General features: G+C 54.6%; 94 protein-coding genes, 1 tRNA gene and 4 pseudogenes (1 of these 99 running past the window's edge). 37 read left to right on the top strand and 62 right to left on the bottom strand.

The genetic code is table 11. The features are described 5' to 3' along the window. Window positions 1–194: 194 nt before the first annotated feature. Both msrQ and msrP read right to left on the bottom strand, forming a co-directional pair. Window positions 195–809: a protein-methionine-sulfoxide reductase heme-binding subunit MsrQ gene (msrQ, locus tag ACR3FC_RS11075; RefSeq protein WP_480474871.1), complete on the bottom strand. Its 615-nt coding sequence runs from the start codon at window positions 807–809 to the stop codon at window positions 195–197. A 4-nt stretch (window positions 810–813) separates the two neighbouring features. Then, window positions 814–1,716, bottom strand: coding sequence for a protein-methionine-sulfoxide reductase catalytic subunit MsrP (gene msrP, locus ACR3FC_RS11070; RefSeq protein WP_480476886.1), 903 nt, complete (start codon window positions 1,714–1,716; stop codon window positions 814–816). Window positions 1,717–2,094: 378 nt separating this feature from the next. Between msrP and ACR3FC_RS11065 the strand changes: the two genes are divergently transcribed. Beyond that, window positions 2,095–2,910 carry a cyclase family protein gene (locus ACR3FC_RS11065; protein ID WP_480474870.1) on the top strand — a complete coding sequence of 272 codons (816 nt, stop codon included), beginning with the start codon at window positions 2,095–2,097 and terminating at the stop codon, window positions 2,908–2,910. 97 nt (window positions 2,911–3,007) lie between these two features. After that, a complete protein-coding gene (locus ACR3FC_RS11060) occupies window positions 3,008–3,631 on the top strand; it encodes a class I SAM-dependent methyltransferase (RefSeq protein ID WP_480474869.1) in 624 nt (207 codons plus the stop codon). A gap of 53 nt (window positions 3,632–3,684) precedes the next feature. On the opposite strand, the gene clpB is transcribed toward ACR3FC_RS11060, so the two are convergent. Together clpB and ACR3FC_RS11050 are read right to left on the bottom strand one after the other, a co-directional pair. Beyond that, entirely contained in the window at window positions 3,685–6,303 is a 2,619-nt protein-coding gene (gene clpB, locus ACR3FC_RS11055; protein ID WP_480474868.1) for an ATP-dependent chaperone ClpB, read from the bottom strand. Between the two features lie 125 nt (window positions 6,304–6,428). Further along, a complete protein-coding gene (locus tag ACR3FC_RS11050) occupies window positions 6,429–6,746 on the bottom strand; it encodes a hypothetical protein (protein ID WP_209599181.1) in 318 nt (105 codons plus the stop codon). Window positions 6,747–6,886: 140 nt separating this feature from the next. On the opposite strand from ACR3FC_RS11050, the gene pyrF reads away from it, so the two are divergent. Next, the gene (gene pyrF / locus ACR3FC_RS11045) at window positions 6,887–7,591 is read left to right on the top strand and encodes an orotidine-5'-phosphate decarboxylase (protein ID WP_480474867.1); all 705 of its coding nucleotides are present in this window, start codon (window positions 6,887–6,889) and stop codon (window positions 7,589–7,591) included. Between the two features lie 350 nt (window positions 7,592–7,941). After that, a complete protein-coding gene (locus ACR3FC_RS11040) occupies window positions 7,942–9,195 on the top strand; it encodes a DNA polymerase IV (RefSeq protein WP_480474866.1) in 1,254 nt (417 codons plus the stop codon). 2 nt (window positions 9,196–9,197) lie between these two features. On the opposite strand, the gene ACR3FC_RS11035 is transcribed toward ACR3FC_RS11040, so the two are convergent. Further along, window positions 9,198–10,058 carry an N-formylglutamate amidohydrolase gene (locus ACR3FC_RS11035; RefSeq protein WP_267365028.1) on the bottom strand — a complete coding sequence of 287 codons (861 nt, stop codon included), beginning with the start codon at window positions 10,056–10,058 and terminating at the stop codon, window positions 9,198–9,200. A gap of 149 nt (window positions 10,059–10,207) precedes the next feature. On the opposite strand from ACR3FC_RS11035, the gene ACR3FC_RS11030 reads away from it, so the two are divergent. After that, window positions 10,208–10,282: transfer RNA gene (locus ACR3FC_RS11030), tRNA-Val, on the top strand. Between the two features lie 90 nt (window positions 10,283–10,372). Continuing rightward, window positions 10,373–10,498, top strand: a complete 126-nt coding sequence (gene ykgO / locus ACR3FC_RS11025; protein ID WP_008755722.1) for a type B 50S ribosomal protein L36 — start codon at window positions 10,373–10,375, stop codon at window positions 10,496–10,498. Between the two features lie 64 nt (window positions 10,499–10,562). Here ykgO and ACR3FC_RS11020 read toward each other — a convergent pair whose 3' ends face one another. After that, the gene (locus ACR3FC_RS11020) at window positions 10,563–10,886 is read right to left on the bottom strand and encodes a SemiSWEET transporter (protein ID WP_480474865.1); all 324 of its coding nucleotides are present in this window, start codon (window positions 10,884–10,886) and stop codon (window positions 10,563–10,565) included. A gap of 284 nt (window positions 10,887–11,170) precedes the next feature. Here ACR3FC_RS11020 and ACR3FC_RS11015 point away from each other — a divergent pair, with 284 nt between their 5' ends. The 3 genes from ACR3FC_RS11015 (at window position 11,171) to ACR3FC_RS11005 (ending at window position 13,377) form a co-directional block, all read left to right on the top strand. Then, entirely contained in the window at window positions 11,171–12,187 is a 1,017-nt protein-coding gene (locus ACR3FC_RS11015; protein WP_480474864.1) for a Fe(3+) ABC transporter substrate-binding protein, read from the top strand. A gap of 117 nt (window positions 12,188–12,304) precedes the next feature. Further along, a complete protein-coding gene (locus tag ACR3FC_RS11010) occupies window positions 12,305–12,859 on the top strand; it encodes a helix-turn-helix domain-containing protein (protein WP_480474863.1) in 555 nt (184 codons plus the stop codon). After that, window positions 12,856–13,377, top strand: a complete 522-nt coding sequence (locus ACR3FC_RS11005) for an N-acetyltransferase family protein (protein WP_480474862.1) — start codon at window positions 12,856–12,858, stop codon at window positions 13,375–13,377. Before ACR3FC_RS11010 ends, ACR3FC_RS11005 begins: the two co-directional genes overlap by 4 nt. 16 nt (window positions 13,378–13,393) lie before the next feature. Here the strand turns inward: ACR3FC_RS11005 and ACR3FC_RS11000 are convergent, their stop codons facing one another. Then, window positions 13,394–14,194, bottom strand: coding sequence for a phenylalanine 4-monooxygenase (locus tag ACR3FC_RS11000; protein ID WP_480474861.1), 801 nt, complete (start codon window positions 14,192–14,194; stop codon window positions 13,394–13,396). Between the two features lie 119 nt (window positions 14,195–14,313). On the opposite strand from ACR3FC_RS11000, the gene ACR3FC_RS10995 reads away from it, so the two are divergent. Further along, window positions 14,314–14,772: an Lrp/AsnC family transcriptional regulator gene (locus tag ACR3FC_RS10995; protein WP_480474860.1), complete on the top strand. Its 459-nt coding sequence runs from the start codon at window positions 14,314–14,316 to the stop codon at window positions 14,770–14,772. Between the two features lie 151 nt (window positions 14,773–14,923). Here the strand turns inward: ACR3FC_RS10995 and ACR3FC_RS10990 are convergent, their stop codons facing one another. From ACR3FC_RS10990 to ACR3FC_RS10965, 6 genes are all read right to left on the bottom strand, one after another. Further along, window positions 14,924–17,716 carry a bifunctional aconitate hydratase 2/2-methylisocitrate dehydratase gene (locus ACR3FC_RS10990; protein WP_480474859.1) on the bottom strand — a complete coding sequence of 931 codons (2,793 nt, stop codon included), beginning with the start codon at window positions 17,714–17,716 and terminating at the stop codon, window positions 14,924–14,926. A gap of 921 nt (window positions 17,717–18,637) precedes the next feature. Further along, window positions 18,638–19,147, bottom strand: coding sequence for an adenylate/guanylate cyclase domain-containing protein (locus tag ACR3FC_RS10985; RefSeq protein ID WP_480474858.1), 510 nt, complete (start codon window positions 19,145–19,147; stop codon window positions 18,638–18,640). Between the two features lie 289 nt (window positions 19,148–19,436). After that, the gene (locus ACR3FC_RS10980; protein WP_480474857.1) at window positions 19,437–20,354 is read right to left on the bottom strand and encodes an NAD(P)/FAD-dependent oxidoreductase; all 918 of its coding nucleotides are present in this window, start codon (window positions 20,352–20,354) and stop codon (window positions 19,437–19,439) included. A gap of 170 nt (window positions 20,355–20,524) precedes the next feature. Continuing rightward, on the bottom strand, window positions 20,525–21,061 hold the full coding sequence (locus ACR3FC_RS10975) for a hypothetical protein (RefSeq protein ID WP_480474856.1): 537 nt from the start codon (window positions 21,059–21,061) through the stop codon (window positions 20,525–20,527). Continuing rightward, the gene (locus ACR3FC_RS10970; RefSeq protein WP_480474855.1) at window positions 21,045–21,815 is read right to left on the bottom strand and encodes a hypothetical protein; all 771 of its coding nucleotides are present in this window, start codon (window positions 21,813–21,815) and stop codon (window positions 21,045–21,047) included. The genes ACR3FC_RS10975 and ACR3FC_RS10970 overlap by 17 nt, the downstream gene beginning before the upstream one ends. A 73-nt stretch (window positions 21,816–21,888) precedes the next feature. Next, entirely contained in the window at window positions 21,889–22,404 is a 516-nt protein-coding gene (locus tag ACR3FC_RS10965; RefSeq protein WP_480474854.1) for a DUF805 domain-containing protein, read from the bottom strand. Between the two features lie 563 nt (window positions 22,405–22,967). Here ACR3FC_RS10965 and ACR3FC_RS10960 point away from each other — a divergent pair. From ACR3FC_RS10960 to ACR3FC_RS10940, 5 genes are all read left to right on the top strand, one after another. Beyond that, complete coding sequence (locus tag ACR3FC_RS10960; RefSeq protein ID WP_480474853.1) at window positions 22,968–23,267, top strand: hypothetical protein; 300 nt, start codon at window positions 22,968–22,970, stop codon at window positions 23,265–23,267. A gap of 363 nt (window positions 23,268–23,630) precedes the next feature. Then, the gene (locus ACR3FC_RS10955; protein WP_480474852.1) at window positions 23,631–23,930 is read left to right on the top strand and encodes a hypothetical protein; all 300 of its coding nucleotides are present in this window, start codon (window positions 23,631–23,633) and stop codon (window positions 23,928–23,930) included. Between the two features lie 55 nt (window positions 23,931–23,985). Continuing rightward, window positions 23,986–24,600, top strand: coding sequence for a hypothetical protein (locus ACR3FC_RS10950; protein WP_480474851.1), 615 nt, complete (start codon window positions 23,986–23,988; stop codon window positions 24,598–24,600). Between the two features lie 413 nt (window positions 24,601–25,013). Then, window positions 25,014–25,175, top strand: coding sequence for a hypothetical protein (locus tag ACR3FC_RS10945; protein ID WP_480474850.1), 162 nt, complete (start codon window positions 25,014–25,016; stop codon window positions 25,173–25,175). Window positions 25,176–25,295: 120 nt separating this feature from the next. Then, window positions 25,296–25,637, top strand: coding sequence for a hypothetical protein (locus ACR3FC_RS10940; RefSeq protein WP_480474849.1), 342 nt, complete (start codon window positions 25,296–25,298; stop codon window positions 25,635–25,637). A 66-nt stretch (window positions 25,638–25,703) separates the two neighbouring features. Here ACR3FC_RS10940 and istB (ACR3FC_RS10935) read toward each other — a convergent pair. The 4 genes and pseudogenes from istB (ACR3FC_RS10935) to ACR3FC_RS10920 all read right to left on the bottom strand — a co-directional run bounded on the left by istB (ACR3FC_RS10935) (window position 25,704) and on the right by ACR3FC_RS10920 (window position 31,550). After that, window positions 25,704–26,491, bottom strand: a pseudogene (gene istB / locus ACR3FC_RS10935) (IS21-like element helper ATPase IstB). Beyond that, window positions 26,481–28,010 (bottom strand): IS21 family transposase, encoded by a 1,530-nt coding sequence (gene istA / locus ACR3FC_RS10930; RefSeq protein WP_480474840.1) that lies wholly within the window; start codon window positions 28,008–28,010, stop codon window positions 26,481–26,483. Before istA (ACR3FC_RS10930) ends, istB (ACR3FC_RS10935) begins: the two are co-directional and overlap by 11 nt. A gap of 238 nt (window positions 28,011–28,248) precedes the next feature. Then, window positions 28,249–30,327 (bottom strand): autotransporter family protein, encoded by a 2,079-nt coding sequence (locus ACR3FC_RS10925; protein ID WP_480474848.1) that lies wholly within the window; start codon window positions 30,325–30,327, stop codon window positions 28,249–28,251. Window positions 30,328–30,789: 462 nt separating this feature from the next. Continuing rightward, a pseudogene (locus tag ACR3FC_RS10920) lies at window positions 30,790–31,550 on the bottom strand (IS5 family transposase). A 246-nt stretch (window positions 31,551–31,796) separates the two neighbouring features. Here ACR3FC_RS10920 and ACR3FC_RS10915 point away from each other — a divergent pair. Further along, on the top strand, window positions 31,797–32,777 hold the full coding sequence (locus tag ACR3FC_RS10915; protein ID WP_480474847.1) for an AAA family ATPase: 981 nt from the start codon (window positions 31,797–31,799) through the stop codon (window positions 32,775–32,777). Between the two features lie 80 nt (window positions 32,778–32,857). After that, entirely contained in the window at window positions 32,858–33,166 is a 309-nt protein-coding gene (locus ACR3FC_RS10910) for a hypothetical protein (protein WP_480474846.1), read from the top strand. Between the two features lie 183 nt (window positions 33,167–33,349). On the opposite strand, the gene ACR3FC_RS10905 is transcribed toward ACR3FC_RS10910, so the two are convergent. The 3 genes from ACR3FC_RS10905 to ACR3FC_RS10895 all read right to left on the bottom strand — a co-directional run bounded on the left by ACR3FC_RS10905 (window position 33,350) and on the right by ACR3FC_RS10895 (window position 36,721). Beyond that, a complete protein-coding gene (locus ACR3FC_RS10905) occupies window positions 33,350–33,970 on the bottom strand; it encodes a sulfotransferase family protein (protein WP_480474845.1) in 621 nt (206 codons plus the stop codon). Between the two features lie 426 nt (window positions 33,971–34,396). Then, a complete protein-coding gene (locus ACR3FC_RS10900) occupies window positions 34,397–35,617 on the bottom strand; it encodes a flavin-containing monooxygenase (RefSeq protein WP_480474844.1) in 1,221 nt (406 codons plus the stop codon). Between the two features lie 24 nt (window positions 35,618–35,641). Beyond that, complete coding sequence (locus ACR3FC_RS10895) at window positions 35,642–36,721, bottom strand: class I SAM-dependent methyltransferase (RefSeq protein WP_480474843.1); 1,080 nt, start codon at window positions 36,719–36,721, stop codon at window positions 35,642–35,644. A 117-nt stretch (window positions 36,722–36,838) separates the two neighbouring features. Here ACR3FC_RS10895 and ACR3FC_RS10890 point away from each other — a divergent pair, with 117 nt between their 5' ends. Continuing rightward, complete coding sequence (locus ACR3FC_RS10890) at window positions 36,839–37,855, top strand: GlxA family transcriptional regulator (RefSeq protein WP_480474842.1); 1,017 nt, start codon at window positions 36,839–36,841, stop codon at window positions 37,853–37,855. Window positions 37,856–38,201: 346 nt separating this feature from the next. On the opposite strand, the gene ACR3FC_RS10885 is transcribed toward ACR3FC_RS10890, so the two are convergent. After that, window positions 38,202–39,014: a DEAD/DEAH box helicase family protein gene (locus ACR3FC_RS10885; RefSeq protein WP_480474841.1), complete on the bottom strand. Its 813-nt coding sequence runs from the start codon at window positions 39,012–39,014 to the stop codon at window positions 38,202–38,204. A 429-nt stretch (window positions 39,015–39,443) separates the two neighbouring features. On the opposite strand from ACR3FC_RS10885, the gene istA (ACR3FC_RS10880) reads away from it, so the two are divergent. Next, window positions 39,444–40,973: an IS21 family transposase gene (gene istA, locus ACR3FC_RS10880; protein ID WP_480474840.1), complete on the top strand. Its 1,530-nt coding sequence runs from the start codon at window positions 39,444–39,446 to the stop codon at window positions 40,971–40,973. Further along, on the top strand, window positions 40,963–41,751 hold the full coding sequence (gene istB / locus ACR3FC_RS10875; RefSeq protein WP_480474839.1) for an IS21-like element helper ATPase IstB: 789 nt from the start codon (window positions 40,963–40,965) through the stop codon (window positions 41,749–41,751). Before istA (ACR3FC_RS10880) ends, istB (ACR3FC_RS10875) begins: the two co-directional genes overlap by 11 nt. 66 nt (window positions 41,752–41,817) lie before the next feature. Here the strand turns inward: istB (ACR3FC_RS10875) and ACR3FC_RS10870 are convergent, their stop codons facing one another. The 5 genes from ACR3FC_RS10870 to ACR3FC_RS10850 form a co-directional block, all read right to left on the bottom strand. Beyond that, window positions 41,818–42,114, bottom strand: a complete 297-nt coding sequence (locus ACR3FC_RS10870) for a hypothetical protein (RefSeq protein WP_480474838.1) — start codon at window positions 42,112–42,114, stop codon at window positions 41,818–41,820. 44 nt (window positions 42,115–42,158) lie between these two features. After that, window positions 42,159–42,677: a hypothetical protein gene (locus ACR3FC_RS10865; protein WP_480474837.1), complete on the bottom strand. Its 519-nt coding sequence runs from the start codon at window positions 42,675–42,677 to the stop codon at window positions 42,159–42,161. Window positions 42,678–42,692: 15 nt separating this feature from the next. Then, window positions 42,693–42,890, bottom strand: coding sequence for a hypothetical protein (locus ACR3FC_RS10860; RefSeq protein WP_480474836.1), 198 nt, complete (start codon window positions 42,888–42,890; stop codon window positions 42,693–42,695). Between the two features lie 154 nt (window positions 42,891–43,044). Beyond that, on the bottom strand, window positions 43,045–43,356 hold the full coding sequence (locus ACR3FC_RS10855) for a DUF2628 domain-containing protein (protein WP_480474835.1): 312 nt from the start codon (window positions 43,354–43,356) through the stop codon (window positions 43,045–43,047). Between the two features lie 258 nt (window positions 43,357–43,614). Continuing rightward, window positions 43,615–43,929: a hypothetical protein gene (locus ACR3FC_RS10850; RefSeq protein WP_480474834.1), complete on the bottom strand. Its 315-nt coding sequence runs from the start codon at window positions 43,927–43,929 to the stop codon at window positions 43,615–43,617. Between the two features lie 227 nt (window positions 43,930–44,156). Here ACR3FC_RS10850 and ACR3FC_RS10845 point away from each other — a divergent pair. Next, a pseudogene (locus tag ACR3FC_RS10845) lies at window positions 44,157–44,917 on the top strand (IS5 family transposase). A gap of 1 nt (window position 44,918) precedes the next feature. Here ACR3FC_RS10845 and ACR3FC_RS10840 read toward each other — a convergent pair. The 11 genes from ACR3FC_RS10840 to ACR3FC_RS10790 form a co-directional block, all read right to left on the bottom strand. Then, window positions 44,919–45,227 carry a hypothetical protein gene (locus tag ACR3FC_RS10840; RefSeq protein WP_480474833.1) on the bottom strand — a complete coding sequence of 103 codons (309 nt, stop codon included), beginning with the start codon at window positions 45,225–45,227 and terminating at the stop codon, window positions 44,919–44,921. Between the two features lie 376 nt (window positions 45,228–45,603). Further along, window positions 45,604–46,041, bottom strand: coding sequence for a hypothetical protein (locus ACR3FC_RS10835; protein ID WP_480474832.1), 438 nt, complete (start codon window positions 46,039–46,041; stop codon window positions 45,604–45,606). 59 nt (window positions 46,042–46,100) lie between these two features. Then, window positions 46,101–47,399 (bottom strand): PDDEXK-like family protein, encoded by a 1,299-nt coding sequence (locus tag ACR3FC_RS10830; protein WP_480474831.1) that lies wholly within the window; start codon window positions 47,397–47,399, stop codon window positions 46,101–46,103. A gap of 66 nt (window positions 47,400–47,465) precedes the next feature. Next, window positions 47,466–47,798 carry a hypothetical protein gene (locus ACR3FC_RS10825; RefSeq protein WP_480474830.1) on the bottom strand — a complete coding sequence of 111 codons (333 nt, stop codon included), beginning with the start codon at window positions 47,796–47,798 and terminating at the stop codon, window positions 47,466–47,468. 84 nt (window positions 47,799–47,882) lie between these two features. Continuing rightward, window positions 47,883–48,245 carry a hypothetical protein gene (locus ACR3FC_RS10820; RefSeq protein ID WP_480474829.1) on the bottom strand — a complete coding sequence of 121 codons (363 nt, stop codon included), beginning with the start codon at window positions 48,243–48,245 and terminating at the stop codon, window positions 47,883–47,885. A gap of 200 nt (window positions 48,246–48,445) precedes the next feature. After that, window positions 48,446–48,925 carry a hypothetical protein gene (locus ACR3FC_RS10815; RefSeq protein WP_480474828.1) on the bottom strand — a complete coding sequence of 160 codons (480 nt, stop codon included), beginning with the start codon at window positions 48,923–48,925 and terminating at the stop codon, window positions 48,446–48,448. A 2-nt stretch (window positions 48,926–48,927) separates the two neighbouring features. After that, window positions 48,928–49,338, bottom strand: a complete 411-nt coding sequence (locus ACR3FC_RS10810; RefSeq protein ID WP_480474827.1) for a hypothetical protein — start codon at window positions 49,336–49,338, stop codon at window positions 48,928–48,930. Between the two features lie 26 nt (window positions 49,339–49,364). Continuing rightward, window positions 49,365–49,937, bottom strand: coding sequence for a hypothetical protein (locus ACR3FC_RS10805; protein ID WP_480474826.1), 573 nt, complete (start codon window positions 49,935–49,937; stop codon window positions 49,365–49,367). Between the two features lie 482 nt (window positions 49,938–50,419). Then, window positions 50,420–50,800: a hypothetical protein gene (locus ACR3FC_RS10800; RefSeq protein ID WP_480474825.1), complete on the bottom strand. Its 381-nt coding sequence runs from the start codon at window positions 50,798–50,800 to the stop codon at window positions 50,420–50,422. Continuing rightward, on the bottom strand, window positions 50,797–51,564 hold the full coding sequence (locus ACR3FC_RS10795) for a COG3904 family protein (protein WP_480474824.1): 768 nt from the start codon (window positions 51,562–51,564) through the stop codon (window positions 50,797–50,799). Before ACR3FC_RS10795 ends, ACR3FC_RS10800 begins: the two co-directional genes overlap by 4 nt. 66 nt (window positions 51,565–51,630) lie before the next feature. Continuing rightward, the gene (locus ACR3FC_RS10790) at window positions 51,631–52,089 is read right to left on the bottom strand and encodes a lysozyme inhibitor LprI family protein (protein ID WP_480474823.1); all 459 of its coding nucleotides are present in this window, start codon (window positions 52,087–52,089) and stop codon (window positions 51,631–51,633) included. Window positions 52,090–52,250: 161 nt separating this feature from the next. Here ACR3FC_RS10790 and ACR3FC_RS10785 point away from each other — a divergent pair. Then, window positions 52,251–52,394: pseudogene (locus tag ACR3FC_RS10785) on the top strand (transposase); the annotation flags it as partial. A 320-nt stretch (window positions 52,395–52,714) separates the two neighbouring features. Further along, window positions 52,715–52,918: a hypothetical protein gene (locus tag ACR3FC_RS10780; RefSeq protein ID WP_480474822.1), complete on the top strand. Its 204-nt coding sequence runs from the start codon at window positions 52,715–52,717 to the stop codon at window positions 52,916–52,918. 380 nt (window positions 52,919–53,298) lie between these two features. Here the strand turns inward: ACR3FC_RS10780 and ACR3FC_RS10775 are convergent, their stop codons facing one another. Together ACR3FC_RS10775 and ACR3FC_RS10770 are read right to left on the bottom strand one after the other, a co-directional pair. Further along, window positions 53,299–54,465 (bottom strand): hypothetical protein, encoded by a 1,167-nt coding sequence (locus ACR3FC_RS10775; protein ID WP_480474821.1) that lies wholly within the window; start codon window positions 54,463–54,465, stop codon window positions 53,299–53,301. A 971-nt stretch (window positions 54,466–55,436) separates the two neighbouring features. Continuing rightward, window positions 55,437–56,477, bottom strand: a complete 1,041-nt coding sequence (locus ACR3FC_RS10770) for a hypothetical protein (protein ID WP_480474820.1) — start codon at window positions 56,475–56,477, stop codon at window positions 55,437–55,439. A gap of 240 nt (window positions 56,478–56,717) precedes the next feature. Between ACR3FC_RS10770 and ACR3FC_RS10765 the strand changes: the two genes are divergently transcribed. Continuing rightward, the gene (locus ACR3FC_RS10765; RefSeq protein ID WP_480474819.1) at window positions 56,718–57,323 is read left to right on the top strand and encodes a hypothetical protein; all 606 of its coding nucleotides are present in this window, start codon (window positions 56,718–56,720) and stop codon (window positions 57,321–57,323) included. A gap of 331 nt (window positions 57,324–57,654) precedes the next feature. Continuing rightward, window positions 57,655–58,344, top strand: a complete 690-nt coding sequence (locus ACR3FC_RS10760) for an HNH endonuclease (RefSeq protein ID WP_480474818.1) — start codon at window positions 57,655–57,657, stop codon at window positions 58,342–58,344. 634 nt (window positions 58,345–58,978) lie between these two features. Here ACR3FC_RS10760 and ACR3FC_RS10755 read toward each other — a convergent pair. The 6 genes from ACR3FC_RS10755 to ACR3FC_RS10730 all read right to left on the bottom strand — a co-directional run bounded on the left by ACR3FC_RS10755 (window position 58,979) and on the right by ACR3FC_RS10730 (window position 68,042). Next, window positions 58,979–60,841 (bottom strand): alpha/beta hydrolase, encoded by a 1,863-nt coding sequence (locus tag ACR3FC_RS10755; protein WP_480474817.1) that lies wholly within the window; start codon window positions 60,839–60,841, stop codon window positions 58,979–58,981. A gap of 93 nt (window positions 60,842–60,934) precedes the next feature. Next, the gene (gene istB, locus ACR3FC_RS10750) at window positions 60,935–61,690 is read right to left on the bottom strand and encodes an IS21-like element helper ATPase IstB (RefSeq protein WP_170434935.1); all 756 of its coding nucleotides are present in this window, start codon (window positions 61,688–61,690) and stop codon (window positions 60,935–60,937) included. After that, window positions 61,687–63,174, bottom strand: a complete 1,488-nt coding sequence (gene istA / locus ACR3FC_RS10745) for an IS21 family transposase (protein ID WP_480474816.1) — start codon at window positions 63,172–63,174, stop codon at window positions 61,687–61,689. The genes istB (ACR3FC_RS10750) and istA (ACR3FC_RS10745) overlap by 4 nt, the downstream gene beginning before the upstream one ends. A gap of 169 nt (window positions 63,175–63,343) precedes the next feature. Beyond that, window positions 63,344–64,384 carry a P-loop NTPase fold protein gene (locus ACR3FC_RS10740; RefSeq protein ID WP_480474815.1) on the bottom strand — a complete coding sequence of 347 codons (1,041 nt, stop codon included), beginning with the start codon at window positions 64,382–64,384 and terminating at the stop codon, window positions 63,344–63,346. 553 nt (window positions 64,385–64,937) lie between these two features. Next, on the bottom strand, window positions 64,938–67,355 hold the full coding sequence (gene gyrB / locus ACR3FC_RS10735; protein WP_480474814.1) for a DNA topoisomerase (ATP-hydrolyzing) subunit B: 2,418 nt from the start codon (window positions 67,353–67,355) through the stop codon (window positions 64,938–64,940). A gap of 114 nt (window positions 67,356–67,469) precedes the next feature. Then, complete coding sequence (locus tag ACR3FC_RS10730) at window positions 67,470–68,042, bottom strand: TetR/AcrR family transcriptional regulator (RefSeq protein WP_480474813.1); 573 nt, start codon at window positions 68,040–68,042, stop codon at window positions 67,470–67,472. A 100-nt stretch (window positions 68,043–68,142) separates the two neighbouring features. Between ACR3FC_RS10730 and ACR3FC_RS10725 the strand changes: the two genes are divergently transcribed. After that, window positions 68,143–68,709 (top strand): carboxymuconolactone decarboxylase family protein, encoded by a 567-nt coding sequence (locus tag ACR3FC_RS10725; protein WP_480474812.1) that lies wholly within the window; start codon window positions 68,143–68,145, stop codon window positions 68,707–68,709. On the opposite strand, the gene recF is transcribed toward ACR3FC_RS10725, so the two are convergent. The 6 genes from recF to mutM form a co-directional block, all read right to left on the bottom strand. After that, window positions 68,706–69,803 carry a DNA replication/repair protein RecF gene (recF, locus tag ACR3FC_RS10720; RefSeq protein WP_480476884.1) on the bottom strand — a complete coding sequence of 366 codons (1,098 nt, stop codon included), beginning with the start codon at window positions 69,801–69,803 and terminating at the stop codon, window positions 68,706–68,708. The two genes, ACR3FC_RS10725 and recF, sit on opposite strands and share 4 nt — an antisense overlap. A 57-nt stretch (window positions 69,804–69,860) precedes the next feature. Then, window positions 69,861–70,982, bottom strand: coding sequence for a DNA polymerase III subunit beta (gene dnaN, locus ACR3FC_RS10715; protein ID WP_480474811.1), 1,122 nt, complete (start codon window positions 70,980–70,982; stop codon window positions 69,861–69,863). Window positions 70,983–71,206: 224 nt separating this feature from the next. Continuing rightward, entirely contained in the window at window positions 71,207–72,592 is a 1,386-nt protein-coding gene (dnaA, locus tag ACR3FC_RS10710) for a chromosomal replication initiator protein DnaA (protein ID WP_480474810.1), read from the bottom strand. A gap of 555 nt (window positions 72,593–73,147) precedes the next feature. Next, on the bottom strand, window positions 73,148–73,411 hold the full coding sequence (gene rpsT / locus ACR3FC_RS10705) for a 30S ribosomal protein S20 (protein ID WP_039541017.1): 264 nt from the start codon (window positions 73,409–73,411) through the stop codon (window positions 73,148–73,150). A gap of 225 nt (window positions 73,412–73,636) precedes the next feature. Then, a complete protein-coding gene (locus ACR3FC_RS10700) occupies window positions 73,637–74,413 on the bottom strand; it encodes an enoyl-CoA hydratase (protein ID WP_480474809.1) in 777 nt (258 codons plus the stop codon). A gap of 66 nt (window positions 74,414–74,479) precedes the next feature. After that, window positions 74,480–75,331 carry a bifunctional DNA-formamidopyrimidine glycosylase/DNA-(apurinic or apyrimidinic site) lyase gene (gene mutM / locus ACR3FC_RS10695; RefSeq protein ID WP_480474808.1) on the bottom strand — a complete coding sequence of 284 codons (852 nt, stop codon included), beginning with the start codon at window positions 75,329–75,331 and terminating at the stop codon, window positions 74,480–74,482. Window positions 75,332–75,417: 86 nt separating this feature from the next. Between mutM and ubiE the strand changes: the two genes are divergently transcribed. Further along, window positions 75,418–76,170: a bifunctional demethylmenaquinone methyltransferase/2-methoxy-6-polyprenyl-1,4-benzoquinol methylase UbiE gene (ubiE, locus tag ACR3FC_RS10690; protein WP_480474807.1), complete on the top strand. Its 753-nt coding sequence runs from the start codon at window positions 75,418–75,420 to the stop codon at window positions 76,168–76,170. Window positions 76,171–76,173: 3 nt separating this feature from the next. Continuing rightward, a complete protein-coding gene (ubiB, locus tag ACR3FC_RS10685; protein WP_480474806.1) occupies window positions 76,174–77,703 on the top strand; it encodes a 2-polyprenylphenol 6-hydroxylase in 1,530 nt (509 codons plus the stop codon). 95 nt (window positions 77,704–77,798) lie between these two features. Here the strand turns inward: ubiB and ACR3FC_RS10680 are convergent, their stop codons facing one another. Further along, on the bottom strand, window positions 77,799–78,974 hold the full coding sequence (locus ACR3FC_RS10680) for an acetyl-CoA C-acyltransferase family protein (protein ID WP_480474805.1): 1,176 nt from the start codon (window positions 78,972–78,974) through the stop codon (window positions 77,799–77,801). A gap of 116 nt (window positions 78,975–79,090) precedes the next feature. On the opposite strand from ACR3FC_RS10680, the gene ACR3FC_RS10675 reads away from it, so the two are divergent. The 5 genes from ACR3FC_RS10675 to ACR3FC_RS10655 all read left to right on the top strand — a co-directional run bounded on the left by ACR3FC_RS10675 (window position 79,091) and on the right by ACR3FC_RS10655 (window position 83,772). Further along, complete coding sequence (locus ACR3FC_RS10675; protein WP_480474804.1) at window positions 79,091–79,654, top strand: helix-turn-helix domain-containing protein; 564 nt, start codon at window positions 79,091–79,093, stop codon at window positions 79,652–79,654. Between the two features lie 110 nt (window positions 79,655–79,764). Continuing rightward, window positions 79,765–80,949 carry a glycine C-acetyltransferase gene (locus ACR3FC_RS10670; RefSeq protein ID WP_480474803.1) on the top strand — a complete coding sequence of 395 codons (1,185 nt, stop codon included), beginning with the start codon at window positions 79,765–79,767 and terminating at the stop codon, window positions 80,947–80,949. A 14-nt stretch (window positions 80,950–80,963) separates the two neighbouring features. Next, on the top strand, window positions 80,964–81,992 hold the full coding sequence (gene tdh / locus ACR3FC_RS10665) for an L-threonine 3-dehydrogenase (RefSeq protein WP_480476882.1): 1,029 nt from the start codon (window positions 80,964–80,966) through the stop codon (window positions 81,990–81,992). A 64-nt stretch (window positions 81,993–82,056) separates the two neighbouring features. Continuing rightward, a complete protein-coding gene (locus ACR3FC_RS10660; RefSeq protein ID WP_480474802.1) occupies window positions 82,057–82,941 on the top strand; it encodes a tryptophan 2,3-dioxygenase in 885 nt (294 codons plus the stop codon). Between the two features lie 60 nt (window positions 82,942–83,001). Continuing rightward, window positions 83,002–83,772, top strand: coding sequence for an alpha/beta hydrolase (locus tag ACR3FC_RS10655; RefSeq protein WP_480474801.1), 771 nt, complete (start codon window positions 83,002–83,004; stop codon window positions 83,770–83,772). A gap of 66 nt (window positions 83,773–83,838) precedes the next feature. Here ACR3FC_RS10655 and infB read toward each other — a convergent pair whose 3' ends face one another. From infB to pip, 6 genes are all read right to left on the bottom strand, one after another. Further along, complete coding sequence (gene infB, locus ACR3FC_RS10650) at window positions 83,839–86,325, bottom strand: translation initiation factor IF-2 (RefSeq protein ID WP_480474800.1); 2,487 nt, start codon at window positions 86,323–86,325, stop codon at window positions 83,839–83,841. A gap of 8 nt (window positions 86,326–86,333) precedes the next feature. Next, the gene (locus tag ACR3FC_RS10645) at window positions 86,334–86,957 is read right to left on the bottom strand and encodes an RNA-binding protein (protein ID WP_480474799.1); all 624 of its coding nucleotides are present in this window, start codon (window positions 86,955–86,957) and stop codon (window positions 86,334–86,336) included. 22 nt (window positions 86,958–86,979) lie between these two features. Then, on the bottom strand, window positions 86,980–88,599 hold the full coding sequence (nusA, locus tag ACR3FC_RS10640; RefSeq protein WP_480474797.1) for a transcription termination factor NusA: 1,620 nt from the start codon (window positions 88,597–88,599) through the stop codon (window positions 86,980–86,982). Then, window positions 88,599–89,189, bottom strand: coding sequence for a ribosome maturation factor RimP (gene rimP, locus ACR3FC_RS10635; RefSeq protein WP_480474795.1), 591 nt, complete (start codon window positions 89,187–89,189; stop codon window positions 88,599–88,601). Before rimP ends, nusA begins: the two co-directional genes overlap by 1 nt. Window positions 89,190–89,349: 160 nt before the next feature. Continuing rightward, window positions 89,350–90,171 carry an ABC transporter substrate-binding protein gene (locus ACR3FC_RS10630; protein ID WP_480474793.1) on the bottom strand — a complete coding sequence of 274 codons (822 nt, stop codon included), beginning with the start codon at window positions 90,169–90,171 and terminating at the stop codon, window positions 89,350–89,352. Continuing rightward, complete coding sequence (gene pip / locus ACR3FC_RS10625; RefSeq protein ID WP_480474792.1) at window positions 90,168–91,145, bottom strand: prolyl aminopeptidase; 978 nt, start codon at window positions 91,143–91,145, stop codon at window positions 90,168–90,170. Before pip ends, ACR3FC_RS10630 begins: the two co-directional genes overlap by 4 nt. Before the next feature lie 48 nt (window positions 91,146–91,193). Between pip and ubiG the strand changes: the two genes are divergently transcribed. Together ubiG and ACR3FC_RS10615 are read left to right on the top strand one after the other, a co-directional pair. Continuing rightward, complete coding sequence (ubiG, locus tag ACR3FC_RS10620; RefSeq protein ID WP_480474791.1) at window positions 91,194–91,940, top strand: bifunctional 2-polyprenyl-6-hydroxyphenol methylase/3-demethylubiquinol 3-O-methyltransferase UbiG; 747 nt, start codon at window positions 91,194–91,196, stop codon at window positions 91,938–91,940. Between the two features lie 36 nt (window positions 91,941–91,976). After that, a complete protein-coding gene (locus ACR3FC_RS10615; protein WP_480474790.1) occupies window positions 91,977–92,471 on the top strand; it encodes a hypothetical protein in 495 nt (164 codons plus the stop codon). A gap of 23 nt (window positions 92,472–92,494) precedes the next feature. Here ACR3FC_RS10615 and ACR3FC_RS10610 read toward each other — a convergent pair whose 3' ends face one another. The 4 genes from ACR3FC_RS10610 to ACR3FC_RS10595 are packed head-to-tail and all read right to left on the bottom strand — an operon-like array spanning window position 92,495 to window position 94,838. Then, window positions 92,495–92,935 (bottom strand): MarR family winged helix-turn-helix transcriptional regulator, encoded by a 441-nt coding sequence (locus ACR3FC_RS10610; RefSeq protein ID WP_480474789.1) that lies wholly within the window; start codon window positions 92,933–92,935, stop codon window positions 92,495–92,497. A gap of 12 nt (window positions 92,936–92,947) precedes the next feature. Further along, window positions 92,948–93,778 carry a carbon-nitrogen hydrolase family protein gene (locus tag ACR3FC_RS10605; protein WP_480474788.1) on the bottom strand — a complete coding sequence of 277 codons (831 nt, stop codon included), beginning with the start codon at window positions 93,776–93,778 and terminating at the stop codon, window positions 92,948–92,950. After that, the gene (grxC, locus tag ACR3FC_RS10600) at window positions 93,778–94,035 is read right to left on the bottom strand and encodes a glutaredoxin 3 (protein WP_480474786.1); all 258 of its coding nucleotides are present in this window, start codon (window positions 94,033–94,035) and stop codon (window positions 93,778–93,780) included. The genes ACR3FC_RS10605 and grxC overlap by 1 nt, the downstream gene beginning before the upstream one ends. Before the next feature lie 38 nt (window positions 94,036–94,073). Further along, window positions 94,074–94,838 carry a double zinc ribbon domain-containing protein gene (locus ACR3FC_RS10595; RefSeq protein ID WP_480474784.1) on the bottom strand — a complete coding sequence of 255 codons (765 nt, stop codon included), beginning with the start codon at window positions 94,836–94,838 and terminating at the stop codon, window positions 94,074–94,076. Here ACR3FC_RS10595 and ACR3FC_RS10590 point away from each other — a divergent pair. Beyond that, the gene (locus ACR3FC_RS10590; RefSeq protein WP_480474783.1) at window positions 94,819–95,649 is read left to right on the top strand and encodes a methyltransferase domain-containing protein; all 831 of its coding nucleotides are present in this window, start codon (window positions 94,819–94,821) and stop codon (window positions 95,647–95,649) included. The two genes, ACR3FC_RS10595 and ACR3FC_RS10590, sit on opposite strands and share 20 nt — an antisense overlap. 57 nt (window positions 95,650–95,706) lie before the next feature. Further along, on the top strand, window positions 95,707–95,834 hold the beginning of the coding sequence (gene hemH, locus ACR3FC_RS10585; protein ID WP_480474782.1) for a ferrochelatase. The gene runs 922 nt beyond the window's last position; the window shows 128 of its 1,050 coding nt (coding positions 1–128); it begins with the start codon at window positions 95,707–95,709; the stop codon falls past the right edge of the window.

Genomic DNA, 95,834 nt, shown 5'->3' with positions numbered 1-95,834 from the left:
GGATTAGACTCCCTACCCGCAAGCGGAAAATGAACAAAAACTATAGAAAATGCAGATTGCAAAATTAGTTATTTATTTTCAAATTGTTAGCGGCTCGCTATCAAGCGGAAGTGAGCCAAAATCGTCGGAAACACAGACGGGGTTCCGCACTTTATCGCCTTGTTCACAATGTTACTCACAGACTCGCTTCCGAGTCAGGCAGAATCTGCTGTGTTGGACTGGAGTGACAGGCTTGGAATCGGCAACCGGAGGGTAAGAAGGATGACGATAGCTGCCAAGTAGATCAGCGGCTCGATCTGAAACCCTTTTGCCAGCATCACATAATGCAGGCCACCCAGCAAAGCGGCCGGGTACACCAGCCAATGCAGCCTGCGCCAACGCGGCCCCAGATGGCGCACCGACCAGTTGTTGGATGTTACCGTCAGAGGCAACAGCAAAAGAAACGCCCCCATTCCAACTGAAATATAAGGACGCTTGAGAATATCCGCCCAAATCTGGCTGGGAAGCTGTACGTCCAGAACCAGCCAGACAAGGAGATGCAGGCTGACATATACAAAAGTCAGCACGCCAATGGCCCGACGGAACTTCATCAGGTTCAAGCCCACAAATCGGCGCAAAGATGTGATGGCCAGGCCGGCAATCAGCAATTGTAACGCCAGTTCGCCATAGCGGTGCTCCAGCGCCTCAATCGGTTCGATCCCCAAACCGCCAGTCAGGCCAAGATAGAACAGCCAGGGCGCAGGCAGCACCCCCATCAAATAAACAGCCCATACCGGAATACGCCGGAGTGTCTGATTGATGGCTTGCATGATTCTAGTAATTCCTGGCCAGATCCATACCTTCATAAAGGCTGGCGACTTCTTCTTCATAACCGTTGAACATCAGCGTCGGTTTACGCGAGGCAAACAAGCCGCCGCCGATTTCACGTTCAGAGGCTTGTGACCAGCGCGGATGATCCACGTTCGGGTTTACATTGCTATAAAACCCGTATTCTCGCGAATTGGCCATATTCCAACTGGTGGGCGGCTCTTCTTCAGCAAGCGTGATGCGGACAATCGACTTGATCGATTTAAACCCGTATTTCCACGGCACGACCAGACGCAAAGGCGCGCCGTTCTGATTTGGGATCGGCTTGTTATAGATACCAGTGGCCATGATCGTAAGCGGATGCATCGCCTCATCCAGGCGCAAACCCTCGCGATAGGGCCATTCCAGAATTGGATAGCGTGTTCCCGGCATCTCATCCGGGCGGTGGGCCGTTTCGAACGCCACGTATTTCGCGCCCTCTTTAATCCCTGCCATGTTCAGAAGATCGGCCAATTCGAACCCGTTCCATGGAATGACCATCGACCAGGCTTCAACGCAACGGAAGCGATAGATGCGTTCTTCGATCGTCATCTCGGACAGGATGTCCTTGAAATCATACTCACCGGGACGATCGACCAGACCGTCAATCTTGACGCTCCAGGGTTCGGTCACCAGCGTATGTGCATATTTCGCCGGATCATCTTTTCCGGTCCCGAACTCATAGTAGTTGTTGTAACTCGTGATCTCTTCCCACGTGTTCGGCTCCAGCGCATCCTGCGCCGCAGCTGGTCGACCCATTGCCGCCAAACCAACACCCGCCATCCCGGACATGACCTGCCGCCGGTTCAGGAACGCCGCCCGTGGGGTGACGTTGGCATGTGTCAATGTATTGGTCCAGCGATGCGCCATCTGGGTCTCCGTCATATTCGTTTGTCATTACATATTTAGGGTGCTGATAGCACAGACCCATGGAAACAGGCGTCACGTTTGAGCGACGTGATTGTAACGTTCCGGTTGGCGACAGGCCCAGACAGGCGGACTGTGCCGCGCTTTGCCCGTTTTCGACGGTCGTCACGACCTGAGCCAACTCGCGGTGCTCGAACATTACGCCGGGCATATACGTTTTACTCAGAGCTGGCTCTGAAAGGAGAATTACAGCCGGGTAGCCTGCCTGCAGTCTTTACAACTGCGGGTCTAAAACTGCACTCTGTCCGACAGGCACCATACGCGATCAACAGTGTGGCGGGCCTGTTTTTGCAGCCTCGTGGCCGCAATGGGAGGACAAAAATGTGTGATATCTGTGTAATGAACGCCGTAAAAGACAGGATGCTGTCCCGGCGCGGGTTCTTCAAAGCTGCTGCGGCATCGGGTGTTGCGGCTGCCGCAACCGGAGCAATGGCACCGGCCACACTGGCCGCGGGGCATGGCGGTGTCCAAGACATGACCCACACGCTCAGCCCGGAGTTCCCGACCTGGGGCGGAGAGCCGGGCATCTCGGCTGAACAGGCATTCAATTTCGCGGAACACGGATTCAATCTGTTCAATTTGTCGATTAATGAGCATACGGGCACGCATATAGATGCCCCACTGCACTTTTCTGCGGATGGAGCTTCAGTCGATGAAATCCCGGTCTCAGATCTGGTTGCACCACTTTGCGTGGTCGATATCGCAGCCCGCGCAGCAGAAGACGCCGATACGCGTTTAACCCCTGATGACCTGAAAGCCTGGATAGCCACCAACGGTGACATCCCCGACGGGGCCTGCGTCGCCATGCACTCGGGATGGGCAGGCAAAACCGCTACGGATAAGTTCCGCAATTTCGACGGCGAAGCGCAGCATTACCCAGGCTTTCACGTTGAAGCTGCGCAGATGCTGATGGAGGAAACCGGGGCGCGGTCAATTGCCGTTGACACCTTGTCACTGGATCACGGCATGTCTGCGGATTTCGCCACCCATTATGCCTGGTTGCCTTCTGGCCGGTTCGGGATCGAATGCCTGGCCAATCTGGACCGGGTACCCGCGACGGGCGCGACACTTGTTATTGGCGCACCGAAACACGCTGGCGGCACCGGAGGTCCGGCGCGGATACTTGCGCTGATCTGACCTAACTGACGTACGGCGAAACTGGCCCGCTTTCTCCAGTGGGCCAGTTTCCTTCTGCGCATTCCATGAGTGGTAGGCACTGAGAGAAAGCCAGCCAATGGGCAAGACCAAATCTGATACCACACGGCGCTATGATACCGCTGCACCAAAATGGCGGGATAAGATGCGTGCTCTTGGTTATTACGATGCGTATCTTGGTTTTCTGTCAGCAAGTCAGCTCGCGCCAGAGCACAACAATCGGGTTGTTGATATCGGTGCCGGAACCGCCTCGTTTGCAGAAGCCTGGGTCGCTGTTCATGGGTCACCCGTCGAAGTAACCCTTCTCGAACCCAGTCAAGCCATGTTGAAACAGGGTCAAAGCGCGTTACAGGCGCGGGGTGTCGAGCCAAGACTTGTGCAGGGCTTGTTAGGGTCTGTCGTTCTGGAACCCGCTGATGTGGCACTGGCTGCGCATGTCATCGAACATTGCCTCGATCCTTTGTGCGCACTTGAGCAGATTCACGATTTGATGCGCCCTAGTGGTCGTTTGTATCTGGTGGTGTCAAAGCCGCATTGGTGCAATGCGATCATCTGGCTGCAATGGCGCCATCGCACATTCGGCAGAGAAGAAATTCTGGGACTATTGCACAAAGCTGGCTTCGAATGCGAATGTGAGCACTCATTTCCCGCAGGCCCACCATCCCGGACAAGCCGGGGAATTTTGGCGCGTCGGAGAACGTAGATTCAGACAAATAAAGACCCGCCAATACGGCGGGTCTTCCGTTTGTGCCTAAGTCAATGCACCACTGCGTCATCCGGGCGGGGCCGCTCCGACGTCCCCAACCGGTCACCGATGATCAAGCCATCTGCCCCGGCGGTGACTGGAACGACCTCACCATCCTTGATATCACCAGCCAGCAGCGCTTCGGCCAGCGGGTTCTGCAGGGCGCGCTGAATCACGCGTTTCAGCGGGCGGGCTCCGAAGACAGGGTCATAGCCTTCGTTGGCCAGCCATTCCTTGGCGCCATCGTCCAGGGCCAGCTCGATCTTGCGGGCCGCCAGGCGTTTTTGCAGACGCGCCATCTGGATATCGACGATGCCATCCATATCGGCCCGCTTGAGCCGGTCAAAGATGATTGTTTCGTCCAGACGGTTCAGGAACTCGGGCCGGAAATGTGCCCGCACCGCATCCATCACGTCACGGCGGGCCTGCGCGCTGTCCGCGCCATCGGGCAACTGGCTGAGCGCCTGAGAGCCGAGGTTTGACGTCAGAATGATCAGCGTCTGCTTGAAGTCCACGGTGCGGCCCTGACCATCGGTCAGCACACCGTCATCCAGAACCTGCAACAGCACGTTGAACACATCCGGGTGCGCCTTTTCGACCTCGTCAAACAGCACGACCTGATAGGGCCTGCGCCGCACGGCTTCGGTCAGCACACCGCCTTCGTCATAACCGACATAGCCCGGAGGGGCACCGATCAGACGGGCAACCGCGTGTTTCTCCATGAACTCGGACATGTCGATGCGCACCATCGCGTTGTCGTCGTCGAACAGAAAGTTCGCCACGGCCTTGGTCAGCTCGGTCTTACCCACGCCGGTCGGTCCGAGGAACAGGAACGACCCCAGTGGGCGGCCTTCGTCATTCAGACCCGCTCGCGCACGGCGCACGGCGTTGGCGACAGCAGTCACCGCTGCATCCTGACCAATCACGCGGGAATGCAGAGCGTCTTCCATCCGCAACAGCTTCTCGCGCTCACCTTCCAGCATTTTCGAGGTCGGGATACCGGTCCAGCGTTCCACGACAGAAGCAATCTGTTCAGGGCGCACCGTTTCCTCGGCCATCATACCATTGCTTTCGGCGTTCTCGGCCTCGGTCAGCTTTTTCTCAAGCTCGGGGATGACGCCATAGGACAGTTCCCCCGCTTTGGCCAGGTTGCCTTCACGCTTGGCGATCTCAAGATCAGCGCGCGCCTTGTCGAGCTGTTCCTTCAGGTCACGGGCACCCGCCAGCTTGTCGCGTTCGGCCTGCCATTGCGCTGTCATCTCGGCGGATCGTTCCTGCAAATCGGCCAGGTCCTTTTGCAAGGTTTCTAGACGATCTTTCGAGGCCGCGTCATCTTCAAGCTTCAGTGCCTCTTCCTCGATCTGCATCTGGAGGATGTTCCGGTCGAGTTGATCGAGTTCTTCGGGCTTGCTGTCGACCTCCATCCGCAAACGCGATGCGGCCTCGTCGACAAGGTCGATCGCTTTGTCGGGCAGAAAGCGGTCAGTGATATAGCGGTGCGACAGGGTCGCCGCTGAAACAAGCGCTGAATCCGAGATGCGCACACCGTGGTGCAGTTCGTACTTTTCCTTGATGCCGCGCAGGATGCTGATCGTATCTTCGACCGTCGGCTCCTGTACCATTACAGGCTGGAACCGGCGCGCAAGGGCTGCGTCTTTTTCCACGTATTTGCGATACTCATCCAGCGTGGTTGCACCGATACAATGCAGCTCGCCTCGGGCAAGCGCAGGCTTGATCAGGTTGGCAGCGTCCATGGCGCCGTCCGATTTCCCGGCACCGACCAGCGTGTGCATCTCGTCGATGAACAGGATGATTTCACCCGCAGCTTCAGTCACCTCGGTCAGAACGGCCTTGAGGCGTTCTTCGAACTCACCGCGGTATTTCGCACCGGCGATCAGCGCACCCATATCGAGCGCAAGCAGCTTCTTGTCCTTCAGCGATTCAGGCACATCGCCGTTGATGATACGCAGGGCCATGCCCTCGGCAATCGCGGTCTTACCGACGCCAGGTTCACCAATCAGAACTGGGTTGTTCTTGGTGCGACGCGACAGAACCTGCATCGAGCGGCGGATTTCTTCATCCCGACCGATGATCGGATCAATTTTGCCTTCGGCTGCAGCCTCGGTCAGGTCACGCGCGTACTTCTTGAGCGCGTCATAGCCTTCTTCCGCCGACGCGCTGTCAGCGGTGCGACCCTTGCGGATGTCGTTGATCGCCTCGTTCAGTTTTTGCGCTGATACGGCTCCGGCGTCCAATGCATCCTTGGCCTTGGACTTCACCATGCACAGCGCCATCAACACGCGTTCGACCGGCACGAAACTGTCGCCCGCCTTTGATGCCAACTTTGCAGCCTCGTCCAGTACTTTGGCGGTCTGGCCGTCCATGTAGATCTGGCTCGCGTCACCGCTGACCTTGGGGATTTTCCCCATCGCGCTGTCCAGCGCTTCAACCACGCGGTTCGGGGCCCCACCCGCGCGCGTGATCAGGTTGCTGGCCAACCCCTGATCGTCATCCATCAGTGCTTTGAGTATATGCGTTGGCTCCAGCCTCTGGTGCCCCTCGCGCAGCGCAATGGTTTGCGCTGCCTGCACGAATCCCCGTGCCCGCTCGGTGAACTTGTTCAAGTCCATGATATTCTCCTTTTCCAAGCGCCCCGTTTTGACATGCCCGCCTGGCAGCACATGTCGGTCGAAGCCTCACATTCAATCTGGGAAATATCTTCGGTGGTTCAAGAGGCTAAAACACAGAAATCGACCTATTCGCGCTGGATGGTATAGACTGAATAACCACCGGTCTCGGCAACCTGAACGGCACCCAGATCATTTACCAAAGATTGGGCTGCCGCACTTCCCGTCGGGCAAGAAACCAGATCTGCCGTATGGTCCAGGAAATTGCCGGTAAACGCCGTTTCACCAGTAAGTTGACACCAATCATCCTCGGACCTGTAACCACCAACCAAACGCAAATCGTCATTGGTCGGCACAGGTGCAGCCCCTGTATCCGTCTCCTCGGGCGGCGTTTCATTACATGCGGCCAGTGCAATCAACGCGCCCAACAAAACCAGCTTTTTCATTTGTCGCCCCTTATTTTGAATTCGAGTTTTCAATACAGAGCACGATAACACGATTTGAAGCTGCCTGCGCGGCTTAGCAGATGGACAGAGCGGCCCGAAGCCGCTAGGACGCAGACGTTTGCCAAAAAGGAGCGCCCCCCATGTCTGATGACCGCCTGATCGTAGCCCTTGATGTTCCCAACGCTCTGCAAGGGTTGGCCATGGCAGAACGTTTGGGGGACAGCGTTTCTTTCTACAAAATCGGGCTGGGTATGCTGACCGGTGGCGGGTTGGCATTGGCCAACGAGCTGAAACAGGACCACGGCAAGCGCATCTTCCTGGACATGAAATTGTTCGACATTGGCAATACTGTAGAAAATGCCGTTCGGGGGTTGGCGCAATTCGATCTGGATTTTCTGACCGTGCATGGTGACCCTCATGTGGTGCGCGCTGCCAAAGAAGGTGCTGCGGGTAAAGACCTGAAGATCCTCGCCGTGACCATCCTGACCTCGCTGAACCGCGACGATTTGGACGCAAGTCTTCTGAAATCCGGCGATGTGCAGGACTTGGTTGTCGAACGCGCGGCCAAAGCCTTTGAAGCCGGAGCTGATGGCGTTATCGCCAGCCCGCAGGAAGCCGCCCTGATCCGTGCTCTGCCACAGGCTGAAGGGCGTCTGATTGTAACCCCTGGTGTGCGCCCGGCTGGCGCAGCGCTTGGTGATCAGAAACGTGTAGCCACCCCGGCAAGCGCCATTCAGGATGGCGCAGATCACATCGTTGTTGGCCGCCCGATTTATCAGGCAAAAGACCCAAAGGCCGCTGCTGAGGCCGTTCTTTCCGAATTAAATTCTCTCAAGGTGTGCTAAGACCACCTGGTCATTTCAGGTGGGTTTTGCGTTGGATTTTCCGCGCAACAAGTTGACCTAAGGTCACTTTTTGACGAAACCGCGCCAAATCGTCTCTGTGCCAGAAAACACACATTCAAAACCCGAGTTTTCTCGGCACAACCTTCATCCTATCGAAACTAATGATTTTCAGCGATTCTGAAGGGGAAATACTCCCCTACGAACCGCTTCTTCCTGAGGTTCGTTACTTCCCCCCGCGATGTGCGGGGGGTCTTCTTTTCAAATCATCCCATGCCAGCAGGGCCTTTGATCCAGGATCACAGGTGATATAAAGAACTTCCAAGCCAACTGCGGAACGCATGAGGACGCAGATGCCCGGTCTTTGCCGAGATTGCCTGACCACATTGTCAAACGAACAACGCTGTACTGCCTGTGGCAGTCCGCGGGTAAAGACTCACTCGGAACTGTTTGACCTGTCGATTGCCCATATGGATTGTGACGCCTTCTATGCCTCGGTGGAGAAACGTGACAACCCTGAACTGGCGGACAAACCGGTTATCATTGGCGGCGGCAAGCGCGGCGTTGTGTCAACTGCCTGCTACGTTGCCCGTATTCGCGGTGTCCGGTCGGCCATGCCCATGTTCAAGGCGTTGCAACTCTGCCCCGAAGCCGTCGTGATCAAGCCGCGCATGTCCGTCTACGCCCAGGTGTCGCGCGACATCCGCGCCATGATGGATGAATTGACACCCGTGGTCGAACCCCTGTCGCTGGACGAAGCCTTCATGGACCTGTCGGGAACCGAACGTTTGCATGGCGCGCCACCGGCCGTCATGCTGGCGCGTCTGGTCAAGCGCATGAAGGATGAAATCGGTGTCACCGGCTCAATCGGGTTAAGTCACAACAAGTTTTTGGCCAAGGTCGCATCGGACCTCGACAAACCGCGCGGATTTTCAGTGATTGGCAAGGCGGAAACGGCAGAGTTTCTGAGTGACAAACCCGTAAGGTTGATCTGGGGCATTGGCCCGGCTGCGCAGGAAGCGCTGGACCAGGCCGGGATCAGAACTTTCAGTGATTTGCTGCGTTGGGATCAGGAAGCGCTGACCGCGCGGTTCGGCTCAATGGGATATCGCCTGTGGCACTTGGCTCGGGGTCAGGACAAGCGACGCGTATCGGCGCATGAGCCGATGAAATCCATCAGCAACGAGACGACATTTTTCGAAGATACGTCGAGCCTTGATATTCTGGACGGTCATTTGTGGCGGATGGCCTTGAAAGTGTCGGACCGCGCCAAGGCAAAGGATCTGGCTGGTCGGGTTGTCACGTTGAAACTGAAGAAAGCCAATCACAAGATCCTGACGCGGCGCGTATCCTTGCGGGATGCGACACAGATTGCCGACCGGATTTACCGCACGGCCCGGGGCCTGTTCGATCAGGTTGGCGATCAGGGGCCATATCGATTGTTGGGCTGTGGTTTGTCCGACCTTTGCCCGGCTGATCAGGCGGATATTTCCGGCGACTTGCTGGATCCGGATGCTGCCCGCAGATCCAAGGCCGAACGGGCCACGGACGAGATTCGCCAGCGGTTCGGGGCCGAAGCAATCATGAAGGGCCGTGCGCTGCGCTGAAGCTACTCCGCCGCCAGACGCTCTGGGCTCGCACCCAGGCTGGAAATCTCGCGAACCACCTGCCTGAGCAGCTTCGAGAACGCCATGAAATTGGCATTGGGCGCGATTTTTTCTTCGTCCATGTACAAAGCGCGATCGATCTCGATCTGTACAGCGTGCTGCTGGCGACCGGGACGACCATAGGTTTGCGTCACATATGCTCCGGCAAAAGGCGCATTGCGTGCCACGTTGAGACCCGCTGCCGCGAAAGCGGCTTCAATGATATCGACGACCTCTGACGACGCGGACGCGCCAAACCGGTCGCCCAGCACGATCTCGGGCCGCCTTCCGCGCGCAGTGCCCGCCATGGCCACCGCCTCGTGCGGCATCGAGTGGCAGTCCACCAGAATTGCCTGTCCGAACATCTCGTGTGATTCGGCCAGCAGGGATTTCAACCGCGCATGATAAGGGCGCCAATAGGTGTCGATGCGCAGCCGCGCTTCGTCCATGGTAAGTTTGCCGCGATAGATTGCCCGACCGTTGGCAACTACGCGGGGAATCACCCCCAGCCCTGACGCGACCCTTGGATTATGCCCGTGCCTGCGGGCACCGCTGATCAAGGCCGGGTCAAGCTCATCCAGGCTGCGGTTCAAATCCAGATAGGCACGCGGCATGGCCGCCTTGATCAAAGGGGCACCGTTTTCCGCCGCGGGCGCGAACAGCTGATCAACAAAGGCGTCTTCTGAGGATCGAATCACGCTCCGGTTCAACACGGACCGGTTCAGAAATGCCTCAGGATACTCCCGCCCGCTGTGTGGCGATGAAAAAACCACGCACGAGGTGCGGTTTTCGGGCATATCCAATACATAGGCTGCGCTTTGCATGATCCCTCCGTGTTCGCAATCAACATAGACCGGAAAAATTGTTCTTCCAAACCCCTTGAACCCTTTTGCGACTCCTTTTATAGACCCCGCTACCGGCGCGGGGATCCGCGCCCCATTTCGTTATGGGGCACGGCACGCAAAGGGAAAGTGGGCGGTTAGCTCAGCGGTAGAGCACTTCGTTGACATCGAAGGGGTCACAAGTTCGATCCTTGTACCGCCCACCATCGTTTCACTGTTCCGGTTGTCCGGGGCACCCGAGTAACCCAGGCGCTGGCCACGTCCTTGATGAAGGCGCCGCAGATTGGAGACAGACCATGAAGGTCAAGAACTCGCTCCGCTCGCTCAAGAACCGGCACCGCGACTGCCGGATTGTGCGTCGCAAAGGCCGCGTCTACGTGATCAACAAGACGCAGCGCAAGTTCAAAGCTCGTCAGGGCTAAGAACTGCACATCACTGCTTAAAGAAACCGCACCTTCGAGTGCGGTTTTTTTGTTCTACCCGCGCCTAAAATGTAATCCCTGCATGGATCAGAATGCCCACGACCATAAGAAAGTTCAGAACCATCGAAATCCCGTTGCCGACATAGATTGGAAGCTTTCCAACAACCAAGCCGTAAGCAAACCAAAGCAGGGACAAGGCGGTATATAGCGACCAAGACAACAAGGATTGTCCCGAGGCATGGTGCGAATGCGTCAAATACAGCTTCACGAGCTGCGGCAGTGTGGCAAAAGGACCAACCACGCCAACAAAAACCATGAACCCTTCAAAGCGCGACATCCAATGGCCAAGGTTAGATTTCTCCAATTTTTCAGCCAGTGTTTCGGGCATATCTCACGTTCTTCCTTTAAGTGAATAAGACGGCATGTTCTTTTTCTCGGACAATCTGTCTTGCCAAAATATCCGCTAGAAGCGCTTGGACCAAGTCCCTCGACCACGTTACCACCAACCTTCCCCCCCCTCGTATGCCTTCAGAGCATCGCATATTGAACGTCACTAGCGACCTTTTGACCAAGTAAATCAGTCAGATTTACTTGCATCCCGCCCAGAATCGTATAATTGAGAAAATCAGTCGGATTAATGACCGACCCGAAATTCAATTGTTGAGGCACACAATGCTGAAATCCACGACCTGCCTGGCCGCCGCGCTGTCGGCTCTGATCGCAACCTCTGCCGCCGCCGAGGGCGAACTGAACCTCTATTCGTCGCGCCACTATGACACCGACGAACGGCTGTATACCGACTTTGAAGACGCAACCGGCATCAAGATCAACAGGATCGAAGGCAAAGCGGATGAACTGATTGCCCGGATGGAAGCGGAAGGCGCGAACTCACCTGCCGACGTGATGCTGACCGTGGACACGTCGCGTCTGGCGCGGGCCAAGAATGCAGGTGTCCTCCAATCAATCGACAGCGCTACACTGGAAGAGCGCATTCCCACCAACCTGCAGGACAGCGACAATCAGTGGTTTGGTTTCTCGCAACGCGGTCGGATCATCTTTTTCGACAAGGAAAACGTGACCAACCCGCCGGCCACCTACGCTGATCTGGCCAAACCGGAATACAAGGGAATGGTCTGTATCCGGTCTTCGACCAACACCTACAACCAGACCCTGCTGGCATCGATCATCACACATGAAGGCACTGAGGCCGCCAAGTCCTGGGCCGAGGGTGTTGTCGCCAACATGGCGCGTGACCCGCAGGGCGGTGACACCGACCAGTTGCGCGGCATCGTTTCGGGCGAGTGTGACATCGCGGTTTCGAACACCTACTATTTCGCGCGCTCCATTCGCACAGACGTCAAAGGCTTGTCCGCAGACCGCGATATGATCGGCTGGGTCTTCCCGAACCAGGACAGCTATGGCGCGCATATGAATCTATCCGGTGGTGGGGTCGCCGCGCACGCACCCAACAAGGAAAACGCGATCCTGTTCCTTGAGTATTTGGCCAGCGATCAGGCGCAGAAATACTTCTCGGCGGGAAATGACGAGTTTCCGGCAGTTCCAAATGTCGAACTGGCCGAGTCGGTCAAGGCGTTGGGTGAATTCAAGGCAGACGACGTGAACCTTTCAGACGTTGCAAAGAACATCCCCGAAGCGCAGAAGATCTTTAACGAAGTTGGCTGGAAGTAATCCTTCTTGGCGCTGACTTCTTGAAAAGGATGCGGATTGTCCGCATCCTTTTTCGTTGATATGTGATGTTTATTTGCATATTTTCTCATATATGAGATTTTTTTTCACGAAGATGTAATGCCTGACACCCTGTCAAACCGCCTTGCCAATCGCCTGAGCGAACTGCGCCGCGGGCGTGGTTGGTCTTTGGATTACCTTGCCGAACACAGCAGGATCAGCCGCGCCACCTTGTCCCGTATGGAAAAAGGGGATGTCAGCCCAACAGCCGACAATCTAGGCCGTCTGTGCGCTGTATACGATCTGCCGATCTCACGCCTGCTGATGATGGTTGAAGACAGCTTTGACCCCAAGGTTCCATTCGAACGCCAGACCGAGTGGCGCGACCCCGAAACCGGCTTCACCCGCCGTGCTGTTTCACCACTTGCAAATGGATTGAACGCCGAGGTTCTGGAATGCCACCTTCCCCGGGGCACGGTCATCACCTACGAAGTGCCACCTAAATCGGGGCAAGAGCATCATCTGATCTTAATGGACGGTGCGCTTACTCTGACGGTTGATGGAACTCCCCACGCGCTGAACGCCGGGGATTGCCTGCGCTACCATCTGTCGGGACCGACCCGGTTTGAAACAGGGGCGTCGCGTGGTGCACGTTACCTGCTGGTGCTTATATGATCACGCGCCTGACCGATAACGATTTTGACGCGGCGCTGGATGACCTGGCTGAAATCCTGCATGCCTGTGTTCATGATGGGGCCAGCATAGGTTTCATACTTCCGTTTACCCTGAACGATGCGCGTGCGTACTGGCAACAAAACGTACAGCCCGGTCTCAGGTCAGGTAAGCTGGACTTGTTCGTTTCGTATGACGGTCCCCGCATTGCAGGCACCGTTCAACTGATCCCGGCGGCAATGCCCAACCAACCCCACCGCGCCGACGTGGCGAAACTTCTGGTCCACCCCAACGCCAGACGGCGGGGGTTAGGCCGATCCCTGATGAATGCGCTTGTTCTTCGGGCGCGAGAGGTGGGGCGCACGATGCTCGTACTTGATACGCGCAGCACCGATCCCTCGCGGCTGCTTTATCAAAGCCTTGGGTTTCAGATCGCGGGGGAAATACCGAATTACTGCCGGAACCCATTTGAACCAAAATTCGAGCCCACAACCTATATGTACAAAAACCTTGACGCTTGAAAAGACGCAGCCCCCGCTACTCGGCGGCGGTTACCTTTTCGGGAAACTTGTTCGGCAACAGCCCGAGGCTGCGCGCACGACGAACATCTGCCAGCAGGTCCCGTTCGGCGGCCTCAAACAACTCTTCAGGGTCATCCAGAACAAAATACCCCATCTGGTGCATGTCGATCCGGTAGGGTGTTCGCAGAATCGTAAGAACGTCAAATGGGTCACGATCGGGTATGTCGCTGGTCACGGCATAGACCAGTTCTGTCGGCGACGACGCCAACCCTGAACCCAGCGCCTTGATCTGACCGTTCTGGCGACGCAGGCCAAATTCGATCGAAAACCAGTAGAGCCTGATCAACCAGGCATAATCCGCGTCATCTGCCTGCTTTCCGGCTAGCCCGATGGCGTGGCTGAACGCGGCAAAACGCGGATCACTTAACAACGGGGTGTGTCCGAAAATCTCATGAAAGATATCCGGCTCTTCGATATAGTCGAAATCTTCCCGGGAGCGGATGAAAGAAGCGGCCGGAAAAACCCGATCCGCCAGCATCCCGAAAAACGTCTTGAACCCGATCAGCGCCGGAACCGGCTGCACCCGCCAGCCGGTCAGGTCCAGCAGCCGTTTAGAAATATCTGCACAAGAAGGCACTTTTGTCTTCGGTAGGTCCAGCCGCGCCAAACCGCTTAGGTATTCCGGCGCCATATGGCGCCGTACGTTTTCTTCCTGTGCCGCGTAAAGATCAGCCCAGACCGCATTCTCTTCGTCTGTGTAGGTAATGTGGCCATATTCATCCGCGAGTTTGGCGACATATTTGGTCGATTTGGGCATCAGCATCCTCCTGCATGAGATCAGGATACCTCAACTCACATGGAGAATTTATTTTGATATTCTGTGCATCGTCCGTATTATGAACGAAACATTCCGAGATACTTCCATTTGCGGGCCAAATGCTTCACCCTGCCGACATTGATATTTTGCGAGAGCTTCAGGCCAGTGGACGCCTGTCTATGCAGGAACTGGCTGACCGGACCGGGTTGTCGGCTTCGCAATGTTGGCGCCGCGTCCGTGACCTTGAATCGTCCGGGGTGGTTTCAGGGTATCGCGCGCAGGTTTCTGCCAAGGCAGTCGGCCTGAATGCCATTGCCTATGTCCACGTCGCGCTGAAGGACCATCAGGAGAACAGCATCTCGGCGTTTCTTCGTCTGGTCGAGACCGAGCCGCAAATCGTCGAGTGCGCCTCGATCACCGGGGATCACGACTTTATCCTGAAGGTTTACGCCAAATCCCCTGAGGATCTTGAGGTCTTCATCATGCAGCGCCTGTTGAAATCAGGGCTGGTCCGCGACACCCGCAGCAACTTTGTGCTTCGCCAGACCAAGACCCGCGGCCCTTTACCCATTCTTTGACAGGGTCCACCAAAACGGAACCTGAGCGGCTCTGTTAGCGGCATAACCCATCCTTTCTAAGACGTGGTGTTGAAGGGCGGGGTGTGTCACTCAGTTGGAAAAGCCCGGCCACCATTTATTGGCGGCCGGGCTTACAAGGATCAAAACGTCTTCAGAAGTGAGCCGATTTCGCGGTCGCGGGCTTTTCCATCGGCGGCGCGAACTTAGTCAAATCGATCCCCTTTACCGCCGACTTGTATTCCTCGGCGGTTGGGGTCCGGCCCAATATAGCCGAGAGCACGACAACCGGTGTCGACGCAAGCAGGGACTCACCCTTTTTCTCATCGGAGTCTTCAACGACACGACCCTGGAAAAGGCGCGTGGATGTCGCCAGAACGGTATCGCCTTTTGCAGCCTTTTCTTGGTTCCCCATGCAAAGGTTACAGCCAGGCCGCTCAAGGTACAGGATATTTTCGTATTCCGTGCGTGCCTTGTTTTTCGGAAACAGATCGTCGAATTCAAAGCCCGAGTATTTCTGAAGAATGCTCCACTCGCCTTCTTCTTTCAGCTCATCGATGATGTTGTAGGTCGGTGCTGCGACAACCAGCGGGGCCTTGAATTCGACAGTGCCCTGTTCCTCTTCAAGGTTCTTAAGCATCTGCGAGACGATAATCAGATCGCCCTTGTGCACCATGCACGACCCGACAAAGCCCAGATCGACCTTCTTTTCACCCTTGTAGTAGGAAACCGGGCGGATCGTGTCGTGGGTGTAACGCTTTGATACGTCAGCATTGTTCACGTCAGGATCGGCAATCATCGGTTCGTCGATCTCATCCAGATCAACGACGAGCTCGGCAAAATACTTGGCGTTTTCATCGGGCTTCAGGGCCGGCTTATCACCCGACCTGATTTCCGCGATCCGCGCATTCGCCTTGTCGATCAGACCTTGCAGCGTCTGGGCTTCGTTTTCCATGCCCTTGTCGATCATGATCTGGATGCGGCCCTTGGCGATTTCCAGAGATTCAATCAGCGTGTCATCTTCGGAAATACAGATCGACGCCTTGGCCTTCATCTCGGCCGTCCAGTCGGTAAAGGTAAACGCCTGATCCGCCAGCAAGGTGCCGATATGAACTTCGATGATCCGGCCCTGGAAGACGTTGTCACCGAATGTCTTCAACATCTGCGACTGGGTGGCGTGAACCACATCGCGGAAATCCATATGGCCTGCCATCTGGCCTTTGAAGGTCACCTTAACCGATTCAGGGATCGGCATCGTGGCTTCACCGGTGGCCAGCGCCAGCGCAACGGTGCCCGAATCCGCGCCAAACGCTACGCCCTTGGACATGCGGGTGTGCGAGTCGCCGCCAATGATGATGGCCCAGTCATCCACGGTGATGTCGTTCAGCACCTTGTGGATTACGTCTGTCATCGAATGGTAAACACCCTTGGGATCACGCGCAGTGATCAGGCCAAAGTTGTTCATGAACTTCATCAGTTTGGGAATGTTCGCCTGCGCCTTTGCGTCCCAAACTGACGCTGTGTGGCACCCGGACTGATATGCGCCATCAACGATGGGCGAGATCACGGTTGCCGCCATGGCTTCCAGCTCCTGCGCGGTCATCAGGCCGGTGGTGTCTTGCGACCCAACGATATTGACCTTCACCCGAGCATCCGAGCCCGCGTGCAGAACCTTTCCGTCAGCCATGCCAACCGCGTTTTTGTTGAAGATCTTCTCGACAGCTGTCAGGCCCTGACCCTCGTGCGAGATTTCCTTGGACGGAGCAAATGCAGATTCCAGCGCAACGCCAAGGGTTTCGGCCGCAAAGGTCTGCAGCTTCTTGCCAAAGACAATAGCGTAAGAGCCGCCAGCCTTGATGAATTCGACCTTTTGCGGCGTGAAGGACGACGATACATCGACAAGCTCTTTATCGCCTGCTTCGTTGTAAAGCTTCTTGTCCTTTGTGTTGATGGTCAGAACGGTTCCGGTTTCGACCGAGTATTTCTGTTCAAGGACAGGACTTTCGTCGTTGTTCAGGATCGGGTTGCCGTCGTCATCCAGCTTTTTGACCCAGTTCTTCAGGTCAATGCCGATACCTCCGGTCACGCCAACGGTGGTCAGAAAGATCGGTGAGATTCCGTTTGTTCCCGCGACAACTGGTGCGATGTTCACAAAGGGAACATAAGGGCTGGCTTGCGTTCCGGTCCACAAGGCGACGTTGTTGACGCCGGACATGCGCGACGACCCGACGCCCATGGTCCCTTTTTCGGCGACCAGCATGACACGTTTGTCCGGGTGTTGTTTCTGCAAATCCTGAATCTCGGCCTGTGCCGCCGGTGTGATCATGCATTTGCCATGCAGTTCCCGATCCGCACGAGAATGCGCCTGATTACCGGGCGACAGAAGGTCGGTGGAAATGTCTCCTTCGGCCGCGACATAGGTCACAACCTTGATTTCCTCTTCGATGTCAGGCAGCCGGGTAAAGAACTCGGCCTTGGCATAGCTTTCCAGAATGTCCTTTGCGATCGCGTTTCCGGCCTCCAAAGCAGACTTGAGGCGCTGGGTATCCGCATCATACAGGAACACCTGCGTTTTCAGCACCTCTGCCGCCTGACTTGCGATCGACGCATCATCGCCCAGCGCCAGATCCAGCAGAACCTCGACCGAGGGGCCGCCTTTCATATGTGACAACAACTCGAACGCGAAGGCCTGCGAGATTTCTTCGACCGAGGCTTCACCCAGTATGATCTCTTTCAGGAACCGCGCCTTTTCACCAGCTGCGCTGGTTGTACCCGGCAGCGTGTTATAGATGAAATAGGACAAAGACTCGGCGCGATGAACGTTGTCCACATCTTTGATTTGTTCAATGATTTCCTGAAGCAGCGCACCGTCTTCAATGGGTTTGGGGTGCAAACCTTGCTCTTTGCGCGTCTCGATCTCGTTCAGGTATTCTGTATATAGGCTCATGACGGTTCCGACCATTTAGCTGGTGCGCTGGCAGGTAATAAACCAGCGCCTTAATTTTGTATGCCGCGGTATACTAAATGCTCACAACTTGCAAGACTCTCTCCTGCGACCCTGTGTCCTGATCGAGGATGTATCTGTCGAAATATCTGTCCGTCATGCGTGATTTGTCTGTCGTGGCCAATTGGTATCAGCACACTGGTACCCTAGCCCCCAGTGGCGGAAATCAGTTCCTTGGCCAGTGGCAAGTGTGAGTAACCCAGCCGAGACGGTGTCAATCCCAATCGCAAAATCACCATATCATGAGAGGGGAAGATTCCAATGGACTGTCCATCATGCCCCCGCAACCAGACCGCATCTTCAAAAGGTGGCACATCTCCGGGTGCTTCCAGCCAAAGGTGGCCCTTGGCATATTTGCCATCCGAAGCCGCTTATCGCTGACTCATGCCCTCAGCACACGGCAAACGAACTTTACGATACAAATCCACGGTGAAGATCCTCCCTCCCTCCGTCAAAAGAAAGGGCAAAGCTGGACGACTTATTCGCGCCCGCAGCAGGGTCATCCCGCCGCTACTGTGGCAGGCTTTCTCACCGCCGTTCTCATGGTCGTCCGCCTCAGTGGAGCTGAACCTGTAGGTCGCTGCCTGTGCTCGCAGGAAGTGATCATATGCTCCTAGCATATACGGGCGCTTGTGGGCAGAACGAGATCGATCTTAACCTGTCTTATGCTTGGTGCAATTGAAGCTACAACGTTCTCAGAAATTTGACCCTGGAGGTCAAAAACATCGTCGCGCTTGCCATCGTATCGATCCGCCCAGTCATGCGATCCGGTTTGCGCGCCAATCAGCTTTCCAGTCACACCCAACCGGTTACCAACTCCACAATCAGAACCCTCCAGCACGTAGCGGACACCAAGTTCACGGCCTATACGACGCACATCAACAGAAAGCCCTTTGTAAGAAAAGAAGAGTTTCGGGCGACTACGAATGTCCAGGGCACTCTGGACAAGCTGGTAATAATGTCTTCGGTAATACCTTCTGCGAAATAGTCCTGCTCTGCGTCAGACGGCAGATTTTCAAACGCCAATACGGCCACTGGAGGTTTGTCAGGGCGAGATTGAGCTGCTGGGCGCGTGGTGACGAATGAAGTCTGAACAGAGTAGGCTGTCACAGTGCGCGCGATATTCTTCAGGTATTGCGATCCTATTTCTGCGAACGCAATATCCACCTTACCTATGACGTCTTCGTATACCCCCATTGAAACGATAATGCCTACGGGAGGAGCCAGACCTTCCAGCCGGGCCGCGATGTTGACGCCGTCACCAAGAACATCACCGTTGTCATCAAAAACATCACCCGCGTGAATTCCCATACGAAATTGAACCTCCGGGATTTGCCCGCGTGCCGCGTTCCGCTCAACCATCTGACGCTGCATCGTTTCCGCACACGCCACCGCATCCAAAACCGAAGAAAACTATGCAAAAAACCGTCACCGGTCTTTTTGAACAGGCGCCCGCCATTCAATCCGATATGCGGCTCCAGCGCTCCAAAGTTACCCTTGTTAGCGTGCAAAGTGGCCTGCTCGTCAGTACTGACAAGCGCGCTATAGCCAACAATGTCAGCTGCGAGTATTGCCGCTAGGTGTCGTTCCAAACAAAAACCCTCCCGCGCATCCAATTTAAAGAAGTGTCACAAGGATATTAGGGGCTTCTCGTACAAATCGCTTAGGCTACGTCTCGAAAGTCGGCCGCACGATAAGGCACAATCAGTTCAGAAATCGGCGCCAGGATACCGCGTTTGCGAAGTGGGTCCGCACTCATGTCGAGTAGGAGTTCATCGTGATAGTGGAACATGTGAAGCAGAAGTGTGGCGGAACGTGCCGGCCCTTTTGGCATCCATGATTGTTTCCAGGACTTGAGCGCATCGATATCGCTTTGCATGGCCTCAGCATCCGGTAGGAGCACACGACCTGCAACGACTTCCGCAAGCCATTTGGCCTGAAGCGCGAAGGTCGTCACACTCATGAAGGAGGACGCCCGACCCACGAATGCAAGGTTTGGCACCGAGGGGTGCAGGACATGCCGGTATAAATAGAACCCATCCGGCCCATCATCCAAAGAGTTGAGTATCGACTTCGGTAGATATGGGTAGCCGGTCTTCCAGCCCGTGCCGAAGACCACGCAATCGACCTCAAGAGAATCCCCATCCGCAAGGTCGATTCCGTTGGAAGAGAATGCACTCACACCTGTTCGATGTGCAGAAATCTTACCAGATCGGATAAAGTCGATGAGCTCAGGACGTGGAACCATAGTTACTTCCGTAAACGCGTCGAATTCGACAGGCGTCTCAGGCATCAGGGTCTCACCACGTGCGATTTGCGTTCGCAATCGTTGCTGGGTACTGAGCAGCAGTTCTACGATACGCCAGAACAGCCAGGGCAACGGATATCCTATTGAGTGGATAGCGCGCACGATTGGGCTGGGTCTCACATACGGAGGGATCAGGGCTGCAACAAGGCGTGTCAGCATTCCCCATTTGAAAGGAAGAACACCCAGCAATTTGCGCGGAACAGGCCAGTGTGCGGTTCGGAATACGAGGTGAACCTTTTCCGCGACACCCACAAACCGTGTAGGTGCGCTCATAACGCTGCATTCCCAACATTGATTTCATTGAAGAAAATCTTGGAAGCTTGCCCATAACTCTGCGCGGTATTTGCGCATAACTTTGCACGATTTGCCCATAAGTTTGCGTGCCACAGAGAACCCATCGAACAAACAGGCTCTCAGGCTTTTATACGGTGCCCAAATGCAGTTTACTCCCAATCGCCAGCTGACGAGCGCCATGTCTTGCTTTCCGCATCCCAAACATTGGCTGTGACGCAAGGGGTTGGGTTTATTCCGCCGCAATTGGATCCATGAATATCTGCGACGACAACGCGTTGGCGCCCAAAATCAACGACTGTCCAGCCTTGGTTGAGCAAGGAGTGCACCTCTTCGCTAACCCAAAAGTGCGACATGCATCCGCCAGTTCCGCAGTAAAGAGATGCGGCGCTCGAACACGCAAAACCAGCCTCATTCAGAACCCAGTCGCGTTGTAGATCTCCGTCGAGATCGACCCTTTCAACCGCGCCCCAGGCTATGTCAAACTGACCATCGTTGAACTCCGCGCAGGCTCGTGCCGCCAGATCAACCTTCGCCTGCAAACCGGACGGAAGTTGCGATACATCAGCCGCGACAGCTGGTGAGGTCCAAACAAGGCCCGAAGCAAGCATAACTCCGGCGAGCAAACATTTCATCTGACGCGCTATTTGGGAAGCTGGTTGGAAGGAGGTATCAATTGCACTGATCATACCTATAGTCCCCATATTCCAGCCAGTTTGCCGAGCCTTCGCTAAAAATCAGAAACTCGGACCTGTCCTCCCCAAGCAGGGCGACGACAAATCCGGCGGGCGGCACAGAGTTTCCAAAGTAACTGTAGGCCGTCATGGCTCTGATCGACTCGCCGTTGACCGTTACTCGCGCGTCCCACTCCCCCTCCGGGTTGTCCAGAATTACATATTCGATCTGGCGTTTTATCGCTCCGCCACCACAATAGACAATGCCTTCGGGTGCTTCGTAGGAGGCCCACTGGCTAGCACCTGAATCGCAGGCAGAACGAAGGGACCGAATTGCCGCGCCGGAACCTTTCAAGTCAAAGATCCCGTAGCTTACATCTTGATCAATCATCGACAGATTAACTGTTGCATTGGCCGCAAGCTGGTCCAGTACAAAACCATAGTCCTCTTGACTATTGAAACTGACCTCGACGGGATAGTTGTCGACGATCTGCATGGCAGCGTTTTCTGCGCCAACCTGAAATGCACCAACCTCGGTGGTGCCGTTCTTCAAAAAACGAATGGAGAGCCCCTGCTTTTCCACGATGTCCTGGCTATCCTCATATCCAGCCGGAGCAAAGCGGATACGATTACACTGAAGTTCCAGCGTCATGTTTCCGGTCTGAATAAAGGCATTGGGGTTGGGCCCGGAACTGAACGACCACTCCGCCGATGCCGTGGTTGCTATTACTATCATTAGCGCTCCAATGGAAATCGTCTTTAAACTCATTTTCTCTCTCCATTTTGTTGCGTTTCGCACTTTCATTCAGCAGAGAATCCGGCCCGCCGCCCCGGCCACCAGATCAGGAATCAGGTGCGCCGTATTCGTTTGCGCCTTCTTCCGAAGGTCGTGTCAGCCACCAGATCATCAAGATGGACAGAACCAATTGAAGAATTGAGACAACAACAATACCGGTTACGCCCAGGACTGCGGCGGGTCCTCGTAATGCATCGGGGTTTTCGGTCCCTTGCTCCAACACCGAGAAGAACGCCACCCCACCCAACATAACAAAAAGCGTTGTAATGCTGAGCGCCATCGGCAGCAGCAAATACCAGCCAGGTCGTCCTGTATCATGCAGCCTCCGCCAACCGGCGGCCAGCATAGGTATGATAACTGCAAGTTGGAAAACAAAGGACAGAACCCGAGATCCTTGCCCCGTTTCGGGGTTGGTCCCGAATATGATCGTATCCAGCACAGCTAAAGCAGCACTCACGAGAACCACAAACAAGAAGAACCACCAGTATTCTGAGCGTATAGCCCGACCGGAGAACTGGAAGTATTTCGAGAAACACGTTTTAACGGCTTCAACAAACCCCATTTTCAATCCTTTCTTAGTTTCTGTGCGAACTCAGAACGCGTCGCCGACCCAAAAGAACACATTCTCCCTTATGAGTGCTCCCACCTACCTTTTTGTTTAAAAGCAGAAGCCTATCGTACGAGAGCGTAAAGAAGTTTACAAAAAAAATTGATTTATGAAGAATAAGATTCAAACATTCGAATTCGACACAACTTTATTTTACCTCCGTTGTGGTCGCTGCTGCTCGCTGTGCCGAGCCCTTCCGACTGCTGGAGTGAGTGCTGGCGGTCGGAAGGCCTTCTACATTGATCGAGCGTTGGGAGGACGCGATGCTTGGACTTAACGAACTAGCCCTCCCTCCAGAGTTCGCTTTAGCTTTTTCCAGTGGCGCCATTCGGGCATCACGCGTTGTTGGCGGTCTCGGCAGTCAACGAAAAATCGTTCCGTCGAAAAAGCCCTCCGCGGCAGGTTTTGGGCAAGATAGTCACAGGGTCGAGGTATTTTCCATTGGCTGTCCAGATACGAGAGATTCAAACAAGCACATCCAATTTGATTAATTTCAACGAACCCAGAGGGAGAAGAAAATGACCAACAAGATGGTGAAGATTGCGGGCGCAACTTGTTTCGCACTGCTTGCGGCCTGCGACGATACGAGTACATCAAGCGCGCCCGCCGAGCTCACGCCGGCTCAGCAAGCATGTTTGCGAGATGTAGCTAGCACAACGAACAATTCGCAAGTCGTGGTGCTCTCATCCGCGTTTAGCGAGGCGGGAACACAAGTCACTGTCGGCGTTGGTGAGGATCGTGCTCCTTGGAATTGTATTGCCTACAGTGATGGAGCAACAGCTGGTATCGAGTTCCTGGGCGACGAAGGCGCATTGTGACCAGTCTGCTGCGTAGCCGAAAACGGCTGCGCAGCACTGGCTTGATCTGCTGAGGTTCGACTTGGTTTGTAGAACCACCATCATTGTATTCGCGATCCTTTACCTGTTGGCGTTGATTGCATTCTTGACGGGCACATTTGGCTGGTTGGGACAGGAAAGAGACCCTTTGTCCGGGGTGTTCCTTCTGCCGTTGGGGCTACCTTGGATACTTGTAGCGGACTCGATCTCAGAGGCGGCCAAACCGTGGTTCGCGGCGCTCGCACCGGTGCTCAACCTGTTGGCGCTGGTCTTGATTTGCAGATGGGCACACGGTTTGCGCCGGCAGTAATAGCCGCGCTTATCCTCACCAAAAGGGAGGAAAACATGGGAAAAGTGATCTTGGGTATTGTGATCGGGCTCGTCCTCGGCGTGGTTGGGGCGATGACCCTGGGTGGCGGCGCCGCGGTGGGTGTTGGCGTTGCGACAGGCTTGTCCGCCGGTGACTGCACCACATTGAAAGGAGCACAAGCTGAAAATCTGATCACCGCCGAGCAAGCGGATCAGATCCTCAATCGCGTAAATTCCGAGATGGCAACACTGCAAGGACTTGAAACGATAGACGAGGTCGTCGGCAGCGCACAGGCATGCGATGAGTTTCTATCAAAGTTGAGGGATGCGAAATAAGGTTCCTGCCCACGAGGAACAGAACATCAAGGATAGACCAAAAGAGGACCTGCTTGTGAAACGTAGTCTAATGAACCTTGTCACTCCTGTACTTGCGATCAGCGGAACAGCCGCGCTGGCCATGTCAGACGCCGACGACGCTTGCATCGACCATTTGCGGCAGGTTGGTGGACCAGACGGTCAATCCGGTACGATAGAAAGCTCAGAGTTCTCGGAAGCAGGTACGCTCGTCATGCTACGCGACGCAGGCGGAACGCTTTGGCGCTGTATCGCGTACAAGGATGGAAGCATTGGCGAGATGTCGGTTGTCGAGGCGATGGATGATGGCGGTGGCGCCATGGCAGGTGCCCCCGGCTCTACCGGTAACCAACGTGTCAAATTCGATGCCGGCTCCACTGGCGCCGAACTTGTTGGCCAACTCGCGCCCGGAGCGTCGCAGCAATACCTTCTCGGTGCAAAGAACGAACAGTTCCTTTACGTCCGCGTTGCTCCGCGAAATGGCTCCATGGACTACGTCATTCGTAACCCCGATGGTTCTGAACTGTTGGGATTGATGTCGGCGGACAATGAGTATCGAGGACAGCTTTGGCAATCCGGTGATCATGTTGTGGAGGTTATCAATCGCAGCAACTCTTCCGTCGACTACAACGTAATTTTCGGAATTGAATAGGTTATCGACCAGAAATCCTGGATCTCTAGTCCAATACTGCAAGGAGCGAAAAGATGAAATCCAAGGTCCTATTGGTGATAGGCACGGCGTGTATTGCTGCGCTCGCAGCATGCGATGAGAGTGGCGGATCGGTGGATGCAAGTGCACCAACTGTGGGCAGCTCTAGCGATCTTTCGTCATTTGAAGGGGCAAGAGCGGGACAGACTGAAATGGGCATCCAGAGTCTCGGATTTGAACTCATCCGAAGCGAAGGGCTGACCTCTTACTGGTTTAACACGGATACTGGTGCATGTGCTCGGATCACGACGTCTGAGGGAAGGTACTCAGATGTAACTATGCTGCCATCAGGTGACTGCTGACACATTGTCATCAATCTAACATCTGCAAAAGGGAGCTTTAGTTTGCATTACCACTTGGCGCATGCAGCGGTCACCATCGTCGCTCTAATTATAACAAACCTGGCATTGAAGTCGTCCGGCGTGATCAACGAAGAAAGCAACCACCAATGGAACTGGAAAGTTTTTCTGGCCTACTTCGTGGTCGTCTTTATCATCAACCTGGTGTGGCCAATTTAACGCTGCATGGCGGAAGGCTTATCACCCACTTGAAATGGATCTCGAGAATGAGCCGCTCCAATAGATTACAAAGTGGGAAGAGTTTGAGCATAACAGGCTCAAAAATAGAAAGGAGCTGGCATGCGGTTATTGACGTCACTGATATTCATTGGTGTTCTTGCAACTACTGCAAATCCTGACGTAACCAGTCGAAACGGTGGCCCAAGCAACAGTCAAATGCTTTCAAAGGGTGGCGACGGAGGTGTTGATGGCGTCGCTTTCTTTCGCCCGGTCTTGAGCGGAGTTTTGTATCGCTCTGGCTTCAAAGGCGGTGACAAGGATCGAACGGGTCTGAGTAACGTTCAGCGCGAAACCCTGTGCGATGAGGGGTTTTCAACCGGGTTTTATGCGGACTTCGGCAAAAACACTCAATACGGTCGCACCAGTTGCGGAAACGGATCTTTCGACTATCAAAGCTGTTGATTTCCGCTGAGAAGTGACCCGGTATTTTCACCGAGATTTGACCCACCTTTGTTTATGTCTCAGCGTTTATGTTGTGGTCAATGTTGGCGTTTCCTTTCTCGTTTTCCTTGCTTCAGAACTTGCCTTGAAGCGGTAGCTGTCGTTACCGGTTTCGAGGATGTGGCAGCGGTGCGTGAGGCGGTCGAGGAGAGCTGTTGTCATCTTTGCATCCCCGAAGACCTGCGCCCATTCAGAGAAGCTGAGGTTGGTTGTGATGATGACGCTGGTGCGCTCATAGAGCTTGCTGAGCAGGTGGAATAGCAGTGCGCCGCCGGATGAGCTGAATGGCAGGTAGCCGAGCTCGTCGAGAATGACCAAGTCGACCTTGGTCATCATCTCAGCCATCTTCCCGGTTTTGCCTAGCACCTTTTCCTGCTCCAGCGCATTGACCAGTTCCACTGTCGAATAGAAGCGGACTTTACGCCTGTGATGTTCGATGGCCTGAACGCCGATGGCAGTCGCGATGTGGCTCTTGCCAGTACCGGGGCCGCCGATCAGGACAACGTTCTCTGCATTTTCCATGAACTCTCCGCGGTGCAATTGCCGGACAGTGGCCTCGTTGATCTCACTGGATTTGAAGTCGAAGCCTGCGAGGTCTTTGTAAGAGGGAAGCGCGCCACCTTGGTGTGATAGGCGATTGACCGCACCTCCCGCTCAGCGATCTCAGCTTTGAGAAGCTGAGACAGCATCGGTGTTGCGGTCTCGAAGGCGGGCGCGCCCTGAGCGACCAGATCCTCTACTGCATTTGCCATGCCATACAGCTTGAGGCTGCGCAGCATGATCACGACGGAAGCTCCTGCTGGATCATGACGCATGGCGCTTCTCCCCGGTTTGTCTCAGATCATCGTAGCGGTCCACGTTTGCCTTCGGGGTCGTTTCCAAAGCCAGCGCATCTGGTGGGTCGATCTCTGGAAGGTCTGTTTGCTTCTTGTCAATCAAGCGGTGCAGCAGGTTCAGGATATGCGTCTTGGTAGGAACCCCGGCTTCCAACGCCAATTCTACGGCGCGTAGAACTGCGTCCTCGTCGTGATGCAAAACCAGTGACAGGATATCGACCATTTCCCTGTCACCACCCTCTTTGCGGAGCATATGATCCTGGAGTCGACGGAAGGCATCTGGCATCTCTGTGAACGGCGCACCGTTACGCAGAGCACCCGGTTTACGTTGGATGACTGCCAAATAGTGACGCCAATCGTAGACCACTCTGCCAGGCTTGCGATGTGACCGCTCTATGATCCGCTCATGTGAACAAACGGTTTGGCCCTCAGCCACGATGACCAGACGTTCGGGGTAGACATGCAGGCTGATACGCTGGTTGGCAAAGCTGGCCGGCACGCTGTACCGGTTGCGTTCGAAGGTCACCAGGCATGTCGGCGATACCCGTTTGCTGTGTTCGACAAATCCATCGAAGGCGGGCGGCAGCGCCATCAACGTGGGCTTCTCAGCTTCCCATGCATCAGCAACAGTACCCGGCAATTCCCGGTGCTTTGTCTCGGCCCATAGGGCGACACAGCGATCCTCAAGCCATTGGTTCAGCTCGCCCAGATCCTTGAAGATGGGCATGACCTGCCACAGCCGGTTGCGCGCATCGCGGACGTTCTTCTCGACCTGACCTTTCTCCCAACCCGCAGCAGGGTTGCAGAACTCTGGTTCAAAAACATAATGGCTGGCCATGGCCTTGAAGCGGGCATTGATGTCACGCTGCTTGCCTCGGCCCACACGGTCCACGGCCGTCTTCATATTATCGTAAATCCCGCGGCCGGGAACGCCACCAAACACGCGGAACGCATGCCAATGGGCGTCAAACAGCATCTCATGCGCTTGCAACGGATAGGCTCGCACGAGGAAAGCCCGGCTGTGTGAGAGTTTGATATGGGCGACCTGAAGCTTGACCCGATCTCCACCGATATTGGCCCAGTCTTCGCTCCAGTCGAACTGGAACGCTTCACCCGGCTGGAATACCAGCGGCACGTAAGTTCCGCGTCCCGTCGTCTGTTCCGCACGGTGCCGATCTGACCGCCACGTCCGCGCGAATGCGGCAACACGGCCATAGGATCCTTCATAACCCAGCTTCACCAGATCAGCATGCATCTGCTTCACCGTGCGCCGCTCCTTGCGGGGCTTGCGTGTCTGGGCGAGCAGCCAGGCAGACAACCGATCCGCATACGGATCCAATTTGCTAGAACGCGGCGGTGTCTTGAACTTCGGTTCTACAGCGCCTTCGCGTAGATACTTTTTGATGGTGTTGCGAGACAGCCCCGTGCGCCGTGAAATCTCGCGAATTGGCATTTTGTCACGCAATGCCCAGCGTCGTATGACACTCAAAAATCCCATGTCGATCACTCCAAATCTCCCCAAACGAAAACGTCGGGGCAATGTGCTCACATGGGTCAATTCTCAGTGAAAATTATCTGGCTTACCGGCTCACTTCTCAGCGGAAATCAACAATCACGGCTTTATGTTTTTAATATCCCCAAATTTTGATCGCTAGAGAATGAAGCCCACATCGCCACGATAGCTTCCGCAAGTTGTTGCAGCTAGCTTACCACTCCTCTTCGTTGGTCCACCCTAATCAGAACCGAACACTTAAGTTTGCACCGAGGCCATGCTCTTGGCCGTTGGAGCGAACTGAATAGCCATATCCTGCCGTTAGTCTGGCCAGATCAGAGATCTGATAGCCCAGTCCAAGCCCGAGAACGAAGCCATTTGCTCCTCGATTTTGTCCGACTTGTGTAAATGTTCCGAACAATGGACTTGTAACTGTGATTCCGTGCTCACTATCCTTGTTGGCAAAGAAGTCATATTCATACCGGGCGAAGGCGATTGGGGTCAGCAAACCACTCTCTGTCAAGAAGTCCCGTTGGTAGTCAACTCCAATGGAGGCGACCAGAGACTCTGCGTTTGCTTTTTCAATCGAGTAGTTGAAATCACCACCGCCGGTCTCTGTGCCTGAACCTTGTTGAATACGCCCGTAGTTCACTCCAAAAACCGTAGAAACCCTTGCACCGCTGTCCAGGTTAAACAGCTTCCGTGCCTGGATACCGGCATGGATGCCCTCTTGGTCCAAATCAGACTTTGCCTCGCCTCCCGTAAAGCCATCAACAGAAGGGTTATTCCGCTTGGCGTCGGTTTCACCGAACATGTAACCGATCAGTCCGGAGAACTCCCAAGTTCCGGTTGTTGTACGCCCATAGACGCCCACATGATAGCTGTCGGTCGAAAAATCCTGATCGACTTGATCGTGTTCATCCATGGAGGATGTCCCAAAACCTGCGTAGACGCCGACCACACCTCTATCGGTGCTTGCGACATCCGCTCCGACCAAAATGGTGCCCAGCGAATAGTCGAATGTCCCGAGGCCGTTACTTCCATCAACGTCTCCGCTCACATAGGCCGTGTCGATCCACCAGCGCCGATCAGAGCAGTCTATTGCGCCGCTCGGGCTCTGGGCCAAGTCGATGTCGCCTGCTGCAACGGGTTGATCCTCATTGCTGAAGCCAACTGCTTGATACTTGCGGCAGTCAGCGTGGCTCAGCACTGTGTTAGTTATCAGGTCAAGTTGCTCCAGCCCCACGGTCAAATTAGAGGAATAGGGTTCTGCGTGCACACGATTAAACCCAGCCAAACCTGAATTGGTAAGCGTGTTAACGGTATTACCCAAGGTTGAGCCATTGGTCAGATTAGTTCCAGGTGACGTGTTTGTGGTGTTAGCCACCGCACCAGCAAGGTTGCTTGCATTGGGAGATCCAACAACTGATGGATGTTGCGGTAAACTCGAGACGGGGAGAGTCGAAAACGTTATGTCGATTCTACCGTCTGCGGTTGGCGTGTTTGAGATACTCAGACTGGATAGGGCGGGCAAAGATCCTCCGGCAACAAGAGTTGGGGAGTTTCCATCGAAACTCGAGGCTTGAAAAACCGTGTAGTCGTTGCCAGCTGCATAGTCCTGCGCAGTCAGGCCGGGACGAGCGGCTTCGACTTGTATGGTGGCGCGGTTAATCCCTGTCACGGGCCCGCTGGATGACACCAAGTCGACTTTCTGACCGGCCGTCGGATCGACTTCGCTCAAAAGTCTTGACCCAGTTTCAAAAGCGATTCCGCCACTATTGTTGAGCGTACCAATTGAAAAGCCCGGCGAAAGCACCCCTCCGTTCTTAACTGTGAAGTTGAATGCGTTCACGCTTCCCGTTCCGGCCAACGTGCCAAAATTCTCAAAGTTTACGGTGTTCAAACTGCTTGTGGTATCGAGGCGAACAGTCGTGCCTGCGGCTATCGCCATATCGCTGGTTGAGAAAATCGAACTATTCGTCAGTGTGAAATCAGAAGCCTCAGCAACCCGAGTCTGAAAATAGTAGGCTCCGAAAACTACTTCGGTGGCTCCCATAACGGTCAGGTTGTCATAGGTTAGCGGGCGGTCGGACTGGAAGTAGACTTCAGTGGGGTCGATATTCGCGCCGTTGAAGGGAGCGAACGTCATTGATCTGCCGGAACCAATCGAAGTTCCAATGAGGTTCACTCTGAGCTTCCCGTTGATGTTTGTTGCCAACGCTTCCCGGGAGACAAAGTCTCCGCTACCCGCCGCGACATCGACATTCAAAAGTGTTAAAACTGAAGCATTGCTTGGAACGGTATTTTGGCCCGGAACATACAACTCAATTTCACCTGAGGAAGTAATTGAGGAGTTTCCAATTGTAAGTCCTGTAATGGGTCCGTTTGGGATCGGGAGACACGTGCGTTCCGTCGTTGAGATTGTTTGATTAACGCGAGTGCTTTCAGATCCAGAAGAGTACTCAATTCGAGGAGAACCCAATTCCACGCAGGCTTGTGAGCTTTGGGCTTGCGCGCTGGCGGATAGTATCAAATAAATTGAGATCAATGAGCTGAAGCCCACCAAAATCTTGTACCGTGAAACTCGGCTTAGACTTCCAGCGCTACAAATTGACAACTGCCTGGTCCCCGTATGAATTAAATGAGTCGAATCCACCTTAAAGCTCAATGAGAACAATTAAGAAATTTTGTTCTTGTGGGAAATTTTCTGTGGCAATTGAGCAATTCTAATGAACAACAAGGACTGCATCGGACTTCGCGCGGCCGATACCAATTTTTGCTTAGGTCATGTTGACAAATGGCGAAACCAAAGTCGGATGGACGTTATATCGATGAATCCCAGGAAGCTTTCTGCGGTCTTGTCGTAGCGGGTTGCAACACGCCGAGCGTTCTTGAGCTTGTTGAAGCAGCGCTCGACCCGATTTCGCAGACGATAAAGTGAGCGGTCGACGCCAACGCGCATCTTTCTGGTTTTCCGCATGGGAATCTGGGTCATCACATCTCGATCATTCATCTTTTTGTGTATTTTGTCAGCATCATAGCCGCGATCTGCTAATAACACGCGCGGCTGAGGCAAATTATCTGCCATGACCAAATCGAAACCACGATAGTCAGATGTCTGGCCCGGTGTGATCTCGGTCCTCATAGGCAAGCCGTGTGCGTTTACGAGAAGGTGGATCTTGGTCGTGAAGCCACCTCTCGAACGGCCAAAACCCTGTCGCGGAGTCCCCCTTTTGCACCCGCTGCCTGATGATGGGCGCGGATTACGGTGCTATCGATCATTTGCAGGGCGTCTGGCACTGCTCCACTTCGGTTCAAGGCGTCCATAATCTCTTCCCATAACCCCGCCAGTGTCCAGCGCCGAAACTGTCGGTAGACGCTGAACCACTTGCCGAACTCTTCCGGCAGGTCGCGCCACGGAGCCCCTGTCCTGGAAATCCAGAAAATCCCATCAAGAACAAGGCGGTGGTTGATAGGCTTGCGTCCATTCGGGGCGCGGACAGCCAAGATGAACCGCTCAAAGAACGCCCATTCCTCGTCCGACATCAGGTCTCGTGCCAAGCTGGTCTCCGTCGTAGATACCAGCTTGAATCATGCCCGCCGACTGATGTGAATCCCTTTTGTCAACATGACCTAGACGCGTTTAAGGTGATCAAATGCCGAGGTGCTGAAGCAGTATGCTATGCCGACACGGACGATCCAGATTGGCGCCAAACCGAAATCGACAAGCTGAAATCAGACGATCCGATCCCGACATCTTTCGCGGCATATGCAATCAACCAGATGCCCAGCATGGATGTCTGGCACCAGGTCGCTGGATTACTTGTCAAAAACTACCAGACGAAGTTGGCAGAGGATCGTGAGTCTGGAGAAGATCCCGATAAGCTCGACGCGGGTTACCTCATCGGCCAAAGCGACTTTGACTACCTGCCGCGCAATCTCAAAAACGAAATGCCAAAACACATCCGGGAGTTGGTTGAATGGAGTGGCCAGTTCGCGCGCCTCAAAGTTCCGGATCACCTTGAGAAAGTTCGCTTGCTGACAACAAATTTCCCACACTGCAAGCGGGCCGTCGACGGTATTGTTCACGACATCGAATTGAATTGGGGCATGGGATCAGATGTCATCCGGTTCCGACCGACGCTTTTGGTTGGTTCTCCTGGTATCGGCAAAACCAAGTTTTCGAGGGAGCTTTGCAAGACACTTGGGCTATACGCCCAGTCTGCCAATGTGGGCGGTATTTCGGAAAATCATCTGTTCGGTTTGTCCGCGGGGTGGCATAGCGCTCATCCGGGCATTGTAACCCAGGCTGTCGCTTCGGCACGCGTTTTAAACCCTGTCATTATCCTGGACGAGATTGACAAGACCCATTCCGGCAGAAACGGGGATATCCAGGGTGAACTCCTGGGGCTGTTGGAGCCCGAAGAAGCCAGGCGTTACCGGGAAAAATACCTGACCACCGAAGTCGATGCATCACATGTGAACTGGATCTTCACCGCAAACGTGCTGAACAAGATCTCGGCGCCGCTGCGGAGCCGTTGCAAGGTCTATGAGATCCCGCAACCGACGCAGGAGCAGGTGCCTGCCATCATCAACAGTCTCGTCGGTGGATATGCGGCGGACCACGGTCTCAGGCGGGAGTTCTTCTCGCTTGATATCGGCGAGGTCGAAGCACTGGCTGACACGTACAAGGTGCATAAATCCATCCGCATTCTGGGGCGTCTGGTACACGGATACCTCCATGAGAAATCGATAGAACTGCCGTCTGCATGATCCGCGCGGCGAGGAAGCAATTCAAAGTGCTCTCCCGGCAAAACCGAACGAGAGCACATCAGAATAATAAGGATAAACCTATGACGTCATCAAAGCCCGATACGGTAACCAAACCTCTCCAGTTCATGGTCTCGGAGGAAATATTCGAGCATTTTGGCGCACTGGCCGTCCAGTTTGCAGGCCATGGGAAAGGAGCCAAAACCGCTCTCTTTCTCGAACTAATCGCCTTCTATGAACGCACCCCGACGAGCGAAACGGCAAAAGTGGCTGAACTCGAAGGCGAGCTTCGTGAAGCCAGGGTGCAAGAGGAAGAACTGGCGGCGGAACTGGAACGAATGGTCCGTCGGCAAAATGCGTTACTGGATCTGCTCGCAGAGCAAAGTGTGTGAGGAATACCGGGCTATCGTCGTGTATTGAATGAAAGTCTACAGAGCGCATCAAATCTTACGCTGCACTCTCCAAGATCTATGCCCACTTTTCAGCCCGAAGCGAACCTTCAAAATCCGACTTTGCAATTCTCGTGTTGCGGGACGAAGCTGCCGCAGACGCGACCTGACAGCGTGCTTTGCGGACTATTTTTGCAGTTCAATATTATGCTTCTGAAAGTCTGTCGTGGCGTTTGTATGCGGATAGGTTTGATCCGGCACAGATACCCCGAGGAACTCACAGAGCGGCTCCCATCCTGAGCCAAGTTCATACACTAGCAGACGGTCCGCCGGGATCACAGACTTCACCTCGGCAACATGCGTCTGGAAGTCTTTTATTGCGCGTTCCTCAGTGTCGAAGCGGTCGCCCAGGAAGACATCCACGAACTCCTGGATTTGACGCATATGTGCCGCCTCCGGCGGCATTTCGGTTTCGCGAAAAACCTTGATCGTCTTCGAGTAGGACGCGTACCAGTCCTCCGGATCACGAACCGACAGGATTACCTTCGCGTTCGGATAGCGTTCAGCCGACTCGCGCCAGAGATGGGCGCCAGGCCAGTCGACTTGGGACCGGTAGCCGTCGAAAAGCAGGTCGAGATCAAGTGGCGACCCACCACAAAAATAATCATGCCATGGACCCGCTTTCTCCGGATTATCCCGGATCTCATGCATGTGGTGGCAAGGTCCGAAGCCGAGAACCGCCAATGCTTCACGGAGGGAGTCCGTGCCAGTACGCCCGAAGCCGGCGCCAATAATTTCGAGAGCCATCAGATGAAATCCTTGCTGCGATGTGAAAGCTTTCCCCGAACTACAGTGCGGCCCGAAGTAGTCTCTGGCAATACCCCACATGATGTAAGTTGCCCGGTGCCCACCTGAACTGGATATTCACGGCGTCAAGGAAATGACCGCTCTGGGCTCGTAGTCGACCTCCGCTACCTCCCGTGTCTACGACTGAAGGCAGCCCAAAGCGGGCACTCGAACGGTGCTACATCAGACGGTGCTGGAACCTAGTATCAGGTTTCACATCAATGAGGCGCTCAAGACCTACGTCCCGCAACAGATGGCTAGGCAATTCATCCATGCAGCAATACTTCCGTTTCCGGCGCAGTAAGTGTCTGAAGAGTCGGTAAGCGTTCGTGATATGCAGCCGCCAACCCCTTGGCGGCGACAACATCAGTGCGGAGTTTGAAAAGTTCATCGCACCGCTCCTTCCAAAGACTGAACGCCTTGATTTGCTCCTTGTGACAGATACCCTGATGATTGAGCTTGGGACGACGCATTGGCACACGCTTCGATTTGGTTTGCAATACGACTTGCGCTTATGCCTGCTGCGTGGAAAAATCCCTGAAACAACAATCCGTACCCAGTGAACCAAAGACCGGGATTTTGAGGATCTTCCTGACCCATTGGATGTAGTGGATAACCCTTGTTGTCCAACGCACCCATGTGCCCGAAGAGTTCATCCAGATCTGCTCCATATCCAGTGGCGCAGATCACCACGTCGGGGTGGAGCTTTCGACCGCTGGCCAGTTCAACGGCGTGGGGCGAAAAGCCGACGGTTTCGCTGACGGCCGTAAACTGACCAGATTTCAGCGCAGAAACGAATCCATCATCCAGAGCGAAGGTAACTCCGTCTTTCAGCATCCGGGAACCACCGCCCATGACATGGCGGCGCAGGCCATAACGGCGCAAGTTTCCAAAGAAGGCACGCTGCATGATCGAAAAGATCGGATCGAGTGACCATTTGGGGAATAGCGTGAACAGGTTGGCCAGCCGCTGTAACGAAAAGCCGAAGACGCGCGATGGCAGGATCGATGGCCCATGCCTGACCGATACCCAGACCTGGGCCGGATTGCTGCGCGACAAATGATTCAACACATCTGTGCCTGAGTTGCCGGCCCCGATGACAAGGACTTTCTTCCCGTCGTATTCACTGGGGTCACCAAAGTCGGCGGCGTGAACGATTTGACCGCCAAACTCCTCCATGCCCGGCCAAACGGGCATATCAGGCACTTTCTCCCGCCCCGTTGCGACAATCAGGTGGGCGCTGAAATAGGTGCCCCTGTTGGTTTCGATCTGCCAGATGTCGTCTTCACGGCGGATTGACAGGACACGGGTCTCGAAATGGATATCGGAAGCAAACTGACGCGCATACTCGCTCAGGTAGTCGACAACAGCATCTCGGGGCAAAAAGGTGTCCGCTTTACGAGGTGCGTGATGTCCGGGGAGGCTGGCGAAATGGCGATGAATGTTCAGTCGCAACTTCGGATGCCGTGCGCGCCACGGGTCGGCCACCCTGTCGGACGCTTCCAGAATGGTGAACGGGATATTCCGGGCGCGCAGCTCAAAGGCCGCAGCCAGCCCGGAAAGACCGGCTCCGATAATGATGGCGGTTGTTGAATGAGAAACTTTCATTTGAGAACTCCAAAAACAGTGCGCTTAACGGCGCGCGAAAAAGTATGCGTTGAGTTGATCATGAGGCAGGTGATGGGTCTTGACCTGACCGAAGCCTGCATTGGCGAGATATTCCTGTGCTGTCTCAATGCCCCACATTGCACCGAGGCCTGGCCCGCCTTGTCCAATCGACACTGGGGTACAGTGCATCAGCGACAGGGAGTAAAGCAGGGGCGCAAACGGATTTTGGATATTGGTTTCCAGGTTCCGGGACCCGCCTATATCTTGCATCAGGAACAATCCGTCCTCGGCGAGCGAGCGGTAGACAAGGTCCAATAGTCCCTGCGGGTCTTTCTGGTCGTGGACCGCATCAAACGCTGTGATCAGATCGAAACTTCCCAGAGAATTGATTTTGGAAAGGTCCTGCGCACGAAACGTTAGGTTCTTCAGACCCATGCGTGCCGCTGAGACTTGCGTTTCAGTAAAGGCGTCCTCACATAGATCGATCCCGACAAAGCGGCTTGCGGGGAAGGCCTGTGCCAGTTCCATCATCGCGCGGCCCGCACCGCAACCTACATCCAGAACATCGATGCCGCGCTCAAGACGTTCGATCAGGCCAGGTTCCACAGGAAGGATGTGCTCGATCAGGGCTGATACCACCAGCTGGGCGCTGTCTTCTGCCATCACTTCGTGAAATCGGCAGTAGTCATGGTAATGGGTGCCCGCACCATCTCGAAACCGCGCGACCATATCTTCCTCGACCGAAGCCATGACACCAATGAACTGGCAGGTTACAGCCATGTTGTCGGGTTTTGCCGCATGGGTAAGCAACGCCGCGTGTTCAGGGGGAAGAGTGTAGGTTCCAGCTCCGGGGGCGTATTCGACCACGCCCGATGTCACCATCACGGCCAACCATTCGCGTACGTAGCGCTCGGCCAAGCCAGCCTTCTCGGCCAGAGTTGAGGAGGTGGCGTTAGGTAAATCGGCGAGCGCGTCAAATAGATGGGTACGGTGACCAATCGACGTCATCAGCGCGAGCGCGGCACTATTTAATGTGCCGACCATCTGCTCACCAAAGCGCTCTGCCTTGGCCTCATCAAAAGTGACTGCTGCTTGTTCGTTCATGTGGTTTCTCCGGTACTATTAGGGTTCATCTCGTCTGTTTCTGCGTCGGTATTGCCGCAAGCTTGCGAGTCGTGATATGCCTGCAAATGACCAAATCGGTGAATATCGGACATATCGATGCCAGCATTCAAAGCTCCCTGCCGTACAGTGGTTGTGACTTTGCCCTGCGTCGGAACCTCGACGGCTTACAGTATTCTCGATGCGCTCGCTTCGGTCGGCCGGGATTGGGAAATGCTGCATGGGGCCCGTCCCAAGGCGAAGGTTTTTGACGCCCAGATGTTGTCGGTAGATGGAGCACCCTATGTCGACATCAACGGACGACGTATCACGCCGGACGGATCACTGGCCGAATTTGGTCAGCCTGACTTGGTAATCGTTCCTGACCTGCATCTTGCGCCTGACGCACCGTTGCCAGATGAATTCGCGGTTGTGGTCCCGTGGCTTATCAAGGCGCATGCTGACGGCGCGATCATAACTTCTGTTTGTTCTGGTGCGCTCTTACTCGCGGCGGCAGGATTGCTGGATGGGCTTGATGCCACCAGCCATTGGAGTTTCTGTGATGTCATTGCCCGGAAATTCCCGGATGTCCGCGTGCGCCGTGAACGGATTCTGATACCTGCGGGTGACGGGCACCGGATCGTGACGGCAGGCGGAGCGTCTGCGTGGGGTGATCTGGTTCTGTATCTGGTCGGCCGAGTTGCTGGCCAGGATGAGGCCCGACGCCTCGCCAAGATTTATCTGCTCCAGCCTCACACTGAAGGACAGTTGCACTACGCTTCTTTGACTGCGGGAGCACAGCACGAGGATGCTCTGGTTGCAGATGCTCAGGTTTGGGCCGCGGATAACTATGCCCTGCCAACCCCGGTTACCGCCATGGCCGCCCGAAGCGGTTTGACGGAGCGTAGTCTGTTGCGGCGGTTTCGCAAAGCCACGGGGCAGACGCCAGTCGAGTACATTCAGACTCTCAGGGTAGAGGAAGCCAAGCAAATGCTTGAGACGACCGATTTGCCCATCGACGAAATAGCTGCTGAAGTTGGATATACCGAGCCATCAAGCTTCCGAAATGCCTTTCGAAGATATGTGGGTATGCCGGCTTCAGCATACCGCAAGAAACGCTTGCCATCCCATCAGTGATCAAGGGCAACCCAAACCGGACCTTCAAAATCGTGCTTTGCAAACTCCGAGTTGCGGGATGGAGCCGACTTTTGCTCACGCCGCTTTTGCTGACGCAGAAACCCCTCGCAGGCGCGACACGCCATTTGTTGCATCGCAGAGGATTTCTCGTTTGCGGTCATTCATCGGCGCAAAATTCGGCCTAATCCAAATCTCTCTTTCGCCGCAGCTTTGGTCGACACACGAGGAGCGGACAATACTGTCACTCGCCTGTTGAGGGTGGATGACCACAGGCAGCCCAATTTGGACCTTCGCAACCAACCTTATCGGTTTCGGGTATACCAATGGAGCTGACTTTTGCCCGGGACTACACCTGATACCAGTTTTCGACGTCTCGGACGACTTCCTGGACTGTGAAAGCAGCCTCTACCTCTGCGACAGCACGTTGCACTTCGTTTGGGCTTGCACTGAGTTCCAAGATGTTCGCATTCAGGTCATGGGCTGACCCGGCATCTGAATAAATCGTATCGACCGCAATTCTGACGGCGTTTCGGTGTTGCAGCAGGTGCTCAAAAAATCGGACATAGATCGCCTCCTCATACGGAGAATGGGTGTCAACCTTAGAGACTAAGCCCAATTCAACAGCCTTGGCGCATGTTAGGCGCCAGGCCAGTTCCATTGTCGGTGGAGGCGCATCTCTGGCCTCATCAGGATGTTTTGGGTTCGCAAACGTTGACCTTCGGATGGCTTCGAGATCGGCACGCAAGCTTTTTGTGGGAACAGGATAGATGAATGTGGTTTCCTCGGATGCTAAGGTTGGTTCAACCTGATCCGGCTGCACCTGGATGAACTCGGAAAACCTGTTTCCGATGATAGGGACTTCACCGACAATCATGTCTGTGGGGTCGGTATTCTCTACCAGCCATCGCGCCAGGGCTCTCCGCCCCCACAATCCAGCGGCCCTTCGTACCAACGGATGAGTTCCATCTGAAACATCTGGATAACTCGCGAGTATGTCTTCGGTCTGAAACGCCGCGAGCCCCGTGTCCCAACGCATAATATGCACACGACGTCCCAAGGAGATCGCAATGGATATCTGCTGACGCAACAGGAACGACTTTCCAGATGCTGGTAGTCCGGTGAAGAAAACCATGCGACAACGACGTGCAGCGTCGGTCAAGTGTTTTCCAATCTCAGAGTCCGCGAAACTGTCGATAGAAATTGCGAATCTCCTAATTCGGTGTCGGCCACAGGTCTAAACGGCAATCGGGCTTTGCTGCCCAAAAACCGTTTCCAGAACGTGACCTAAAAACTAACTTAGCAATACCAGGTGCAATATTGCTGACACGCGCTCCAATGCCGCCTGATCAGTCAGTTGCGAAGCAATAAAACAGGCCCGCCCCGCCAGAACGTGGCAGATGTTCCTCCCCGCAACCGCGCGAGCCGTGCGATGAGTTCCAGGACAACATGTTTCGAGCATCGTTGAGACCTACACGTGTTGATTTCCGCTGAGAAGTGAGCCGGTAAGCCAGATAATTTTCACTGAGAATTGACCCATGTGAGCACATTGCCCCGACGTTTTCGTTTGGGGAGATTTGGAGTGATCGACATGGGATTTTTGAGTGTCATACGACGCTGGGCATTGCGTGACAAAATGCCAATTCGCGAGATTTCACGGCGCACGGGGCTGTCTCGCAACACCATCAAAAAGTATCTACGCGAAGGCGCTGTAGAACCGAAGTTCAAGACACCGCCGCGTTCTAGCAAATTGGATCCGTATGCGGATCGGTTGTCTGCCTGGCTGCTCGCCCAGACACGCAAGCCCCGCAAGGAGCGGCGCACGGTGAAGCAGATGCATGCTGATCTGGTGAAGCTGGGTTATGAAGGATCCTATGGCCGTGTTGCCGCATTCGCGCGGACGTGGCGGTCAGATCGGCACCGTGCGGAACAGACGACGGGACGCGGAACTTACGTGCCGCTGGTATTCCAGCCGGGTGAAGCGTTCCAGTTCGACTGGAGCGAAGACTGGGCCAATATCGGTGGAGATCGGGTCAAGCTTCAGGTCGCCCATATCAAACTCTCACACAGCCGGGCTTTCCTCGTGCGAGCCTATCCGTTGCAAGCGCATGAGATGCTGTTTGACGCCCATTGGCATGCGTTCCGCGTGTTTGGTGGCGTTCCCGGCCGCGGGATTTACGATAATATGAAGACGGCCGTGGACCGTGTGGGCCGAGGCAAGCAGCGTGACATCAATGCCCGCTTCAAGGCCATGGCCAGCCATTATGTTTTTGAACCAGAGTTCTGCAACCCTGCTGCGGGTTGGGAGAAAGGTCAGGTCGAGAAGAACGTCCGCGATGCGCGCAACCGGCTGTGGCAGGTCATGCCCATCTTCAAGGATCTGGGCGAGCTGAACCAATGGCTTGAGGATCGCTGTGTCGCCCTATGGGCCGAGACAAAGCACCGGGAATTGCCGGGTACTGTTGCTGATGCATGGGAAGCTGAGAAGCCCACGTTGATGGCGCTGCCGCCCGCCTTCGATGGATTTGTCGAACACAGCAAACGGGTATCGCCGACATGCCTGGTGACCTTCGAACGCAACCGGTACAGCGTGCCGGCCAGCTTTGCCAACCAGCGTATCAGCCTGCATGTCTACCCCGAACGTCTGGTCATCGTGGCTGAGGGCCAAACCGTTTGTTCACATGAGCGGATCATAGAGCGGTCACATCGCAAGCCTGGCAGAGTGGTCTACGATTGGCGTCACTATTTGGCAGTCATCCAACGTAAACCGGGTGCTCTGCGTAACGGTGCGCCGTTCACAGAGATGCCAGATGCCTTCCGTCGACTCCAGGATCATATGCTCCGCAAAGAGGGTGGTGACAGGGAAATGGTCGATATCCTGTCACTGGTTTTGCATCACGACGAGGACGCAGTTCTACGCGCCGTAGAATTGGCGTTGGAAGCCGGGGTTCCTACCAAGACGCATATCCTGAACCTGCTGCACCGCTTGATTGACAAGAAGCAAACAGACCTTCCAGAGATCGACCCACCAGATGCGCTGGCTTTGGAAACGACCCCGAAGGCAAACGTGGACCGCTACGATGATCTGAGACAAACCGGGGAGAAGCGCCATGCGTCATGATCCAGCAGGAGCTTCCGTCGTGATCATGCTGCGCAGCCTCAAGCTGTATGGCATGGCAAATGCAGTAGAGGATCTGGTCGCTCAGGGCGCGCCCGCCTTCGAGACCGCAACACCGATGCTGTCTCAGCTTCTCAAAGCTGAGATCGCTGAGCGGGAGGTGCGGTCAATCGCCTATCACACCAAGGTGGCGCGCTTCCCCTCTTACAAAGACCTCGCAGGCTTCGACTTCAAATCCAGTGAGATCAACGAGGCCACTGTCCGGCAATTGCACCGCGGAGAGTTCATGGAAAATGCAGAGAACGTTGTCCTGATCGGCGGCCCCGGTACTGGCAAGAGCCACATCGCGACTGCCATCGGCGTTCAGGCCATCGAACATCACAGGCGTAAAGTCCGCTTCTATTCGACAGTGGAACTGGTCAATGCGCTGGAGCAGGAAAAGGTGCTAGGCAAAACCGGGAAGATGGCTGAGATGATGACCAAGGTCGACTTGGTCATTCTCGACGAGCTCGGCTACCTGCCATTCAGCTCATCCGGCGGCGCACTGCTATTCCACCTGCTCAGCAAGCTCTATGAGCGCACCAGCGTCATCATCACAACCAACCTCAGCTTCTCTGAATGGGCGCAGGTCTTCGGGGATGCAAAGATGACAACAGCTCTCCTCGACCGCCTCACGCACCGCTGCCACATCCTCGAAACCGGTAACGACAGCTACCGCTTCAAGGCAAGTTCTGAAGCAAGGAAAACGAGAAAGGAAACGCCAACATTGACCACAACATAAACGCTGAGACATAAACAAAGGTGGGTCAAATCTCGGTGAAAATACCGGGTCACTTCTCAGCGGAAATCAACACTCCGAGGCTTTCTCCGGATCAGGCTGGACGGCCGGCACAACAATCTCAACAGTCCCGGCACCTTCTGATGCCAGTTTCTGGTTCTCAACAAGTGCAAGCGTTAGTCTGGTCGTCTCCAGTCGGGATTGCATCAAAATGCCGACAAGCGAGTCTGGATTCTCCAAAAACCCGATCTTTGCCTCTGTCTGCGCAATATCCTGTTTCAGTATCTCAATGCTCGCATCCAACTCCTGAGAAAACGCAGGGGCCGAAACCAACATGGTCGTGGCCAACAGGGCAGCGTTGGTCATTCCGCGCTTCCAAGTTGAGGTCATTTCTTGTCTCCAATTATTCTTCAAGATCTGAAAGCAGTTCTGGCTTCATCACGAAACCACTCGTCCGCCATCTTGTTGAGATCGTCCATTTGAGCTCCGAGAACGCCAATCATGCCTCCTGTCCACGAGCCGTATGCTCGTTGACCGTCCATCGTCCGCAATTTCTCCGGAAATGTCCGCAACAAGTACACTGGATTTTCGGTGGATCGGGTGATCCCCAACACCTTGAAATCACGTCCCGAGAGAATGAACTTTTGAGTTCCCTTGTATGCAAGGATCACATTTTTGAATTCGCGGTCACTGAACTCATCCGCGAAGTCAAGAAAACCACCCATCACATCCGCCGCTGAGGCCCTCGGCCCAACGTTCCTCAGATCGAAAACAATCGTCTCTGGACTGACGCCATACTGGTAGTAACCCAGAGCATCGAAGCTGTCTCTGTATTTGAGTGCATTCTGCGTCGGCTCGTTAACCCGTACCCAGTTCATACCGATCAGAGCGGCAACCAAGGCGATTGCGACAATAACTAGTTTCTTCACAGCTTCCTCGGTACTTCAGTATTCAAAAAATGAGGTGTTGTCAGATGCTTGGTTTTCCATCTGCATACAGCCTTCCAAAATCGCGTAGCTTCCCCCAGCGACGCTCCCCACCTCGTCGCAGTAAGTTTTCGTTTGTGATGGCAGTGAAGCCCAGGAGCGCTTTAAATTGTTGTAGGCAGACTGTTCCATGTCGATGCAACCGTTGAAGATCATCTTGGATCCTCCGGAGACATTCATAACCTCAGTGCAGTAACTCTCAACGTCATATCGAGGAATGCTTCCAGCGTGTGCGACAGAAACTGTACTGGCTGTAGCAATCGCGCATACGTAAAAAAATGTTGTGCCTTTCATAATAAAAATCAGCACCTTAAGTTCTACGAAGAGAGTCTAAAGTAATCAGCTTCTCAGCTTTCTTCTGTGCACGTTCTTTCCACGCAGGGTAGGCAAGAAATGGCGCTATAATGAAACCAATGATGATGAAGTTCAGGGCGAAGACCAGTAAGGCACGGCCCCAGAAACCGTGAACCGCAAAGTAGATTGGTCCGAACAGAAATGCCCAAAGCCAGCTTAGTCCGGTTGATTCATCAAATGTTTCAGCCAGAACCTCAGCCTCCGCTCCACGCGCCACGGCTTCCTTTCTCAAACGCTCGACTCTCTCAAGAGAAGATGTGTCGGACATGCATTTTACCTTTCAAATTGATACTTCGAGCGTAGAGCCAAAAATGAAGGCGTGATTATGGCGATCACGCGTCAGCACAGCAATTTTTCTGTTTACGTAAAGGGAACTGGTTCAGATGGCACCGCTGCAAGTAAAGCTCTTGAAATCAACAGCTTTTCGCTTGTTACGAATGCGGAACAGTTTGCAAGAGCTCAATCTTTTTCTTCTAGCCTTAGGTTTGTCTGCCCTCTGCTCGTAACAAGGTCTTTTTCGCCTTGGTTACATCAAGCAGTCGCTAGGGCTATCCAAATCTACTGGGGTATCCTGTCTGGCGAAACATAGTCTTTGGGAAGGTAGATTGACACAAAATCCACCATTTGCCCAACTCCATGATCCTTTGCCCATCGTTGGGCTGAAGGCATCGCAGCTTTTGCCGAGATAGAGCAGATCACCATTTTTACCTTCCAGAACAGCACCGTGTTCATTTACCTTAGCGGTGTAATCTACGCCATCCGAAGAAGTATACGCCAAGGCAGGCAGAGCCAGAAAGGTTGTAACTACAAAGAACAATCCACTGATTGATTTCTTGTTCATTCTTTCTCCTTAAATTTGTAGATCAGTTATATAAAAGTTCCCAACACATGGAAGCCTGCAAAAACAGATTTGTTGTTGATGGCACATCCCGCCTTTTCAAAGAGCGACAGATGCTTCTCGCGCATTAGACTACACCCTAGGTCATGTTGACAAAAGGGATTCACATCTGTCGGCGGGCATGATTCAAGCTGGTATCTACGACGGAGACCAGCTTGGCACGAGACCTGATGTCGGACGAGGAATGGGCGTTCTTTGAGCGGTTCATCCTGGCTGTCCGCGCCCCGAATGGACGCAAGCCTATCAACCACCGCCTTGTTCTTGATGGGATTTTCTGGATTTCCAGGACAGGGGCTCCGTGGCGCGACCTGCCGGAAGAGTTCGGCAAGTGGTTCAGCGTCTACCGACAGTTTCGGCGCTGGACACTGGCGGGGTTATGGGAAGAGATTATGGACGCCTTGAACCGAAGTGGATCAGTGCCAGACGCCCTGCAAATGATCGATAGCACCGTAATCCGCGCCCATCATCAGGCAGCGGGTGCAAAAGGGGGACTCCGCGACAGGGTTTTGGCCGTTCGAGAGGTGGCTTCACGACCAAGATCCACCTTCTCGTAAACGCACACGGCTTGCCTATGAGGACCGAGATCACACCGGTCCAGACATCTGACTATCGTGGTTTCGATTTGGTCATGGCAGACAACCTGCCTCAGCCGCGCGTGTTATTAGCAGATCGCGGCTATGATGCTGACAAAATACGCAAAAAGATGAATGATTGAGATGTGATGACCCAGATTCCCATGCGGAAAACCAGAAAGATGCGCGTTGGCGTCGACCGCTCACTTTATCGTCTGCGAAATCGGGTCGAGCGCTGCTTCAACAAGCTCAAGAACGCTCGGCGTGTCGCAACCCGCTACGACAAGACCGCAGAAAGCTTCCTGGGATTCATCGATATAACGTCCATCCGACTTTGGTTTCGCCATTTGTCAACATGACCTAGATGCAGTTGGATTGTGCTGCCTTAAGCCATTTGCCATCTGGAAGCTCGACCCTTGCTCGAAGAAGGGTTCCGAACACACGGGCAAAGTCAGGGTCAAATGAAAGAACTTCGCCGGCTGAACTGTCCAATGTGTTGAGCAAGTTGAGAGACAGCAATATCCTGTCTTCTATAACCCTTTGAAACTCAATATCTTCGAAGCCGATGGCATAGTTATTACTACCCAAGCTTAGTTCAGGAGCACTAGGATATTGACTTGAAAAGCCGAAAAAATCAGAAGGATCAATGGTAGCTGCATGCGGCGGCAAGGACTCTGTTTAAAGCAATCGCCATAAGCGATCTTCAGACCTGCAAAACACAGACACACTTATTGAGCGCCGAACACTTTCGTGAAACTCAGTGGTAAGAATGACACCAGCCTTGTACGGCTCCAACCTCCAAGGATCTGACCACTCTGCTGATGTATCGAGACCGAAATCGATCAGTTCCGATCTTCGAAACCAATGGATTTCCTCTGGCGCTGTACCAGATGCGGCAACGATAACTCGCGGATCAACGCCCATGGATATCGATTGCTTGTCCACAAAAGCAATGGCATTTGCCTACATTAGGTTGACAGACGAGCCCGCAAAGAAGGGTTCTCACTGCCCCTAAGACTCAAATGCGTGTCTGAACCCGTCGATCTTAGGCTTCGTGCCTAAATCCTCTAAGAATCCAGAGAAGAGCCCAACCCAACGCAAACAGTAACACTGGTGGAGCGAGAGCTTTGATCAAGAACGACCCCACCGCCTGACCGAAAACTTCTAGGGCAACTGCACTCAACCACCTGTCTACGATCATAGCGCTTGTCCAGGTCCCAACCCAAACGCCATTGCCTTCGAGATAGGTAATCATCTTACTCATTTCGTTCGGCGAAAATGACGGGTTGTTTATCTGATACTGCCTTTCTTGTATCAGTATTGTGTCGATATCCCCTCGGTTTTCTAGCTCAGACTGGACGACTTCAATGTTTCCAAAGGACAACGCGGCAGAGCGTGCAAAATCTTTAGTTTGCACCGCAAAGGAGAATACAATCCATACTACGCTCGAAACTATCCAAAGACGAAGCAGTCCACGTTTCATGCCAGGCTTGACCATGCGACTTTCACCTTCAGAAATTCAGACCTTGGTGTTTGAATACATCAATCTGCATCGAGGACCCCAAAACTCTTGAATTCAGGCAAGATTTTTCCAACGGATTCAAAGACTGGCTGAAACCGTTCAATCAGTGCCCGCATTGCTCTTTCGATTTCGTCAGCGTCATGGATATCTTTGATTTCTATGTTGTTTGCCTTCAAGAACTTTGAGAACTTCTTGCCTTCTTGGGCCGCCCCTTTCTGGAAGGAAACTTTTTTGTGGCCATCTTTTTCGGCGGCTTCCTGAATTCGCGCAATTAATGAACTGCGAAGGTCGTGGTCAGCAACCGGTCCAACCTCTGCGAACAACCGCAGTTGTCCCGTTGTACCTTCATCCCCATCAAATAATTGCAGCCAACAAATCAACGGGTATCCTGCCCACCATTTTTCGCAACCAGGCCATTCTGAATCATCACCGCCCAACCCCTCTACCCAGTTCTTAGGAAGAAAACTGGCCTGAGTATTATTGTGCCAGTTGAACATGAGCTCCTGCTGCCCAATTTTGGAATTCTTACCGAATTCGAGTCCCCCACGAAACACGGCCTCCAGTGCCATGACGAAATCTGTACTCGCTCCGTACTCAAACACAAAGTCCAGTACCTTCTTGTGGTTCCGGTATAGCTGACGCGCCAGGTTCTCCATCTCATGAAGTTCGTCACTCATACCTGTCGCTTCCATAATCACCTCGATGTAGTGGTTAATAAACTGCTGGACGTCGTTTTTTACGGAGATCGTTGGATCAGCTAATATCCTCGGCAGTATCTCGCAAATCGCATCATACTGGATGGGTGCATAGTGTTCGTCTTCTGGATCTTCATCCAGCAAGGTCAAAAAAATTCCCCTAACCTTCAAGTTCATTTCTTCGGCTTCGAAGATGGACTTCACGCGGCTTGAGTACTTTGACAGCTGACCTTCGTGTTGGCTACTGCGATACTTATTCTCAATAATAAAGGCCCAATTTAGGCTTGGCAGTAATACGAAGATATCAATGTTCTGCCACTCTCTGCGAACTTCCGTGTCACGTAAATCTGCTTGAGATATGTCGAGCGCTGTTGGGCTTCCCAGATTGCTTTGGCCGCGCATGGCCTCTGAAAGAAATTCTCGCAGGAACCGGTCTCCAAGCCCGTGGGATTCATGTGGGTTTAGAAGCCATGCAAGAATAGCAGAATGGCGGATCTCCATCTCTTCCATTCTCATTATTTTTATTGGATTGAATCGTTTTAGATAGGCGTCAATACGCTTCAAATCCGTGTTGTTGACAAAAACGCGCTCCAGTTCATCTGGCGTCGGGACAAATGTTTCCATCTACTCAGTCATCTTATTTCAGAGAACATATCGTTGGGCTCGAGGTTGTCGGTGGCACGTTCTGTCTCACAACTTTGTGCCCGACGGTTGGTGGTTTTGCGCGCGTGCCCAGACTAGGTCTACACCCTGCCTGATGGCGTCTATTGCAGACGCAATGGAGCTACAATTCTTGTTGACTAGAGTGGTGCCCCAATATGGCAACGGCCGATGGGATTTATCCTCTACCAATACTCTGAAATTTGGTGATTTAAACAATCCCTTCTTTTCTTTGAGAATTTGGAGACTGAATACACATCCCTGCTTCTCCCAAGCAGTTTCCCAGTTGCTGAGGATGTGTTCATCAAAGCCATAGAACATTCTTCCCTTCTCAAAACCCATGTTCAGCAGGTCATCGGTCAATTTGTTGATCAGGTCTTTTTCCTCGTTTTTGAAAGATGTCTTCCGGAATGGACTCCTCCCATTGGGGGCCCACCTCTTAGGGAGTTACGATGGAAGTGGCTTAGAAAAATAGACTGACCCCGTGATATCAGGAAGACCAAGTTCAAACATGAAATCGGTTTGCTGAGTGCTGAAATCGAGATCTTGGCTCGCAGAGAGGCCTGTGTCTTCGTTTGCGACCATGCCCCGATTCAGAATAAACGAATGGCAGGGCAAAGCTGGACCTCCGACAATCTGAGCTGCTCCAAAGACAAGGTCATATTGCACATGGTCATGCGTCCACTCAATTTCAGTGTGGTTGGAATTTCCCAAGAAAAAGTAAGCTTTGTCTCCTGATTTCAGGCCCAGGAAATAGTCAAGCGGAATGCGCTTTGCGCCTGTAGCTTGTGTATTGATACTTGACTGCATGTGCTTTGCTCAGTTTTTCGCAGCCCTGATAGCACTTATTTCTGGTCTGGTAAGCCCCTCACGGCCACCAGGCTCCAAGGCCATCTCTACCGATCACACAAATCCTACAAACTGAATACTTCAAATCTCTGTTTTGGGTTTCGCTGTCTCGGTCAGTCTTATCGGTTGGCAGTACCAATGCCCTTGCTCGTCACTATGAGCTAACCGTTATAGAGTTCATCTTCTTCTTCCCAGCGCTCTTGTTGGCGTTCCCAGTCTTCTGCTTGGCGGGCCTCCCAGCGCTCCTGCCTATCCTGATAGATGGCAAATATATCGTTTGCTGTTAGCTGATATTCTTCAGCCAGATCATGCACACTTTCTGGATTGCGCGTGTAAGCTTTCCAGATCTTGTCCATTTCTTCAGCTTTGATCTCCGTTATCCGAGAAAGCGGCACATCTAGGATTTCGCAAATCTTCTTGTGCGGAACACCCTCCCACCTAAGCCGAAGAACTTCCCGTCGCACAACTTTGCGGTGCGCGAGGTAGTCACGATGCCTCAGTTTCTTTGTCCATGCAGCAATAACAGGCTGATGATTTTCAGATAAAAAATCTGTCAATCCTTTCAGATCGAAGTCATGCCGCAGCATGATCAGAGCAAGCTCATCTGAAATCTGATGTTTCTTATCTTTTGACTTGGTCAAGCCTACGTTTCCTGATCCAAGTTAGCCGCATGCCACTCGGCTATGGTGTCATGCATCAGCCAAGCTGACGGAGCCTGGCACGTCACGACTTCGCTACCGCTCTCAGTGAAGTGACACCATTCTTCGTCATCCATGAACCAAGAGCCAAGAACTTCTCCATCAAGGAGAAGCACGTCGCCGCGCAGGTCATCGTTATTGTAGCCACACACTATGATCCCGTGACGAACTTGCGCGCCTTCATCGACCAAAGAAGCAATTGCCTGAAACTGTGAACGGACCGCAGCTATTTCCGGGTAGGAAATCCGGCCGATCTCAATAGCATTGTACTTCAGCGTGCCCGTGTATTGGTTTTCGGCCTCATTGGCTTCTATCACACAAACCAAGCTTCCGTGTGTCTCTGTGGTAACGTCCACCCTCTCCAACTCCTATTTCTGCCAATTCACAAGACAATTTGATCCGATTGATAAACACGTATGTTTTCAGGACCACTGATACGGCAGACATAGTGAGACAGAACCTGCTTTAGCCCGCTGTAACTATCTCTTCGCTCGGAAACAATAAATCTAAACGCATCCGAAGTCCCACCTGATTGTCTGTTTCGGATCAATATAGGAATCTGGCCCTCTGTCAGTGCAAGGCCAGAGGTTTCCGACCCGAAGGCTGTTAGTCTCAAACCCATGTAGACTGAGGTTTTGATAGACGAGAAGTCATAGGGATCCCAGTCTACGAAGTCCCAGCCAAACGTATCTCTGTCTTCCAGTTCACTGGTAACGGCTTCGACACATTTTTTGCCGACTTCCTGAAAATCCTCTTCCGTCATTTCGGCTAGCCAGGTTTCAAGTGCTTCGCGCTCAGCTTGACGTTCGGCCAAACGACGCGTTTCGGCGTGAGCAAGCAGTTGCTCGGCAAGTCGTTTAGTTTCTCTCTGGTTTTGAAATGCCCAGTAGCCGATGGCGGATACCACCACCAAAACAATGCTCAATGTTACTTTTAGCCTGCCGCGTTCTGTCATTTGACGCCTCAAAAAACTTTCTTTCTTAGATAAAAAAGATCAACAAACACAACTGGATGCTAGGTAGCGAGCGATGGCAGATCAAATCAAGCACCTTCTTTCGACCCCGGTCAGTCTCGGATGGAAACGCTTGGGTCAGCGTTTACTCGTCGTATCTTTCCAGTAAAGGGAAGAACAGCCAGAGGATGAACATGGATCCAAATGGAGACCAAAAAACGGAGATGATCCACCAAGGCCAAGGACTGTGACCACGTGCTCTCGCCATATCCCCGACGACACTGAAGATCAACCAAACCATCAGTATAAAAAACAAGAGAACAAGCAGCGGCAATACGGCTTCAAGCATTATTTGACCCGCTCTTGTATTAGCACCAATTAATAGGTTCCGTTGCATGCAGCTGATATGCTGGGCATCTCATTGTTTTGTGAGGCAGACAAGGATCGCATTTATTTCAGGCAGATCTTGCTGACAGTGCTTCACCTTATCCTTTTGTTCTACATACGTAATGATACATGTTGTTGTATGCTTCATTTGGCGCGGGAAGATGGATCATGCGCTGATGTTCTGGCAAGTTCGGCATCGGGACAACCTTTGACGAAAAGCTAGAAGTTATCCATCCGTCGGATATCCACGCCCATCCTTCGCTACAATCCAAAGCAAGAGCTTGGTTCAGAAACATTCTGCCCTGTGGCTGATCCGCAATAATGCGAACGTTGAGATGAAAAAGTCCGCCCTTTTCCATAATGGAGCTGGTATCCATCTCCCCGGCAGGGCGGCCTCCAAGATAAACCCACTCCTGAGCAGAGACGTGACCGCAAACAGTGCTTGCAACAAACACCAAACCAAGCATCAATCTATTCATTGAGAAGTTTTCCACGGGATACCATAACGACGAGCGACTTCACCGACGCATGCGTTCATTTGATGAGGTCGACCGACAAACACGCGGCACGAATAATCGAGATCGGAACGGAAAGTTTCGTATTCCTGTCGCGACATACCCAGATCCCGCATCATGTTATGAGTATCAGTTTCCTGAGAGACGAAGTCTTTTGAGCTCAAGCGGTAATCCTCAAGTTCTCGCGTAGTCAACATTCTGACTTTTCCGGGATCGACGCTAAACATATCCTCCGCCAACCTCTCCGGGATGTTCATTTCGCTGAGGAAATCCGCCGACACCCCCTTAAGCTTTCGGATCTCTTCACCAACATTTTCAGGAGATCCCGACACGAAATAGGGTCGGTGGATGCCGACGCCGCCTTCCACATTCTTGTGCACAGCAGCGGCAAGCAGGAACACACAGGCACTCAAACAGTTATGACCACTCGGGATCACTGCATCGAATCCGTGGGTACGGAGCATGCGCCCCATCTGCATCGCTGCGCGAAGGTCCCCTCCGTCTGACGACAGAACAGCAAGACGCAAGGACGCGCTTGTTCCAGATCGTACGGCATTCGAAAGTGTCTGCACGTCCTCTTGAGTAATCTCACCCTCGACCACAACGGTCAACATCGGGCCATAGGCCTCATGATCCTGCGCCCTCCAGTGGGTTTGGGCCTGTGCCCCAGGAGCTAACACGCTTACAGCGCACAATAGGGATAACAAAAACCGCTTCGGCGTAATCATTCTTTGCTCGACTCTATATCGTCCTGTTTTCATCTAATAAGCCACCAAAAGACATCTCTTAGATGCTTACCTCAGGTAGACGCCGATCTCTTCCTCCAAGTCGGCAATACGCTGCAAAGTCAATCGAGCCATACAACGCGATACCGTGGCACCTGCACCGGACATGAGGGCGCCAAAAGAAACAGCCAGTTCGCAAGTCTTATCCCGAACCGGCAACCAGGCCCGCTGGGATTGTCTCAGCAACTCCTCCTGTCCGCTATAAGCAGTCCCTTCGAAGCCGCGCTCTACAGCCTTTGCCTTGATGATGGCCACGCTATAATAGTCATTCAGAAGCTGATCCGCCTGACGGAAAAACTCGTGCTCACAACTACGATAGTACGGAGCATTGCCCGCAGCGGCGTCAACACAGGATGCTCTCTCATCATTGGCGCACTGTTCGAAGCTTTGTATCGACGGAGAACAAGAACCCAAATCTATATAGTCACTTGCTTCAAATGCAAACGCCGCTCCCGGCAAAATCAGCAAAAGGGCTGCTACGGAAAATACGATTTCATTGTCTCTCCTTGATATTTAACGTGATCCCTCTTTCAGGAAATTGCGGCCACAAAATGGCCATCGGCTCGAACGGGGAAAACCTCCAACATTCAAAACGGTGACAGGTGGAGATGGCAGCCATTGTGTTGTTGATGTTGTTCGCACACCTAAAACGCATAATCGGTCTCGACCGCCTTCGCCTCAGAGGGCCAAATGGCGCAAAAGATGAGTTCCTCATGGCCGCAACCGTCCAGAACCTACGCAAACTGGCCAAGATGAAACCAAATCCGGTGTGAGTGTCGGGACTGAAAGCGCTCGGGCAGCGGGTCATCGCACTTTTGGAAATCAGTTTTCAACACAATCTCCGCATTGTAGACCCAAGTGTGCGGAGAAGCACCTTGAACTTGGTGCTCACGGCTGCCGCTGAAGGAATGTTCACGACTGACCGATGTTCGGATGCAACCGTTGGTTGGCTGACGAGACTGCAACCGCCCAATAATCGCGACTTATGTTAAATCCCAATCAGTCTGTGGATCGGGGGAAAATCCGCAATTCTTATACGTGAGATTAATTTCGACCTGCAATGGTTGCCCGGTATTCTAATTGAGGATTTGACTTGAAAAAACTTGCAACCATCGACCTGCCCAGGACAAACGCCAACGCCTTTGAAGTGCTGGCACGCTGCCAGTCCGCAGCCGAAAGCGCCGGAGCCGAGCAAGCCAGAATTCGGGCCTTCCTCGAGGACGCTGTCCAGGGTGACTTTGAGCATCTGTTGCGTGTGGTGAATACCTACTTCGAAGTCTCTAGCGCCAAGACTTGATTAGAGAGGGCCTGGTATGCCGCCAGGCCCCCAATTCAAAATACTCTCAGTCACCAGTAAAGTTACCTAGTAGGCCGACGGCTCATGCTGTATTCGAGAACCTGGTCATCGCCCACGTAAAAACGGTGCGAATTTCCGGCAGTTTCCGGAAATCCAATGTTTCTGCCGTAGATGTCTTGAAGGACGGTGCCCGCAGTATCACTATTAGACTAGGTGCTTGTGGTTCGTTCCTTCACCCCACCGCCGGGGTGCGACACGACGATAGCCAGGAAAGTGCGGCTTTCGTCAATGCCATCTGGTAAGTTGATCACGGTGGACATCAAATCCAAAACCCTTGAAAATACCGCGATTAGAGAACCGTGATGAGCAGAAAGCAGCCCCTATTTTGATGTGAAAGTAAAGCTGGATGGATTCTGAGTCCGCATCGGCCGGAACAGATTTTCCTCAGTAATATCTGGCGGCAACTCCTCAAACTCATCCCCTTCAACCACCAGGCACCAGTCAATTGTCAGCAGCCCGTCCGAGTAGGCCATCTGTACTCCGACCGCAGTCTCTGCTTTCGCATAAAACTTTCCCAATTGCGTCAGCGTGTTGAAGAAGCCTCCCCGCCTACTCATTTCATCTTCTCCCACACCGATGTCAGGATGGAGAGCAGTGATCACAAAAAGTGTTTTTGTCTCAGGAACGAGTACCCGATAAGGAAGGTGAACCTCCTTGTCTTTCGATGCCTGTAGGCATCTGTCCATGCGGGCCTTAATCTCCTTGATGATCGAATTGGGGAGTTTGGCAAACTCGACCAAGATCCTTGCATAGTCGATGTCATGCTCAGAAGTGCGTTGAATATTATCCGCGAGCTGGTTGAGTGTTTGCGATAGGCTGGCGCTATCCTGATCTCTGACCAAGTGATCTAGATAGGATCGGAAGCTTGAATCCGGCTCTGGCTGAGCCATGATGTAGGCAGCGAGAAGGTCTTCCTCGACCAGATCCGGTGTGATGAGATCAAGGGCGTGAAGACCTAAGCGAAAATCCATATATTTGCGCACCTCTTCCGGTGAAATGAGGGTTTCCAGAACCTTGCTGTAACTATCTTGGTCGAAGACATGAATTGCTCCGGCCGCATCGCTATCCCTGAATTTCGTCAATAGGCATTCTCGTGGCAGGGCGGCGCCGGGCTTGTAAATGATGATTTTGTGGAGATCCGCGAGGTCATCTATGCGAATGTCACGGCGCTGGTTGCGGATATTGGCCACCGAAATGGAGCCACGCTCATTCAAAAGGCGAAGGGAGTCCTTAATCTGTTTGACGGCGGCCTTCATGACCTTGCTTTTGAACCACTTCTGTTCAACAACCGGGTCTGAGGTTTCCATTGTGCGCTCCTTCATCTGGATGATGAAGGCGGTGCTTCCAAACCAAACGATATTGTCAGCAAGTTCTGCTTCCCCACTAGGGACGGGCAGCTTGAGTTGATCAAACGTGAACTCCTTCCAGAAGGTGAGGCTGTTCCGCTTGCCGATGAATTCTTCCAGATCATATGTCGAAACTGTCAAGGTCTGTCTCCAAGTTGGGGCGGTTTAGTCAACGGCATATACAGGGGGAGTACCTATCTCGGCGTAACTAGTTGGATTTCGGGTGAATCTTTGTCGCGCCTTTGTTTGTCGACGATTAGCTGCCGTGAAACCAACCCAGAGGGCTTAAATTTGCGTGATATATGATCTTCCCTTTGTTGAAAGACAATAAGAACACAGGATTCGCTAGAAAACACTTGGATATCCTCTACGGCGCAAAGGAACAAAGCGGGGACCCTTCCATCGCAATGTGGGTCAATAAAGCGGTCCCATATACAATCCGTACTGACAGACTTTTTCGGCCAGAGTAATCGCCTAGGATCTTGGATCGAGCCAAAAGTAAAAGTCGCCTGTGCAAATTCATAGGGCAGCCGCAGCGGACCTATGTCCGAAGCCGGGTGTGCAAGGAATGTAACTCAGTCTTGAGCGAGGAACGCAAAAGAAACCGGTACAGGTGGGAATGATGATCCATTTCAGCAAGTTTCGAGCGTCGCCTTTTGTCCCCGCATGCCTTTTGCCGGTACTAGCGAGACAGGTTTATGAATTGATCCATGAAGGCATCAATGCGGCGCCTTCGAGAAACGCTGAACAAGAAAGGATACGAAATGGCAAAAGGCAAAGGTCAAGGTAATGCTGGTGGCTGGCCCTCGACTACAGGGAAACCTTCTGGTGGAGGACGTTCAGACAACGGGCAAAGTGGCGGCGGCAAGAAGTGAGGGCCCCATGACTGGCTTCAAAAAGGGATACACTCCGACACAAGCAGATTTGGACAACCGGGCAAATCAGTTGAACCCGAACAACCATACGTACCAGGGAAATAGCGCCCGGTACGAACCACCGCAACAGGACTTGGACAATCGCTCCAATCAACTGAACCCAAACAACGAAGCGTTTCGTCGCTCGCGTGAAAGCTAATCTTTGGCACGGTTCTGATCTGCGTGATTACGTTTGCGTCATGCAAAAGGGAGGCGCGCTTGTGCCTCCCTTTCCTGAAAATCGCGAAAATCCCGAAGCATGTCATCATAGCTGAACTGATGGATATCTGCGATTTCACTCCAGATCCCCCAGTCCTGTCTCATTCTGATGGATAGGCAGCAGAAAACCGCTATCAGAAAGAGGTTTGACCGAACACAGCGATTTACTGCTTCACGGTATTCGTCTTCCATATTGCTGATTTTCGGGTGATCTCGGTTATCAATGAGCATGATGTATTGAACAAACGTATCGATGAAGGGGGTGGTGTCTCTTTCGGTAAAGGTTTTGATGCGATCTACCGGAGTTGCGCCCCACATCTCTGATTTGTCACCCCACTGACTGTTTCTCAGAAGGTATTCATCGATAAAAACCGTTTTGACTTGAGCGGGCGTTTTCTGCATGGAAATGTTTGTCAGCAGATGTGATTGCCGCGTGGTTTTCTGAATAAAGTACCCAAGAGATATGAACTCGCACGGGTGAAGTGATGCGTATGGTGCTGTTCTCCAAGCCTCTATTGCGGATGGTGTGCTGAAGGCTTTGAAGGTTCTGGATTCAAAGATTGGGTGAGTTTTGCGCCGAGAGAAATTCCAGTCTATGCCCACTCTTTTGAATAGGTCTGTTCGCAAAGACCATGAAATAATTTCAAATTTTCTGAATTCGATTAGAGTCTTCCAGTTCACTCTATGCCGGATCAACCCACCGGCGATGTCGCCTGATGCCAGCCCATTTGCGATCATTGTCAGGTGTCGCCAATTGCCAGTTGCACGTGCCTTGTCACGCACCTCCAGAAGCGGACGTGCCATTTCGTCAAATCGTTTGACAAATTTTAGCATCTGTTTGTTGCAAAATTCCTCCGTTAGCTTTCCGCCTTGAAACTTTTCACGAAAGGCTTTTTGCTGGCGATTGATAAAGCGCTTATCGGCTCCATTTTCACTATCGATCCGCTTACCGGGCGCGAAATATTGCGTTGCGTCTATTTTCAGTATCTCAATCAAAATGTCTGGTGTGGGAATAAACATGTTTTCAATGCTTCGCTTGTGTTGTTTCCCGGCGGATGTGACCCAGCCTACGCAAATATGAGCGCTTTTTAAAACCTAGATTTTCGCAGTCAACATGGTAGAAGCGTTTGATTTTTAATATCTTTGCGGCGACTTTACTTCAGTGTTGAACAAGCCGTTGCGAAGCTCAAACAAGGCAGCGCAAGCAGCCATGGGACCGAGGGACTTTGTTCGGTGAACGCATAAGGTGCAGGTAAACGAATGAGTAAACCAAAATGGCATCCGGAAAGCGCCCGCGTCTTTCTTGGTGGACTGACGGATGCAACAGCTGTTGGAAAGTTGAAGTCAATCCAGTATTATTCGTCGCACCGAGCTCTAATAAAGCTAGCATCAAAGATCGACGACGATCCGAATGGTGATGGCGTCCGCGGCTTCGCTTGTGCAGCCTATGGTTGGATGCCGACAATTTTGGATAAGTGCCACCCAGATCGGTTCAATTTGCCTAAGCCAGTAGAAACGATCAAAGCACTGGATGAGATTCAATCTGCCAATGCCTTTCTGGAAGTCGTCGATGACCCAGCCCCCATCAATGGGTCATGGGTTGGTACAAGCAAGTTCCTGCACTTCTTAAACCCCGAAATATTTCCCATCTGGGACAGTAAGGTAGCAAAAAACTTTGAATGCAATTGGCAGTACCAGATCAACCGGAAGCAGTCTTATTTGCAGTATTTCGACTTTGTGCATACCGAAATTGCTAAAGGCCATAGCTGGATCGACGCGGTTGCGCGTCGTATCGAAGGTGAGCACGGATATGTCCCATCAAAGGTGCGGTGTGTCGAACTAATGCTGTTTGAGCACCAAAGGTAAATTTGAAAGTATATCTCGGTGCGCCAAATAATGTTGCCTGGCAACACCCGGAATTGACAGAACCCCGTTTAGTTCGCCGATGTCGAACTCTTTCCCGCCCATCAACCTGCCTCATATCAGGCCCTCAACACAAGAAGAATTCTGGGCGATATTCTGCCTACCATGTCACCGTTCATGATGATCTCAATTTGTCTACGTACCTATCTTCGAAGCAGCTCTTCGGCGCAGTACTGTTCCACCAAGGGCTTCGGATCTACCGCGGCATGTTTTTTTGTAGAGGTCGCTACCGGAACGTATAGGAATTTCTAAAGCCTCAATCGGAGAAAAATCTATGAACCTTCGCGATGGCCGGCATTTGATTGACAACACTCATGTCCAAGAGGCTGCCCGCCTAATTCAAAAGAATGGGTTTGCTTGGCTATATGAACGCACCGGTAGAGAACAGCCACAATATCGCTATGTCGTTATTGATGGAAACCGCTACCCCACAAAAGCGTTCGGTTTTCTCGTTGCGCAACTTGCAGGAAACACTACCAGGCAGTCGAATGACATGAACGTCAACGAAGCGGCAGCACCACTCAAACGACTTGGGTACGTCGAGGTTAAGGGACTAGGCGCTAAAAGAACACAGATAGAAGAAGATGCGCAAAAACTATCGTATTACCAGATTCTGGCGCGTCCTTCACAGTCAGCTTTCCGACAGCTATTGCTGGAAGCTTTCGGCTATAAGTGCGTTGTTACAGGCGTATCGACACCGTGGGCTTTGGAAGCTGCACATGTTGAACCCTTTTGTATGCAAGGCGCTGATAATCTAGAAAACGGGATCCTCTTAAGAGCTGATTTGCACAAATTGTTCGATGCGGGGCACTTGGCGATAGAACCGGAGTCATTTTGTGTACGAGTCAGCGAACAAGCCAAATCTGACTACAAGCAAATAGAGGGAACGCGGATCAGTATACCTGATGGAGGGCCCTCTGCTGATGGTTTTAGGATTAGATGGCGAGAGTTTTCTTCCAGGTGACAATTGTCGGCCGTTCGTGGTCCTCCGTTTCCTAAGCGTAATGGTGGACCAGTTCAGTTGGAGAGGCTCAGTGCCTTTGGAAATTGCACCTGGGTGAAATTCACCAATAACTGCATATTCTCGAGCTTTGGTCCTAATCCTCCCCCTCTGAAGTCGTCCGCCGTTTTGGTTAAGAGAACGGAGGAACCACATGGCGAACAAGCGACCAAATATGTCAATATTCACGCTTTATTGCTCCAGAGAATGATAATACGACGCAGTAGAGCATTTTTCCAATCAAAAAAAATACTAGCCATCCAACCAATACAGCAATCCACATTAACTCCCTATCAAGGATGTCTGGCCTATAAAAATAGGAGATCAATGGCACTGCTGGCAGAAATATAACGACTGCAACCGACAAACCGAAGCCCCTCAACAAGCTCTTGTTTCGGCAACGAGGTGAAGGTGTCCTTTTCGCTCTGACTATACCAAGTAAAACAAATCCAAAGCACACAATAGCTTTTAGCAAAAAATCCAAATCTGCGAAGCAGAGTCCTAACTCGTTCATCCAAGTATTTATGTAGCGCATTTGAGATAACTGATCATAAGGTAAACTACGCCGCGTTCTCTCATATTTGATTTCCAAGCGCGGCTATTGAAGATAGTAGTAAGTTAATCCCCGTAACGTGTTGCTGGGTAAACTACGTTCTGATGCGTTAGACCTTTCACGTAGTAGCACTTTGGCGTCTTGCGCGACTTCTTCAATGTCAAAAACGTGAGTGTGATTGTTGCCAATCCACTCGTTGTCGAGGCTTGAAACGTCTATAGTATCAAGGCCACTCATTACAAAAAGATGTTCTCCAGCTAGGCCAGCTGGGAGAAGGCCACGGCTTACCAACCGGGATGCATTCAAAGGGCGATCAAAGCTATTGCAATAAAGACTAACCAATTCACCATTACTTACGTATTCTCTGAGTTCGCTGCCAAACTGTGCTTGAGGAACATCCGGCGCAACAAAAACGGAATTTGTTATTTCAAAGTTGTTATTTGCTGATTCTTCCAAGAATTTCAGCCCCACTGTCCCACCCATGCTGTGGGCAATCAATGACATCTCGTAGTCCATCCCCTGACGCGCTAAGCTCCGCACAAATCCTCGGGTGAATGCGTTGTTGAAGTCTGTCGCCCTCAGATCTCGAATGTATCCACTCTTGGTTCCCTCAGAAGGCCAACTCCACAACACTACGGGATCTTCTATTTCTAGATCCAAAGCCATTGAGATTGCGCGCTCTAGCCCTTCTTTGAAAGAAGTATTGTAGCCGTGGATAAACAGAGTGATCTCCTGTTCATCGGAGTTTCTAGCGACCTCGGCAAACATCTGGGCGCATGCTTCTGTACCTTCAAGAATATTGGCATCTATAACGTTCACAGGACCGCTGTATGGTTCACCAAATCTGCGTTGGTGACTACGGTCATAGTCAAACTCACCGCACTTCAACTGCACGTCGGAAAGTTGACTAATTCCAAATCGCTTTCGAATATCAGAGTGCGCTTCTTCATTGCGATTAGTGACAAAAAAAACCCGACCAACGGCTTGGTTAGTCGGCGCATCCAATTCTTGCCGTGGCAGTTGCCCAGCTTCCCAAACTTGAGCGAGTTTGTTTTCGACGAAGTCGTCTTCTGCATCGTAAAATTCGTTCCAGGCAGAAACTGCGGCCAAGACAATTTGATCATCTTCTCTGCTGCGTTCTTCAACGGAAAGAAACTGGATGTCTTGGCTTAGAGCAAACTCGCGAGCTGTCTCGAATTCGGATTGTACAACCTCTCTAGCCGAAGTCTTCGACTCTTCAACAGCCTCGTCGATGGCCTGCCGCTCAGCCTCTGTGATGCTGAGCCAAAACTCCAGATTGGCAAGTAGAAACCCACTTCTTTGGTCAGTGTTCGCAACTACACTTCCACCGCGAAATGCGCTCTGAAACTGCTCCGAAAACTCAGCGTTGAAGGCCAATTCCGCAGCGTCAATGTTTCCCGCTCGAAGTTCATCAAAAACTGATCCGCCAGGACCAAAGATCGGCTCAACGGAAAGCTGCAAAAGCGTTTGTTCTGACCTCTCGCTGAATGTTCGGACTTTTGCACCCTCCAATGTGCTCAGCCCACCTTCGCCGAACCTTTTTGGCGACCACAAAGATCTATTGATTGTGTTCCAGAATGACAAGAAAACGAAACCTTTTGCTCCCAACTCCATTGCCACAGCATCACCGAAAACTGAGTCCTCAAGTAAAAATGTTTCTTCTGGAGAACGTGTGAGACCGGGTTGAGACGCCAGGGTTGAAATGTTTAAACTTGGATCCTCTCCTATTCCTGGGAAGAGCAGAGCGGGTAATAAAGCCATGTCGGTTTTTCGATCAAGAAGGCTTTGCGCAATTTGATTGGGCTCCGAGACTTCTTCGTAAGTTACTCTTATAATTGTCAACGGCGGTGAGAAAGTCTGCCATTGGGCGGAGCAAAAGTCGTCCACTGTTTGGGTGACCGGCGCCTTGGCAAACGCGCTCCCAAATAGCTGGTGGTTGCCAAGGCGTCTTGGTCCGTCAGGACCAATCTCTTCTGTGCCTTAGGAGTTCTGCCGGGCCCTGCTCTGTGCCAGGCGATAGCTTTCTCCGTTCATCTCCAGAATGCTGACGTGGTGGGTCAGCCGGTCGAGCAAGGCACCAGTGAGGCGCTCCGATCCGAATGTTTCGGTCCATTCATCGAAGGGCAGGTTCGAGGTGATCAGGATCGAGCCGCGCTCGTATCGCTGAGAGATCAGTTCGAACAACAGTTCGGCGCCGGTTTTGCTGAGGGGCACGAAGCCCAACTCGTCGATGATCAGGAGCTTCTGCTTCACGAGTTGCTTTTGAAGGCGCAGGAGCTGGCGCTCGTCGCGGGCTTCCATCAACTCGTGCACGATGGCCGCGGCAGTAGTAAAGCGAACCGCCAGGCCTTTCTGGCAGGCGGCCAGACCGAGGCCGAGCGCCACGTGGGTCTTACCGGTGCCGCTGGGGCCGAGAGCGATGACGTTCTCTCCGCGGTCGATCCATTCACCACGCGCCAACTCCAGGACCTGCATCTTGTTCAAAGAAGGGATCGCGGCAAAATCGAAGCTATCAAGGCTCTTGGTCGCCGGGAATTTCGCGGCCTTGATCCGGCGTTCGATCATCCGCCGCTCCCGGTCGATGAGCTCGAGCTCGATCAGACGGGCCAGGAACTGGACATGGTCGCGGCCCTCGGAGGCACACAGCCGAGCCTGTTTGTCGTATTCCCGCAGGATGGTCGGCAGCTTCAGCTTCTTGAGTTGGTGGTTCAGCAGGATCTGTGGTGTCTCCGTCATGTCGAGGCACCTGTTGTCAGGCACATGTAGCTGGCCGGAGATGTCGTCGCCACCTTGGCCCGCGGCAGGAACGGGTAGACATCCAGATCGAGCCTCGGCGGCCGCCGCTCCACCCGACACAGCACCAGATGCTTCACGGCATCAAAACTGATCGCACCCATCTGGAGAGCCGTCTTCACGGCAGCATGAACCTCCTCCATCTCGAAGCTTTCGAGCAGCCGTAGGACCTGCACGTATTCGCGCCGTCCGGCTTTCAGCATGCGTGCCTCCATTAGCTTCTGAAGAGTATCAAACGCCTTGGGAAGCTCCCATCCGGCCAGCGGAGCTGCCTGTTCGAAAGCGTTTATCTTCTTCTCAATCAGCGGCAGGTAATGAACCGGATCGAAGACCATGTCCTCGCGGTTGTAGCTGCGAACATGCCGCACGATGACCTCGCCGCCACATCCGATCACCAGTCGGTCGACATAGGCGCGGATCCAGACATCGCGGTGTCCAAAGGCAACCGGTACGGAATAATCATTGGTCTTGTAACGTACCAACGCGAGCGAACTGACCCGACCCGTTGCCTGGTCACAGGCTTCGAAAGACCGGGCGGGAAGCGGCGCCGTGATCTCCAGATCGCGTTGAAGTCGCTCTCCAATCGTCTCATTGTGCCCGCGCAGCTTGTCGTTTTGGCGCTTACGGCACTGCTCTTCGAGCCAGTTGTTGAAGGCATCCCAAGTCGGAAAACTCGGGACCGGCACCATGAAGTTGCGCCGGGAATAGCCAACCAGCCCTTCGACGGACCCCTTGTCGTTGCCCTTGCCGGGACGCCCGTAGCGGTCCCGGATCACGTAGTGGGACAGCATCTCGCTGAACAGCCGCGCGCGTCTGCGAGTTCCGTCGGGCTCGATCTTCGCCACAAGGCACCGGTCGTTGTCGTACAGGATCGACTGCGGAGCCGCCCCGAAAAACCCAAAGGCATGGACGTGGCCATCCATCCAGGCCTCTGCGGTCGCCGCCGGATAGGTCCGGACGTAGCAGGCGTCGCTGTGCGGCAGATCCAAGGCAAAGAAGTGGGCCTTCTGTTCAATGCCACCGATCACAACAATCGCTTCGCCGAAGTCGGCCTGAGCATGGCCGGGTGCATGGTTAAGCGGCACGAACATCTCGCGATGCCGTCGACCGTGTTCCCGAACATAATCCTTGATGATGGTGTAACCACCCTCGAAGCCATGCTCATCGCGCAGGCGTTCGAAGATCCGCTTGGCCGTATGCCGCTGTTTGCGCGGTCGCTGCCGATCTTCTGACAGCCATTGATCGATGATCCCGGTGAACCCATCCAGCTTGGGCCGCCGGATCGGTGCTGACCGCCGGTAGCCGGGCGGGACCGAAAACGCCAAAATCTTGCGAACGCTGTCACGAGATATCCCGAAATGCCGGGCCGCTTCTCGCTGGCTCATGCCCTCGGCACAGGCCAGACGCACTTTACGATACAAATCCACGGAAAAGACCCTCCCGCCCCCCCTCCGTTACGAAAAGAAGGGCAAAGATGGACGACTTTAACGCCGCCCGCAGCAGGGTCATCCCGCCGCTACCGTGGTCGACTTTCTCACCGCCGTTCTCAGGTGGGTCAAATCTCGGTGAAAATACCGGGTCACTTCTCAGCGGAAATCAACAGACGGTTCTTATTCCGTTATGCTGCTCGTATTTGTTGAAGATACGTTTTTTGGGGGTTGGCTCTTTGTCTTTATCAAATGAGAACTCATAGACATGGCGAACTTCATCTTTGCCCTCGTCATATTGCCCCAACAAATCCAAGGGTGTTAGAGACGCTGATTCATCAGCGAGATCGAGTTTGAACTCTATGAAGAAGATAAAGAACTGAACGATAAGATTCCGAACTAACTCGTCGTTCTTACGATAGTCTTCGTTCATACGCTCAAGTACAGTAGCCAACTGCCAAACGAACTGACGCAAAGCTCGAAGGTTGTGGAAACCAGACTTGTTGTAGAGTTCACGGATGTCCTGTTCATAATATTCAAGCAGCCCACGAACGTCGGACTGTCCGATTTCCCCGACGAACGACGCTAATGCGCTGTCGGGGTCGCTTTCCAAAAAAAATGAATGCCCGACTATCTTTTCTCTAAATGCAATAAAGTGATCATCTTTCAAACCGTCTGTATTCGCTAAAAGAATTACACGAGTATCACCATGCTCTACGAATCGATTCACAACGCCCAATAGTTCCGACATGGGGATTTGGCAGCGTTCTAAATCATCCAGAACCAAAAGTGCTCCGTCCATGTTCGTCGATGATTGTTCCAGTTGCGAAGTCACCGCATCAACGATTTTGTTCAGGTTTGCTGTACTCCCAAAAATGCCTCCTGATCCAAGTGTAAGTGCACCGCTGAAGATAGATCCAGCAAGGCCCGCCCCCTTGTGTAGTGTTTTCGTGAGAGAACCGGCACTTGCATAAAAGAGGTTGGTCTCCAATGACTGGACGTCGGGGATACCAAACACCGAAAGGTAGATGGGTTTGCGGTCTGTGAACGACTCATCTTCTAACAACTGCAATACAAAATGAGTTTTCCCGCAGCCCCAACGCCCTTCGACCAAAACCGCAAAGTGGGGTTTCGATTCAGTGTTTGCCCAATTTCTAAGAAATTTCTTTACCTCGGCCCTATCAATGCCCATTCGCAAAATACTCGCCACTAAATTGAATGAACAGTTTATGGCAGGTGCAGACGGTCACGTCGATCCTTGTTCACCAGACGTAACCCCGAACAATCGTTTTTGACCTGCACGCTGTGCTCAGCAATGAATCAGAGTACTAGCTGTGACAAGAACTCCCCGGCAAATCGTTGACAAGTTTGCAGTTATTTTGCGCAAACCAGTAGGTAGCTTGAGCAGACACTTCAATGACTGCTTTCCTGAAGCTGCGCGGTAGCTTGATACGCCTGAACGTACGGCGGCTCCGGGCCGGTCAGGTTAGGCAGGCGAAACTTTGAACGGAGACTTTGCGAAGTCTGCTTTCTGCGCGTCGCAGACCTTCGCGAGAATCCAAGCAAAAAGGCCGCATGGAACCCAAGGTTCCTTAGGGAGGCCCTTTGCGGGATTGAGCAACGCAAAGGACCATAACAGCAACGACTACGCCAAAAACTGATTGAATTCACCGCTAGGGCAGACAATCGCGCAGCGCAAAACTATGGGCAAACTACGCAAACTTATGGGGTGCGCGAAGTGTTATGCGCAAACCTACAAACCGTCAGAAATCCAGATTCTCGACGCTCAGTGCGTTTTTCTGGATAAATTCTCGACGAGGTTCGACAACATCACCCATTAGCTTGGTGAACAGATCGTCAGCTTCCACCATATCGTCAACGCGCACTTGCAGCAGCGTGCGTGCATCCGGGTCCAAAGTCGTTTCCCAAAGCTGGCCGGGGTTCATCTCTCCCAGACCTTTGTAGCGCTGCAAGGACAGGCCCTTTTCCCCTTCTTCCAGAATGGCGCGCAACAGGTCCAGCGGACCGTGGATCAATTGGCTACGATCACGGCGGATCAACGTGGCCGAAGTGTTGTAGACCTCTTGCAGGCTTTGCGTGAAGTTGCCTGTTTTGCGCGCTTCTCCCGACCGCAACATCGGGCCGTCCAAGGTGCGAACCTCTTCGACACCACGCAGAATGCGGGCCAGCCGAATTCCGTGATCCTGTGTGATCCGGCCCTGCCAGCCACGCTCATACTCCAGCGCGATCAGGTCCAGACGGGCGGCAACCTTGTCAGCCACCCCTTGCAGGTCTGCGTCCACCGCACCCGGCACAAAGGCACCTGCAACGGCGGCCTGTTCCAGGATGTGGCGCGGGTAGTGCGTCGGGAAGGCGTCCAGAACGCGTTTCAACTGGCGCGCTTCGTCCACCACGCGGGCCAGGTCCTGCCCGGTGATCTCTTCACCCGAACCCAGTTTCAGCACGGCGCCCTCGATCCCCTGGTTGACCAGATAATCGTCCAGAGCCGCCTGATCTTTCAGATAAACCTCTGATTTTCCACGCGAAACCTTATAAAGCGGCGGCTGCGCAATATAAAGATACCCACCTTCGATCAGCTCAGGCATTTGCCGGTAGAAGAACGTCAGCAGCAGAGTCCGGATGTGCGCACCGTCCACATCCGCATCGGTCATGATGACAATCTTGTGGTAACGCAACTTTTCAATATTGAACTCATCACGGCCGATACCCGTGCCCAGAGCCATGACAAGATTACCGATCTCTTGCGAGGACAACATCCTGTCAAACCGCGCGCGTTCCACGTTCAGGATCTTACCGCGCAGAGGCAGAACCGCTTGTGTCAGCCGGTCACGGCCCGTTTGCGCCGACCCTCCGGCTGAATCACCCTCGACAAGGAAGACTTCGGTTTTGGACGGGTCTTTTTCGGAACAATCCTTCAGCTTCCCCGCCAGATAGTTCACATCCATTGCCGTTTTGCGGCGGGTCAGTTCACGCGCCTTGCGCGCGGCCTCGCGCGCCAGTGCAGCTTCGATGATCTTGCCGACGATCGCCTTGGCCTCGGTCGGGTTTTCTTCGAACCACTCGGCAAGTTTTTCGTTCATCAGACCCTCGACCGCTGGGCGAACCTCGGAACTGACCAGCTTGTCTTTGGTTTGCGACGAGAATTTCGGATCAGGCACTTTGACCGACAGCACACAGGTCAGACCTTCGCGCGCGTCATCACCGGTAAAGCTGACCTTTTCCTTTTTCGCGATCCCGCTGGACTGCGCGTAGTTGTTGATCGTCCGGGTTAGGGCACCACGGAAACCCGCCACATGGGAACCGCCATCGCGCTGAGGAATATTGTTGGTAAAGGGCAGTACAGACTCGTGATAGCTGTCATTCCACCACATTGCGATTTCCACACCGATATCGTCGCGCTCGCCCTTGATATAGATCGGCTCGGACATGGCAGGGGTTTTGGACCGGTCGAGGTACTTGACGAACTCCTTGACCCCACCTTCATAGAACAGCTCGGTTTCCAGCCGTTCCGCCGGACGCTCGTCAATCAGGATGATCCGAACGCCCGAATTCAGGAAAGCCAGTTCGCGCAGGCGTTTTTCCAATGTCTCGAATGAGTATTCAAGGTTCGAGAATGTGTCGGTCGAAGCCAGAAACCGCACCTCTGTTCCTGTCCGGTCCCCGCATTCGCCGACAACCTTCAGGTGCTCAACGGTTTCGCCACCTTCAAATCGCGCGATGTGCTCTTTGCCATTGCGCCAGACGCGCAGTTCCAGCCAATCCGAAAGCGCGTTCACCACGGAAACACCCACACCGTGCAGGCCGCCCGAAACCTTGTACGAGTTGCTGTCGAATTTCCCACCGGCGTGCAGCTGGGTCATGATGACCTCGGCCGCCGACACGCCTTCTTCCGGGTGGATGTCCACCGGAATACCGCGTCCATTGTCGCTGACCGAAACACTGGAATCGGCGTGAATTTTCACCGTCACATGGTCGGCATGACCCGCCAAAGCCTCGTCAATCCCGTTGTCGACAACCTCATACACCATATGGTGCAGACCCGAGCCATCATCCGTGTCCCCAATATACATGCCGGGGCGTTTGCGAACCGCCTCCAAGCCTTTGAGAACCTTGATAGAATCTGCGCCGTATTCTTGGGGGGCCTGTGCGTCTTCGGACATTCAGTCAGTACCTATATTATTTTGGTAACTTATACGTTTTCTGGTAGGGATTGTCACGTCATCCCCCAATATTTTGTGTTGTTCCGGATCGTTTTTTACTGCCCGAAACAGGGATCACAAACGATCGATATCAGAAGCGATATCCGCGGCAATTTCCAACGCATCGACATCCTTGCGCTCGGCCGACAATCGCAGCCCGAGAATGTCCGACTGATACCGTGCCGCCAGTCGATCCGGATCATGTCCCGCCCCGATTTCACTGGCATCCTGAGCCCTGCGAAACAGATCAGCGAAACAGCCTTTCATTTCCGCCATGTGATGCGCCGCCTGATCCGCAAGGTCATGATCCTTCGCCTTCAACTCGGCATATGTCTTTGCCAACATGCAGGCCTTTGCCGGGGTCTCGACCGCTTCGATCACCAATCGGGGCTGCGCTTTCAGCGCCTCCTTCGGACCCAGTCTCTCTGCCAGGGCCTTTAAGCGCGCCACACCTTCTTGCGTATAACTCTCCAGCGTCAGCGCATAGAGCGCATCTTTCGACCCGAACGCCGCATAAAAACTGCCAGGCTTCAGCTTCAGTTCCCGCTCCAGATCCTTCAGCGATGTACCAGCCCAGCCCTGACGCCAGAAGATATCCTTCGCCTTCGCGATCAACACGTCACGATCGTATGCGGGTTTGCGGGGCATCAGCATCACCAATTTTTGAACATTCACTCAAGTATATACTTGGGCGTTCACTCAAGAAACCCTAAATACGACCCATCGCGCCAGAAACAGGAGTTCCGACATGGCCAATTTCCCGTCTCACGACCTCGAAACCGCGCCTGAAGCGTCCAAACCGCTGCTGCAAAAGTCTCAGGCCGCTTTTGGTCGCTTGCCCGGCCTGCATAAGGTCATGGCCGAAAGCCCTCAGCATCTGGAAGGCTATCAGGTTCTGCACGGCCTGTTCCTGCAAACTGATTTCGACAATGATGAGAAAAACGTCGTCTGGCAGACCATCAATGTGGAAAACGAATGCCACTACTGCGTGCCCGCCCACACCGGGATCGCCAAGATGATGAAGATCTCGGACGAGATATCGGACGCCCTGCGTAACGAAACTCCGTTGCCTTCAGCCAAACTCGAAGCACTGCGCACCTTCACCCTGCAAGTGATGGAAACCCGCGGCAACCCGACCGACGACCAGCTTCAGGCGTTCTTTGACGCGGGCTATTCACACCGCGCGGTTCTGGATGTCGTGCTTGGTCTGGCCCAGAAAACCATGTCGAACTACGTCAACCACATGGCCAAAACCCCGGTGGACGAGGTTATGCGCGGCTTTCTGTGGGAACGCAAAGTCAGTGAACCGGCCTAAGCGGTCACGACCGAGCCCTGATCGCTGTCGGTAACGATCAGCGTCTGGGCCCGGTCGCCCATTTCCGCAAACAGTTCGGGCCCGGTACCCGTCATCCAGGCCTGAGCGCCCAGCGCGCAAATCTCGTCATAAAGCGCTGCGCGCCGCCCAGCATCCAGATGCGCGGCCACCTCATCCAGCAGAACGATCGGAGGTGCGCCCAGCATCGCCGCCAGCGCCCGCGCATTGGACAGGATCAGCGACACCAAGAGCGCTTTCTGCTCACCAGTGGAACACTCCCGTGCCGGCACGCCCTTGGCCGCGAACACACCGTACAGGTCGGACCGATGCGGCCCCACCAGGGTTCGGCCCGCTGCCAGATCCCTGAACCGGCTCTCGCTCAACGCGTCTCGCAAATCTTCCGCCGTCTCGGGCATTGCGCCTTCGGTTTGCACCAACTCCAGTTCGGCAGAAGGAAAGACTGTTTCCGCCCGGTCCTGCGCCGCCCGCAGAAGATCCAGCGACCTCAACCGCGCGGTATGGATGCGGTGCCCCGTCTCGGCCAACTGCCCTTCAAGCGCGGCGTACCAATGCGCATCCCTGATCTGCTCTTTCAGCAGACGGTTACGTTCGCGCATCGCTTTTTCATAAATCAGCGATGTTTCAGCGTGGGCCGGGTCAAAACTCAGCGCGATACGGTCCAAAAACCGACGGCGTCCCTCAGCCCCTTCAATCCACAGACGGTCCATGGACGGGGTCAGCCAGACAACCCGCGCAAGTTTCCCCAGATCGATCTGGGTCGCCGACTTGCCATCAATTCGAACCTGTCGCGCCGCGCCGACCTCGGACCAGGTTTCGATCTCAAACCGCTGCCCCTGAGCGTCCAGCAACCCGGACAGTTTCCAACCCAACGCCTCGGGCCGCCGGGTCATCTCGGCCGCGCTCGCCCGCCGCATCCCGCGACCGGGCGAAAACAGCGACACCGCTTCAAGAATATTGGTCTTCCCGGCCCCGTTCGGCCCGTGAATGGCAACCGGCCGGCCGTCCAGAGACAACCGCGCCAGCTTGTGAGATCGAAAATGCGAGACCGTAAGCTCGGTCAGGGCCAATCCCATGACCCCTCCCTTCATCTTTTCAAAAATACTCCCGCCGGAGGCATCGCATCCGCGCGATCAGACGCGCATCGGCATGACGACGTATACAGCGCTCAGATCGTTGCCTTCACGCATCAATGTCGGGTCACCAGCTGAGTTGAACAGGAATACTGCATTCTCACGATCCACCTGAGACGCAATCTCCAACAGGTATTTGGCGTTGAACCCGATCTCCAACCGCTCATCCCCGTAAGCGACAGCCAGTTCTTCCTCGGCGGCGCCACTGTCAGGTGCGTTCACCGACAAGATCAGCTTGTCGCCTTCCAATTGCAACTTCACTGCCCGCGACCGTTCCGACGAAACAGTCGCCACGCGATCTACGGCCTGCGCGAATTCAGCGGCATCCACTTCAAGCTTGCGGGTATTTCCTTGTGGGATAACACGTGTGTAGTCGGGGAAGGTGCCGTCAATAACCTTCGACGTCAGCGTGATATCCGGCGTGGCAAAGCGTACCTTGGTTTCACTGACCGAAACGGCGATATCCATCTCGTCGTCATCCAACAGCTTGCGCAACTCGCCCACTGTTTTGCGAGGCACGATCACGCCGGGCATATCCGCCGCGCCATCCGGCAAATCTGCGTCAATTCTCGCAAGCCGGTGGCCATCGGTGGCCACACAACGCAACACTTTTCCACCCTCGGACCCATCTGCCACATGCATGTACACACCGTTCAGATAGTACCGGGTCTCTTCGGTCGAGATGGCGAATTTTGACTTGTCGAACAACCGGCGCAGCAATGCTGCCGACGCGCTGAAATTCGATTGATATTCCGAGGACGCCATCATCGGAAAATCTTCTTTTGGCAGTGTCGCCAGCGAAAAATTCGACCGACCCGCTTCAACTGTCAGCCGTCCTGCGGCGCTGTCAGCAGTCAATGTCACCAGCGCACCGTCCGGCAGTTTGCGCACAATCTCATGCAGGGTTGTTGCCGCGACGGTCGTCGCGCCCGCCTTTTCGACCTGTGCGGGTGCCTTATCGACCACTTCGATATCCAGATCGGTAGCACGGAACTGGACCTGATCGCCTTCGGCCTCGATCAGGACATTGGCAAGTATAGGAATGGTATTGCGACGTTCTACAACGGACTGAGCCTGCGAAACGGCTTTAAGAAGGGTGCCGCGTTCAATGCTGATCTTCATACCCTCAATTCCTCTGACTTGCGTACCGACATGGGCGGGACTGGCACGTTAGCGGTTCCACCCCGAGGCACAAGGATTTTTTACGGATTTCTGGGTTGGAATGCACCAACCGTCAAGTGCGGCGTGCCCCACACGCCTCAGTTCTGGTGCAACCGTGGATTCTTACGCACAAAAAACGCCCCGGCACAGAAGTCCGGAGCGTTCCTTAGCACTACTGGCCCGGTTCAGGCTTCGAGAGAACGGCGCAGCATCTCCACGTCTTCAGCGATCTGACCATCGGTCAGTTTCAGCTCTTCAATGCGCTTAACGCCATGCATGACCGTGGTGTGGTCGCGCCCGCCAAACCGGCGGCCGATCTCTGGCAGCGACCGGCTGGTCAGCTGCTTGCACAGATACATCGCCACCTGACGGGGGCGCGCGTAGGATCGCAGGCGCTTGGGACCGATGATATCGGACATGCGGATGTTGTAGTATTCGGATACTTTCCGCTGAATCTCTTCAACCGTGATCTTACGCTCGGATGCGCGCAGGACATCTGCCAGACAATCCTGCGTCAGCTCCATGTCGATCTCGCGTCCAACCAACGAGGCAAAGGCAAACAGACGTGTCAGAGCACCTTCCAGCACGCGGACATTGGTCGAGATACGATGAGCCAAAAATTCAAGGACGCCATCTGCAATCGTCAGGTCGGGATAGGAACCGCTATATTGCTGGACCTTGTTCTGAAGAATGCCCAGACGCAATTCATAGTCGGTCGGATGCAGGTCAACGACCAAACCACATTGAAGGCGGGACTTTACGCGATCTTCCAGATCCTTGATTTCGCCTGGGGCGCGGTCGGCCGAGATGATGATCTGCTTGTTCTGATCCACCAGCGCATTGAACGTATGGAAAAACTCTTCCTGAGTAGAATCCTTTCCGGCAATGAACTGCACGTCATCGACCATCAGCACATCCACCGAACGGAACAAATGTTTGAAATCCATCATCCGGCGTTCCCGCAGGGCCTGCACGAAGCGATACATGAACTGTTCGGCTGACAGGTACAGGACATTCAGTTGCGGATGCTTGGTTTTCAGCTCCCAGGCAATTGCGTGCATCAGGTGGGTCTTACCCAGACCCACTCCACCATACAGAACAAGCGGGTTGAATGTTACCGGGCCGCCTTCGGACACACGGCGCGCGGCAGCATGGGCCAGCTCGTTGGGTTTACCCACCACAAAACTGTCAAAGGTGAAACGTGAATCGAGCGGCGCGGCCTGCAACGACTCCAAAGCGTTCTGCGCACTATCCGTCGCCGCTAAGGGTACCGGCTCTGGCTGAGTTTCGGTGACCACCTTGGCTGCGGGCTTGGGACGCGCGGGCGAGTTGGCAGCAACACGGAAGTCCAGACGCTGAACGGTTTCCCCAGCCGTATTCAGCTCGTACAAGATGAGGTCCGCAAAATTCTGGCTAACGTAGTTCCCCATAAAGTTCGTTGGCACGGAAAAAACCGCCACACCATCCTGCAGCTCTTTAAATTCCAGAGGCTCGATCCATGTGGTGTAATTATTCCGACCGACAGCCTTCAGCAATTTGTTACGCAGTAGTCCCCATTTCTCTTGTGTCATTCAGCGCCTCACGCATCCCATTCTTATTGGCCTGTCGGCCTTATCATACGAAGCCGGTTGCCCGGTCTTGTATTCACACGCCCAAAGGGAACCTGTCGCCAAACCTAACGGCTTGGCGGGATTGCCCCTGAAAGTTCGGTGCACCCGGATTTTCGACGCTCAACAATAAATGAGCGTCCCGAAACTCGGGCTGCACGTCACAATCTCAATTTTCAGACAGGGCCGAGAATCCCGGATAATCCGGACTTCGCGGCAGATCGGCAGCCCAGCTTGCGCCAGTCGTCGACGAATGTTTCCTGATCGATCTGATGCCCGTCAGTCCGATCGAGTAAACAGCCTGTCCCCCCAAGCGAGTGAATCGCTGACATCAGTGGTAGCAACTTGAAATGGGGCGCGGCAACGAAACTCTGATATTGACTCGGGTCTTTGGTCGAAAGAATCTCTCGGTTTCGTGAAGGCGCGGTATTCCGGCAACACGAAAAAAGGCGCCGCAATGCGCAGCGCCTTTGACATTAGTTCAGCCTTGCTGACTTGACCTAAGGTAACCTGCAGGCTTTAGCCCAGAGCTTTGACCCGGGCCGACAGGCGCGACATTTTACGCGCGGCAGTGTTCTTGTGGAACACGCCTTTGGTGACGCCGCGCATCAGCTCAGGCTGGGCGGCGCGCAGTGCTGCGGTTGCCGCATCTTTGTCACCGGATGCAATCGCTTCTTCGACTTTACGCAGATAGGTGCGGATGCGCGAACGACGCGCTTTGTTAACAGCGAAACGCTTCTCGTTCTGACGGGCGCGTTTCTTTGCCTGGGGCGAATTTGCCATGTGTCTCTGACCTTCGTTCGGTACGGTTATCTAGGGTTGCGCGCCACGGATATTTCCGCACCGGATCAGAAATCACGAGTGTGAGTCGGGCCAAGCGGGCCGCACGCGCATGTATTGCGGCGCTCATTACCGAACATTTTAAGGATTGCCAAGCCGATTCTTGGATCTCACAGACCCGGCAAAGAAAAGGCGGGCAACACCCGCCTTTCATTAATCTCTTGCGATTTACTTGTCGCGAAACTGCGCAGCCCGCTTTTCAAGAAACGCCGCCATGCCCTCTTTCTGGTCTTCGGTGGCAAACATGGAATGGAAGACCCGACGCTCAAACAGCATACCTTCACTCAGCGGAAGCTCGTAGCTGCGATTGACCGCTTCTTTTGCCGCCGCTGCCGTAAGTGCCGATTTCTCGGCTATTTTTTGCGCCGCGCCGACGGCTTCTTCGATCAGCTTCTTAGCCGGTACGACCCGGCTGACCAAACCAGAGCGCTCGGCTTCGTCCGCGTCCATGAACCGCCCAGTCAGGTTCATGTCCATCGCCTTGGACTTGCCGACAAAGCGCGTCAAACGCTGGGTGCCGCCCAACCCGGCTATGACGCCAAGGTTGATTTCAGGCTGGCCGAATTTTGCAGTGTCCGCAGCAATGATGAAATCGCAAAGCATTGCCAACTCGCATCCCCCACCCAGAGCATAGCCCGCGACCGCGGCGATGATCGGTTTGCGAATCGCCGAAACCCGATCGTTTGCATCAGCAAAAAGGTTGGTTGTGTAGACATCGACAAAGCTCATCTCGGACATTTCCCTGATGTCCGCGCCTGCGGCAAAGGCCTTGTCCGATCCGGTGATGACGATGCAACGCACCTTGTCGTTGCTGTCCGCCTCTTCCAGCGCGGTACACAACTCACCCAGCAACTGGGAGTTCAGCGCATTCAACGCATCTGGTCTGTCGAGTTTGATTAGGGCGACGTGGTCTTCGATTTCGACGATGATCGTCTCAAAAGCCATGAGAAAAAAGCTTCCGGTTGTTCCGTTCAGTTACGAGTCCTTACCACGCGAATTCTCTGGATCAAGCTATCTTTGGCATTGCGCACAGTAGAAGGATGAGCGACCGGACTGGGTGATTCTCTGGATCAGACCATTGCAACCCTCGGTCCGGCAGGGCTTTCCTTCACGACCGTAGACATCAAAGCTGTGCTGAAAATATCCAAGTTCTCCATCAGCTTGCCGGAAATCCCGCAGGGATGATCCGCCTGCTTGGATCGCGTCCTGCAACACCTTCCGAATGATAGGAACCAGCGACGCGACACGTGCCGCAGAAATTTGCCCTGCTTTGCAACGTGGCGACACCTTGCCGCGATAAAGCGCTTCGCAAACATAGATATTCCCCAATCCGGCAACGATTCCCTGATCCAGCAGGGCTGATTTGACTGGGGTATTCCTGCATTTGAACGCCTCAATCAGGTGTTGCTCGTGGAAATCATTGCCCAAGGGCTCTGGTCCCAGAACCGCCAGAAGCTTGTGATCCTCGGCTGTGGCTGTGGGCAGCAGGTCCATCGCTCCAAACCGGCGAGGATCGTTAAAGGTGATACGCGCCCCGTTGGCCATGTGAAAAACAACATGGTCATGTTTCTCAGCGGCAGGATGTTCGCGCAGGAAATGACCTAGTGGATCGCCTGACACCGTCATTCGCCCCGACATCCCCAGATGAATCAACAAGGTCTCACCACTGCTGAGATCGGCCAGGATATATTTTGATCGCCGCCTTAACCGATCCACCCGCTGCCCGGTCAGCCGTTCTGCCATGCGTTCGGGAAATGGCCAGCGCAGATCCGGGCGGTTCACATCGGCGCGTGCGATCTCGACTCCCTCCATCGCAAGGCTCAGGCCGCGTCTTACGGTCTCGACCTCGGGCAATTCTGGCATTACAGGGCTCCTATTCCAAAGGGCCGCATTGTGCCCCGCTTCCAGAGCCCTATAACAGAAGCGAAATTCGACAAACGGCAAGGCTTATGTCCGACAACAGCGACAACACCACTCATTTCGGGTTCGAAACCGTACGCGAGGCTGACAAGGCCGGGCGCGTGCAGGGCGTGTTCAACTCGGTCGCCTCGAAATATGACGTGATGAACGATGTCATGTCGATGGGTATCCACCGGGTCTGGAAAGACGCGATGATGGACTGGCTAGCTCCGCGTCCCGGTCAGCGTTTGCTGGATGTTGCGGGCGGAACCGGTGACATTTCCTTTCGCTTTCTGAAACGTGCAGGCTATGGCCATGCCACGGTTCTTGATCTGACAGAACCCATGCTGGTCGAAGGCCGGCAGCGCGCCGAAGCCGACCAGATGGCCGACAGCCTGAACTGGGTGGTGGGCGATGCCATGGCCCTGCCGTTCGAGGACAACACCTTTGACGTCTACACGATCTCGTTCGGCATCCGGAACGTGACCCGCCCGCAAGAGGCCCTGAACGAAGCCTTTCGCGTGCTGAAACCCGGTGGCCGCCTGATGGTGCTGGAGTTCAGTCAGCTTCCCAATGACGGGTTGCAAAAGCTCTATGACCTCTACAGTTTCAATGTCATTCCACGCATGGGAAAGCTGATCGCGAATGATTACGACAGCTATCAGTATCTGGTGGAGTCGATCCGTAAGTTTCCTGATCAGGAAACCTTCCTGAACATGGTCCGAACTGCTGGCTTCGAAAACGCCAAATACCGCAATCTCAGCATGGGTATCGCCGCGCTGCATTCCGGCTGGAAAATCTGACACATGCGTGGCCCACATAATATCATCCGCCTGATCCGAACGGGTGCCACGCTTGAGCGCACCGGTGCCATGAATGTCGTGCTGGATGCATTCGAAGCCCCGCGCCCGCTTCGCGTCATCGCCCATGCTTTGGGCAAACCGTTTCAGTGGCTGGGCTACAAAGGCGACCCGCAGATGCCACCCGCAACCCGCGCCCTGACCGCTTTGGGTCCGGCATATATCAAATTCGGGCAGGTGCTTTCCACCCGCCCTGATGTCGTCGGCAACGAACTGGCAGAACAGTTACGTGTCCTACAGGACAAACTCCCGCCTTTTTCCCGGACAAAAGCCATGGCCGAGGTTGAAAAGGAACTTGGACAGCCTGTGGCGGACGTGTTCTCTGAGTTCAGTGAACCTATTGCAGCCGCATCCATCGCTCAGGTCCACAAAGCCAAACTGGTTAGCACAGGCGAAGATGTCGCCGTCAAAGTTCTGCGCCCGGGGATCGAGCGCGCATTTCGCAAGGATGTGGATGCATTTTATTTCGCCGCTCGCATCGTGCAGCTTTTCGCCCCCGGTGCCCGCCGTCTGAGGCCCATGGAGGTCATTGAACATTTTGACGGCGTTGTTCGGGGCGAATTGGATCTGCGTCTGGAAAGCGCTGCCGCCTCGGAATACGCGGCCAACACAAAAGACGACACAGGGTTCTGGCTGCCGCCCGTCTTGTGGTCACTGTCAGCACGGCGCGTGATGACACTCAGCTGGGCCGACGGTGTTGCATTGGGTGAAAATGACGCACTGGACGCCGCAGGCCACGATCGCCGCGACCTGGCTGAACGTGTGCTGCGTCTGTTCCTTCTTCACGCCTTGCGCGACGGCTATTTCCACGCCGATATGCATCAGGGCAACCTAAAGGTCGCCGCCAACGGTGACATCATCGCTTATGATTACGGTATCATGGGCCATATCGACGAATACACGCGCCGGGTCTATGCCGAGATCCTGTTCGGTTTCATCCGCCGCGACTACAAGCGCGTGGCCGAAGTGCATTTCGAAGCCGGTTACGTTCCTGCACACCAGGACGTCGATGAATTCGCCCGCGCCCTACGTGCGGTTGGTGAACCCATCTTCGGTATGGATGCCTCGCATATTTCGATGGGCCGTTTGTTAAGCTATCTGTTCGAAGTGACAGAGCGTTTTGGCATGGAGACACGTACCGAGCTGATCCTCCTACAGCGCACGATGGTCGTGGTTGAAGGTGTTGCCCGGTCACTGGATGACCACATCAATATCTGGGAAGTCGCCCGCCCCGTGGTCGAAGATTACATTAAACAATCCATCGGCCCGCGCGCCGCGCTTCGTGACTTTGCCAAAACCGCTTTGGTTCTGGCACGCTTTGGTCCGCGCCTGCCGACATTGGTCGAAAACGCGTTGATTGCACAGACACACAAAGAAGAACCGGAAAACTCGGGTCTTTTGCCAAAAATCCTGCCCGCCGCTCTCGGTGCAGTTGCCGGCGCAGCCATAGTTCTGTTGATCACGACACTCGGCTGATTGTGATCCGCAGCTTCATCTGGCTGAAAATATCCTCGGGGGGAATCGCGCCTTGCGCGATGGGGGGCAGACAGCCCCCCTTGCCCAAACCCGGATCAGAGCCGCTCGATGGCAATGGCGATCCCCTGACCGCCGCCAATACACATGGTGATCAACCCTTTTGATCCGCCTGTACGCTCCAACTCGTAAAGTGTCTTCATGGTAATGATGGCGCCCGTCGCGCCTACAGGGTGCCCCAGTGCTATCGCGCCTCCATTCGGGTTCACTTTCGCTGCATCCAACCCAAGCTCCTGATTGACGGCCAGCGCCTGCGCGGCAAATGCTTCGTTGCTTTCGATCACATCGAAATCTTCCACCGAAAGACCCGTCTTCCTGAGCAGGTTTTGCACGGCCGGTACCGGGCCAATACCCATGACTTCGGGGCGCACGCCAGCATGTGCATAGCCGATTACACGTGCTTTTGGCTTCAACCCGGCCTTTTCCGCCGCATCCGCCGTTGCCAGAACCATCGCCGCCGCGCCATCGTTGATGCCCGAGGCATTGCCTGCCGTTACACGCCCATCTTTCTTGAACACAGGTCGCAACCCGGCCAGCGCTTCGGCGGTCGTCGCTTTGGGATGCTCATCAACTTTGAAATCCACCATGTCCCGCTTGACCTTCACCTGAACGGGCACGATCTGACTTTCGAAATATCCGGCTTCAATTGCGGCGGCCGCGCGGGTCTGGCTGGCAAGGGCGAATTCGTCCATCTGTTCACGGCTGATCTGGTGTTCATCGGCAACGTTCTCGGCCGTCACACCCATGTGCCCTGTGCCAAAGGGGCAGTTCAACGCACCCAGCATCATGTCCAGTGATGTGACATCACCCATTTTCGCGCCCCAGCGTGCCTGTGGAACAATGTAAGGGCTTCGCGACATGCTTTCTGCCCCACCTGCCACGGCAAAATCGGCATCGCCAAGCATCAAGGACTGCATTGCCGACACGATCGCCTGTGCGCCTGAACCACACAGTCGGTTTACATTCATCGCAGGGGTGCCGTTCGGAATCCCGGCCTGCATCGCGGCAACGCGCGACAGGTACATGTCCCGAGGCTCGGTGTTGATGACATGACCAAACACAACATGCCCGATTTGAGCACCTTCTACCCCTGACCGCTCCAAGGCCGCTTCGGTGACCACCGTCGCCAGATCAATGGGCGCGGTTGACGCAAGTGCGCCACCAAAAGTTCCAATCGCGGTGCGCGCACCATCCAACAATACGATGTCTGTCATGTCTTTCTCCTCTTGGAATCGTCGTCAGTATGCACATGCAGCATGATCCTGTCCTATAGGACGTGCCGTCACGGATGGAATTGACAAGCGGGATCCCAACACGCATGGATTCCGTCATGACGGAGAACACAGACGATATCCTGAACCTTTTGCCCGCCCGCCTGAAAGACGCACGCCGGGCCAAAGGACTGTCGCTGGAAGCAGTCGCAAACCTGAGTGGCGTGTCCAGATCCATGGTTAGCCAGATCGAACGCGGGGAAAGTAGCCCGACGATCTCGACCCTCTGGAACCTGACCCGTGCGCTACAGGTGGATTTTGCCGGTCTTCTGGAAGGTTCAAAAGCCAGTGATCAGATCGAGGTGCTGCGCGCGTCCGAAGTGCCCAGCATCGACAATATGGGGCAGAACTGCCGCATTCGCATCCTGTCCCCGCCGGAAGAGGCCGGAGGTCATGAGGTTTACGATATCGAGTTCGACAAAGGCGGGGCCTTGAACAGCCAGCCCCATGCGCGCGGCGCGCGTGAGCAGCTGACCGTGCTGGAAGGCGCCGTCAAGGTTACATCGGGCAGTGCCGTGTCGGAACTGAGCCGAGGGGATACCGCCCGCTATGCCGCGGATATCGTGCATTCCATCTCGGCCAAAGAACCAGCGCGGGTGTTTCTGATCGTAAAGAACGCGTAACATCAGCAGATTTCCGCCTTCACGGAAAATTTTCCTGTATATTGAAATTCCCCTATTTGGGAAATCCATCCGCTATGTTAGACGTGCGACTCAGTTGAACGGAGGTCGCCATGGCAGATGCATTCCTGTCCCACATCACGGACACACTCGCGCAGATCGAATCCGAGGGGCTGTATAAGCGCGAACGAATGATCACCTCGCCTCAGGGCGGTGAGATTACGGTTGGCGGCAAACGGGTGATCAACCTGTGCGCCAACAACTATCTGGGTCTTGCGGATCACCCCTCGCTGATTGAGGCCGCAACAAATGCGATGGGTCCGAAAGGATTCGGTATGGCCTCGGTCCGGTTCATCTGCGGGACGCAGGATATTCACCGTGAACTGGAACAGCGGTTGGCCAAGTTCCTGAACAAGGACGACGCGATCCTGTTTGCGGCCTGTTTTGATGCCAATGGCGGGCTGTTCGAACCGTTGCTGGGGCCTGAAGATGCGATCATTTCGGACAGTCTGAACCACGCCTCGATCATTGACGGGGTGCGGCTGTGCAAGGCCAAGCGCTATCGCTATCTGAACAATGACATGAACGACCTGGAAGCGTGGCTGAAGCAAGCGCGCGAGGATGGCGCGCGTCACATCATGATCGCAACCGATGGCGTGTTCTCGATGGATGGCTATCTGGCCAACCTGCCGAAAATTCGCGAACTGGCTGACAAATACGACGCCATCGTGATGGTCGATGATTGCCATGCAACGGGCTTCATGGGGCCGCGCGGTGCAGGAACACCGGATCACTTTGGTGTTGATGTCGACATTCTGACTGGAACTTTGGGCAAGGCACTTGGGGGGGCAATCGGCGGCTACATCGCCGGGCCGCAGCCAGTGATCGACCTGCTGCGGCAGCGGGCGCGGCCCTATCTTTTCTCGAACTCGCTGCCGCCATCCATCGTCGCCGCAGGGATTGAGGCGATCCGCCTGGTCGAAGAAGGCGACATTCTACGCGCGCAGTTGTTCGGAAACGCAAAGTACTGGCGTGCCGGTTTGGAAAAGCTTGGCTTTGACGTTTTGCCCGGCGAACATCCGATCATCCCTGTCATGCTGGGCGACGCGACGCTGGCACAAGAGATGGCCACCAAGCTGTTTGACGAGGGCGTGTATGTCTCGGGCTTCTTCTTTCCTGTTGTTCCCCGCGGGCAGGCGCGGATCAGAACACAGATGAACGCCGCCCTGACGCGGGACGAACTGGACCGCGCTCTGGCGGCCTTTGGCAAAGTCGGCAAGGAACTGGGGGTGATCTGATGCGACCCAACACGATGAAAGCGCTGGAAAAGTCGAAACCCGAAGAGGGGTTGTGGATGGTACAGGCCCCGGTCCCGGAAATCGGGCCGGATGAGGTGCTGATCAAGATCAACAAGACCGGAATTTGCGGTACCGACATTCACATCTGGAACTGGGATGAGTGGGCCTCTCACACCGTTCCGGTTCCGATGATCACTGGTCATGAGTTCGCTGGGGAAATCGTTGAGATTGGGCGCAACGTAACCGGCCTGAACGTTGGGCAGCGCTGTTCCGGCGAAGGGCATCTGATCGGCACTGAAAGCCGTCAAAGCCGCGCAGGCAAGTTTCACCTCGACCCCGGCACGCGCGGGATCGGGGTGAATGAACAGGGCGCGTTTGCGCAATACCTGAAACTGCCTGCCTTCAATGTTGTTCCCCTACCGGATGATATCCCGGATGAGATCGGGGCAATCCTTGATCCGCTGGGCAATGCGGTACACACCGCGTTAAGCTTCGATCTTCTGGGCGAAGATGTCCTGATCACCGGCGCAGGACCCATTGGCATCATGGCCGCCGCCGTTGCCCGCCATGCAGGTGCCCGTAACGTGGTGATTACCGACATAAACGCTGAACGATTGAAACTCTCGGAACATGTCGTGCCGTCGGTGCGGACCGTTGATGTTTCCAAACAAGATTTGCACGATGTCATCGCACAGCTAGGAATGAAAGAAGGCTTTGATGTGGGGCTTGAAATGTCCGGCTCACAAGCCGCGCTTGACCAGATGGTCGAAGCGCTTGTGATGGGTGGGAAAATCGCCTTGCTGGGGATACCGCCGGGGAAATCTCCAGTCGACTGGTCGCGTATCGTTTTCAAGGCGATCACAATCAAGGGTGTCTATGGTCGCGAAATGTTCGAGACCTGGTACAAGATGATCGCCATGCTGCAAAATGGCTTGGATGTGTCCCGCGTGATCACGCATCGCTTTGCGGTTGATGATTTCGCGGATGGTTTTGCCGCGATGAAATCCGGCCTCTCAGGCAAGGTTGTCCTTGACTGGACCTAACCCGCTGGAAAGTTACGAACTCAACGCCTAGACAGGTGCAAGGATCGCACAACGGAGGCATGAGATGGGCGAGAACAAAGACGATCGTCTGTTGCAAAGAGGTGTCGAAGACACTCTGATCACTGATTTCGCCGAGACACATCGCAAAAGCTATGGAGATTTTCTGCAACTCAAAACGCTGCTGAATCTGCAAAAGACCTTTCAGGACCCTGCGCAGCCGGACGAGATGCTGTTCATTATTATCCATCAGGTCAGCGAACTGTGGCTGAAACTGATGCACCACCAACTGGTCGAGGTGCGCCGTTTTCTGCAACAGGATGAATTTGGCCCAGCCATGAAAAACCTCGACCGAATCAAGGCCATTCAACGGCAGTTGATTGCGGCTTGGGAAACCCTGCTGACCATGACGCCTGCCGACTATATGACGTTTCGGCAGGCTCTTGGCAGCTCGTCAGGGTTTCAGAGCTACGGGTATCGGCAGATCGAATTCATTCTCGGCAACAAGGATGCCTCAACACTGAAGGTCCATACGCATGACCCAGAGGTGATGGAGATGCTGAATGCCGCACTGACCAAACCGTCGCTTTATGACGAGGTGTTGCACATGTTGGCCCGCCAAGGGTTCGATGTGCCCAAAGATCTGATCGAACGCGATTACGCCCAACCCTATTCCGGCGATTCGCGCTTGGTGCAAATTTGGGTGGAGGTGTTTCGAAACACTGAAAAATACTGGGATCTTTATGCTTTGGCCGAAAAGCTGATGGATGTGGAAAGTTTGTTTCAACGCTGGCGCTTTGACCATGCCACCGCGGTTGAGCGCGTGATCGGGATGCAACCTGGCACTGGTGGCTCAAGCGGCGTGGCCTTTTTGCGAAAGGCGCTAGAGCTGCGGTTTTTCCACGACCTTTACGACGTGCGTACGGAATTGATGTATAGCGGGCAGAACTAAGACATGTTGTATCGAGGATTTTCGCAATCCGATCTGGAGCGGGAGTACTCTCCCAGCACAATGATCGGCGGCGACCTGAGCCCCTATCTTGCCAGTTATCAGGCGCTGAGTGCTCAGGCGCGGGCCGACTTTCCGGTACGGGAAAGTCTGGCTTATGGTGACAGCCCCCTTCAAGTTTTGGATTTCTTTCCCGCTCGCGATGACAAGGCACCCCTGCACGTCTTCATTCACGGCGGGTACTGGCAGGCGCTCAGCCAGAATGAGTCGTCTCTGATGGCGCCGGGGCTGTTGGAACACGGGCAAGCTTTTGCGACTGTGAACTACACGCTGGCACCCGATGCCCGGATTGGCGACATGATCGACGAGTGCCGTGACGCGTTGTTGTGGCTGGCGGCCCAGGCTGAGGAGTTGGAGTTCGACCCGTCGCGGATCACCCTGTCAGGTCACAGTGCAGGCGCGCATCTGGCGGCGATGGTGATGGCAACCTCATCAGACGCCCTTGCCAAAGCGGGGCTCCGGGTGCGGGATGTGCTTCTGATCAGCGGCATATACGACCTGGAACCGATCAGCCTGATGTCGGTGAACGATCCGCTGCAATTGACACCGGTCGAGGTCAACGATCTGTCACCCATCCGCAATCTGCCCCGGCCCGGTCCTCGATACCATGTTTCGGTCGCCGAACGGGATACGGATGAGTTCATTCGCCAAAGCCGTGACTATGCCGAAAGGCTGCGAAAGTCCGGACACTCTGTCAGCTTTATGCTCGCGCAAGGAATGCATCATTTCGATATCATCATGCATTCAGCTACGTTTCTGCCCCAAACAAAATAAGCGCCTCGACAAATGAAAACAGCGGCCTAAGGGGGTCGCTGTTTTTCGTTTTCAACTTATGCCGGGTTAGTCCAGCGTGCGGGTGACTTCTTCGCGCTCGAAGATTTCGATCACGTCGCCTGCGCGAATGTCATCGTAGTTCTCGAATGCCATACCGCATTCCTGACCCGACTGAACCTCGGCCACTTCGTCCTTGAAACGCTTCAGTGTTTTCAGCGTGCCTTCGTGAATCACCACGTTGTCGCGCAGCAGGCGGACACCGGCGGAACGGCGCGCCACACCTTCGGTAACCAGACAGCCGGCAACCTTGCCAACGCCGGTGACCTTAAAGACTTCGCGGATTTCGGCGTAACCGATGAACTTCTCGCGAATCTCGGCGCTCAACAGACCCGATGCGGCAGCTTTCACGTCGTCCACCAGATCGTAGATAACCGAGTAATAGCGAATCTCGACACCTTTCTGGTTTGCCGTGTTCCGGGCAGACGCATTGGCCCGCACGTTGAAACCCAGGATCGGAGCACCCGAGGCCTCGGCAAGACCGACATCGGTTTCGGTGATTGCACCCACGCCCGAATGCAATACGCGCACGCGTACCTCGTCGTTGCCGATCTTCTCCATCGCCTGAACGATGGCCTCAGCCGAGCCCTGCACGTCCGCTTTCATCAGAATCGGCAGTTCGGTGACGCTTTCGTCTTCCTTGGCCTTCTGCATCAGCTGCTCAAGGGTGGTAGCGGCACCGGCGGCAGCGCGTTTGTCCTTGGCGGCCTGCTCGCGGTAGGCGGCGATCTCGCGCGCCTGTGCTTCAGTCTCGGTCACGTTCAGAACGTCACCGGCTTCCGGTGTGCCATTGAGACCCAGAACCTCGACCGGAACCGAAGGACCCGCTTCCTGAACGCGTTCACCCTTGTCATTGATCAACGCACGGACCTTACCGTACTGCTCACCCACAACAAAGATATCGCCCTGACGCAGCGTGCCGTTCTGAACCAGAACGGTCGCGACCGGACCACGGCCCACATCCAGCTGCGCCTCGATCACGGCACCCTGGGCTGCGCGATCAGGGTTGGCTTTCAGTTCCAGAATCTCGGCCTGCAATGCGATGGCTTCCAGCAGCTCGTCCAGACCCTGACCGGTGATGGCGGACACTTCTACGTCCTGAACCTCACCCGACATTTTCTCGACGATCACCTCGTGTTGCAACAGATCGGTGCGCACCTTGTCCGGATTTGCATCATGCTTGTCGATCTTGTTGATCGCCACGATCATCGGCACCTTGGCTGCCTTCGCGTGATTGATCGCCTCGATTGTCTGCGGCATGACCGCGTCATCGGCAGCGACAACCAGAACCACGATATCGGTCACCTGAGCACCGCGCGAGCGCATCGAGGTAAACGCCGCGTGGCCGGGTGTATCCAGGAATGTCAGCGTCGATCCACCATCGGTTTTCACCTGATAGGCGCCGATATGCTGGGTGATGCCACCGGCCTCACCAGCCACAACGCGCGCATCGCGGATTGCATCCAGCAGCGATGTTTTCCCATGGTCGACGTGACCCATGATGGTGATGACGGGCGGACGAGGCTTCAGATCGGCTTCGCTGTCTTCGACCTCTTTGATGACGTCCTCAACATCCGAATCAGAGACGCGTGTGACCTTATGGCCAAACTCTTCGATGATCAGCTCGGCAGTATCAGCGTCGATGGTCTGGTTCTGCGTGACCATCATACCCATCTGCATCAATGATTTGACCACGTCAGCCACACGTTCGGCCATACGGTTGGCCAGTTCCGAGACCATGATCGCCTCAGGCAGTTGTACGTCGCGGATCACCTTTTCACGCTCGACCGAACCGCCCATGGCTTTCTGACGGGCGCGTTCCTGCTTGCGCTTCATCGCTGCCATCGACCGCTGGCGGCTGCCTTCGTCACCAGTGGCCTGACCCAGTGTCAGCTTGCCTGAACGACGGTTGTCTTCGCGGCCCTTGCCACGACCGCGCTGTTCGCGTTCGCGATCCTGCTTGCGAGGCGCGGCTGCAGGCGCAGGTTTGCTGGCCGGGCTACGTGCAGCTTTGGCTTCTTCAGGGGCCGGTGAAGCGACAGCAGCAACAGCAGCACGCTTGGCTTCTTCTTCAGCCTCCACGCGCTTGCGCTCTTCGTCTTCGGCTTTCTGACGGGCGCGCTCTTCGGCTTCACGCTGCTCGCGCTCTTTCGCTTCCTGTTCCGCACGGCGGCGCACACGTTCTTCTTCGCGTGCCTTTTCAGCGGCTTCGCGTTCAGCGGCCTCTTCGATCTCGCGGGCCTTGGCAGCCTGCAAAGCTTTCATACGGCGCGCCATTTCCGCGTCGGAAATACCTGCGGGACGACGCGACGGATCACCCGAAGGGGCGGCACCGCCACCCGGCTTTGCCGCGCCCGGCTTGGGGACCACCACGCGCTTGCGTTTGGTTTCCACCACGACATTCTTGGTGCGTCCGTGGCTGAAACTCTGTTTCACATTTCCGGGGCGTGCCCCGCCACGAAGACCCAATGTCTTTTTGCCGTCACTATCGCTCATAAAGCTTCTTACCCTTCCGCGCGGCCCTTGCCGCCGTCATCCGTTTCGCGCAAGCCACGCAGGCGCTGCGCTTCCTCTACAACACGTTTGGCGAGTCCGCCAGAGGCCAAGGCCGCATGAATCACCGTTTGGCGCCCAAATGCTTGCCCTAATTCGTCTGCCGTCAGCCAACCGATGTATTTTCCTAAGTGCGGCGTACTGAGCTTCGACTTGCCGCGCCCCGATCCATCAGTGGCCTGAATCAGCACCTGAGCCTCTTCCCGGTCCAGCCACGACTTGACCTTTTCATACCCGGCAACCGCGTCGCCGGACTTGCGCGCCAGACTGAGCAACTCAATCACACGGCGCGCGATCTGTTTTTCAACCTCTGCCGTCAGGTCCTGAGGCACGGTCACCTGTGCCTTGAACCCCCGCGCAAACAGTTTCTTGCCAATGGCCTTGTCCAGCGCGGCACGATCCGCCGCCACATAAACGCCCCGCCCCGGCAACTTTGCCGCGACATCCGGAAAGACCTGACCGTCCGGCCCCGTCACAAAGCGGATCAAGCCATATTTAGGCTGAACCTCGCCTGTGGCGATGCACTTGCGTTCGGGTCCGTCAGACCGATCCTTATGGACGCCACCGCGACCCATACGCGCCACCCGAGACCTGAGATCAGGCCTCGACCTCCTCGTCTGCTGCGTCGCCGTCGATGTCTTCTTCCGCCTGCTCCAGCTCGGCCGGATCAACCCAACCCAACAGGATACGCGCAGTCATGACCATGTCTTGTGCTTCTTCGAGCGTGACGCCAAAGGGCTCCAGAACGCCATCATCCTTGACGCGTTCACCGTCAACTGTGGTCCAGCCACCGGCCAGTTCCCAGTCTGCACAGGTTGCGAAGTCTTCCAGCGTCTTCACATCGTCCTTGGCCAGAGCCTCTACCATCTGGGGTGTCAGGCCTTCGAATTCAATGAGGCTATCCTCGGCACCCAGTGCGCGCGCGGCATCCAGAGCGGCTTTGGCCTGGGCTTCCAGGAATTCACGCGCCCGGGTCTGAAGTTCCTGCGCGGTGCCTTCATCGACGCCGTCAATGACCAGAAGTTCATCAATCTCGACATAGGCAACTTCTTCGAGATTGGTGAAGCCTTCGGACACCAGCAGCTGCGCAAAGAATTCGTCCAGATCCAGACTGTCCATGAACAGCTTGGTACGAGATTCGAATTCCTTCTGACGGCGTGCTGATTCTTCAGCTTCGGTCATGATGTCGATGTCCAGGCCGGTCAGTTGGCTTGCCAGACGCACGTTCTGACCGCGACGACCGATTGCAAGAGACAGTTGCTCTTCAGGAACCACAACCTCGATCTTGCCTGCTTCTTCGTCCAGAACAACCTTCGAAACCTCGGCAGGTTGCAACGCGTTCACCAGGAAGGTCGGTTGGTCTTCGTTCCACGGGATGATGTCAATCTTCTCACCCTGTAGTTCGTTCACAACGGCCTGTACGCGGCTGCCGCGCATACCAACGCAGGCGCCAACGGGATCAATCGAGCCGTCATAGGAAATTACGGCGATCTTGGCGCGTGAACCTGGGTCACGGGCCACGGCCTTGACCTCGATGATACCGTCATAGATTTCCGGTACTTCCATCTTGAACAGCTCGGCCATGAATTCCGGAGCGGTACGCGACAGGAAGATCTGGTGGCCACGCACTTCGCGGCGGACTTCCTTGATATACGCGCGCACACGATCATTCGGGCGATAGCTTTCGCGCCCAATCTTGTCGTTGCGGCGCAGAACGGCCTCGGCACCGCCCAGATCGACGATAACATTGCCGAATTCTTCGCGCTTGACGGCACCGTTGATGATGGTGCCCGCACGATCCTTGAATTCCTCATACTGACGATCACGCTCGGCTTCGCGGACTTTTTGCAGGATCACTTGCTTGGCGGACTGCGCCGCGATCCGGCCCATTTCGACCGGCGGTACTTCTTCAACAAAAACGTCACCGACCTGCGGGTCTTCCATGTACTGTTTGGCCTGTTCGACGGTGAATTCGGCCTGATAGTTCTCAAGCTCGTCATCCTCGACCACGGTGCGCACACGGGTGAATGTCGCCTTGCCGGTCTTGCGGTCGATCGACACGCGAATGTCCATCTCGGCACCGTAGCGGCTCTTGGCAGCGCGGGCGAGCGATTCCTCCATCGCTTCGACAACCAGACCGGGGTCGATCATCTTTTCGCGGGCCACGGCCTCGGCAGTCTGCAGCAGCTCCAGCTGGTTGGCTGAGGTAATTGCCATCAGTTCGTCTCCTCTTCGGACCCTTCGGTCTCAATCTCGTCGAAAGCTTTTTCGTTCAGGGCGCCTGCATCTTTGCGCTGGCGCAGCATTTCTTTGATCAGATCATCGGTCAGGACCAGCTTGGCATCACTCAGCCAGTCGAATTGCAGGCCGATTGTGATCGTCTCGGACCCTTCGGGAATATTGATCAGAACCTCTTCCCCTTCGATCCCGGCCAGTTCCCCTTTGAACCGGCGGCGGCCATCGATCAGTTCAGAGGTTTCGATCTTGGCCTCATACCCCTCAAAAGTCTCAAAATCCTTGAGGCGCGTCAGGGGGCGGTCGATACCGGGGCTGGACACCTCAAGCGTATAGGCGTCGAGGATCGGGTCCTCCACATCCAGGGTGGCGCTGACCGCATTCGAAATCTCGGCGCAGTCATCCACTTCGATGCCGCCTTCAGGTTTGTCAGCCATGATTTGCAGCGTGGTCTGCTTGCCACTCATCAGCCGGACACGGACCAGCTCATACCCCAGGTCTTCGATCACCGGGGTGATGATCTCGGCAAGTCGCCGGTCGATGGCAGCTTTGGCTATTAGGTCGTTTGTCATCAGGTTCTCTACCCTGTCAATCGGGCACAAAAAAACGGGCGCGCGGCCCGTCGAATTTTCCGGTGGAGCCTTGGACCGAAAGTCCAACGCGCCGCTGTTGAAACTGCATATACGCAGGATGATCCGAGTCTGCAACCCCCGACAGAAGTGTTACCCGGAATTACACGATCCACCACCGTTCAGCGATACGACCGTCGTCCAGAACCGTGCGTCCGGCAATCTGCCGCGGCAATCCCACCGTCCCAGAAACGGCCAGTGCCATATCGGTCTCGGAAGGATGGAAGCGAAGACCGCGCGTACTGCGGATCTCGGACGGATCTGGGAAAGCCGCAATATCGACGTAGCCATCGCGCAATGCCTCGGCGCGGACACAGGCATCGGGAATAACGATCACTTCGAATGCATCGACCCAACCGGCCTGACCGTCCTTGTAATGTCCCGAAACACGGCGACCCAGGAAATGTCGCCCGTCTTCGGCGCGCTCGACACGGTAGCAACCCGTACCGTTGGCCCTGTGTAGCGGCGTGACGCCTTCGCCATTGCGGGCAATGACAAAACGACTTTCCGCCAAAAGGAATGGAAGGCCCGGATTTGCCTCGGCCAGTTCCAGCCGCAAACGGTTGGCGGTCAATGCCTCGGTATACCCGACTTCGGCCAACACGGTAGCAACGTCTGAGATGTCCAAAGGCGCGCCGTCGTGGAACACCGCATCATTGCGCAGATCAAAGCTCCAGACCTTCGCATCGGCGTCGGTTTGCCAGCCCGTCGCAAGCTCGCCCCGCAAAGTGCCATCCGGGGCAATCTCGGTCAGCGTGTCGAAAACCGCACCGCGTGCCACCTGCTCAAGACTGTCGTCGCGCGGCACGGCCAATCGCAACGTGCCGCCCTTCTCTGGCCTGTCCGCCAGGGATGCGCCAGTCGCGGCAAGCAGCGCGGCTGCGGCACCCGAAGCAAACAAGGCACGCCGGTCGATGCGTGTCACGCCAAACCCTCCGCCACGCGATCCATGATCCGGATCAGTTCTGCGCTGATCCCGGGTTCAGAAAGCGCATGACCGGCCTGACGTACCATCTTAATCTCGGCATTCGGCCAGCGTTCGCTTAGCGACCAGGCGGCCTGCGGCGGGCAAATCATGTCGTATCGCCCCTGCACGATGTGACCCGGGATATGAGCGATCCGGTCCATTTGATCTAGGATCTGCCCATCCTTTTCCAGAAAAACCTTATTGTAGAAATAGTGATTCTCGAGCCGCGCAAATGTACGGGCGTATTCGCCGGGACTTTCGCCCACTGATCCGTTCGTATGGATCGATGCCAGCGCATTTTCCCAGTGCGACCATGCCCGCGCATACAGGGTCTCGGTCGCGCGGTCCCCCGAGAACAGGCGTTTGTTATAGGCGGTGATGGTGTCCTTCAGCTCGGCCTCGGGCAAAAGCGCGGTGAATTTCTGCCACTGCTCCGGCCAGAAACGCCCCACTCCGCCGCCATAAAACCAGTCAAGTTCAGCCTGAGTTGCCAGAAACACGCCCCGCAGCACCAAACGGCTGACCCTGTCGGGATGCGACTGCGCGTAGATCAAGGCAAGGGTCGCGCCCCAGCTGCCGCCAAAAGCTATCCATTCATCAATCTCGAGCAGGTCGCGCAACCGTTCAATGTCGGCCACCAAATGCCATGTCGTGTTGTTTTCAACCGAAGCCGTGGGGCGAGACCGGCCACACCCACGCTGATCAAATAGAATCACCCGGTAGACACGCGGATCAAAGTAGCGGCGCATTGCAGGGCTGCAACCGCCACCCGGACCGCCATGCAGGATCAGCACCGGTATGCCTTCGGGATTACCGCATTGTTCCACATAGATACGGTGCCCGTCGCCCATATCGACCATACGCTGGTCGAACGGGTCGATCGGCGGGTACAGATATTGAACTGCGCGCTTTTGGTCCGGGTACTTGTCCATTATGGCCCTATATAGTCCTTAAGCGTAAAAGAGCATACGGAGACAGGAATGCAAGCGCATCCGAACACGGTGGATCCATCCGAGATCGCAAAATTCGAAGCGATGGCGGCGGAATGGTGGGATCCTCATGGGAAATTCAAACCCTTGCACATGCTGAATCCTTGCCGTTTGGATTATATCACACAGCAGATCGCCGGTGAATTCGACCGCGATCTGAAAGTGCGGAAACCGTTCGAAGGTCTGCGCCTGTTGGATATCGGTTGTGGCGGTGGTCTGCTGAGCGAACCGATGGCGCGTCTGGGGGCCGAGGTCGTCGGGGCCGATGCCGCCGGAGGTAACCTGCCTGTTGCGCGTATCCATGCCGAGCAGTCCGGTTTGCAGATCGACTATCGCCACACCACAGCCGAAGACATGGCCGCCGCGGGTGAGCAGTTCGACGTGGTCCTGAACATGGAAGTGGTCGAGCATGTGGCCGACCCGGCGGGTTTCCTGACCGCCTCGCAGCAGTTGCTCAGGCCCGGCGGGCTGCTGATCTGCTCAACCATCAACCGCAACCCGAAATCTTATGCGATGGCTATTTTCGGGGCCGAGGTGGTAATGCGCTGGCTGCCGCGCGGCACGCATGATTGGAACAAGTTCATCACCCCTGACGAGTTGTTCGACCTGCTGCGCCAAGCGGGGGTCGAGCCGGTGGACCGCAAGGGTTTCGTGTTCAACCCGATCCTGTGGAGCTGGTCGATTTCGGACCGGGATTTAAGCGTGAACTATGTGACGGCAAGTGTGAAACCGGGGTAAAGGTAGTCACGACAACCAAATTAGGAAAACCTGTCGATGTGGGGCAAAAGATTTTTTGATGTTCCGGTCTATCGCTTGAAAGAAGAAAAGTACCAGCAACAATTGAGCGCGAAGATTGATCGCGACATGAGAGAAATTGTAGGATCAGACATTCCTGAAGACATCCTTTCGCGGAATCGCAAAATGCGAGTCGAACATCAACGGCTGAAGTACGGAACGTGGGATTTCAACGAAATCATCGGCTACATCCGGCTTTATTTTCGCGGGTCACAAGTTCTTGGTGAATATTTTAGCGCTGAAAAGAAACGTGCGGTCTTAACCAGACGGAAAGTCTTTTTGTACAAGACTTATAAACTCGCCGCAGATCTCAACATTCCCGCGAACGCAACAAACGAAGAAGTGTTTAGCTTCATCAAGGAGTATCTAGAGCGATGCAAAAAGGAACTGAGGAAAGATAGATTTATCGACACAACATTCTTGGAACAGATTGGGCCACACGTCGATTGGAACACGCTTCGGCAAGAAGACTAAAATCACGGCCGTGATCTTGCGTCTCAACCTTGCTCCAACTGCAACCGCAAATCCCGCAGCACCGGCAGTGTCGAACGAACACGGTCGTCCCCCAACTCTCCGACCACGCGGTTGATCAACGGGGCAATCGAGGAAATCGCCTGATCCCGCGCGCGTTTACCGGCGGGGCTGATCGCCACCATCTTGCGGCGGGCATCGTCCCAATCGGGTCGGATGTGGATGTATCCGGCCCATTCCAGCTTGGCCAAGGTGTTGGTCATCGCGCCGCGGGTGACGTGGAACGTGTTGGCCAGCTGCGCCGGGCTGCGCTCATCCGCGACAAAAGCCAGGTGGTTCAGAACCGAGAAATGCGAGATTTCCATGCCCTTGGGCAGCACGCGGCTAAGCCGGTTCCGCAATAGCTGGTCGGCGGTCAGGATCTCGCTGAACAGCGTGACCGCAAGGGCATTGGTGTCGTCTGTCATTGTTCCGTTCTGTCAGGGTCCGTCGAAGGATCGGCGGTGGTGCAGTGAAGGGACACGTCGGCGTGCCTCAGTTACAGAACTATCATCCAAATCGAAAATGTGAATGCCTGGATCGGTCCCTGCGTCGATCAGCACCTTTCCCCACGGGTCGACGACCATGCTGTGACCGTGAGTATAACGTGTTTTGCTACCGGTTTTCGGGTGTTCCCCTGTCTGGGCCGGGGCCAGCACCCAACACCCGGTTTCGATTGCGCGTGCGCGCAGCAAGGCTTCCCAATGCGCGGCGCCCGTGACCGGTGAGAACGCAGCCGGGACGGTCAGAATGCGCGCGCCCGCCTGCGCCAGCGCCGCGTGCAAGTATGGAAAGCGGATATCGTAACAGATTGTCAGACCAACCTTGCCGAAATCCGTTTCGGCGATGACCGCTTTTTCGCCAGGGCGGTAGTTTTTTGATTCGCGGAACGTCTCGGTCTCGGTGACCTGCACATCGAACATATGGATCTTGTCATACCGCGCCACGATCTGACCTTGCGGTCCGATCATAAAGCAGCGGTTGGCAAAACGACCGTCATTGTCATGAGTCTTGAGCCCCAACGAGCCGATCAGAAGCCATACACCCAGATCAGCAGCCTGTTCGCGCAGGCCCGCCAAGGTGATGTCATCTTCTTCATGTTGTAAAACCGCGTGCTGCCGTGTGGTGCTGGTCGAAACGCAATTCGTAACCTCTGGCGTCAGAACAAAGCGGGCACCCTGTTCTGCCGCTTCAGCCATCAGGCCTCGTACCATCCCGAGGTTTTCAGCCGGATCGTCCGACGAGGTGATTTGCAGCAGCGCGGTTTTCATCAGGCCGCAAGCAGACGGTCAAGCTTGCCCTGACGCTCCAACTCGTACAAATCATCGCAACCGCCGACATGCGTGGTGCCGATGAAAATCTGCGGGACCGTGCGTTTGCCTCCGGCACGTTGAATCATTTCAGGTTTGCGTTTGGGGTGCATCAGCACGTCGATTTCCTTGAACTCAACACCTTTCTGCTTCAGAAGGCGTTTGGCTGCATGACAATACCCGCACAGTGGCGATGTATAGATCTCTACCGACTTCATTTTCCGTTCCCTTCGGATTTCGCGCAATCTTGGGCGAATTAGGCATTCTTAGCAACGCGCGCCAGAGCCAACACAAAAATATGATTTGCCCCCGCCGCCTGACAGACCCGAGTGCATGCGGCCAGTGTTGCCCCGGACGTCATCACGTCGTCTACCAGCAAGACGTTCCGGCCAGTTAGATGGCGGGCATTTCGGGGTTGAAGGCATATCGCGTCTTCCAAGATCTGTGCCCGCTCGGCTGCTGTTTTGCCGTCCAGCACCGGCGTCTTTTTTTTGCGAATCAACAAATCGGGCACGCATTTCAATCCTGTCTCACGCCCCAGGTTCTGCGCCAAGAGAGCTGACTGGTTGTATCGCCTTTTGAGCAAGCGTGACCAATGCAGAGGAACCGGAGCAATCACCATACCCGCTCGCAGCAATGGGCGCCCTGCCTGCGCCATCCACTGCGCGGCAGGGCGGGCCAGTTCGGGCTGATCACCATGTTTCAACGCCAGGATCAGTGACCGAGCCTTGCCGTCATACAAAAGCGCGGCGCGGCCTGCCCTCCAGGGGCGCGCGGTCTTCAGGCAATCATCGCACTCGGTCCGAAACTCGTCCTGCCCTCCGATCAGGGGCAGACCGCAACTTTCACAGACCGTGCCGCCAATGAATGGCGTTTCCCGCCAGCACGGGCCACACAGGCCAAAATCGGACTCGGTCAGGTCGCCGCACCCCATGCAACGTGGTGGATAAATCAGCGCAAGTGCGGTTTGAATCCGTTGCGCGATACGATACTTGCCAGTTATGAAACTGCCCGAACCCACTGCACCCTCACTTTTTGACCGTGCCGCCATTCTGCGTCATCGCAACCGCGTGCAGGATGACGCCCTTTTTCTGCACCGCGTCGCGATGGACGAGGTTCAGGATCGGCTCTCCATGGTTAACAAAACCTTTACGGCGGCAGCGATCGTGACGGCCTACCCACAGCTTTGGACGGACGCTTTTCCCGAAGCCTCGATCGTTGCGGATAACGACGTGCTGGCACTGCAACCCGGCGCACATGATCTGGTGATCCACGCCATGACACTGCATTGTGCAAACGATCCGGTAGGTCAGTTGATCCAATGCCACCGCGCGCTTAAGCCCGATGGGTTGTTGCTGATTGTTTGTCTGGGCGGCGAAACGCTGCACGAATTGCGCGCGGCATTGGGTCAGGCCGAGATTGACGTTACCGGTGGCCTCAGCCCCCGCATCGCTCCAATGGCCGAGCTGCGGGACATGGGCGGTTTGTTGCAGCGGGCCGGTCTGGCCTTGCCCGTCGCAGACTCGGTGACACTCACGGCTGAGTACCGTGACATCTGGCACCTGATGCACGATCTGCGGAATATGGGTGAGGCCAATGCGTTATCCGCGCGCCTGAAACACCCGACCAAACGCGCAGTATTTGAAACCGCGCAAAACGTCTACGCGACTCATTTCACCACGGGGTCCGGGCGCCTGGCAGCCACGTTCGAACTGATCTGCCTGACGGGATGGGCCCCCCACGACAGTCAACCAAAGCCACTGCGTCCCGGGTCGGCGCAAACACGTTTGGCTGACGCCTTGCGCACCGACGAGGGCAAACTGCCCGATTGACGCGCGACCAAATCCCCTTATTTCAGGCCCTAACGCAAGAAATTCAGGAAGCCACATATGTTTGATGCCACGCGACCCGCTCATGCTCCTACGGATCACCCCAAGATCAGGATGGGGCGCGTCGGCATATTGCTGGCCAATCTGGGCACGCCGGACGATTACACCTATTGGCCGATGCGTCGGTA

The sequence above is a fragment of the Ruegeria sp. AF3 genome, from assembly GCF_056536285.1.
The sequence above is the reverse complement of the archived record's forward strand: the minus strand, read 5'-3'. Positions and strand labels throughout refer to the sequence as shown.

Bases quoted from the DNA above. Each gene is read 5' to 3' on its own strand.
- msrQ (WP_480474871.1), bottom strand. From the start codon at position 809: ATGCAAGCCATCAATCAGACACTCCGGCGTATTCCGGTATGGGCTGTT.
- msrP (WP_480476886.1), bottom strand. From the start codon at position 1,716: ATGGCGCATCGCTGGACCAATACATTGACACATGCCAACGTCACCCCA.
- ACR3FC_RS11065 (WP_480474870.1), top strand. From the start codon at position 2,095: ATGTGTGATATCTGTGTAATGAACGCCGTAAAAGACAGGATGCTGTCC.
- ACR3FC_RS11060 (WP_480474869.1), top strand. From the start codon at position 3,008: ATGGGCAAGACCAAATCTGATACCACACGGCGCTATGATACCGCTGCA.
- clpB (WP_480474868.1), bottom strand. From the start codon at position 6,303: ATGGACTTGAACAAGTTCACCGAGCGGGCACGGGGATTCGTGCAGGCA.
- ACR3FC_RS11050 (WP_209599181.1), bottom strand. From the start codon at position 6,746: ATGAAAAAGCTGGTTTTGTTGGGCGCGTTGATTGCACTGGCCGCATGT.
- pyrF (WP_480474867.1), top strand. From the start codon at position 6,887: ATGTCTGATGACCGCCTGATCGTAGCCCTTGATGTTCCCAACGCTCTG.
- ACR3FC_RS11040 (WP_480474866.1), top strand. From the start codon at position 7,942: ATGCCCGGTCTTTGCCGAGATTGCCTGACCACATTGTCAAACGAACAA.
- ACR3FC_RS11035 (WP_267365028.1), bottom strand. From the start codon at position 10,058: ATGCAAAGCGCAGCCTATGTATTGGATATGCCCGAAAACCGCACCTCG.
- ykgO (WP_008755722.1), top strand. From the start codon at position 10,373: ATGAAGGTCAAGAACTCGCTCCGCTCGCTCAAGAACCGGCACCGCGAC.
- ACR3FC_RS11020 (WP_480474865.1), bottom strand. From the start codon at position 10,886: ATGCCCGAAACACTGGCTGAAAAATTGGAGAAATCTAACCTTGGCCAT.
- ACR3FC_RS11015 (WP_480474864.1), top strand. From the start codon at position 11,171: ATGCTGAAATCCACGACCTGCCTGGCCGCCGCGCTGTCGGCTCTGATC.
- ACR3FC_RS11010 (WP_480474863.1), top strand. From the start codon at position 12,305: ATGCCTGACACCCTGTCAAACCGCCTTGCCAATCGCCTGAGCGAACTG.
- ACR3FC_RS11005 (WP_480474862.1), top strand. From the start codon at position 12,856: ATGATCACGCGCCTGACCGATAACGATTTTGACGCGGCGCTGGATGAC.
- ACR3FC_RS11000 (WP_480474861.1), bottom strand. From the start codon at position 14,194: ATGCCCAAATCGACCAAATATGTCGCCAAACTCGCGGATGAATATGGC.
- ACR3FC_RS10995 (WP_480474860.1), top strand. From the start codon at position 14,314: ATGCTTCACCCTGCCGACATTGATATTTTGCGAGAGCTTCAGGCCAGT.
- ACR3FC_RS10990 (WP_480474859.1), bottom strand. From the start codon at position 17,716: ATGAGCCTATATACAGAATACCTGAACGAGATCGAGACGCGCAAAGAG.
- ACR3FC_RS10985 (WP_480474858.1), bottom strand. From the start codon at position 19,147: ATGCAGCGTCAGATGGTTGAGCGGAACGCGGCACGCGGGCAAATCCCG.
- ACR3FC_RS10980 (WP_480474857.1), bottom strand. From the start codon at position 20,354: ATGAGCGCACCTACACGGTTTGTGGGTGTCGCGGAAAAGGTTCACCTC.
- ACR3FC_RS10975 (WP_480474856.1), bottom strand. From the start codon at position 21,061: ATGATCAGTGCAATTGATACCTCCTTCCAACCAGCTTCCCAAATAGCG.
- ACR3FC_RS10970 (WP_480474855.1), bottom strand. From the start codon at position 21,815: ATGAGTTTAAAGACGATTTCCATTGGAGCGCTAATGATAGTAATAGCA.
- ACR3FC_RS10965 (WP_480474854.1), bottom strand. From the start codon at position 22,404: ATGGGGTTTGTTGAAGCCGTTAAAACGTGTTTCTCGAAATACTTCCAG.
- ACR3FC_RS10960 (WP_480474853.1), top strand. From the start codon at position 22,968: ATGACCAACAAGATGGTGAAGATTGCGGGCGCAACTTGTTTCGCACTG.
- ACR3FC_RS10955 (WP_480474852.1), top strand. From the start codon at position 23,631: ATGGGAAAAGTGATCTTGGGTATTGTGATCGGGCTCGTCCTCGGCGTG.
- ACR3FC_RS10940 (WP_480474849.1), top strand. From the start codon at position 25,296: ATGCGGTTATTGACGTCACTGATATTCATTGGTGTTCTTGCAACTACT.
- istA (WP_480474840.1), bottom strand. From the start codon at position 28,010: ATGGGATTTTTGAGTGTCATACGACGCTGGGCATTGCGTGACAAAATG.
- ACR3FC_RS10915 (WP_480474847.1), top strand. From the start codon at position 31,797: ATGGATGTCTGGCACCAGGTCGCTGGATTACTTGTCAAAAACTACCAG.
- ACR3FC_RS10910 (WP_480474846.1), top strand. From the start codon at position 32,858: ATGACGTCATCAAAGCCCGATACGGTAACCAAACCTCTCCAGTTCATG.
- ACR3FC_RS10905 (WP_480474845.1), bottom strand. From the start codon at position 33,970: ATGGCTCTCGAAATTATTGGCGCCGGCTTCGGGCGTACTGGCACGGAC.
- ACR3FC_RS10900 (WP_480474844.1), bottom strand. From the start codon at position 35,617: ATGAAAGTTTCTCATTCAACAACCGCCATCATTATCGGAGCCGGTCTT.
- ACR3FC_RS10895 (WP_480474843.1), bottom strand. From the start codon at position 36,721: ATGAACGAACAAGCAGCAGTCACTTTTGATGAGGCCAAGGCAGAGCGC.
- ACR3FC_RS10890 (WP_480474842.1), top strand. From the start codon at position 36,839: ATGCCAGCATTCAAAGCTCCCTGCCGTACAGTGGTTGTGACTTTGCCC.
- istA (WP_480474840.1), top strand. From the start codon at position 39,444: ATGGGATTTTTGAGTGTCATACGACGCTGGGCATTGCGTGACAAAATG.
- istB (WP_480474839.1), top strand. From the start codon at position 40,963: ATGCGTCATGATCCAGCAGGAGCTTCCGTCGTGATCATGCTGCGCAGC.
- ACR3FC_RS10870 (WP_480474838.1), bottom strand. From the start codon at position 42,114: ATGACCAACGCTGCCCTGTTGGCCACGACCATGTTGGTTTCGGCCCCT.
- ACR3FC_RS10860 (WP_480474836.1), bottom strand. From the start codon at position 42,890: ATGATCTTCAACGGTTGCATCGACATGGAACAGTCTGCCTACAACAAT.
- ACR3FC_RS10855 (WP_480474835.1), bottom strand. From the start codon at position 43,356: ATGTCCGACACATCTTCTCTTGAGAGAGTCGAGCGTTTGAGAAAGGAA.
- ACR3FC_RS10850 (WP_480474834.1), bottom strand. From the start codon at position 43,929: ATGAACAAGAAATCAATCAGTGGATTGTTCTTTGTAGTTACAACCTTT.
- ACR3FC_RS10835 (WP_480474832.1), bottom strand. From the start codon at position 46,041: ATGAAACGTGGACTGCTTCGTCTTTGGATAGTTTCGAGCGTAGTATGG.
- ACR3FC_RS10830 (WP_480474831.1), bottom strand. From the start codon at position 47,399: ATGGAAACATTTGTCCCGACGCCAGATGAACTGGAGCGCGTTTTTGTC.
- ACR3FC_RS10820 (WP_480474829.1), bottom strand. From the start codon at position 48,245: ATGCAGTCAAGTATCAATACACAAGCTACAGGCGCAAAGCGCATTCCG.
- ACR3FC_RS10805 (WP_480474826.1), bottom strand. From the start codon at position 49,937: ATGACAGAACGCGGCAGGCTAAAAGTAACATTGAGCATTGTTTTGGTG.
- ACR3FC_RS10800 (WP_480474825.1), bottom strand. From the start codon at position 50,800: ATGAATAGATTGATGCTTGGTTTGGTGTTTGTTGCAAGCACTGTTTGC.
- ACR3FC_RS10795 (WP_480474824.1), bottom strand. From the start codon at position 51,564: ATGATTACGCCGAAGCGGTTTTTGTTATCCCTATTGTGCGCTGTAAGC.
- ACR3FC_RS10770 (WP_480474820.1), bottom strand. From the start codon at position 56,477: ATGTTTATTCCCACACCAGACATTTTGATTGAGATACTGAAAATAGAC.
- ACR3FC_RS10765 (WP_480474819.1), top strand. From the start codon at position 56,718: ATGAGTAAACCAAAATGGCATCCGGAAAGCGCCCGCGTCTTTCTTGGT.
- ACR3FC_RS10760 (WP_480474818.1), top strand. From the start codon at position 57,655: ATGAACCTTCGCGATGGCCGGCATTTGATTGACAACACTCATGTCCAA.
- istB (WP_170434935.1), bottom strand. From the start codon at position 61,690: ATGACGGAGACACCACAGATCCTGCTGAACCACCAACTCAAGAAGCTG.
- gyrB (WP_480474814.1), bottom strand. From the start codon at position 67,355: ATGTCCGAAGACGCACAGGCCCCCCAAGAATACGGCGCAGATTCTATC.
- ACR3FC_RS10730 (WP_480474813.1), bottom strand. From the start codon at position 68,042: ATGCCCCGCAAACCCGCATACGATCGTGACGTGTTGATCGCGAAGGCG.
- ACR3FC_RS10725 (WP_480474812.1), top strand. From the start codon at position 68,143: ATGGCCAATTTCCCGTCTCACGACCTCGAAACCGCGCCTGAAGCGTCC.
- recF (WP_480476884.1), bottom strand. From the start codon at position 69,803: ATGGGATTGGCCCTGACCGAGCTTACGGTCTCGCATTTTCGATCTCAC.
- dnaN (WP_480474811.1), bottom strand. From the start codon at position 70,982: ATGAAGATCAGCATTGAACGCGGCACCCTTCTTAAAGCCGTTTCGCAG.
- dnaA (WP_480474810.1), bottom strand. From the start codon at position 72,592: ATGACACAAGAGAAATGGGGACTACTGCGTAACAAATTGCTGAAGGCT.
- rpsT (WP_039541017.1), bottom strand. From the start codon at position 73,411: ATGGCAAATTCGCCCCAGGCAAAGAAACGCGCCCGTCAGAACGAGAAG.
- ACR3FC_RS10700 (WP_480474809.1), bottom strand. From the start codon at position 74,413: ATGGCTTTTGAGACGATCATCGTCGAAATCGAAGACCACGTCGCCCTA.
- mutM (WP_480474808.1), bottom strand. From the start codon at position 75,331: ATGCCAGAATTGCCCGAGGTCGAGACCGTAAGACGCGGCCTGAGCCTT.
- ubiE (WP_480474807.1), top strand. From the start codon at position 75,418: ATGTCCGACAACAGCGACAACACCACTCATTTCGGGTTCGAAACCGTA.
- ubiB (WP_480474806.1), top strand. From the start codon at position 76,174: ATGCGTGGCCCACATAATATCATCCGCCTGATCCGAACGGGTGCCACG.
- ACR3FC_RS10680 (WP_480474805.1), bottom strand. From the start codon at position 78,974: ATGACAGACATCGTATTGTTGGATGGTGCGCGCACCGCGATTGGAACT.
- ACR3FC_RS10675 (WP_480474804.1), top strand. From the start codon at position 79,091: ATGACGGAGAACACAGACGATATCCTGAACCTTTTGCCCGCCCGCCTG.
- ACR3FC_RS10670 (WP_480474803.1), top strand. From the start codon at position 79,765: ATGGCAGATGCATTCCTGTCCCACATCACGGACACACTCGCGCAGATC.
- tdh (WP_480476882.1), top strand. From the start codon at position 80,964: ATGAAAGCGCTGGAAAAGTCGAAACCCGAAGAGGGGTTGTGGATGGTA.
- ACR3FC_RS10660 (WP_480474802.1), top strand. From the start codon at position 82,057: ATGGGCGAGAACAAAGACGATCGTCTGTTGCAAAGAGGTGTCGAAGAC.
- ACR3FC_RS10655 (WP_480474801.1), top strand. From the start codon at position 83,002: ATGATCGGCGGCGACCTGAGCCCCTATCTTGCCAGTTATCAGGCGCTG.
- infB (WP_480474800.1), bottom strand. From the start codon at position 86,325: ATGAGCGATAGTGACGGCAAAAAGACATTGGGTCTTCGTGGCGGGGCA.
- ACR3FC_RS10645 (WP_480474799.1), bottom strand. From the start codon at position 86,957: ATGGGTCGCGGTGGCGTCCATAAGGATCGGTCTGACGGACCCGAACGC.
- nusA (WP_480474797.1), bottom strand. From the start codon at position 88,599: ATGGCAATTACCTCAGCCAACCAGCTGGAGCTGCTGCAGACTGCCGAG.
- rimP (WP_480474795.1), bottom strand. From the start codon at position 89,189: ATGACAAACGACCTAATAGCCAAAGCTGCCATCGACCGGCGACTTGCC.
- pip (WP_480474792.1), bottom strand. From the start codon at position 91,145: ATGGACAAGTACCCGGACCAAAAGCGCGCAGTTCAATATCTGTACCCG.
- ubiG (WP_480474791.1), top strand. From the start codon at position 91,194: ATGCAAGCGCATCCGAACACGGTGGATCCATCCGAGATCGCAAAATTC.
- ACR3FC_RS10615 (WP_480474790.1), top strand. From the start codon at position 91,977: ATGTGGGGCAAAAGATTTTTTGATGTTCCGGTCTATCGCTTGAAAGAA.
- ACR3FC_RS10610 (WP_480474789.1), bottom strand. From the start codon at position 92,935: ATGACAGACGACACCAATGCCCTTGCGGTCACGCTGTTCAGCGAGATC.
- ACR3FC_RS10605 (WP_480474788.1), bottom strand. From the start codon at position 93,778: ATGAAAACCGCGCTGCTGCAAATCACCTCGTCGGACGATCCGGCTGAA.
- grxC (WP_480474786.1), bottom strand. From the start codon at position 94,035: ATGAAGTCGGTAGAGATCTATACATCGCCACTGTGCGGGTATTGTCAT.
- ACR3FC_RS10590 (WP_480474783.1), top strand. From the start codon at position 94,819: ATGAAACTGCCCGAACCCACTGCACCCTCACTTTTTGACCGTGCCGCC.